The sequence below is a fragment of the Sutcliffiella sp. NC1 genome, assembly GCF_027594365.1.
Classification (GTDB): Bacteria; Bacillota; Bacilli; order Bacillales; family Bacillaceae_I; genus Sutcliffiella; species Sutcliffiella cohnii.
The window spans coordinates 2,509,636-2,624,978 of sequence record NZ_CP115153.1 but is presented as its reverse complement, the minus strand read 5'-3'; the positions used below and the strand labels follow the sequence as shown (position 1 = coordinate 2,624,978).

Annotated in this window: 121 protein-coding genes and 4 pseudogenes (2 of these 125 only partly in view); 26 read left to right on the top strand and 99 right to left on the bottom strand. The window is 33.9% G+C overall.

Going from position 1 to position 115,343, the window contains the following annotated elements:
- On the bottom strand, nt 1-60 hold the 5' end (the start) of the coding sequence (locus O1A01_RS13675) for a YodL domain-containing protein (RefSeq protein ID WP_066420723.1). It extends 255 nt beyond the left edge of the window; only the first 60 of its 315 coding nucleotides appear in the window; it begins with the start codon at nt 58-60; the stop codon falls past the left edge of the window.
- 156 nt (nt 61-216) lie between these two features.
- Here O1A01_RS13675 and O1A01_RS13670 point away from each other — a divergent pair, with 156 nt between their 5' ends.
- Nucleotides 217-1,323 carry a DUF2515 family protein gene (locus O1A01_RS13670; protein ID WP_066420722.1) on the top strand — a complete coding sequence of 369 codons (1,107 nt, stop codon included), beginning with the start codon at nt 217-219 and terminating at the stop codon, nt 1,321-1,323.
- Between the two features lie 85 nt (nt 1,324-1,408).
- Here O1A01_RS13670 and O1A01_RS13665 read toward each other — a convergent pair whose 3' ends face one another.
- Complete coding sequence (locus O1A01_RS13665; protein ID WP_084380706.1) at nt 1,409-1,579, bottom strand: YozD family protein; 171 nt, start codon at nt 1,577-1,579, stop codon at nt 1,409-1,411.
- Between the two features lie 217 nt (nt 1,580-1,796).
- On the opposite strand from O1A01_RS13665, the gene O1A01_RS13660 reads away from it, so the two are divergent.
- Nucleotides 1,797-1,946: a hypothetical protein gene (locus tag O1A01_RS13660; protein WP_157076711.1), complete on the top strand. Its 150-nt coding sequence runs from the start codon at nt 1,797-1,799 to the stop codon at nt 1,944-1,946.
- Here the strand turns inward: O1A01_RS13660 and O1A01_RS13655 are convergent.
- The 12 genes from O1A01_RS13655 to msrA all read right to left on the bottom strand — a co-directional run bounded on the left by O1A01_RS13655 (nt 1,931) and on the right by msrA (nt 13,284).
- Nucleotides 1,931-2,605: a hypothetical protein gene (locus tag O1A01_RS13655; protein WP_235858301.1), complete on the bottom strand. Its 675-nt coding sequence runs from the start codon at nt 2,603-2,605 to the stop codon at nt 1,931-1,933. The genes O1A01_RS13660 and O1A01_RS13655 overlap by 16 nt on opposite strands.
- A gap of 468 nt (nt 2,606-3,073) precedes the next feature.
- Complete coding sequence (locus O1A01_RS13650) at nt 3,074-3,295, bottom strand: YozE family protein (RefSeq protein WP_066422010.1); 222 nt, start codon at nt 3,293-3,295, stop codon at nt 3,074-3,076.
- Between the two features lie 61 nt (nt 3,296-3,356).
- Complete coding sequence (locus tag O1A01_RS13645) at nt 3,357-3,635, bottom strand: YokU family protein (RefSeq protein WP_270064343.1); 279 nt, start codon at nt 3,633-3,635, stop codon at nt 3,357-3,359.
- 36 nt (nt 3,636-3,671) lie between these two features.
- Complete coding sequence (gene ablA / locus O1A01_RS13640; protein WP_066422014.1) at nt 3,672-5,060, bottom strand: lysine 2,3-aminomutase; 1,389 nt, start codon at nt 5,058-5,060, stop codon at nt 3,672-3,674.
- 148 nt (nt 5,061-5,208) lie between these two features.
- On the bottom strand, nt 5,209-6,630 hold the full coding sequence (locus O1A01_RS13635; RefSeq protein WP_066419644.1) for a sigma-54 interaction domain-containing protein: 1,422 nt from the start codon (nt 6,628-6,630) through the stop codon (nt 5,209-5,211).
- Nucleotides 6,631-6,674: 44 nt separating this feature from the next.
- Entirely contained in the window at nt 6,675-7,520 is an 846-nt protein-coding gene (ablB, locus tag O1A01_RS13630) for a putative beta-lysine N-acetyltransferase (RefSeq protein ID WP_066419646.1), read from the bottom strand.
- Between the two features lie 176 nt (nt 7,521-7,696).
- Nucleotides 7,697-8,968, bottom strand: a complete 1,272-nt coding sequence (locus O1A01_RS13625; protein ID WP_066419648.1) for a peptidase — start codon at nt 8,966-8,968, stop codon at nt 7,697-7,699.
- Complete coding sequence (locus tag O1A01_RS13620) at nt 8,961-9,647, bottom strand: 3-oxoacid CoA-transferase subunit B (protein WP_066419655.1); 687 nt, start codon at nt 9,645-9,647, stop codon at nt 8,961-8,963. Before O1A01_RS13620 ends, O1A01_RS13625 begins: the two co-directional genes overlap by 8 nt.
- Nucleotides 9,590-10,333, bottom strand: a complete 744-nt coding sequence (locus O1A01_RS13615; RefSeq protein WP_066419657.1) for a CoA transferase subunit A — start codon at nt 10,331-10,333, stop codon at nt 9,590-9,592. Before O1A01_RS13615 ends, O1A01_RS13620 begins: the two co-directional genes overlap by 58 nt.
- A gap of 2 nt (nt 10,334-10,335) precedes the next feature.
- Nucleotides 10,336-11,679: an aspartate aminotransferase family protein gene (locus O1A01_RS13610; RefSeq protein ID WP_066419658.1), complete on the bottom strand. Its 1,344-nt coding sequence runs from the start codon at nt 11,677-11,679 to the stop codon at nt 10,336-10,338.
- Nucleotides 11,680-12,020: 341 nt separating this feature from the next.
- Nucleotides 12,021-12,170, bottom strand: a complete 150-nt coding sequence (locus O1A01_RS13605; RefSeq protein ID WP_084380625.1) for a YjcZ family sporulation protein — start codon at nt 12,168-12,170, stop codon at nt 12,021-12,023.
- Nucleotides 12,171-12,321: 151 nt separating this feature from the next.
- Nucleotides 12,322-13,284, bottom strand: a complete 963-nt coding sequence (gene msrA / locus O1A01_RS13600) for a peptide-methionine (S)-S-oxide reductase MsrA (RefSeq protein ID WP_066419660.1) — start codon at nt 13,282-13,284, stop codon at nt 12,322-12,324.
- Between the two features lie 171 nt (nt 13,285-13,455).
- Here msrA and O1A01_RS13595 point away from each other — a divergent pair, with 171 nt between their 5' ends.
- Nucleotides 13,456-14,376, top strand: a complete 921-nt coding sequence (locus O1A01_RS13595) for a CobW family GTP-binding protein (RefSeq protein ID WP_066419688.1) — start codon at nt 13,456-13,458, stop codon at nt 14,374-14,376.
- A gap of 13 nt (nt 14,377-14,389) precedes the next feature.
- Here the strand turns inward: O1A01_RS13595 and O1A01_RS13590 are convergent, their stop codons facing one another.
- Nucleotides 14,390-14,557, bottom strand: coding sequence for a hypothetical protein (locus O1A01_RS13590; RefSeq protein WP_157076693.1), 168 nt, complete (start codon nt 14,555-14,557; stop codon nt 14,390-14,392).
- A gap of 186 nt (nt 14,558-14,743) precedes the next feature.
- Between O1A01_RS13590 and O1A01_RS13585 the strand changes: the two genes are divergently transcribed.
- From O1A01_RS13585 to O1A01_RS13575, 3 genes are all read left to right on the top strand, one after another.
- A complete protein-coding gene (locus tag O1A01_RS13585; RefSeq protein ID WP_066419664.1) occupies nt 14,744-15,070 on the top strand; it encodes a MerR family transcriptional regulator in 327 nt (108 codons plus the stop codon).
- A 115-nt stretch (nt 15,071-15,185) separates the two neighbouring features.
- Entirely contained in the window at nt 15,186-15,425 is a 240-nt protein-coding gene (locus O1A01_RS13580) for a DNA alkylation repair protein (RefSeq protein WP_066419665.1), read from the top strand.
- 144 nt (nt 15,426-15,569) lie between these two features.
- A complete protein-coding gene (locus O1A01_RS13575) occupies nt 15,570-16,229 on the top strand; it encodes a DUF4397 domain-containing protein (protein WP_066419666.1) in 660 nt (219 codons plus the stop codon).
- Nucleotides 16,230-16,318: 89 nt separating this feature from the next.
- Here the strand turns inward: O1A01_RS13575 and O1A01_RS13570 are convergent, their stop codons facing one another.
- The 4 genes from O1A01_RS13570 to O1A01_RS13555 form a co-directional block, all read right to left on the bottom strand.
- Nucleotides 16,319-16,453 carry a YjcZ family sporulation protein gene (locus tag O1A01_RS13570; protein ID WP_084380629.1) on the bottom strand — a complete coding sequence of 45 codons (135 nt, stop codon included), beginning with the start codon at nt 16,451-16,453 and terminating at the stop codon, nt 16,319-16,321.
- A gap of 46 nt (nt 16,454-16,499) precedes the next feature.
- Nucleotides 16,500-16,595: a YjcZ family sporulation protein gene (locus tag O1A01_RS13565; protein ID WP_157076695.1), complete on the bottom strand. Its 96-nt coding sequence runs from the start codon at nt 16,593-16,595 to the stop codon at nt 16,500-16,502.
- A 353-nt stretch (nt 16,596-16,948) separates the two neighbouring features.
- Entirely contained in the window at nt 16,949-17,533 is a 585-nt protein-coding gene (locus tag O1A01_RS13560) for a YpmS family protein (protein WP_066419667.1), read from the bottom strand.
- Nucleotides 17,534-17,542: 9 nt separating this feature from the next.
- On the bottom strand, nt 17,543-18,460 hold the full coding sequence (locus O1A01_RS13555) for an SGNH/GDSL hydrolase family protein (RefSeq protein ID WP_066419668.1): 918 nt from the start codon (nt 18,458-18,460) through the stop codon (nt 17,543-17,545).
- A 148-nt stretch (nt 18,461-18,608) separates the two neighbouring features.
- Between O1A01_RS13555 and O1A01_RS13550 the strand changes: the two genes are divergently transcribed.
- Complete coding sequence (locus O1A01_RS13550) at nt 18,609-18,743, top strand: hypothetical protein (RefSeq protein WP_268874286.1); 135 nt, start codon at nt 18,609-18,611, stop codon at nt 18,741-18,743.
- Nucleotides 18,744-18,795: 52 nt separating this feature from the next.
- Here O1A01_RS13550 and O1A01_RS13545 read toward each other — a convergent pair whose 3' ends face one another.
- Together O1A01_RS13545 and O1A01_RS13540 are read right to left on the bottom strand one after the other, a co-directional pair.
- Nucleotides 18,796-19,383: an SCO family protein gene (locus tag O1A01_RS13545; protein ID WP_066419670.1), complete on the bottom strand. Its 588-nt coding sequence runs from the start codon at nt 19,381-19,383 to the stop codon at nt 18,796-18,798.
- 142 nt (nt 19,384-19,525) lie between these two features.
- The gene (locus O1A01_RS13540) at nt 19,526-20,512 is read right to left on the bottom strand and encodes a nucleoside hydrolase (RefSeq protein ID WP_066419672.1); all 987 of its coding nucleotides are present in this window, start codon (nt 20,510-20,512) and stop codon (nt 19,526-19,528) included.
- Nucleotides 20,513-20,662: 150 nt separating this feature from the next.
- Here O1A01_RS13540 and O1A01_RS13535 point away from each other — a divergent pair, with 150 nt between their 5' ends.
- Nucleotides 20,663-20,911: a hypothetical protein gene (locus O1A01_RS13535; RefSeq protein WP_066419674.1), complete on the top strand. Its 249-nt coding sequence runs from the start codon at nt 20,663-20,665 to the stop codon at nt 20,909-20,911.
- A 153-nt stretch (nt 20,912-21,064) separates the two neighbouring features.
- Here the strand turns inward: O1A01_RS13535 and O1A01_RS13530 are convergent, their stop codons facing one another.
- The 14 genes from O1A01_RS13530 to O1A01_RS13465 all read right to left on the bottom strand — a co-directional run bounded on the left by O1A01_RS13530 (nt 21,065) and on the right by O1A01_RS13465 (nt 33,267).
- Nucleotides 21,065-21,907 carry a DegV family protein gene (locus O1A01_RS13530; RefSeq protein ID WP_066419676.1) on the bottom strand — a complete coding sequence of 281 codons (843 nt, stop codon included), beginning with the start codon at nt 21,905-21,907 and terminating at the stop codon, nt 21,065-21,067.
- A 155-nt stretch (nt 21,908-22,062) separates the two neighbouring features.
- Entirely contained in the window at nt 22,063-22,314 is a 252-nt protein-coding gene (locus O1A01_RS13525; RefSeq protein ID WP_066419677.1) for a DUF2535 family protein, read from the bottom strand.
- A gap of 91 nt (nt 22,315-22,405) precedes the next feature.
- Nucleotides 22,406-23,575 carry a beta-aspartyl-peptidase gene (iadA, locus tag O1A01_RS13520; protein ID WP_270064342.1) on the bottom strand — a complete coding sequence of 390 codons (1,170 nt, stop codon included), beginning with the start codon at nt 23,573-23,575 and terminating at the stop codon, nt 22,406-22,408.
- A gap of 56 nt (nt 23,576-23,631) precedes the next feature.
- A complete protein-coding gene (locus O1A01_RS13515) occupies nt 23,632-24,345 on the bottom strand; it encodes a lysophospholipid acyltransferase family protein (RefSeq protein ID WP_066419681.1) in 714 nt (237 codons plus the stop codon).
- A gap of 12 nt (nt 24,346-24,357) precedes the next feature.
- Nucleotides 24,358-24,837, bottom strand: coding sequence for a dihydrofolate reductase (locus O1A01_RS13510; protein WP_066419683.1), 480 nt, complete (start codon nt 24,835-24,837; stop codon nt 24,358-24,360).
- Complete coding sequence (locus tag O1A01_RS13505) at nt 24,834-25,628, bottom strand: thymidylate synthase (RefSeq protein ID WP_066419684.1); 795 nt, start codon at nt 25,626-25,628, stop codon at nt 24,834-24,836. Before O1A01_RS13505 ends, O1A01_RS13510 begins: the two co-directional genes overlap by 4 nt.
- Nucleotides 25,629-25,709: 81 nt before the next feature.
- The gene (locus O1A01_RS13500; RefSeq protein ID WP_066419685.1) at nt 25,710-26,456 is read right to left on the bottom strand and encodes an anthrax toxin lethal factor-related metalloendopeptidase; all 747 of its coding nucleotides are present in this window, start codon (nt 26,454-26,456) and stop codon (nt 25,710-25,712) included.
- Nucleotides 26,457-26,644: 188 nt separating this feature from the next.
- Nucleotides 26,645-27,211: a YpjP family protein gene (locus tag O1A01_RS13495; protein ID WP_066419686.1), complete on the bottom strand. Its 567-nt coding sequence runs from the start codon at nt 27,209-27,211 to the stop codon at nt 26,645-26,647.
- Nucleotides 27,212-27,586: 375 nt separating this feature from the next.
- Entirely contained in the window at nt 27,587-27,718 is a 132-nt protein-coding gene (locus O1A01_RS13490) for a YuzL family protein (protein WP_084380633.1), read from the bottom strand.
- Nucleotides 27,719-27,754: 36 nt separating this feature from the next.
- Nucleotides 27,755-28,528, bottom strand: a complete 774-nt coding sequence (locus O1A01_RS13485; RefSeq protein WP_270064341.1) for a class I SAM-dependent methyltransferase — start codon at nt 28,526-28,528, stop codon at nt 27,755-27,757.
- A gap of 561 nt (nt 28,529-29,089) precedes the next feature.
- Nucleotides 29,090-29,524, bottom strand: a complete 435-nt coding sequence (locus O1A01_RS13480) for a BrxA/BrxB family bacilliredoxin (RefSeq protein ID WP_066417405.1) — start codon at nt 29,522-29,524, stop codon at nt 29,090-29,092.
- Nucleotides 29,525-29,538: 14 nt separating this feature from the next.
- Entirely contained in the window at nt 29,539-30,654 is a 1,116-nt protein-coding gene (locus O1A01_RS13475) for a conserved virulence factor C family protein (protein ID WP_270064340.1), read from the bottom strand.
- A gap of 67 nt (nt 30,655-30,721) precedes the next feature.
- On the bottom strand, nt 30,722-32,638 hold the full coding sequence (locus O1A01_RS13470) for an ABC-F family ATP-binding cassette domain-containing protein (protein ID WP_270064339.1): 1,917 nt from the start codon (nt 32,636-32,638) through the stop codon (nt 30,722-30,724).
- A complete protein-coding gene (locus O1A01_RS13465) occupies nt 32,635-33,267 on the bottom strand; it encodes an HD domain-containing protein (RefSeq protein ID WP_270064338.1) in 633 nt (210 codons plus the stop codon). Before O1A01_RS13465 ends, O1A01_RS13470 begins: the two co-directional genes overlap by 4 nt.
- Nucleotides 33,268-33,384: 117 nt before the next feature.
- Between O1A01_RS13465 and O1A01_RS13460 the strand changes: the two genes are divergently transcribed.
- Nucleotides 33,385-33,618 (top strand): hypothetical protein, encoded by a 234-nt coding sequence (locus O1A01_RS13460; protein ID WP_066417394.1) that lies wholly within the window; start codon nt 33,385-33,387, stop codon nt 33,616-33,618.
- Between the two features lie 96 nt (nt 33,619-33,714).
- Here the strand turns inward: O1A01_RS13460 and O1A01_RS13455 are convergent, their stop codons facing one another.
- The 5 genes from O1A01_RS13455 to O1A01_RS13435 form a co-directional block, all read right to left on the bottom strand.
- Complete coding sequence (locus O1A01_RS13455; protein ID WP_270064337.1) at nt 33,715-34,557, bottom strand: DegV family protein; 843 nt, start codon at nt 34,555-34,557, stop codon at nt 33,715-33,717.
- A 192-nt stretch (nt 34,558-34,749) separates the two neighbouring features.
- Nucleotides 34,750-35,244: a hypothetical protein gene (locus tag O1A01_RS13450; RefSeq protein ID WP_066417388.1), complete on the bottom strand. Its 495-nt coding sequence runs from the start codon at nt 35,242-35,244 to the stop codon at nt 34,750-34,752.
- A 10-nt stretch (nt 35,245-35,254) separates the two neighbouring features.
- Nucleotides 35,255-36,946, bottom strand: coding sequence for a formate--tetrahydrofolate ligase (locus tag O1A01_RS13445; protein WP_270064336.1), 1,692 nt, complete (start codon nt 36,944-36,946; stop codon nt 35,255-35,257).
- Between the two features lie 141 nt (nt 36,947-37,087).
- Nucleotides 37,088-37,783 carry an AIM24 family protein gene (locus tag O1A01_RS13440; protein WP_270064335.1) on the bottom strand — a complete coding sequence of 232 codons (696 nt, stop codon included), beginning with the start codon at nt 37,781-37,783 and terminating at the stop codon, nt 37,088-37,090.
- A 2-nt stretch (nt 37,784-37,785) separates the two neighbouring features.
- Nucleotides 37,786-38,469, bottom strand: a complete 684-nt coding sequence (locus O1A01_RS13435; protein ID WP_270064334.1) for a class I SAM-dependent methyltransferase — start codon at nt 38,467-38,469, stop codon at nt 37,786-37,788.
- A 157-nt stretch (nt 38,470-38,626) separates the two neighbouring features.
- On the opposite strand from O1A01_RS13435, the gene O1A01_RS13430 reads away from it, so the two are divergent.
- Nucleotides 38,627-38,851 (top strand): DUF3892 domain-containing protein, encoded by a 225-nt coding sequence (locus tag O1A01_RS13430; protein ID WP_270064333.1) that lies wholly within the window; start codon nt 38,627-38,629, stop codon nt 38,849-38,851.
- A gap of 15 nt (nt 38,852-38,866) precedes the next feature.
- Nucleotides 38,867-39,010, top strand: a complete 144-nt coding sequence (locus O1A01_RS13425; protein ID WP_270064332.1) for a hypothetical protein — start codon at nt 38,867-38,869, stop codon at nt 39,008-39,010.
- An 87-nt stretch (nt 39,011-39,097) separates the two neighbouring features.
- Here O1A01_RS13425 and O1A01_RS13420 read toward each other — a convergent pair whose 3' ends face one another.
- From O1A01_RS13420 to O1A01_RS13355, 14 genes and pseudogenes are all read right to left on the bottom strand, one after another.
- On the bottom strand, nt 39,098-39,643 hold the full coding sequence (locus tag O1A01_RS13420; protein ID WP_270064331.1) for a peroxiredoxin family protein: 546 nt from the start codon (nt 39,641-39,643) through the stop codon (nt 39,098-39,100).
- Nucleotides 39,640-40,287 (bottom strand): hypothetical protein, encoded by a 648-nt coding sequence (locus tag O1A01_RS13415; protein WP_270064330.1) that lies wholly within the window; start codon nt 40,285-40,287, stop codon nt 39,640-39,642. The genes O1A01_RS13420 and O1A01_RS13415 overlap by 4 nt, the downstream gene beginning before the upstream one ends.
- A gap of 102 nt (nt 40,288-40,389) precedes the next feature.
- Entirely contained in the window at nt 40,390-41,685 is a 1,296-nt protein-coding gene (locus O1A01_RS13410; protein ID WP_270064329.1) for an MFS transporter, read from the bottom strand.
- Between the two features lie 27 nt (nt 41,686-41,712).
- A complete protein-coding gene (locus O1A01_RS13405; protein ID WP_270064328.1) occupies nt 41,713-42,450 on the bottom strand; it encodes a glycerophosphodiester phosphodiesterase in 738 nt (245 codons plus the stop codon).
- Nucleotides 42,451-42,784: 334 nt separating this feature from the next.
- A pseudogene (locus O1A01_RS13400) lies at nt 42,785-43,987 on the bottom strand (DNA topoisomerase); the annotation flags it as partial.
- A gap of 814 nt (nt 43,988-44,801) precedes the next feature.
- On the bottom strand, nt 44,802-44,996 hold the full coding sequence (locus O1A01_RS13395) for a hypothetical protein (protein WP_066417362.1): 195 nt from the start codon (nt 44,994-44,996) through the stop codon (nt 44,802-44,804).
- Nucleotides 44,997-45,319: 323 nt separating this feature from the next.
- Complete coding sequence (locus O1A01_RS13390; protein ID WP_066417356.1) at nt 45,320-45,556, bottom strand: glutaredoxin family protein; 237 nt, start codon at nt 45,554-45,556, stop codon at nt 45,320-45,322.
- 151 nt (nt 45,557-45,707) lie between these two features.
- Complete coding sequence (locus tag O1A01_RS13385; protein ID WP_333482911.1) at nt 45,708-46,274, bottom strand: class I SAM-dependent methyltransferase; 567 nt, start codon at nt 46,272-46,274, stop codon at nt 45,708-45,710.
- A gap of 102 nt (nt 46,275-46,376) precedes the next feature.
- On the bottom strand, nt 46,377-47,864 hold the full coding sequence (locus tag O1A01_RS13380) for a multicopper oxidase family protein (RefSeq protein ID WP_066417352.1): 1,488 nt from the start codon (nt 47,862-47,864) through the stop codon (nt 46,377-46,379).
- Nucleotides 47,865-48,275: 411 nt separating this feature from the next.
- A complete protein-coding gene (locus O1A01_RS13375) occupies nt 48,276-48,659 on the bottom strand; it encodes a DUF302 domain-containing protein (protein WP_066417351.1) in 384 nt (127 codons plus the stop codon).
- 150 nt (nt 48,660-48,809) lie between these two features.
- Nucleotides 48,810-49,913, bottom strand: a complete 1,104-nt coding sequence (locus O1A01_RS13370) for a YncE family protein (RefSeq protein ID WP_066417348.1) — start codon at nt 49,911-49,913, stop codon at nt 48,810-48,812.
- A 45-nt stretch (nt 49,914-49,958) separates the two neighbouring features.
- Entirely contained in the window at nt 49,959-50,096 is a 138-nt protein-coding gene (locus O1A01_RS13365; protein ID WP_157076667.1) for a hypothetical protein, read from the bottom strand.
- A 20-nt stretch (nt 50,097-50,116) separates the two neighbouring features.
- A complete protein-coding gene (locus O1A01_RS13360; protein ID WP_066417346.1) occupies nt 50,117-50,347 on the bottom strand; it encodes a hypothetical protein in 231 nt (76 codons plus the stop codon).
- An 81-nt stretch (nt 50,348-50,428) separates the two neighbouring features.
- Nucleotides 50,429-51,004, bottom strand: coding sequence for a recombinase family protein (locus O1A01_RS13355; protein WP_066417344.1), 576 nt, complete (start codon nt 51,002-51,004; stop codon nt 50,429-50,431).
- A gap of 637 nt (nt 51,005-51,641) precedes the next feature.
- Between O1A01_RS13355 and O1A01_RS13350 the strand changes: the two genes are divergently transcribed.
- Nucleotides 51,642-52,595: a zinc-binding dehydrogenase gene (locus O1A01_RS13350; RefSeq protein WP_066417341.1), complete on the top strand. Its 954-nt coding sequence runs from the start codon at nt 51,642-51,644 to the stop codon at nt 52,593-52,595.
- A gap of 120 nt (nt 52,596-52,715) precedes the next feature.
- Here the strand turns inward: O1A01_RS13350 and O1A01_RS13345 are convergent, their stop codons facing one another.
- Nucleotides 52,716-53,027 carry a hypothetical protein gene (locus O1A01_RS13345; protein ID WP_084380491.1) on the bottom strand — a complete coding sequence of 104 codons (312 nt, stop codon included), beginning with the start codon at nt 53,025-53,027 and terminating at the stop codon, nt 52,716-52,718.
- 322 nt (nt 53,028-53,349) lie between these two features.
- Between O1A01_RS13345 and O1A01_RS13340 the strand changes: the two genes are divergently transcribed.
- The 3 genes from O1A01_RS13340 (at nt 53,350) to O1A01_RS13330 (ending at nt 55,264) form a co-directional block, all read left to right on the top strand.
- Entirely contained in the window at nt 53,350-53,928 is a 579-nt protein-coding gene (locus tag O1A01_RS13340; RefSeq protein WP_066417339.1) for a cupin domain-containing protein, read from the top strand.
- A gap of 309 nt (nt 53,929-54,237) precedes the next feature.
- Nucleotides 54,238-54,672, top strand: coding sequence for a CBS domain-containing protein (locus tag O1A01_RS13335; protein ID WP_066417336.1), 435 nt, complete (start codon nt 54,238-54,240; stop codon nt 54,670-54,672).
- A 406-nt stretch (nt 54,673-55,078) separates the two neighbouring features.
- Nucleotides 55,079-55,264: an SDR family NAD(P)-dependent oxidoreductase gene (locus O1A01_RS13330; protein WP_333482940.1), complete on the top strand. Its 186-nt coding sequence runs from the start codon at nt 55,079-55,081 to the stop codon at nt 55,262-55,264.
- Between the two features lie 313 nt (nt 55,265-55,577).
- Here O1A01_RS13330 and O1A01_RS13325 read toward each other — a convergent pair whose 3' ends face one another.
- The 5 genes from O1A01_RS13325 to O1A01_RS13305 all read right to left on the bottom strand — a co-directional run bounded on the left by O1A01_RS13325 (nt 55,578) and on the right by O1A01_RS13305 (nt 61,577).
- Nucleotides 55,578-56,648, bottom strand: a complete 1,071-nt coding sequence (locus O1A01_RS13325; RefSeq protein WP_121446060.1) for a GerAB/ArcD/ProY family transporter — start codon at nt 56,646-56,648, stop codon at nt 55,578-55,580.
- A 28-nt stretch (nt 56,649-56,676) separates the two neighbouring features.
- Complete coding sequence (locus O1A01_RS13320) at nt 56,677-57,855, bottom strand: Ger(x)C family spore germination protein (RefSeq protein WP_066418372.1); 1,179 nt, start codon at nt 57,853-57,855, stop codon at nt 56,677-56,679.
- Complete coding sequence (locus O1A01_RS13315) at nt 57,855-59,420, bottom strand: spore germination protein (protein WP_066418375.1); 1,566 nt, start codon at nt 59,418-59,420, stop codon at nt 57,855-57,857. Before O1A01_RS13315 ends, O1A01_RS13320 begins: the two co-directional genes overlap by 1 nt.
- Nucleotides 59,421-60,651: 1,231 nt before the next feature.
- Nucleotides 60,652-60,858 carry a DUF1657 domain-containing protein gene (locus O1A01_RS13310; RefSeq protein ID WP_066418448.1) on the bottom strand — a complete coding sequence of 69 codons (207 nt, stop codon included), beginning with the start codon at nt 60,856-60,858 and terminating at the stop codon, nt 60,652-60,654.
- A gap of 284 nt (nt 60,859-61,142) precedes the next feature.
- A complete protein-coding gene (locus tag O1A01_RS13305; RefSeq protein WP_066418380.1) occupies nt 61,143-61,577 on the bottom strand; it encodes a CBS domain-containing protein in 435 nt (144 codons plus the stop codon).
- 592 nt (nt 61,578-62,169) lie between these two features.
- Between O1A01_RS13305 and O1A01_RS25465 the strand changes: the two are divergent.
- A pseudogene (locus O1A01_RS25465) lies at nt 62,170-62,684 on the top strand (SDR family NAD(P)-dependent oxidoreductase).
- A 606-nt stretch (nt 62,685-63,290) separates the two neighbouring features.
- Nucleotides 63,291-64,736, top strand: a complete 1,446-nt coding sequence (locus O1A01_RS13295; protein WP_270064327.1) for a carbon starvation CstA family protein — start codon at nt 63,291-63,293, stop codon at nt 64,734-64,736.
- Nucleotides 64,737-65,124: 388 nt separating this feature from the next.
- On the opposite strand, the gene O1A01_RS13290 is transcribed toward O1A01_RS13295, so the two are convergent.
- From O1A01_RS13290 to O1A01_RS13195, 20 genes and pseudogenes are all read right to left on the bottom strand, one after another.
- Nucleotides 65,125-65,886: a polysaccharide deacetylase family protein gene (locus O1A01_RS13290; RefSeq protein ID WP_270064326.1), complete on the bottom strand. Its 762-nt coding sequence runs from the start codon at nt 65,884-65,886 to the stop codon at nt 65,125-65,127.
- Nucleotides 65,887-67,455: 1,569 nt separating this feature from the next.
- Nucleotides 67,456-67,998 carry a carbonic anhydrase gene (locus O1A01_RS13285; protein ID WP_270064325.1) on the bottom strand — a complete coding sequence of 181 codons (543 nt, stop codon included), beginning with the start codon at nt 67,996-67,998 and terminating at the stop codon, nt 67,456-67,458.
- A gap of 24 nt (nt 67,999-68,022) precedes the next feature.
- Nucleotides 68,023-69,669 carry a SulP family inorganic anion transporter gene (locus O1A01_RS13280; RefSeq protein ID WP_270064324.1) on the bottom strand — a complete coding sequence of 549 codons (1,647 nt, stop codon included), beginning with the start codon at nt 69,667-69,669 and terminating at the stop codon, nt 68,023-68,025.
- A 185-nt stretch (nt 69,670-69,854) separates the two neighbouring features.
- Entirely contained in the window at nt 69,855-70,046 is a 192-nt protein-coding gene (locus O1A01_RS13275) for a hypothetical protein (RefSeq protein ID WP_066418394.1), read from the bottom strand.
- A gap of 198 nt (nt 70,047-70,244) precedes the next feature.
- Nucleotides 70,245-70,472: a sulfurtransferase TusA family protein gene (locus tag O1A01_RS13270; RefSeq protein WP_066418396.1), complete on the bottom strand. Its 228-nt coding sequence runs from the start codon at nt 70,470-70,472 to the stop codon at nt 70,245-70,247.
- 121 nt (nt 70,473-70,593) lie between these two features.
- A complete protein-coding gene (locus O1A01_RS13265; protein WP_270064323.1) occupies nt 70,594-71,727 on the bottom strand; it encodes an MBL fold metallo-hydrolase in 1,134 nt (377 codons plus the stop codon).
- 52 nt (nt 71,728-71,779) lie between these two features.
- The gene (locus tag O1A01_RS13260) at nt 71,780-72,175 is read right to left on the bottom strand and encodes a DsrE/DsrF/DrsH-like family protein (RefSeq protein ID WP_066418406.1); all 396 of its coding nucleotides are present in this window, start codon (nt 72,173-72,175) and stop codon (nt 71,780-71,782) included.
- A complete protein-coding gene (locus tag O1A01_RS13255; protein ID WP_066418407.1) occupies nt 72,172-72,420 on the bottom strand; it encodes a glutaredoxin family protein in 249 nt (82 codons plus the stop codon). Before O1A01_RS13255 ends, O1A01_RS13260 begins: the two co-directional genes overlap by 4 nt.
- A gap of 11 nt (nt 72,421-72,431) precedes the next feature.
- Entirely contained in the window at nt 72,432-73,007 is a 576-nt protein-coding gene (locus O1A01_RS13250; protein ID WP_066418408.1) for a sulfurtransferase TusA family protein, read from the bottom strand.
- A 54-nt stretch (nt 73,008-73,061) separates the two neighbouring features.
- Nucleotides 73,062-73,358 (bottom strand): rhodanese-like domain-containing protein, encoded by a 297-nt coding sequence (locus O1A01_RS13245; RefSeq protein WP_066418413.1) that lies wholly within the window; start codon nt 73,356-73,358, stop codon nt 73,062-73,064.
- Nucleotides 73,359-73,372: 14 nt separating this feature from the next.
- A pseudogene (locus tag O1A01_RS13240) lies at nt 73,373-73,724 on the bottom strand (rhodanese-like domain-containing protein).
- A 43-nt stretch (nt 73,725-73,767) separates the two neighbouring features.
- Nucleotides 73,768-74,247, bottom strand: coding sequence for a DsrE/DsrF/DrsH-like family protein (locus tag O1A01_RS13235; RefSeq protein WP_066418416.1), 480 nt, complete (start codon nt 74,245-74,247; stop codon nt 73,768-73,770).
- An 87-nt stretch (nt 74,248-74,334) separates the two neighbouring features.
- Nucleotides 74,335-74,598 (bottom strand): metal-sensitive transcriptional regulator, encoded by a 264-nt coding sequence (locus O1A01_RS13230; protein WP_066418419.1) that lies wholly within the window; start codon nt 74,596-74,598, stop codon nt 74,335-74,337.
- Between the two features lie 438 nt (nt 74,599-75,036).
- Entirely contained in the window at nt 75,037-75,423 is a 387-nt protein-coding gene (locus O1A01_RS13225; protein ID WP_066418422.1) for a DUF302 domain-containing protein, read from the bottom strand.
- Between the two features lie 446 nt (nt 75,424-75,869).
- A complete protein-coding gene (locus O1A01_RS13220) occupies nt 75,870-76,184 on the bottom strand; it encodes a hypothetical protein (protein WP_066418426.1) in 315 nt (104 codons plus the stop codon).
- A gap of 13 nt (nt 76,185-76,197) precedes the next feature.
- Nucleotides 76,198-79,236 (bottom strand): Tn3 family transposase, encoded by a 3,039-nt coding sequence (locus O1A01_RS13215; protein WP_066418428.1) that lies wholly within the window; start codon nt 79,234-79,236, stop codon nt 76,198-76,200.
- A gap of 175 nt (nt 79,237-79,411) precedes the next feature.
- Nucleotides 79,412-80,347: a tyrosine-type recombinase/integrase gene (locus tag O1A01_RS13210; RefSeq protein WP_066418430.1), complete on the bottom strand. Its 936-nt coding sequence runs from the start codon at nt 80,345-80,347 to the stop codon at nt 79,412-79,414.
- A 133-nt stretch (nt 80,348-80,480) separates the two neighbouring features.
- Nucleotides 80,481-82,640, bottom strand: coding sequence for a type IA DNA topoisomerase (locus tag O1A01_RS13205; protein ID WP_066418433.1), 2,160 nt, complete (start codon nt 82,638-82,640; stop codon nt 80,481-80,483).
- Nucleotides 82,641-83,030: 390 nt separating this feature from the next.
- Nucleotides 83,031-84,065 (bottom strand): annotated as a pseudogene (locus O1A01_RS13200) (DNA topoisomerase); the annotation flags it as partial.
- 110 nt (nt 84,066-84,175) lie between these two features.
- Nucleotides 84,176-84,427: a hypothetical protein gene (locus O1A01_RS13195; protein WP_066418435.1), complete on the bottom strand. Its 252-nt coding sequence runs from the start codon at nt 84,425-84,427 to the stop codon at nt 84,176-84,178.
- Nucleotides 84,428-84,588: 161 nt separating this feature from the next.
- Here O1A01_RS13195 and cspD point away from each other — a divergent pair, with 161 nt between their 5' ends.
- A complete protein-coding gene (cspD, locus tag O1A01_RS13190) occupies nt 84,589-84,789 on the top strand; it encodes a cold-shock protein CspD (RefSeq protein ID WP_066418441.1) in 201 nt (66 codons plus the stop codon).
- 402 nt (nt 84,790-85,191) lie between these two features.
- Nucleotides 85,192-85,440, top strand: coding sequence for a DUF2564 family protein (locus O1A01_RS13185; protein WP_174522361.1), 249 nt, complete (start codon nt 85,192-85,194; stop codon nt 85,438-85,440).
- Between the two features lie 36 nt (nt 85,441-85,476).
- Here O1A01_RS13185 and O1A01_RS13180 read toward each other — a convergent pair whose 3' ends face one another.
- On the bottom strand, nt 85,477-85,656 hold the full coding sequence (locus O1A01_RS13180) for a zinc-finger domain-containing protein (RefSeq protein WP_066414158.1): 180 nt from the start codon (nt 85,654-85,656) through the stop codon (nt 85,477-85,479).
- Between the two features lie 19 nt (nt 85,657-85,675).
- Complete coding sequence (locus O1A01_RS13175; RefSeq protein WP_066414161.1) at nt 85,676-86,332, bottom strand: reverse transcriptase-like protein; 657 nt, start codon at nt 86,330-86,332, stop codon at nt 85,676-85,678.
- A gap of 190 nt (nt 86,333-86,522) precedes the next feature.
- On the opposite strand from O1A01_RS13175, the gene O1A01_RS13170 reads away from it, so the two are divergent.
- Together O1A01_RS13170 and O1A01_RS13165 are read left to right on the top strand one after the other, a co-directional pair.
- Nucleotides 86,523-86,918, top strand: a complete 396-nt coding sequence (locus O1A01_RS13170) for a reverse transcriptase-like protein (RefSeq protein ID WP_066414163.1) — start codon at nt 86,523-86,525, stop codon at nt 86,916-86,918.
- Nucleotides 86,919-86,924: 6 nt separating this feature from the next.
- On the top strand, nt 86,925-87,830 hold the full coding sequence (locus tag O1A01_RS13165) for a DMT family transporter (RefSeq protein WP_066414166.1): 906 nt from the start codon (nt 86,925-86,927) through the stop codon (nt 87,828-87,830).
- 56 nt (nt 87,831-87,886) lie between these two features.
- Here O1A01_RS13165 and O1A01_RS13160 read toward each other — a convergent pair whose 3' ends face one another.
- Together O1A01_RS13160 and O1A01_RS13155 are read right to left on the bottom strand one after the other, a co-directional pair.
- Nucleotides 87,887-88,156 (bottom strand): DUF6123 family protein, encoded by a 270-nt coding sequence (locus O1A01_RS13160; RefSeq protein ID WP_412766285.1) that lies wholly within the window; start codon nt 88,154-88,156, stop codon nt 87,887-87,889.
- Nucleotides 88,157-88,218: 62 nt separating this feature from the next.
- Nucleotides 88,219-88,680: a divergent PAP2 family protein gene (locus O1A01_RS13155; protein WP_066414310.1), complete on the bottom strand. Its 462-nt coding sequence runs from the start codon at nt 88,678-88,680 to the stop codon at nt 88,219-88,221.
- Nucleotides 88,681-88,795: 115 nt separating this feature from the next.
- Between O1A01_RS13155 and sspL the strand changes: the two genes are divergently transcribed.
- Complete coding sequence (gene sspL / locus O1A01_RS13150) at nt 88,796-88,933, top strand: small, acid-soluble spore protein L (protein ID WP_066414170.1); 138 nt, start codon at nt 88,796-88,798, stop codon at nt 88,931-88,933.
- An 83-nt stretch (nt 88,934-89,016) separates the two neighbouring features.
- On the opposite strand, the gene O1A01_RS13145 is transcribed toward sspL, so the two are convergent.
- From O1A01_RS13145 to O1A01_RS13100, 10 genes are all read right to left on the bottom strand, one after another.
- Nucleotides 89,017-89,769 carry a GTP pyrophosphokinase gene (locus tag O1A01_RS13145; RefSeq protein ID WP_066414172.1) on the bottom strand — a complete coding sequence of 251 codons (753 nt, stop codon included), beginning with the start codon at nt 89,767-89,769 and terminating at the stop codon, nt 89,017-89,019.
- Nucleotides 89,770-90,013: 244 nt separating this feature from the next.
- Complete coding sequence (locus tag O1A01_RS13140) at nt 90,014-91,021, bottom strand: DUF1646 family protein (RefSeq protein ID WP_066414175.1); 1,008 nt, start codon at nt 91,019-91,021, stop codon at nt 90,014-90,016.
- Between the two features lie 110 nt (nt 91,022-91,131).
- Nucleotides 91,132-92,001, bottom strand: a complete 870-nt coding sequence (locus O1A01_RS13135; RefSeq protein WP_066414177.1) for a 5'-3' exonuclease — start codon at nt 91,999-92,001, stop codon at nt 91,132-91,134.
- A 252-nt stretch (nt 92,002-92,253) separates the two neighbouring features.
- Nucleotides 92,254-93,231 carry a ring-cleaving dioxygenase gene (locus O1A01_RS13130; protein WP_270064322.1) on the bottom strand — a complete coding sequence of 326 codons (978 nt, stop codon included), beginning with the start codon at nt 93,229-93,231 and terminating at the stop codon, nt 92,254-92,256.
- Nucleotides 93,232-93,305: 74 nt separating this feature from the next.
- Nucleotides 93,306-93,590, bottom strand: a complete 285-nt coding sequence (locus O1A01_RS13125; protein ID WP_270066412.1) for a DUF3219 family protein — start codon at nt 93,588-93,590, stop codon at nt 93,306-93,308.
- 88 nt (nt 93,591-93,678) lie between these two features.
- Nucleotides 93,679-95,724 carry an RNA polymerase sigma factor gene (locus O1A01_RS13120; protein ID WP_270064321.1) on the bottom strand — a complete coding sequence of 682 codons (2,046 nt, stop codon included), beginning with the start codon at nt 95,722-95,724 and terminating at the stop codon, nt 93,679-93,681.
- A gap of 174 nt (nt 95,725-95,898) precedes the next feature.
- Entirely contained in the window at nt 95,899-97,929 is a 2,031-nt protein-coding gene (gene ptsG / locus O1A01_RS13115; RefSeq protein WP_066414195.1) for a glucose-specific PTS transporter subunit IIBC, read from the bottom strand.
- A gap of 190 nt (nt 97,930-98,119) precedes the next feature.
- On the bottom strand, nt 98,120-98,956 hold the full coding sequence (gene glcT, locus O1A01_RS13110; RefSeq protein WP_066414199.1) for a glucose PTS transporter transcription antiterminator GlcT: 837 nt from the start codon (nt 98,954-98,956) through the stop codon (nt 98,120-98,122).
- A 220-nt stretch (nt 98,957-99,176) separates the two neighbouring features.
- Entirely contained in the window at nt 99,177-100,016 is an 840-nt protein-coding gene (locus O1A01_RS13105) for an SDR family oxidoreductase (RefSeq protein WP_066414201.1), read from the bottom strand.
- A 302-nt stretch (nt 100,017-100,318) separates the two neighbouring features.
- Nucleotides 100,319-101,821: an amidase gene (locus O1A01_RS13100; RefSeq protein WP_066414208.1), complete on the bottom strand. Its 1,503-nt coding sequence runs from the start codon at nt 101,819-101,821 to the stop codon at nt 100,319-100,321.
- Between the two features lie 180 nt (nt 101,822-102,001).
- Here O1A01_RS13100 and O1A01_RS13095 point away from each other — a divergent pair, with 180 nt between their 5' ends.
- From O1A01_RS13095 to O1A01_RS13080, 4 genes are all read left to right on the top strand, one after another.
- A complete protein-coding gene (locus O1A01_RS13095) occupies nt 102,002-103,429 on the top strand; it encodes a hypothetical protein (RefSeq protein ID WP_066414210.1) in 1,428 nt (475 codons plus the stop codon).
- 122 nt (nt 103,430-103,551) lie between these two features.
- Nucleotides 103,552-104,640: a GerAB/ArcD/ProY family transporter gene (locus O1A01_RS13090; protein WP_270064320.1), complete on the top strand. Its 1,089-nt coding sequence runs from the start codon at nt 103,552-103,554 to the stop codon at nt 104,638-104,640.
- Nucleotides 104,630-106,075, top strand: a complete 1,446-nt coding sequence (locus O1A01_RS13085) for a spore germination protein (RefSeq protein WP_270064319.1) — start codon at nt 104,630-104,632, stop codon at nt 106,073-106,075. The genes O1A01_RS13090 and O1A01_RS13085 overlap by 11 nt, the downstream gene beginning before the upstream one ends.
- 12 nt (nt 106,076-106,087) lie before the next feature.
- On the top strand, nt 106,088-107,242 hold the full coding sequence (locus tag O1A01_RS13080) for a Ger(x)C family spore germination protein (RefSeq protein WP_270066411.1): 1,155 nt from the start codon (nt 106,088-106,090) through the stop codon (nt 107,240-107,242).
- 43 nt (nt 107,243-107,285) lie between these two features.
- Here the strand turns inward: O1A01_RS13080 and O1A01_RS13075 are convergent, their stop codons facing one another.
- The 5 genes from O1A01_RS13075 to argH form a co-directional block, all read right to left on the bottom strand.
- Complete coding sequence (locus O1A01_RS13075; protein ID WP_270064318.1) at nt 107,286-110,456, bottom strand: DEAD/DEAH box helicase; 3,171 nt, start codon at nt 110,454-110,456, stop codon at nt 107,286-107,288.
- Between the two features lie 437 nt (nt 110,457-110,893).
- Nucleotides 110,894-111,709, bottom strand: coding sequence for a carbohydrate ABC transporter permease (locus O1A01_RS13070; protein WP_270064317.1), 816 nt, complete (start codon nt 111,707-111,709; stop codon nt 110,894-110,896).
- A gap of 15 nt (nt 111,710-111,724) precedes the next feature.
- On the bottom strand, nt 111,725-112,669 hold the full coding sequence (locus tag O1A01_RS13065; RefSeq protein WP_270064316.1) for a carbohydrate ABC transporter permease: 945 nt from the start codon (nt 112,667-112,669) through the stop codon (nt 111,725-111,727).
- A gap of 144 nt (nt 112,670-112,813) precedes the next feature.
- The gene (locus O1A01_RS13060; protein WP_270064315.1) at nt 112,814-114,106 is read right to left on the bottom strand and encodes a sugar ABC transporter substrate-binding protein; all 1,293 of its coding nucleotides are present in this window, start codon (nt 114,104-114,106) and stop codon (nt 112,814-112,816) included.
- Between the two features lie 26 nt (nt 114,107-114,132).
- Nucleotides 114,133-115,343 carry the 3' portion of an argininosuccinate lyase gene (gene argH / locus O1A01_RS13055; RefSeq protein WP_270064314.1) on the bottom strand. The gene runs 262 nt beyond the window's last position, so only the last 1,211 of its 1,473 coding nucleotides appear in the window; its start codon lies off the right edge, out of view; its stop codon occupies nt 114,133-114,135.

The window sequence follows — 115,343 nt, the reverse complement described above, 5'->3', positions numbered from 1 at the left end:
CAATATCGTAACATCATACTTCCCTATATCTTTTTTGTACAAACTCCATTTTTTTAACATAACTTACCCTCCCCCTTTTCTTACTATACTTATTAGAAAAAGTATGTGTCGAATCCTTCATCAAAAAAAGATAACTATTGTCGAAAGAAGAATATGTTGCTTCTCCATCATGTTTGTTTAGTTCATTTCATACAATAACTAGGAGGTGGTATTTTTGTGAAACGTATTCTACCCAATATTTTTAAAAAAGACAAAAAGAAAAAAACTATTGATTTTAGCTTATCTAAAAATGAGAGAAAATGTATGTTGAATTCTCATCATAATAATCCTCTTTACAATCTAACTAAGAGAGATATAGAGTTAATTGATAAGATTAAAAAGGAAACAGATAAAAACAATTTAAATAATGTAACACGTACAAATGCTTATTTACACTTTTTTGATAATAATACAGAAGTACATTGGGCATTGTTAGCTCATATTGTATCGCGTAATGGTGGTTGGAATATGACCGACTTAAAAGGAGAAGCTATCTCAGGGCTGCTATCTTTTCGAGAAAAAGAACTGTTTTTTTCCTTTCTAGAAAAATCTAATTTTCTTATTTTTCATGATGCGTATCAACAACTACTTTTATATGAACATAGTAAAAAGATTGGTAAACCGCTATTTCATCTATTAAACGAGTTTGGCATTTCTTCATTTATGAGGGCTGTTTGGGAAGTTTTTTGGAAAGATAAAAATAGTAAAATGTTAACTCTATCATTAATCATTAATGAACAGCATTTTATTGAAAAAAGAATAATACAAAATCCTTTTTATGTAGAGCATGTTATAAAGTCGATGCCATTTCAATTGCAAGAGAAATTAGGTTTTACTAGCGTTTTAATACCTTACCAAACGGATGATTCGATACAACTAGCAGGAACTACTGTTTCTCAATTCGATAACATTACGAAAAGAATACATATAGGAAAGTATTTATATTCTTTACTTTTTTATGTGGAAGAAGTACAACGTGGCACTATGAAGTTTGTTAAAGAACAAAACCATACTGGATCAAGAGCTGATTTTTTTCCGTCTATTTTCACCCGAACAAACGATAACTCAAAAAAGATTTATAGTCCACCCCTCCATGAAGCTTGGAAAAACAGTACTCACAAACTTCCCGATAAGGATGATTGGTTTCAATCATTTGAAGAATTATTTCCCTATTATAGTCCAATTAGTATAGATTCCCCATATAACATAACAGAAAAATATTTACTAAGTTTGTTAAAATTGAAGAGTATCGATACTATAACAAAAGCTTTAGGACGGTCTTAAATAGATCGTCTTTTTGCGTGGATTATGTATGTTTTAAAAAAATAAAAAAGAGACAACTAAAATTGTCTCCATTTCATATTTATAGTTATTCTATATCCTCTTCATCAATTATGCATTTTTCCACTAAATAATCAAAGGTGATATCTGCTAACTCTCCAATCTCTTCTTCGCTTGGGACATACCCTCTCCTCATTAATTCATTGTAAAAGAATTCGGCTATTTCATCCGTATCTATCACTACCTCTATTTCTCTCACAATCTCACTCCCTTTTCATGTATCCCTTCTTTAAGAAGAAATAGCACCCTCGAGTTTTTATGTACACCTTAGTTTGAATATATGTATTAATTTAGACAATATCACAAAAAAATAAACGAGAAGATAAATAATTATGACATACTTTCCTTCTTCAAGCCATACAATCTATTAACAATAGGACAAGCCTATTTTTAATATAGATGAGGAGTGAAACGAAATGAAGCAATTATTAAACAGATTCGAAGATGAGCAGTTTTTAGTTTCCATATTAGATAAGGTAAGTGAAAAAGCCATTATGTTTCTTTTTATTTTTGGGATCCCATTTTTTTTTCTATTAATTTGGCAATTTCTTCACTTACCAAGATAGTTTTCATTTTTATTATTTGTTAGACGCTTTAAATTTTCCATTGCTAAGTCCATAACGTGTTTATACTCTTCATCGTAAAAAAGCTCATATAAAACTCGATAATCATTATAAACATCTAGTAACCCATCAATAATCTCTTTTTGTGTTTTTGTTTTCTTATCTTTTTTTATTCGACTCATATCGTTTTGCAACTCCTGTTTATCTTGATAAAGGAGATACCGAAGCTCTATTTTTTGTTTTAAATAATCTGCCTTCTCCTTTGAAATGACAGTCGTTATCTCCTCCTCTGCCGCTTCTAACCACTCACCATCAGAAACCCTCACTAGTTCATATATGCTTTCTTCCCATGCATCTTCTTTATAACGCCATATTTCTGTACGAAAACCTATAATTCTAAACCATTCATCTCCATAACCTTTCACCTTAACTAAATCACCAATAAAATAGTTATACTCTATTTCTATTTCATCCGATAATATAATTTGGCCATTAAATTCTGTTAAAAAGGCTAGTGAAGCTTCTTCGTATAAATCTTCACTTTTATTCACTTCATAATAATATTCATTTTCAATAAACTGGACATCCGTAATTTTTCCAACTGTACCATATACCGTTATTACTACAATGTCTCCAATAGTAAACTTTGCTTTCTTAGCCACAATCCTACCTCCAGTACTACGGTTTATTATGAAAATTGCTAGAGAGTAGGTTACTTGAAGTGTGAGTAATACATTATATGCAAAAGAAAGAAAAGCGCTAAAGGATGTACGAATTTTTTCACAATACTTGTTAGGAATATTATTCCTTTTGTTAAAAAGCAAAGGTGATAAACTTTAAACTAACTCTTACATTCAAATGAAGTGAGTAATGTAAACTGTCCAATCAATTTAGAATTCAAAGCAAGAACAAAAGCGCAGGCGGCTCGTCCTGGCCCGACAAGAAAGGTGCGGCGCTGCAGGTGGACGCTCTTTGTCCACCGGAAGTGACTGACTTATGTCACGAGGGCCTTTTCCAAAGGAGCTAGACGTAGCAACACAAAGTTAGTAGTTATCCACAACTTTCCACTTTTATAATTTCCTAAACAATAAAAAAAGTAGTTCCATTGGAAATGGAACTACTTCTCCTGTTTACTGCTCATCCCTAATATATAAATCCCATGCTTCATCAAAGATTGTCATACTAGGTAAATAGTGTACGTTTAGCTCTAAATAATTACTAATTTCATGATAGCTTTTTGATTGTTTAGGAAAACTATGATCTTCATAAGCTGCATTTGCAAAACGACTTATATCCGTTTTTATAATGGCATGGCGATAATTAACTAAATAATGATAAAAAGACTTTGACACGTTAAACCCATCCTATTTTTTTCTTTTATTCTACAATAAATTATTTTACAATGAAAATAGTTTAGGTTGAAAAATCAAAGTAATTTCTTTTTAAGATTTTTGGTTGAGCTAGTAATTGTTCATAATTCGTAATATCAGGAAGTAATTTCGTATCAATTAATAATAGATGATTTTCGATTATTTCCGTCGTTTCATCCGTTTGATATTGCATTCCACAATCCTCACAATGAATACATGGTGTCTCATTAATTGTGATTGCTCTAGAGCCGTCTGGTAACTCCCAGTATACAGTATTATTGGATTGATTCGCTTCTGTGGAACGGCACCATTTACATAACACCGTATTCGTCCTCCTTATTACTCAAATATATATAATTTAATTCATTTTCTTCATTTGAGCTTGATATTTTTTTTCCTTTAATTCATCCCTCTTATTTCGTTTATCTTTTAATGAACTATGGTTAGGGTCATGTTCATAACTTTTACGTCGATCCATTCTTGTTAAGCCTTCAGGAACGAGATTAAACTGGCTTTCATTCATTAATGCGGCAATGCCTGTATTAGATTTCTTTTCATCCATATTTGGATAAACTTTTTTGAAAAATTGCTCGGCAGTTCCTGATACATAATTTTCTGGTTCTGGATACGTTGTTATTACTCCTTCAAAGTTACGCAACACGACTTTATCTGCGCTTTGTGAAATAATATAATTCGGCTGGACAGCTATTTTTCCTCCACCGCCTGGTGCGTCAACTACAAATGTAGGAACTGCATACCCGGAAGTGTGACCGCGAAGTCCTTCTATTATTTCTAAGCCTTTTGAAATTGGTGCTCTAAAATGCCCAATTCCTTCTGATAAATCGCATTGATAAATGTAATAAGGTCTAACACGGATTTTTACGAGATCGTGCATTAATTTTTTCATGATTGCTACACTATCATTAATTCCTGCTAGTATTACTGCTTGATTACCAACTGGAACTCCTGCATTAACTAACATTTCACATGCCTTTTTAGATTCTTCGGTAATTTCAATGGAAGTATTGAAATGTGTATTAAGCCATACAGGATGGTATTTTTTTAAAATGTTACATAAGTTCTCGGTAATACGTTGTGGAAATACAACTGGTGCTCGTGTTCCAATTCGTATTATTTCTACATGTGGGATCGCTCTTAAATTTTTTAGAATGTACTCTAAAATTTGATCGTTAATTAAAAGTCCATCTCCACCTGATATAAGAACGTCTCGAACTTGTTCGTTATTCGCAATATAAGAAATCGCGCCATCTAATTGTTTTTTCGGTACCCCCATTCCAATCTGGCCAGAAAATCGTCTCCGAGTACAATATCTACAATACATCGAACATTGGTTTGTTACTAAAAATAAGACTCGGTCAGGATAACGATGCGTCAACCCTGCAACTGGGGAATCTTCATCTTCGTGTAACGGATCTTCTAAATCATATTTCGTTTTATATATTTCTTTTGAAATAGGTACAGATTGCATTCTGATCGGACATTTTGGATCAGTTTCATCCATTAAAGATGCGTAGTATGGTGTTATGTTAAGGGGAATTGTCTTCGTTGAAATTTTAACACCTTCCTCTTCCTCTGGTGTTAAATTAATAACCTTTTTTAAGTCGTCCAATGTTCTTATCGTATTTGTAAGCTGCCATAGCCAATCATTCCATTGCTCATCCGTAACATCTTTCCAAAGTTCAATATCTTTCCAATGTCTCTTTGGCTTAAACACATCATTTAACATAACTATCTCTCCTCCCTACCAACAACCATGCAAAAACCATGCCAACAAGAAAAGCGAAGGGCGCTCGCTCATCGGCGACAAGCGCAGCGTCACCACTTTGCACAGTTTTACCATATAGTATGTGTGGTAAGAAGAATTGGTCTCTTATCTATTTATCTATCGTAACATTAAGTGATTTTTCCATTTTTGATAGCTTGTACTGCAGTGTTTGTCGAGGGATTTTTAGTAGTTTAGCAGCCTGTACAATATTTCCTTTTGTTTCCTGTAAAGCGTCAGTAATTAACTCCTTTTCTTTATGGGCTAGAATTTCTCTTAAAGAAGGTTGTTCCTCCCTCCCTTTCCTCTGCTTAACTAACCGCACAGGTTGTAACTTTAAAGGAAGGTCTTCAACCGTTATAACGTTTGAATCATTAGTGATAGTGATATACTCTAGTGTGTTTTTTAATTCACGAACATTACCTGGCCAATCGTAACGGGTAAAAGAGGTAAGTACACTTTCGGCGACCTTGTATCGATTAATATTTTGTTGTTTACTTAATATTTCTATGAAATTATTTACTAATAAGGGGATATCACCAACTCTATCTCGTAGTGGCGGTAAGTAAAGGCTACAGCTACAAACTCGATAAAAAAAGTCAGTTCTTATAATCCCTTTTTGTAAACAACTATCGGGACTTTCGTTCATTGCTGCTACGATACGGACATCAACTGTGATCGTTTGAGTTCCGCCAATTCTTCTTATTTTTCCGTCCTCTAATACACGAAGTAATTTAGATTGCAAGGAAATTGGCATAGAATTTAACTCATCTAAAAATAGGGTGCCACCATTAGCTAATTCAAAAAGACCAGGCCGATCTTCTGCACCAGTATAACTCCCTTTTTCCGTACCAAACAACGCACTTTCTAATAATGTTTCGGGAATAGCTGCACAATTTTGGGCAATAAAGGGCATGTCTTTTCGATAGGATGCATTATGAATCCCTTGGGCTACGATTTCTTTACCAGTGCCTGTTTCGCCGTAAATAACGATTGGAATTGTTGAAGTCGCAACTTTTTTTGCTTCTTCAAGTGTACGTAAACAAATTGGGTCTGACGTTAGAAAATGTTGAAACGTATAAGACGAATCGAGAGAAGAAGTACTCGTTGTTTTCTTATACAATCTTGATTGTAAGTCGATAAGTTTATTAGACAACATCTTTATCTTTCCATAATTTTTAGCAATCTCTACAGCACCCTTAACTTCTTCTCCTATAAGAATAGGAATAGTGGTGTTAACTGTTTCAATTAATTCGCCATTTTTATTTTCATACTTTTGATCTTGATGAAAAATAGCTTTTTTCGTCTTTAGTACTTTTAATAACGTACTAGTTTCTTCCGTTAAGGAAGGAAATACTTTTAAAATATGTTTACCTATAACTTCCTCCGTTTTCAATCCATCATGCTTTGCTGCAACTTCGTTATAAAAAATCGTGATACCATTTTCATCAACTGCATGAATTGCCTCATCTATACAAGATAATAAATGTTTCATCATATCATTACTCAATGCCTCTATTCCAGACAACTTCATCACCTGCCTATTTTTTGTCGTTTAGATGCCGAAAATTAGTCACTTTAAATTTTAACCCACATATTCATGTCTTCTATTTTGTCAAAAATATAACAATTATTTTTCAGTCTCCCGGTATATGTGTAATCTAATTGATGCAATACAGCATTCATTCCAAAAGATTGCGCTCTAGCGATGGAATAAATACACGTAATATTTTGCTGCTTTAGCTCATTCTCCAATGAAGTTATAATATGCTTCATATAACCTCCTTTTCTGCTACTAGGTAACGTTGCACAGTCGGTTATTTCTGCACTTTTTCCGACTATATTTATCTCTGCAGAGGCAGCTGCAATTATCTTCTCTGTTTCATCTTTTACATAATAAAAAACAGTGTTATTTTTCATTTGTTTTTCTATGTATTTTGGGTCAAATATTGGGACTGGATAAACGGTGAACACCTGTTTATATAGGATTGCTAACGCTTCAACGTCATGAACGGTTGCTTTTTCCAATTTAAAACCTTTTAATTCACTAGTAACAGTCACCTTTTCTTTATTTTGTACGATGTTCACTATTTCATCTTCCTTTATGAAATTTGGAGAATGGTATCTATCCTGCGTTTTATAACGACAAATAAAAAATCGGTCTTCACCTCTATAAAATTTTGGTACATATGCCTCTAATATGTATCCTTTATTAAGAAGAGGAAATAAATAATCTTGACTTGCTTTTATAATTATTTTTTCAACATAATTTTCTTTTTCTAAAGCATTAATATAATCGAATAAACTAGATAATTCTCCATCCATATTTTCAATTATTAATCTTTTATTGTAGTAATCTTTTACGCCCTCTAAAAGAATACCTTCTTCTCTACTTTCAAAATAATCTTTGTTATAAACTGTCATTCTATCACACTCCCTTTTACATACACTTCTATATAAACCATATAATCCCTTGTGAAAATTTTAAAGGAAGATCCCCCAGGCTAAGGAAAACTCACACCATGGGGGATAGAATATAGTAACAAATAATATCTATAATGAAATGTTATTTTCCCTAAACACGCTTAGCTTTAGTCTGGTTATTCCACTTTACACCAATCAACTAACGTACTTGCTACAATTTTAGCAGCCTGTATCATCTTTTTAATTTCAATATATTCATTAGGATAATGTGCTACTTCTGTTACCCCTGGACCAAAAACTACAGTAGGAATGTTTGCTACGTTTGTAAATAGTCCCCCATCGGTTCCCCATGGTGACGCTTCTACTATTGGTTTCTCTTTCGTTACATCTAAATAATTATTGCTTAAAACTTGCAAAAAGGAATGATCTAACGGAATCGAACCCGGTAACCAACGAGCCCCAAACCATTCTAGTTCCACTGGATTTTCTATAAACCAACTATCTTCTTTTTGTAAAGAAACCAATTTATTAGCTAACTCGGCTTTTACTTCCTCTATCGTTTCGTCCGGACCTACCCCTATCCGTCCTTCCACAGTTACTAGATCAGGAACAGAAGAAGGCCAATTACCTCCTGCTATTTTTCCGATATTAATTGGTAACGGAATCGGAATATTACTATATAAAGGATCTTTTATTTTTGAATTTCTAAAAGTCTCTAAGTCTTTTACGTATTCCATAACAGTTACAGATTTCTCAATTGCACTTACCCCTTCATATCTCGTTCCTCCGTGGGCAGACCTTCCATGGACTTTTAATCTAAACCATAAGGAACCTTGTTGTTTTGGGAAAATTTTCATATTTGTAGGTTCAGGAATAAGTACCGCATCTGCATGATAATTTTTCAAGATGGTAGCTAATGAACCTGCGCCACCACTTTCTTCCTCGATTACACTTTGAAATATTACATCTCCCTTTAATTTTACTCCGCATTGTTGAATGGCTTCCATTGCTAGAAGTAAGGCAACATTTCCACCTTTCATATCTGTTGTTCCTCTTCCGTATATTTTTCCCTCTTTTACAACACCAGAGTATGGGGCTTCATTCCATTGATTTTCTTCACCCTCGGGAACGACATCTATATGCCCGTTTAAAATAATCGAATTTCCACCACTTCCGCTTCCTTTCATTACGGCAACAACATTAGGGGAATTCATAAAATCTTTTCTATTAGAAATGAAGTTTTCATTTTGTTCAAGTTCTTTAAAATTAGGTTCCCAAATGTCAATTTGAAAACCTAGTTCTCTACATACCTCTACAACGATAGCTTGTGCTGCGCTTTCAGATCCTTGTACACTTTTCTCTTGTACTAGTCTTTGAAGAAGTTTAACCGCTTTTTGTTCATTTTTATCTATCCATTCATAAATATTTTCCTTAAATTGTTTAGTCATAAACATCCTCCCTTTCACTCATCACAACTTTCAAATGAGGTGAGATTTTCAGATTTGCTTCCGTACATTCGATTATATGTTCGATAGAATAACTCGGCATCACTTCGGTTAACATAATACCATTATCGTTAATTTCCATTACTCCCATTTCTGTTATAATCATATTTACACATTGAGGTGTTGTTATTGGAAGACTACAGTTGCGAACTATTTTACTTTCTCCATTTCGATTTGTGTGGTTCATTACTACAATTACTTTTTTTGCCTTTTGTGATAGTTCCATCGCTCCCCCCATACCTGGTACACGTTTTCCAGGAACAATCCAATTAGCTAAATCTCCCTTTTCACTAACTTGTAAACTACCTAAAATAGTAATATCTAATTTCCCTTTTCTGATCATTCCGAATGCTAAACTACTATCAAAAAATGAAGATCCTTTAATAGTTGTAACTGGATACCCAGCTGCATTACATAAATTTTCATCCTCAGATCCTTTATAAGGTGTTGGACCCATTCCTAAAATTCCATTTTCCGCATGAAACATCACATTCATATCGCTACCTATAAAATTCGGTACTAACGATGGGATACCTATTCCTAAGTTTACAATCATCCCAGCTCTTATTTCTCTCGCAGCTCTTTTCGCAATGAGTTCTCGTACGTTTCTTCCCATACCCACTTCCAGTCCACCCCTTTTGACGGTATTATATAGTCAACGTATATACCTGGTGTAATAATCTCCTCCGGATTTAAATCTCCTAATGGTACTATTTCATCTACTTCCACAATCGTAATATTTCCTGCCATCGCAACTAAAGAATTTGTATTTCTAGCACTTTTGTCAAATATTAAATTTCCAAAAGGGTCCGCTTTCTTGGCGTAACATATGGAAACATCAGCGGTTAATGCTGTTTCCACTAAGTATTTTTGTTCATTCAATTCAATCGTTTGTTTTCCTTTTGTCACTACATCACTATGAATACCAGTATCTGTTAAAATACCTGCGAGTCCTACACCGCCTGCTCTAATTCGCTCAGCTAACGTACCTTGGGGACTAAATTCGACTTCCATTAGACCGTCATGCATTAACTGGCCAGCGACAGGGTTAGAACCTATATGAGAAGCGATAAGCTTATTTACCCGGCCAGTACATACGAGTTTTCCTATTCCTATTGTAGGAAATCCAGCATCATTACCAATCAATGTAAGATTTTTAACTTTTGAATCTACAATTGCATTGATAATGGTAGGCGGGTTCCCAATTCCACCAAAACCGCCAAACATGATAGAGGTTCCATCCTTAAAAATAGTAATAATATCATCAATTTCTATTATCTTTCCAAAAGAATTGGCTACTTGTTTCATTGTTATACCCCCGATAACATTTCGCTTTCTAATTGTTTTAAACTTTTATCTAACAATGTAACTAAGTCGTCCACTTGCTTTTCAGTTATCGTTAAAGGAGGCGCAATGATAAATGCATCACCTCCGTTATTATCAATACCTGCATTTGCTGGATATATTAATAAACCGTTCCACTGAGCTATTTCAACTAATCTTTTGGTTACAGCTTTTTCGAAACTGAAAGGGTATTTTTTTACTTTATCAGCAACTAACTCTATTCCAATAAATAGACCCTTTCCTCTTACATCGCCAATTATTTTGTATGCATTTTTTAATTTTTGTAGTTTTTCAAATAAATAGTCTCCTATAATTGCTGCGTGTTCTACTAAATTGTTTTGCTCGATATATTGTAAAACTGCTAGTGATACAGCAGTTGATTGAGGATTGGCACTGTAAGTATGGCCACTCATAATAATTTTTGAACCTCTTAAAATAGGATCTATCACTTTATTACTAACTAAAGTTGCAGCAATTGGAGTATAGCCAGCACTCATTCCTTTTCCGATACAAATAATGTCGGGAACAACCTTCCAATGGTTAATTGCAAACATTTCACCAGTTCTTCCTATACCAGACATAACTTCATCTGCTATAAATAAAATGTTATAGGTATTACATATTTCTCTAATTTTTTCGTAATAGCCATCAGGAGGAGTGATGGCTCCTGCAGCAGCCCCTACAATTGGTTCTGCTATAAAAGCCGCGATGGAGTCTGGACCAACATCTAAAATAGCTCTTTCTAAATCAGTGGCACATTTTAACTGACAGTTAGGATAAGTATCCTCAAAAGGGCAACGATAGCAGTATGGTGGTTCAACAATTGGAGACTTTTCTAGTAAGGATTCAAACCTCTCTCTACGAGTCGTAAAACCTGATAGTGACAAGGCACCTATTGTAATACCGTGGTAACTATTCCATCTTGAAATAACTTTTGTTTTTTGTGGTAAACCGATCTCTTGCCAATGTTGTATAGCTATTTTCATAGCGGTTTCTATTGCTTCGGTCCCGCTATTTACGAAAAAGGACCAGTTTACATCTCCTGGGGAAATTTCCATGAGCTTCGTTGCTAACTTTTCAGAAGGTTCACTTGTAAATTGTGACCGATATACGAATGACACTTTACTCGCTTGGTCCATCATTGCCTCTATTACTGATTGAATATTATGTCCAATACTGGCAGTTACAGCTCCAGAGCAACCATCTAAATATTTATTTCCGGCTATGTCATATAAATATATCCCTTCACCATGGCTTATAACTGGATAGTCTTTATCTAATAATGGTTTTATTAAATAAGATGGCTCCATTTTACTTCCCCCCTCCATCTATCTACATTTTTTTGTACCTATATTATATGTATGTGTAATAAAACGTTTTCTTTCATTAAAAAACAGCTATCCCAAGTTTAGGTCAGCTGCTTTTTTCTTTCTTTTTCTTTCTCTTTTTCGGTTTGCTACTATTTCGGGCTTTTTCCCACTGTTCTCGATAAATTTCGTGGAGCAACTTCATTTCATAATCATTTTGGTTCATCCATTTTCCTCCTTCTTAATTTGTATTAGTATATACGTTTTTCTGTTTATTCATCATTTTAGTCGAACAATACAAAAAAAATAACTCCTTAGCTTTTCACTAAGGAGTTAATTTGGCATTACTTACAATAGCAAGAACCAACAATTATTAGTAGGATGAATAATACTACGATTAAAACGAAAGTATTACCTCCATGATAAGCTGGTGCTACAGCTGTCGGATAACCTCCACCACATGATCCATATGTGTAGTAACAGTAGTCGTGCATATTTGATCACTCCTGTTTTAAGTTTACATTGTAGACTATGTGTTAGGTTGTTGTCCCGTATGTGCGAATGCCCATTTTGTAAATGTATATTTAATTATTATTAGTAATTGAGTCTAATCGTTATTTTAAAAAGGGTTTAAGTTAACTATTTTTAAGAAAAAAGATTCTTATATTCGCCGTAACCTTCATCATCTAATTTATCAAAAGGAACAAAACGTAATGCTGCAGAGTTAATACAGTAACGTAGTCCACCTAAATGAACCGGTCCATCTTCAAAAACGTGACCGAGGTGAGAGTCTGCATCTTTACTCCTAACTTCGGTTCTTACCATTCGATGACTTACGTCAACTTCCTCTTTTATTTGTTGTTTATTAATCGGTTTTGTAAAACTTGGCCAACCGCAGCCTGCATCATATTTATCTAATGAACTAAAAAGAGGCTCTCCAGAAACGATATCTACATAAATCCCGTTTTCTGTATGGTCCCAATATTCATTACGGAACGGTGGCTCTGTTCCATTATTTTGGGTAACTTCATATTGCATTGGTGATAGTATTTCTTTTAATTTGCTGTCCTTCTCCTCATCTTTCCAATGCTGTTTAATAAAAGCATCACGACCAGAGCCAACACGATACATTTTATAGCGAAACTCATTCTTTTTATAGTAATCTTGATGGTAATCCTCTGCTTCATAAAATACCGTTGCAGGTAATATTTTCGTTACTATCGGCTTATTAAATCTTCCGCTATGTTCTAAAGCTTGTTTTGATTGTTCGGCAACTGTTTTTTGTTCTTCGGTATGATAAAAAATCGCAGTTCGATAACTATCGCCTCTATCATGGAATTGCCCGCCTTCATCCGTTGGATCTATTTGTTGCCAAAATAATTCAAGCAATTTTTCATATGAAAATAATTGTTCATTATATGTAATTTGTACTGCTTCATAGTGACCTGTTGTTTCAGAGCAAACTTCTTTATAAGTAGGGTTTTCTTTATGGCCGCCTGTGTATCCAGATACAACTTTTTCAATTCCAGGTTGCTCATCAAATGGTTTTACCATACACCAAAAGCATCCACCGGCAAATGTCGCTAATTGTAAATTCTTTTCACTCATTTAAAATCCCACCTTTATCCTTCTAATGTTTCTTTGAATATTATAACAATCTTTTTCTATAATGCCTAAATGTTTGTTCTTATAAACCAATCTGTTATCTATAAAAAATAGACAGGGTATGTTAAAATGTTCCGTACAGCTCTTAACGTTAACGGGAGGTTTTTATTAGAAATGAAGAAAAAAGTAGAAGTTTATGTTCTTTCAGGCTTTCTCGGAAGTGGAAAAACGACATTATTGAAACAAATAATCGAAGCGGAAAAAGAAGCAGGAAGACAAATAGCGGTAATTATGAACGAGTTAGGCAAAGTATCAATTGACTCTGATCAAGTTCCAAATGATACGCCATTGTCTGAACTTTATGATGGTTGCATTTGCTGCACTATTCAAGATAAATTAGAATCAACTTTTCAAGAACTTTTATTAAAAGAGCTTGATGCTATTTACATAGAAACAACAGGTGCAGCCCATCCAATAGAAGTAATCGATACGATACATTCTCCAGTTTTTGCAAACAAAATTGAATTAGCTAGCTGTATAACTTTGTTAGATGTTTTTTCTTGGAAAAATAGAAATAATTTTTCTATTCAAATACAACAATTATTAAAAGAACAATTAAAACATGCTGACCTTATACTTATTAATAAAACAGATTTACTTTCCGAGTCAGAAGTATCATCTATTCTTTTTGAAATTCAACAGATTAATAATAATGCAAAATATATCCTAACAACATTCGCAAAAATCCCTTCAAATAGTTGGAAGGGTTTAGACAGTGTTGAGCGTAAAAGTCATCATTCACTCCACGTACAAGAAAAATTAAATTTAAGAACTTTTGTTTATCAATTCACCCATGAGATTGATCTCGATGAATTTGAAAATTGGGTTAGAAATTTACCGGACAATATTTATCGAATTAAAGGTTATCTTAAATTTGAACATACATCAAGCATTTATTTATTTCAGTACTCATATGGTACACCGTTATATATAAAAGAAATTGTTAAAGTTCCTTTAAATTTAGTGTTAATTGGAGAAAACCTTAATATTGAGAAATTAACGAAAGGGTTAAATAATCTAGAAAATAAAAAATAGCAGCCTATAACTGCTATTTTTTATTTTGTTCTTCTTCTTTCTTTAATTGGTCATAGATGTTCTTTAGCTCAGTAATCGTATATTGGTCAAATGGTTTTCTCAGTTTAATTCCAACTTTACTAATATAGGAGATATAGTAATTTCTCACATAGTTCAAGGCTTTTGAAAGCTCATTACTCATAGTTTCACCGCCATTTTTAAACAAATTGTAAAGCTTGCTGAGGACATAAACATTAATTTTGTAAGCTGTTTTTACACGAATCTGTGTTAGCAATACATTAATTGTTAGATTTTCTAACATCACTTCAGACTTTTCTGTTAATTTATTTTATAATAGAAATAAGTTATGAGATTGGAAGTGAATTTGATGAATTTCGATGATAAATCATATAAAGAAAAGAAAGTAATTTCCATAGGCACTGTTAGGGAATTAACTGGATTATCTGAGAGACAAATTCGGTATTATGAAGAAAGAAAGCTTATTTTCCCGGCAAGAACTGCATCTGGCATTCGTAAATATTCATTTTTAGATGTTGAACGATTAGTTGATATAGCAAATCAAATTGAAGATGGGGTACAAACGTACGAAATAAGACAACAATGGAAAAAGAAAGAAAAGCAAAAAGAAGATTGGAAAAAACAAATGCTAAAAGGTCAATTACAAGCGCATTTTAAAAATTATGATGGAAAATAACTTTACGCAACGCTTTCACCAAATAAATAACCCTCGTCAATAGGATATTTTTTTCTTATGGAATAATTACTTAATATTTAACCCATATTAATTAAAAAATGGTGGAGGGTTTGACATGGCTGGACCTTATTTATGTCCGAATTGCAAAACAAATAGATCACGATTTAATATAATTGAACAAAAGGCGACGAGTGTAAAAATGGATCCAAAAACTGGAGAAGTTCTTAACGAGTTCTCCTCAGAAAATTTAGACCCCTTTCATTTAGCGTATAAAGGACCACAATACAAAGTTCAATGTGGAGCATGTGGGTTAATTGAAGAAGAAATTACATTTATTAAACGTGCACAAATGTAATGAAAACATCAAAAACATTCATCCTATTTACCTATTAGGTAAGTGGGATTTTTTCAGTGTCTTTTACTTAATTTCCAATTTCAGCAAGTTATTTATTTTTTTGCATATCCTTTATCATATAGAAAAATGATAAGGGGTGCTAAGATGCTTAAACGATATCATTATAGTGCATACGAGCGATACCAGCCGCATTATGTACCATTGTATCGTACGAAAAACCATGCTAATAATCTAACTTCCTATGTACGGTTTTTAAATGCTACACCAACTAGTGGTAGTGTAGATGTATATATAAACGACCAACAAGTCCTTCTCGAAAAAATGTTTAAACATAGTAGTCATTACATACCTTTACAGGAAGGAGAACAAAAGATTGATGTATACATTTCGAATACTAACCAATTACTTGCAAGCAGGATGATAAATATTAGAAAGAGCAATTGTTATACTTTATCGTTGGTTGGTCTAGAAGAATTTGAATTACTAAAAAAAGTTGATAGTTTATACACACAACCTGGGGAGTCCCAGTTACGTTTTGTACATTATTCTCCATTATCCCCTAGTATTGATGTAAAAGTTGTTTACGGAGATATTATTTTCCCTAATTTAAGCTACCGAGAGACAACACAATATTTAGCACTAACACCGATGACAGTTGATTTAAAAATAATAAACACAAATACAAAAGAAGTTATAATGGAATTAAATAGGGTTAACCTTAGAGCGAATGCGAGCTATACGGCAATAGTAATACCGCCAATTGAAAACAGTAATAAAGTTGATATACACTTTTTAAGTCCTTAATTTTTATTACATTATTTTTTTATCAGTAAATAAAAATATCAAAAAGGCTTCTACAAAGTAGATGCCTTTTTGATATTTATCTTTCTTAATTAGCACCAAGCAGCACCAACAATAATTAAAAGAATGAATAGAACTACGATTAATACGAACGCGCTACCTGCACCATAACCAGCACCTGCAACAGCTGGTCCGTAACCGTATGTTGGACAGCAACCCCAACCCATAGCTTTCACCTCCTTTAAAGTGATTGTTTATATATAGGAATACTGGTTAGAATCTTAAAATACCAGCACCCACAATTACTAATAAGATAAATAGAACAACAATTAACGCGAATCCTGTACCATATCCTCCAGGAGCACCCATGCTGTACACCTCCCCCTCTTTCCTAGTACTTAATGTATTCATTTAACCTAGAATGGGAAAGGCGAATGCCTATATAGGTAAAAAAAAACTAATTAATTCGTTGTGCATTTCTCAAGAACAAAAGCGTAGGCGCTTCGAACAGGCCTGTAAAAAAAGATTGTTCTGGTAGGAGATAAAGGAAACGCTCTGGCAACTGCGTTGAGTCGATGTTGACTTATCGTACTTCGGATATGGGAAGTTTGATAGGGCTTAGGCACCGGAGCTAGACGTAACAATATACTTCAGGAGTTATCCATAAATTTTTCAGTGTTATAATTTCCTTAGCAAAAAAAATAGACTGCCACAAAGGCAGCCTATTCAACAGGCACAAATAATTGAAAAACAAAATTATCTTGTTCTAAGTTAATATCGACGAATTTAACTTTTGTATCACTCGTTAAATGGAGATCATTTAATGAAACATAAATAGTACTATCCGATGGGTTAATATAAACCCATTCAGGTAAAGGATAGTTATCTGCCACATATTTTAATACCATTGAAACAGGTACTTGTAATCGACCAATTGACATAGAATCTTGAACTAGTAAGACGTCGCCATTTTCTTGTACTTGAGGGTCAAATGTCATCGTGAGCGGTATTTCTCTTTCAAATACTTTCATTTCTCCTCTAAGCTCCACCATATTTGTTAAAACAACTTCGTAATTTAACGGACGTTTCGTTTCTTTTTGTAAATAGTAGCTAATTAATTGATTTAAGTCATCTTTATTAGATTTTATAGTGAAACCAACTCTTTTTCTACTGTCATCATTATAATTAGTCTTAAAACGATTTTCTTTCGGAAGAAATACTAAAAGTAATACAATGGAACTAATAATAATATTTAGTGTTAATAGTGCAATGAAGCCGAATTTCCAAGTTAATATTTTTTGTAACATTTGTTGCCACTACTCCCTCTCTAACTCTTCCTCTCTAATGACCGTATTCTCTAACATTTTAATCACACGTTCGCCTATTAATCTATACCCATTTTCATTAGGATGAAACTGATCATCATAGAGAAGGTCTTCTTCAGGTTGTAAAAAGATATCTTGTACTTGGATAAATTGGATATCATTAAATTGATTTAATACAGAAATGCTCGTATCATTCCAATCGGTAACAACTTGATTAAATTCATCTATCTCCTGAAAAAATTGATAGAACGGATTGAATAAGCCTATTAAATAAATCGTTGCATTTTCGTTTATACTTCTTGTTTTTTCAAGTACTTCCGTTAATCTTGCACCGTATAATTGTTGTTCTTTTTCAAATAAAGGGAAAGTAAGTGATAAGAAATTTTCCCGAATAACTTTCATTAAGTCATTTCCACCAATTGTTATAAATATAACATCTGCATTTTGTAGTGATGATTGTATTTCCTCATTTTCTAACCTTGCTAATAAATGAGTTGTTCGATTCCCCTTCACACCTAGGTTCGTCTCTTTTACATTGTCTATATATAGCTTATCTTCATAATACTCTTTTATATAACTTGTATAACCACCATTATTCGTTCGGTCCCCTATCCCTTCTGTTAATGAATCTCCAAAAAAGACAATGGAATAAGTTCTATCGAAAAATTGAATTGGTACATCTTCTTTTTCAATAATTGCTATTTCTTTTTGTTTATTTTCTTCTAAATTTTCTATTCTGTTTCTTTCGAAGAAACTATCTTTAAATAATTCTTTCTCGGGAATCGTATGTTTCCGTTCATGGGCATTATTATACACGATACTCGTATTTGTTGCGTTATTAAGCTGACAACTTGTAAAGAGGCTAAGGACAAATAAGGGTAACAACCATACGAGAATTCGTCGTAACATTTATATCACCCTTTATCATTAATTTTTTATATTATAGCATTTCCATCGTATGAATGACACTTTCACGATGGTAAAAAAACATAAAAATCGTTCTTTTAATAAACAATATATTATAAATAGAATAAATGTTTTTAAAGGAGACAACTAAATGAAGAAAAAAGATGATGAGATTTTAGCATGTAATCAAGAGGTTTCTAAGGAATTATTTCAGAAGGAATTAGAGGTTATAGTAACAGATGGGATAGAAGCAGCGATGGAACAAGAAGAATTAGAAAGAGAGTGACATAAAATGAATTTTATAGCAAGAATAAAGGATGCTCTATATAGAACATCCTTTATTCGTTAGTAAGTATTTGTATATGATCTAATATTTCTTCGTACGGAACATCGATACCATCATAGCTCTTAACGATGATACCGTTTTGATCAATCAAATAAAAACTAGTCCCATGTATAACTTCAGCGTGTGGATCGTTTTTAGGCTTAACAACCCACGTTTTAAAATTTTTCTGTCCAAACTCTTCAATATATTTTTGAGAGTAACCCGTAATGAAATTCCAATTGTTAAAGTCCGCATCAAATCTTTCTGCAAATTCCTTTAATGTATCCGGGTCATCACGTTCTGGATCTACTGAAAAAGATAAAAATTGAACAGGTAATTGTTGTTCAGCTGCCATTGCTTGTAATTTGGACATGTTTGCTGTCATCGGAGAGCAAACTGTTGTACAATTAGTAAAAATTAAAGTCGCTACTGTAATATTACCTTTCATATCTGACAGTCCGAAAGGCTCATTATCTTGGTTAATGTGCTCAAAATCGGCAAGTTCCCAATTTGTCGCGTTTGGAATTTTGTTAGTGCCACAAGCTGTTAACAATAATAGAAGAGCAACTATTAAAAATGCAATTATTTTATTTTTCTTCAACCTTTTCACCTACTAAATAGTTATGCTACAACAATAGTATCAGAATAGACAATAAAGGTATAGTAAAGAAGTTGTTTTTCAAAATTTCCTCGATTATTGTTAACAGTTTCTTCACATTAGAAAACTTTTTATCTTGTAAAATTTAAAAAGTTGTTTTTTCTTCTATGTTAACATCACTAGTAAGTACTCTTATCACATCGTTAATGAAAGCAGGATAATTATAATTTAACCCTATCCGGTGAACTGGGTAATCTGCTAGTTGTATCATTTGTCTAAAATCTCCAATTGTTTGACCGAAAGATTCACCGATATTAACGACAACTTTCACCGGTCTAGTTTCGTAGTACATTTTATCTTCATTAATAATTGCCCATAAGGTAATTAGGTCGTGCAACGGTGCTCCTTCAATAGTCGGGATATGAGCCTTATAAAATTGATAATAATAATTTAACATCGGCTTTATGATCTTTCCTATTTCGGTTTGTTTTAATTGGTTTTGTTTATCAATAAAATTTATCATCTCGGGTGTAATTATAGCACTTTGTGTAACATTTAAAGGAATTATTGTAATATTACGTCCATAAGTTAACACAATGTTAGCTGAGTATGGATCGCCAAATATGTTAGCTTCGGCAATTGGGGTAACGTTTCCAGGAAAATTAAAGGCACCTCCCATTATATATAACTCTTTTACTTTAGCAACTGTATCTGGATATAAAATATAGGAGGTAGCTAATGAAGTTAATCGACCTGTATTCACAATAATTAAATCTTCATTATATTGTTCTATTAAATCATAAATTACATGAAAATTTTCGAAATCGTTCTCGAAATGGTTGGTTAAATCTGGTGGGATAAAACCACCAAACCCCTCTTCCCCGTGTATTTCTGGATAAAAGACATCTGATGTGCCTAACGCAGACCTTTCCGCTCCAGCAATTATCGGTATTTCATAACTTTGTGAAACCTCTTGTAAATACCGTGCATTTCTAAGTGCTGTTGACTTAGTAACATTTCCATAATCAGCTACTATTCCAACTATATCTATTTCATCTTCAAAAAACGCGTAAATGAGTGCCACGATATCATCTATGCCAAAATCACCAAAAAACAATACTTTTCTTCCCAATTAACATCCCCCCCTTAAACAATATATTATTTTACCTCGTAATCATTCATTTATTAGATTGGTCTTAATAAAAATAGACAAACGTACAAGCAACGACACTTGTACTAGAATACGGTAATAGTGTATTTGAATGAAGGAAGGAGGAAGAGCATGTCACACTATTATGGTATTTGTCAACGTTATCACGGAAAAGTAGTATCCATTTCTTGTAGAGATGGACGTAAACATGTAGGGAGAATAGTAAGAGTATCACCAAGGATGGTTTATATTCAACCTACTGGTGGGGTTCGTGGAGGATATGGCTATGGCTTTTACGGAGGATGGGGTTGGGGTTATCCAATTGGGATACCTCTAGCATTTATAACTGGTGTTGTTTTAGGTGGTTTACTGTTCTGGTAATTTTGAATTGTTTCTATGCCTATTCATTTAAATATTAATAGATGGTCAATTATAGAAGCAGGATATCCAAATATAATAAGTACTACAATCAAGATAAATGAAAAAGAGTAGTCTAACTACTCTTTTTTCATTTATCGTATGTAATTAACATGTTTATTCTGTGTAATACATAAAGCCTATAGCTCCAGCTCCAGTATGTGTCGCGATAATAGGTGTAGTGTGAGCAATTTCTATTTGTGAAAAGCCTGTTGCTTTAATAATTGACTCTTTAATGGCTTCGGCTAATGGCAATGCACTTGCGTGTGCAATTCCTACTCCCTTTATGACCTTTCCGGTTGTATCTTCTACAAATCTTTTTGTTAAAAACTTTACAATTTGTGAATGACTTCTAACTTTTGTTACAGGAGTATATACACCGTCATCGAGAGAAGCAATTGGTTTAATGTTTAACAGTGAACCAATTAACGCTTTTCCGCGACCTATTCTGCCACCTTTTACTAAGTTATCGAGCGTATCAACCGTAATAAACAATTGGGTTTTATTCCGTATTTTTTCTATTTGATTAATTATCTCTTCCTTTGTTTTTCCATCAAGAGCCATTTGAGCAGCTTCTACTACTTGGAATGAAAGAGCAAAAGAAATAAATCTAGAGTCAATTACTGTTACATCAGCTTCGGAAATATTAGCAGCAGTTTCTGCTGACGCAACAGTTCCACTCATTCCGCCAGTCATATGTATAGAAATAATAGAGCTTCCATCTTCACCTAGTCGATTGTAAACATCAACGAATTTACCTACAGAAGGTTGAGAGCTCTTTGGGAGTTCTTCCGAAGTAGCCATTTTCTGCATAAACTCAGGAGGGCTAATATCAATTCGATCTTCATACGATTCTTTATCTATCGTTATCGTTAAAGGAACAACCTCTATTTGTAAGCGACTTAAAATTGATTGTTCAATATCTACTGTAGAATCGGTTACTATTTTCACTTTTGACAAATTCTTCACTTCCCTAAATCAAATTCCGCTAATATAAAATGAATAAATATTTAATATTATATTTTCCATTCAATCTTATATTATTTCTTACCCAAAATAACAAAAAAAGAAACAGGCTTTCTTACCTGTCCCAATAGTAACATATTCAAAGATAATTATACATTACTTTTCATCTCGTCTTTTTGTACAATTTGGCAATATACTGGCCATTTTAGTACAGATTTTAAATATTCACGAAAAGAATAGTAGGCCTTTGGCGTAGTTTCTCTCATTATTTTAGTAAGAAAAATTTGCAGTTTTCCGGCTACCATAAAATGATACGTGCTATCGTCCTCCAATACTGGAATTTCTGTGACTTTTACCTTCTGTCCAACTTCATTTGTGAACTCTAGGCTTTTCCATAGCAAAATATCAATCCTCATTTTTTACCCGTTTGATTCCATTATACGATAAAGAATAAAAAATATAAATCGTTTTCAATTGACATAATGAGTCAAATTATTCGAAAGTCCCCTTCTTAATAATGTGTTTGTCTTTTATCATGACATTCCCTTTTGCTATTACAGACATAATAGTTAAATTTTTGTCTAATAATAGTAAATCTGCATCTTTTCCTTTCTGTATTTCTCCCTTATTGTTCAGCTTTAAGATTTTTGCTGGATTTTTAGTAATGACTGCGAGCGCTTGTTCTAACGGGATATTATAGTCAACTACCGCTTTTTTTACAGCTTCAAAAAGGGAACTTAATTTACCAACTTGAAGCCCAATGAGATCTCCATTTTCGTTAAATTCTGGCAAACTTCCTTGTGCATCAGAAGTAAATGTAATTTGGTCAAGAGATACACCTGCTTTCAACATTTCACTTAATGCAGTAGCACAACTTACTTCTCCATTTGAAAGGAAACGTTGAACGGTACTAGTCGTAAAATCTACATAACCTCCCTTTAAAGCCCAACGTACTCCCTCTTCAAATACTTCTCGATTACGATTAATATGAGTAGGATAAAATTGTGTAATAGGTATATCCGTTTCATCAACAACTTTTTCTAACAAGCTTAGTTTAGATTTTCCTGCTCCGACATGAATATTAACAATACCGCTTTTTCCTGAGAGCATCCCACCGATTCGTGACGCAGATGCAATTTTCGCCATCTCTTCAAATGTAGGCTGTGAAGAACGATGGTCAGCTATTGCGATTTCTCCACTTCCGATAATTTTATCAATTAAAATTAAGTCGTTCTCAATGGTGTCTGTTAATGTTTTCACAGGAACTTGATAAGAACCTGTATAAATATAACTTGTGATACCTTCTTCTTCTAACGCTCGACATTTTGCTAGTAAAGAAGCCATTGTTCGAGTAGTGCCGTCTGTCCCGATTACTCCGACAACAGTTGTTATCCCACTAGTCGTTGCGTCAGTTAAGGTCATTTCTGGAGTTCTAGTGCGATAGCTTCCTTCTCCACCGCCTCCCATTATATGAACATGTGCGTCAATAAAACCAGGAACTAAATATTGGTCAAAACCATTAATAACTTCTATTTGAGCACAGTTCGATTCAACTATTATTTCTTCTTCAACAGCTTCAATTTTTCCTCCAACAATTAATACATCTTTTTTTCCTATGTATGAAGGCGTATATACGTCAGCACCTTTAATAATTTTAATCATAACTTTCCCTCTTTTCAAAAAATTGACTGTAAAAATAAACTCGCCTAGTGACGAGTTTATTTTAATTGTTCTATTACATTTTGTAATTGTACCGCTAATTCTTTTGAATCAATTTTCCCTTCAGGTAAAGTGATCGGTTCTCCAATTACTACTGATACGTTCCCTGGTTGAAAGCCCCATTTACTCTTTTCCATTATAACGTAGGAACCAGAAATTTTGATTGGGACAATTGGTACTTTACTATCAATTGCTAGACGTAAACCACCGGTTTTAAATTCATTCATCTTCGAACCTTTACTTCTTGTACCTTCAGGAAATAGAACAATTGAATTACCGGCTTTCATTTTCTCAACACCGTCTCTTATCGACATTATCGCCTTTCTTCTGTCAGTGCGGTCTAAAAATACACATTCCATCACTTCCATCCAACGGGAGATTAGCGGGATTTTTTTTACTTCAATTTTTGATATAAATCCAAATGGTTTATTTATATACCCTAATAAAATTGGTACATCAAAGTTCCCTTGATGGTTACTAACGAGTAACACTGGTCCAGGTGGAATATTATCTTCGCCAGAAACGGACACTTTTGTACGCGTTAGTTGAACTAAATTTTTAGCCCAATTTTTTGGTAAACGATGTGTAATTTCTCTTTTCTCTTCTTCTGTTAGAGTATGTGGTAATTTTTTTAATTTCTTTAAAGTAGGTAAACTGTAAAGTAAATACCCAAAAAAGAAAATAAACCACCAAACTGTTCTTAATAAGGACATAAATGTTACTCCTTAATGGCTGTTTCTTTTATAAACTTGAAAATAATAATCGTAAGGGTTTTTCTCATTTTTCGGCCCTTTTTCTTCTGATATTAAAGACCAGTTACTTATATCTATAGGAGGAAACAAAGTATCTCCTTCAAACTCTTCATCAATATAAGTAATAAATAAACGATCAGCTATTGGCATAGCTTGTTCAAAAATGGAAGCGCCCCCTATTACAAAACAGTCTTCATTCCACTTTTGTATTTCATCAATGGAATGAATCACTTCACATCCGTCAACGTTATAGTCTTTTTGTTTTGTTACGATAACGTTTCGTCTTCCCGGCAAAGGTTTACCAATTGATTCGAAAGTCTTTCTTCCCATAACGATAGTAGACCCCATCGTTATTCGTTTAAAATAAGCAAGATCTGCAGGTAAGCGCCAAGGTAAATCATTATCCTTACCGATAACTTTATTTCGGTCATACGCTACAATAAATTGAATCATACGCTTACTACCCCTTTAATATGTGGATGTGGATCGTAATCCTCTAGTGTAAAATCTTCAAACTTATAATCAAAAATCGATGTTACTTCTTTATTAATGTTCATTTTTGGAAGCGGTCTTGGTTCTCTTTCCAACTGTAATTTTACTTGGTCAATATGGTTCGTATATATATGAGCATCCCCTAATGTATGAACAAAATCTCCTGGTTCTAGATCGCAAACTTGCGCCACCATTAAAGTAAGTAAAGCATAAGAGGCAATATTGAAAGGAACACCTAAAAATACATCAGCTGAACGTTGATACAATTGACAAGATAACTTACCGTCTGCTACATAAAATTGGAACATTGTGTGACATGGAGGCAATGCCATGGAATCAACATGTTCAACATTCCATGCACTTACTATTAATCTTCTAGAATCTGGGTTTGTTTTAATTTGATGAATAAGATTTGTAATTTGATCGATTGATTCGCCAGTTGAAGTTGGCCAAGAACGCCATTGGTAACCATAAACTGGACCTAAATCACCATTTTCATCTGCCCATTCATTCCAAATTCTAACACCATTATCTTTTAAGTAAGCTATATTTGTATCCCCTTTTAAAAACCAAAGCAATTCATGAATAATAGATCGTAAATGAAGCTTTTTAGTAGTGACTAGAGGAAAACCTTCTTGTAAATTAAACCTCATTTGGTATCCAAATGTAGAAATTGTCCCCGTTCCTGTCCGGTCTTCTTTTTTTGTTCCATTTTGTAAAATATGTTCACATAAATCTAGATATTGTTTCATTTCATTCACCTTTCATCACATTACTTAATTCATTATTATATTCTATCAAAAAAAAGCATCTCGCAGTAGACGAAATGCTAATTAATAATAAATAGATAAATTCATAGAGTTTTTAATATTAGTAGAATCTTCGAAAAATTTATGTGTTAAAGGGGCTAAATTAAGTAAATGTTCGTTTGTTTGTTCATTTAAATAGTACATCGCAAATGTTTCTGCAAAATACTCCTCTATGAAATGTAAAAAATAAGTTTGATTAGGAAATAAGATGGGCGCCTCTTTTTTCCATATTTTAATAAAATCTTCGTTATATCTAACGTTACCATAAACGAAACGATCAATAGAATGAGCTAATTCGTGTAATTCCAAATTAATTGAACCGTGACCTTGACCTATATTACTATGGCCAATTTTTGCAAGTACTAATTTGGAACCGCCTATACCAGGTACATCATCCCACGTGGGTCCTTGTGAACTGTAGCCACGGGGCTTCGTTCCTTTTAAATGTTCGAACCCTTTCACCTCTGTTAAAGATCCTTCAAATAGGTAAAGCTGAACATGCTGTTGGACGAGAGAAAATAATATTGTTTCTGGAATAACAGAAATGGTAGTTATCATTTTAGCTGTTTCTTCATAGGAAAACTCTGATGGTGGAAGTAATATAATTTTATTTAATAACTCTCTATTTGGAACATCTTCTAAAAGGAGGTTTAATTGACTAGATGGATAATCTTTTAATGAAATAGCATCAACACTCGCGAATGCTTTCCAAAGAGCTGGTAGTAAAAGTATCGAAGTTAAAAATAAAATAGTACTAGTTCGTTTCCACATGATGATCAGCCCTATCTGTATAAATTAATGGGTTGTTGTTTTTTAAATTATCAGAATAATATACATTATATCACAAAACTATTAAATTGTACTCATTTTTGTAACATAATTTTAATATTTTAATATAGTTACTGATAAAAAACATAAAAAAAACAGTTTGCTTTTAATACAAACTGTTTCTCACATTATTAGCTCATCCATTTAGGAGGAGTGTTTTTTGACCAAAAGATACTACCTAAAGTATGGTGCATTTGGAAATCGTCGTGATGTGTATGATAATGAAAATTAAAATAATATCCATCTAAAGGAGGGTGATCCTTTCTTACATGGAAACGAATAATATCTTTCCCTGTTAGGCTATGATAAATATGAAAGATTTTTTCGCTATGGCCACCTGAAGGGCTTTCAGAAATTACTAGGTTTTGTAATTCTTCTTCGGGATACTGTTCAGTTAATTGAGATAATACGTATTCAATTTTAGGTAAAATAACATCATTAAATTCATCTTTAATAACTGGTCCAATTTTACTTCCGAACTTCTCGTATGATTGATTTAATGCTTGATTAGTAACTTGTTGTAAAAAAGCTTCTTTCGTATGTAACTCATGTTTTATTTCAATACGGTCATTAGTATAACTATTTAAAGATTGTTCATTATTATTATCATCAGCTAATAAATAAGCTGGTGGAGCCACCATTCCAAATGTTAAGGTCGTTATTAGGATGACTAGTGATTTTTTTAGCCATTTGGGCATAATAATCTTCCTCTCTATAAAACTATTAAATTTTTCTATCATGTATAAATGTTTTGTTTTGTTGTATAATATGATTATACCATAAATATTCAGACATTTTTACATATAAAAACAAGAAAAGGAACTTTCTTAAATTCTTCATATTTTATGTTCATCCTTTTCCTTTTTTTTGATAAAATGAAATGAATAATACATACTGGAGGTTCACACTATGTTTGAAACAGTTTTAGTTGTTGCATGTTTTATTACACTTGGATACTTTATCTTTTTAGGAGTAACAGACTAAAAAAAGCTCGCATGTATAATGCGAGCTTTTTTAATGCTTACTAGATATTTAAGTTTATAATTGATTCCTGCAATTGCATCCATTTCAAGTTAATGTTTCTTCGGTTTATTGCGACTTGATGATTTCTCAACTGATCCTGTTTCTTCCATTGTTGTTCCTTGTCCTTCGACTTGAGAGCTAGATAGACCTGTTTTAGCTGGATTTTTCTTTCGTTTAGCCACTGTAAATCACCTCCACCTTTTTAACATGTCCACTCTTTATTTTTCCAAAACACCGAAGTGAAATTTAGCTGTTTTTCTAACTTGCACTTGAAAATTAAACTTTTTAAAGTAATCACTTTTCCAATGATCTTTTAATACGACTCTTTTTTTTGCAACTCTACAGGCTTCCTTTATAGTAAGTTCGGTTAGACCTTCATAAATTGCGGCACTTTTTAGCGGAAGGATCCCTTGTGATTCTTCTATCGTTTCTGTAAACATTGGATCAAAATAGACAACATCGTAACTATTACTGTCCAAAGTTTGTAAATACTCTTTATGATCTGTTGTTACGACTTGAACTCTTTCCATCGCTTTTACTAAAGCTTCATTCTTACTTGGCCACGTTTTTAATCCTTCTTGAACAATAAATGCTACGGTTCGGTTTCCTTCTAACCCTGTTACTTTTCCATTTTTCCCAACGATATAACTGGCGATAATGCTATCAGAAGCGAGTCCGAGAGTGCAATCTAGGAAAGACATGCCATTTTGCAATTTTGTTACTTCTAAAAATGGCTCTGTCTCACCTTTTATTAGTCTTTTTAAACGAAATGCTGCTGAGTTTGGATGGAAGAAGATTGGTTCTTTTTTACCTAACTTAAATAGTTCAAGTCTTTCTTTCCCAACCACTATTATATCTTCGTTATATTTGTTATGAAGTGCTTCGATAGACAATTTATTTCGATTGATGTATTTAAAGTTGTGATGGAGAGCCAATTGTTTCGCTTTTTGAATATAAGTTTCATCTGTTCGTCCAGCTGTTGTTATGTACATATGAAAACTCCTTTTTAAAAGGACTAACTTGAAAATAGAGAGTGTTTTGAGTTAGTCCGTTGCACTTCGCTGCAGACACTTGCTTTCCGCGGGGAGATGTCTAGCTCCAGCGCATTGGCCCTATCAAACTTCCCAGTCCGTCCGTACGATAAGTCAACATCAACTCAACTAACGTTTCGTTGTGTTTCCTTTATCTCCTACCGGACTGCTCCAGTTTGTACGGGCCAGATCGATGCGCTTACGCTTTTCGTGGAGTAGAGCCTCCTCGGCTTCGCCTGTGGGGTCTCGACCTTCCCTCTACCTCCCGCTGGAGTCAAGTGTCTTCCGCTCCGTTCCACTCACGGTTCTATATCTAGGAAGGCAAAATATTATAGCAGTTTAACACCGAACCGCTTATTTCATTCTCCATGGTGCAAGATATACCTTGTATGGTGTCCACCTTTAAGGATTTTTTTATATTACAAACTTCAATATAACAAACTACCTTGTATCTTTATAATACAAGGTAGTTTGTGAATGCTTATTGAATTTTATATTTATTCTTTTAGTTTTGCAATTTTTCTAGCAATGTTTTTCAAATGCGTTTAATAAGTTATTCATAATATCTTCCATTGGGAATGATTCAATGTCGTGGCGGTGAATAAAATGTACCACTTCTTTTCCTTTTAAAATTGCCATGGAAGGAGAGGATGGTGGGATATCACCGAAATACTCTCTCATTTTTGCTGTTGCGTCTTTATCTTGTCCTGCAAAGACTGTAACTAAATTGTTCGGTGTTTTTTCAGCTTGAACTACTGCTTGAGTTGCTGCAGGGCGTGCTAATCCTGCTGCACAGCCACAAACTGAGTTTATAACAACTAATGAAGTGCCAGTTGTATTCTCCATGTAATTAACAACATCTTCTTCCGAAGTTAGTTCTTTAAAGCCAGCTGTTGTTAGCTCTGTTCTCATCGGTTTGACCATTTGCTTCATATATTCATCATATGCATTTGACATTAGTGTTTCCTCCTTTAGTTGTTTCTTTCCGTCATTTGTTTCCATACTGAACCTTTTGCTTCTTCTCCGCCTTCAATGCGTTCAATTGCCATTTTAACTTGCATACTTACTTCGAATTCAGGATCATCTTCTGCTTTTCTTAAAGCTTCTAGTGCAGAATCATCTCCAACTTCATATAGGAACATTGCTGCACGCCAGCGGACTAGTTTATTTTTATCCTGAAGGGCTTCTATCATTGCCGGAATTGCCTTTTCGCTACCTATATCAGACAAGCAATCTCCTGCCGTTCTACGTACTGTAACTGATTTATCTTTTAATGCTTTATATAATAATGGTAAAACTTCTTCTTTTTCTATCATTCCTAAGTACACTGTCGCTAATCTGCGAATGGACGCCTTTTCATCATCTAAAGCTTTCGCTAATACAGGAATATCCGATTCTCCAGGATCCATTTGATCTAATGCGCGGTATCGTTCTGACCAATCTGGATTATTTAACATATCCTCCGTTACTTTATAAGACTCTCGTTTCACTATTTTTTCTGTACTATGAGCTTGTTGTAACAGTCTTTGCAATCTTTCAGGTGGATACGCAGCTGAAAGCTCCTCCACTATCTCCGTCCCTACTGCTTCTAAGTCACCATATCTTATACCGTGTTCTTTCCACTCTCGTTCTAGGACGACATTTTCTTCCTTACTTTGTGCTTCTAAAATTGCTTTAGAAAAGATATCAGGAAGACCTACACGCTTTTCTTGTTCACCGTCTGTTAATTTAACTTGCATAGGAATTTCGTGAAACATTTGAACAAATACTTTTACTTCCCCAAATCCCTCAGATGGATTATAAGAAGCATTTTCTTTTTCGGAAACTTGTTCTTCACCGAATAATGCACGAACTTCCAAAAGGATATTTTTCCAATCGAAGCGTGCATTTCGCTCTACTGCCAAAAAGTCGGCGACATGGTAAACGCCTTTTACGCCTTCAATATTTAGTATATTTTGAATAATTTCAGGTGCTTCTGTACGGTTGTCTTTCGTATAATTATTTCTCGTACCGAACGGTAATTCTTTATCTAATAACACTTTCATCGTATTAGGACTTGGTGTCGGCTCTATTGCTTTTATATTCATATAGCTGATCTCCTTACTTTTTTTCTTTCATCGTATCATAGAGAGATATTTTTCACATTTATATTGCTTATTTTGACCCTGCTTTTTGTGCTTGAATCGCTTCTACTTTTTCTGAAAGCTCTTCCCAACGTTTCATAAGGGCTTCTAATTGTTCACTTTTCATATTTTGACTTTCCATTAACTCACTTATCTTTCCGTAATCACTACCTGCTTTTTCAATCTCCTTACTAATTCTTTCTAATTTTATTTCTAGATCTGCTATTCTTTCTTCTATAGTCTCCCAATCTTTTTGCTCTTGAAAAGAAAGTCTCAATTGCTTCTTTTCTAGTCTAATTGGTTGTTCAACCGACTTTACTGCCTCTTTTTTTTCTAACTGCTTTTTAGCCTGTTGTTCGAGTAGGTAATCACTATATTCGCCGAAGATTCTTCGAGCAGTACCACTTCCGTCTAGTATAAGGAGCTCTGTAACGACTTTATCTAAAAAGTATCGGTCATGTGAAACAGTTACTACGACTCCTGGGAATTCTTCTAAATATGCCTCTAATATCGTTAACGTTTCTGTGTCCAAATCGTTCGTAGGCTCGTCTAGTAATAATACATTTGGCTGGCTCATTAATATTTTTAATAAATATAATCTTTTCTTCTCTCCACCTGATAGTTTTCTAATTGGGGTTCCGTGAGAGTGTGGTGGAAATAAAAACCGTTCTAACAATTGTGAAGCACTAATCATTTGCCCGTCCTCTGTATGGACTACTTCTGCTTCCTCTTTAATGTACTCGATAATACGCTGTTCCCCATTCATATCTTCTTGTTCCTGGGTGTAATAACCAATCTTAACTGTCTGGCCTTTTTCCAACTCTCCAGCCGATGGTACAAGTTTACTTGCTAAGACATTAAGTAATGTCGATTTCCCTGCGCCATTTGGACCAACAATTCCAATTCGGTCTTTTTGTTTTAATAATAAATCTATGTTTTTTAATATTACTTTATTGTTAAATGTAACAGAAACATCTTTTAGTTCTAATACTTTTTTTCCTAAACGTTGTGTACCTGCAGTTACCATCTCTAGTTGAGTTTTTTCGTTATTCACTTTCACATTCTCTTCTAATTTTTCAAAGCGTTGGATACGAGCTTTTTGTTTTGTAGTTCTCGCTTTAGCACCTTTTCGCATCCATTCTAACTCTTGCCGATATAAACTTTTTTGTTTTGTTTCAGTTTTTTCGAGTTCTTCCATTCTTATGGCTTTAGCTTCTAAATAACTTGCGTAATTACCTAAATAAGTATAAAGATGGCCATTATGTAATTCAAATATTTTCGTTGTTACTTTATCTAAGAAATAACGATCATGCGTAACGAGAAGAAGAGCACCCGTAAATTTATTTAAGTAATCCTCTAACCACATGATGGTTTCAAAGTCTAAATGGTTTGTTGGCTCATCGAGAATGAGTAGATCTGGATTTTGTAGTAATGTTTGTGCTAATGCTACTCTTTTCTTTTGCCCTCCCGAAAGCTGACCTACTTTAACAGTAACGTCCTCTATACCTAGTTTATTTAAAACAGCTTTTGCGTTTGAACTATGGTCCCACGCATTTAAACTATCCATTTGTTGTTGATAATGCATTAAATCACTTTGAATCTTCTCGTTCATAGGATCTTCTTGAATTTTAGAAAGACATGATTCATAAGATTTTATTATGTTATTTATTGATGTGTTTTCATCAAGAACTTGTTCCATTATTGATAGATTTTCATCTAGATTAGGTTTTTGAGATAAGAAAGAAATTTTATAGTCTGATGAGGTTGTAATTGTCCCTTCATCCGCACTTTCTTTACTAGCAACAATTTTTAAAAATGTAGACTTTCCTGTTCCATTAACTCCTATTAATCCAACTCTTTCTTTTTCTTGTATGCTAAATGAAACATTATGTAATAATTGCTTCTCTACGTATATTTTTGATATGTTTTCTCCAATAATCATTTTCATAACTTTACTTCCCACTCCCTATGAAATTCCGATAAAAATAGCTTAAGAAAATCATGTCTTTCTTTTGCTATATTTCTTGCCGTATCAGTATGTAATGTATGTATTAGTTTAACTAGCTTTTCATAAAAGTGATTTATAGCAGTAGATTTTTCATTTCGATATTGTTCATATGACATTTCATCTCTTACTGGAATGTTTGGGTCATACATCGCCTGTCCTTTTGCACCTGAATACATAAACGTTCTAGCTATTCCTATTGCACCAATCGCATCTAAACGGTCTGCATCTTGAATGATTTTCCCTTCTACCAAATCCATTTGCATACCGTTTCCGCCTTTGAACCCTACATTTTCAATAATATATATAATTTGTTGTATGTATTTGTCTTGATATTGTAAAGATTCAAGCAGATCGATAATTTCTCGTTTTGCATTTTCTTTATTTTTCACTAATTTTTCATCTAAAATATCATGTAATAAAGCTGCAATTTCTACTATTTCAATGTTTACATTTTCATTTTTGGCAATATGAATGGACATCTTTCGCACACGATCAATATGATACCAATCATGTCCGGTAGTATCATGACTTAATTTTTGTTGAACAAAACTTTCTATATGTTGAATCACGTTTCTTTTCCTCCAATATTGATTTCTCAATTATTTTAACATGGAATAGATTGTATAGCACATTTTTGGCAATGTTTTAGGTAGAAGCATACTATATGAAAAAACGGAGGAGTTATCATGTTTTGTAGAAATGTTATCGGTACAGCTTGGTTAGGGACTCACGTAGTTGTCATTCGTTGTTCTTACCCACAGTTAGATTTTATTCATCTTTCAAGTAGTGACCATGCACCGTTAGAACCAGTATCAAAGTCATGCGCAGAAACATTATCGAGATTTTTAAGTATAGGTTACAAGCTTATCGGAGCGTATCCAATGAATGGCGAAGTAATATTTGTCTTAACATATGTATAAGTTCAGTAGAAACGTGCCTAATGACTGTGTTTTTTGCTACAATAACTCACTTATTTTAGATAAGAAAAAAAGAAAAGTAACGCAAGCGTACTTTTCTTATTCGTTAAACCAAGCTAATCCTACTGTGTCTAATCCAGCATGAACGGAGATTGTTGTAGAAATAGGATAAGCGCCTACTTTAAGGTTTGGATATGTCTCTTTTATTTTTTGTTTAATAGAGAATGTTTGTTCTTCTTCGCGGCCATATAATAAATAAAGTTCTTTTACCGTACCTCGGTTAAATGCATCATCAAATAACTCCAGCATACGTTGAAACACTTTCTTTTCTGTTCTAACTTTTTCTGCAACATCCAGCTTTCCGTCTTTAATTGCAATGATTGGTTTTATTTGAAGTAAGCTACCTAACACTTTTTGAACACTAGTCATTCTTCCGCTTCGGTGTAGTTGCTCTAAACTCCCTATTAGTACATAAAGTTCTGACTTATTTACCATATCGTCTAGTTTTCTTTCCACTTCTTCTATGCTATGACCTTCATTTACAAGCTTAATTGCTGTTTTTAGCATAGCGGTTAATGGATAGGACAATGTTTTAGTATCAATTGTTGTCACTGGTATATCCACTAATTTTGCTGCTTGTTGACTAGATGAAACCGTTCCACTTAAATGGCTTGAAAGATGAATGGAGACGATTTGATCGTAATTTTGAGCTAATTGATTATACAATTCGGCGAATGTTCCCACGGATGGCTGTGATGTTTTAGGTGGAATTTCACTTTCTACTAATAATTTTTGAAATTGTTCTTTCGTAATGTTAACGCCATCTAAATACTCGTCTTCTCCAAAATAAATGACCATTGGAACTGTATATACATCAGGATGATTAGCAAGCTCCTCATCGATAAAAGCTGTACTATCTGTTACCCAAGCGATTTTCCCCATAATCTTCACTCCTTTTATATAATCACACATTAATTAGTAGTAATTTATATTATGTATTATTAGTACCAGATACTATAGTCTTATAATACTATATAATGAGTAGTTTGAGGAGAAAATTCTAAAAATATTTAAAAATATATTACATTTGTTTATGATACAAAAAATACCCACGATTAAGTGGGCATAGGTAAATTAACTATTTTCTTTTAAAGTTTCATACAATAAAAGAAGTATTTGACGAACGTCATCAATTGTTTCTTCAAAAATTAAATGGTCTAAATGTATAGTCGTTTTTAGTACATTTTCTTCAGTACCATTTACATATTGTATTACTTGATGAGAAATTCTCCATTGCATTCCCCATTTTCTTCTTAAATTTGCTTCCCAATCATTTATCGCTATGCTACTGTTAAGCGCTTGTTGAAAAGTTAATTGCATATAACAACCAGGTTTATCACCTTTAAGATGGTTAATCTCGATTGCTAATTGCTTTATGTCAGTCTGTAATGAAATTATGGCTGTTAAGCTCTGATCTACAGTTACTTCCATTCTAAATGTTCTCGACATTGTGGCTAAATCTATTAAATCTTTTCTGTCAATAACTTGAAGGTGTCCGTCTAAATCTAAATCATATAAATCACCTTCAACTACAACTTTTATATTGTCAAAAACGGTAGGATCAAACATAAATGACTCCTTAGAAAAGACCAACTGCTTTGCCGTTTTCGTCAATGTCCATTTGTAAAGCAGCAGGTTTTTTTGGTAAGCCAGGCATTGTCATAACATCGCCGGTTAATGCAACGATAAATCCTGCACCAATTGACGGTTTCAATTCTCTAATCAAAATAATAAATCCTTCTGGTCTTCCTAGCTTTTGTGGGTCGTCAGATAAAGAATATTGAGTCTTTGCCATACATATAGGCAAATGCGCCCAGCCTTCCCCTTCAAATTGTTGAATTTGCTTTTTAGCAGTGGAAGAGAGTTCAATATCTTTTGCTCCATATACTTTTTGAGCAATGGTACGGATTTTTTCTTCGATTGAAAGCTCTAAAGGATATAGGTGATTAAAACTTGTTTGTTTTTTTTCCATCACCTCGAGTAGTTTCTCTGCTAATTGTATACCACCGTCTCCACCTTTTTCCCATACTTGTGTTAACGCTACAGGTATTTCGTGCTGGTCACACCAAGTTTGCAAAAAGTCTATCTCAGCTTTAGTATCAGAAGTAAATTCGTTTATCGCAACAACATAAGGTAAACCGAACAGCTCAATCGTTTCTATATGTTTCTTCAAGTTCGTTACGCCATGTTGTAACGCTTGAACATTTTCTTCTGTTAATTTTTCTTTTTCTACTCCCCCATGCATTTTAAGGGCACGAATGGTTGCAACTATTACTACTGCTTCTGGATCAATTCCTAACGACCTAGTTTTAATATTAAGAAATTTTTCTGCACCTAAGTCTGCTCCAAATCCAGCCTCGGTAACTACGAAATCTCCTAATTTTGCAGCCATTTTTGTTGCTAAAACTGAATTACATCCATGCGCAATATTAGCGAAAGGACCGCCATGTATAATGGCAGGAGTATGTTCAATCGTCTGGACTAGATTTGGCTTAAATGCATCTTTTAATAGCATTGTTAAGGCACCTTCTACTCCTAAATCTTTTACCGTTACTGGATTTTTATTGTAATCAAAAGCGACAACTATTTGTGATAAACGGTGTTTTAAATCATTTAAATCAGAAGCTAAGCAAAATATTGCCATTATTTCTGAAGCAACAGTTATATCAAAGCCGTCTTCTCTAGGTACTCCTTGGAAAGGTCCTCCTAACCCGATAACAACTTTACGTAAAGCACGGTCATTCATATCGAGTACTCGTTTCCAAATAATTCGTCTTGGGTCAATATTAAGGGTATTTCCTTGTTGAATGTGGTTATCAATTAACGCAGATAGCGCATTATTTGCTGTTGTGATAGCATGAATATCACCTGTAAAATGGAGATTAATATCTTCCATAGGTAGGACTTGTGAGTATCCACCTCCAGTTGCTCCACCTTTCACTCCCATAGTCGGACCTAAAGACGGCTCTCTCATTGCAATGACAGTTTTTTTGCCAAGCTTTGTCAACGCCTGTCCTAACCCTACCGTAACAGTCGACTTACCTTCTCCAGCAGGTGTAGGGTTAATTGCAGTGACAAGAATAACCTTTCCGTCCTTTTTATCCTTCAGTCTATTAAAAATATTTAAAGAGAGTTTTGCTTTATAATGACCATAAGGCTCTAATTCATCGTCGGTAATTTGTAACTCGTTTGCGATTTCTGTTATTTTCTTCATATCACTATTTTGTGCAATTTCAATATCAGATGGGACCTTGATTTTCGCTTTTTCCATATGTATTCTCCTCCGCAATTAACTTTAGACTAACACCGTTATTTTAACACGTTCACTTCGGATATATCAGCAAAATCTTTCCTATCCATAATACTTTATCAAAATAAAAGAACATGGTTAAAATCCATGCTCCTTGACGTATCAGCTATTTTTGTCCGAAAAGTATACTTCTTCGTAAGGTTGAACAACTACAAAGCCATTTCCGCTAAATTTCATTTGAAGTGATTCACCACTACCTCGTCCGACTAATGTTTTTAATTGGATGTCTGTTACAAACTCTGGTTGTAAATTACCGGACCATGCTACTGTAGCATTTGGATCTGTAAAAATTGGTTGACCAGGATAAACCATTAACGTTAATGGCTCGTAGTGAGAAGTAAAAGCTACTAGACCATTTCCTTCTAGATGAACATTAAATAATCCTCCTGAAAGTACTCCTGCAATTCTCCTCATCAGCTTAATATCCCAATGTAATCCATCTTCAAAAGCTAGTAAATCGTTTCCATTAATATAAATACTTTCTCCAGCTAAATCAACAATCGTTATTTTTTTCCCTTGATCAGCTAAATAGAGCTTCCCATTACCATTCGCTTTCATGAGTTGTGAACCCTCGCCAGTAAAGGTCTTTTTTAAGAGTCTCCCTAGTCCATGCTCTAATATACCTTCTCGCTCGAATTTGATATTACCGTCGTAAGATATCATAGACCCCATTTTTGCCCATACTAATCCATTTAAATTAACTTCTAATATTCTTTCCGTTTCTAATTCAAAGAAGCCTTGCCCTAAATCTTTTTGTTTAGTAGATTGAATAAATTGTGATATTGAATATTTGGACATAATCATATCTCCCTTTCAAAATGAAACACCCACATGAACGTTAAAGATTGCTTTAATATTTTTGGGAGCTTAGAAGTTTCTATCTTTTTAGCCTCCTCTTTATATACGGGTATATGATCTATTAAGTTCCAACCATTTTCTAAAGCAAGTCGTTCTAATTCCCACGGCATCATCGTATTACAAATTACATTCTCACCATATAGCCGATTAAAACTGTTTGCTCTTGGTCCAGCTGTAGGTCCGAGTAACCCAATAAATAAGGATCCTTTATTTTTCATAACACGATGAAACTCATTTAATACAGTTAAAGGGTTTTCTGTCCATTCGAGAGAGTTTATTGCCATAATGGCATCCACTGATTTGTTGTCTAGTGGAAGGTCTGATAGATCACCTTGTATAAACTCAATATCGGCATTTATATACGTCCCTTTCGCATACTTGATCATCTTTTCAGCTATATCTATACCGATGACCTTATAATCGTTTTGTGAAAGCAAGTAGGAACCGTACCCATCGCCACATCCCGCATCTAATACAGTAGAACCTTGTTTTAACTTACTTTGGATAAACGGAATTATTGTTTTACGACTTCCTGTTGTCCACATAGCTTCACTTCTCTCGTGCCATTCAAGAGCACGATCATTCCAGGCGTTAGCGCTAGATTGTTGCCAAGATTTGTTATTCATTTCAACACCTCTGTTTCATTGTTCTATATTTATACCTAGTTGTATTTGTACGTCATACTATACGGAAATACCTGCCTCTCCTTAGAATATTTTTTAATTTTAAGGCTAATCTATAAAACGTTGGCACCCTTTTTAATTGGAAAGGAGTTTATATACTTTGAAAGAAACTTTTATAGCTGTTCAAAAGAATGGTGATGGAGATATTGAAAAGTTTAAAACATCCAATGGTCGTATTCTGTCCTATGAACAGGCTTTACACGATGTAAATGAGGGAATTGTAGTTGGAGCAAACGTTTTTAAAGGAAAAGATGGCGAAATGTATATTAGAGGAAATGCTGATGGAGATCCAACAAATAATTTAGATCAATTACCTACATTTTAAGGAGTGGTTTTTAATATGACTAAGAAACATAATAAAGGTAGTTTTAATCAAAATAGTCCAACTGGAGAACATCAAGTACAAGGAAAACATGTTCCAGGTGACAATAGTAAAGGTAATAAAAGAAACAAAGATCAAAAAGATAAAACAGAATTAGATTAAATTAATACGTTTATCTTTTTAATAGTTAGATTAATAATCAACAGAGCTGCCTGAATTTTTGTAGGCAGCTCTATTAGTCCTTTTCACTTAATTTATTTTTTTCGTATAATTATCCATCATTTCATATGACATTGGACCAATAATTTTATTTTGAATTAATCCATTCGTATCAATAACATAACTTGTCGGGATGGTGAATGCATGATATTTATTTCCGATTTCACCGTCTACATCTAATGGAATTGGAAAAGTAATACCTAAATTATTAGCAAATGCTCTAATTGATTGTTCATTTCGTTCCATCTTCGTTAAGTTGACAGCAATTATTACAATATCTTCATTTTTTTTATCTTCATAAAAATCTTGCATATGTGGCATTTCAGCCTGGCATGGTGGACACCAAGATGCCCAAAAATTTAATATTATTTTTTTTCCACGAAAATCAGAAAGCTTAAAGGAAGAGCCATCAAGCGTATTTAATTCAAAATCTGGTGCTATATTTCCTTTTTCTAAGCCCTCTTTTAAATTTTCGGCATTTACAGTTACAATTTCATCCGTCGTATTGACAAAATCGTACACTCCCCAACTAATTAGTGCGATTAAAATGCTAATAATGAGTATGTTTTTTTTCATGATACCCTCCTTCCAATTGGTGAAAAGACACTCCATAAAATGATAGAAGCACAAATAAAGTGTACTACAGTGAAGCCTAACAAGAATGGTTGTAATGGACTGTAAAATTGTAAAAAGAATTGTCCAAAACTATAAACTATTAAGTATCGTTGGATTTCACCTACCCGTTCATCTTTATTTTTCCAAACTAACAGGAAAATTATGAATGCAAATGTTATTTGAATGAAAAAGTAAAGCGGATTGTTGAGGATATGAATAAAATGAAAAATGATAGATCCAACTAAAAATAATTGAAAGCTAATTTGAGTATAAAATGACAAAGGAATCAAGGTTTTTTTGGAACGATAAAATAAATACAAGTAGAATATGAAAAATGCTAGTAAAATTCCTTTTGACCCACCGTCAAAGTATAAAATACTAATAGGATAAGAAAACGCATAACGGAATTGAAATAATATATAACTAAACTTCCATCCAATAAAACCGATAATTAAAGAGTTACTTACATCATCTAAAACTACTTTTGAATGTTGTTGTTTTGATGTCATCGTTTTTATGATTAAAAAAGATATGATTACTGTGACCACAATAATTACCCATTTTGAAGGTAAATGAAAGCTACCAATTTCCAAATAATCAGGCATAATTTCCTCCTATGTTTTTCTTATCAAAAGCATAACACAATACCCCTATATGTATCAATCAACATGTAAAAAAAGAAGAAGTTAAATACCTCTTCTTCTACCTTATATATTCTTAACATCATTATGCGAGATTTCAATATGTTTATTGGAGGTAATGATTTTATGTCCTTTACGCAAGAAAAAATAAGCGACAATAAAACTAATAGATGCCCCATAAAATAGCGCTGGATGACTGAATAAATCCATTAGTAAGCCTAAAACTCCGGGTGCAACAATTGCCGATGCCATTGAAAATAAATAATATAAACCTGTAAAGAAGCCGATTCTATTTTTACCACCTAGGTCGGCTACTAGTGGATAGGCCTGTACGTTAACTAATGCCCAAGAAATTCCACCGATAAATAATACAATTTGTAGTAATAGTGTTTCACTGATCGGTAATACCCCGTTAAAATAAGATAACAAAGGTATAATGAAAAATATTATGGGAAGAAACAATAAACCATATAACATGACAGGAGCTTTCCCTAATTTACTACCTAGTAATCCAGCAGGAATAGCAAACAATACAAATGACAAGCTAAAAAAACCTAATGTTAAACCTGCAGTACTCTCTTCCATATTTAAGTATTCTACTGCATATACAGTAAATAACGCTTCGACTCCTGTATAACCGATAAAATATAGAAAAATAGCTATTAATATTAATAAATGTCCACGATATTTTTCTTGTTTTAATAACTTCAAACTAGTAAAAAACGATCTGTATGCTTGAGACTCCTCTAATTCCGTATCTATTTTTTCCGAATAAGCGGGTTTTCTATCTACTGTAAAATATAAAAGAAAGAATGCGAGGAGTAATAACAATCCTGCAACTAAAAATGGATAACTCCTATCAATTCCATAAAGTGTTGATAAACCAAATAGGGCAACAATGGCTCCTATTCCACCCATAAAATTAATAATACCATTTGCCATGGACCTTTTTTCTACCGGAGTATGGTCTGGCATTAAAGCAATAACTGGGGCGCGGTATATCGTCATCGCAAATAAAAAGACAATATCGACACCAAGTAAAATTAGTAGCGTAATATCAGCACTGAAAGGGATTAAAATAAAGAAAATCGCAGCAATCGGCATTCCAACAGCTAAAAAAGGTAAACGATTTCCTAACTTTGTATCAATTTTGTCTGACCACGCACCGATAATTGGTATTAAGAGAACAGCTAATAAATTATCAAGACCCATTATTGCCCCACGGATAGCTCTACTTTCAATATAGTCACCTAATATTAACGGCATGTACGCATTATAAAAGGTCCATATTAATGTTAAAGCAAAAAATCCGCTTCCAATTACAAATATTTTAGAATATTTAAATTGATCGGTTTTAACCAATGACACCAGCTCCATTTTACTAAGATATTATTTTAGATTATCCAGTATCTTTATTGCTTGTTTTGGCCAATCAGTAATAATGGCAGAACAGCCACCTCGTACAAGAGCAGCTATATGTTTTTCTTCATTAACAACGAACGGTCTCACTGGCATCCCTTCTATATTGGCGCCTTCTAGTAATTCTGGTACAGCAACTGGTAAGTAACAATGTAAACCTGTTGCTCCTATTGTTTTTGCGTATTCCCAAGGCTTATATAACCCTTCCATAAATAAGATAGCCGTTTCTATTTCTGGAGCGCATTTGTTTACTTCTACTAAACTATAATGATTAAAGGAAGAAATTATAACTCGATCTTTCAAATTATATTTATGTACTAAATCAATGACGATCTTTTCAATATTTTCGTAGCGAACAATTCCATTTTTAAGCTCGATATTTATTTGTAATGACGTTTTTGCAATCCATTGTAACACTTCTTCTAAACTAGGTATTGTGCAACCTGTAAACTCCTCATCAAACCAACTACCAGCGTCAAGTTTTCTTAAATCGTCATAGTAATATTCTTTGATCCATCCACTTCCATTTGTAGTTCTATTTACTGTTTCATCGTGAATGACGACTGGTACATTATCTTTTGTTAAGTGAACATCAAGTTCAACTCCGTCCGCACCTACTCGTAATGCTTCTTGGAATGCAATCATTGTATTTTCTGGATGTGTCCCAGCTGCACCACGATGAGCAAACACTTTTGTATTTTTCATCATTCTCCCTCCTAACTAATCTCTATTACGTTATATTCTATACTTTTTCTGTAAAACCTTTATGAATCTAATGTAAAAAAACAGGGATGTCCAAAAAGTCAGTAAATACTGACTTTTTGGACCTTACTCGTTAGTTATCTTAATAAGGATCATTAAAATTTCATGGCTTAATGCTGCAGGTATACCTTACGCGGGAGGATAAAGTTTATGTTTTTGTCTAGTTAGAAGATAGTTAACACATTAATACTAATTTGGGACGAAAGAAAGAAAAAAACAGTGGGAAAAACGATTCGTTTTTCCCGCTGTTTTTACACTTATTGGACAGTACCTTTTATTTTTATTTTGATGTTGATGTTGCTTCCTTCTTTGTTGGAAATTCCATTTTCCAACTATAATAGTCGTTTTCATTATTTTTTTCATAAAGTAAAATACAATCAAATTTATTTCCGTTTTTACTTGTTAATCCTTTTACAGTTGCTTTCCCAGAAGTTAATATAGATTTCACCATCGTTTTCGTTGGCTTTTTCTTCATCGTTGCTAAAAATTTATCGTTTTTCCAAATGACAAATTTACAACCAGTTTTCCAGTTCATACAGCCAAAGCCTTTGTACGATTCTTGTACATTCCCTCCGCAAGCGGGGCATTTTCCGAGTATTTCATTACTTTTCTTTTCCCTAGTTGCTTCTTGAATAATAATATCCTCGTCTAATTTTACTTTTTCAATGGCTTTTTTTGTAAATTGATAGATAAACTGTAGAAATTTCTCTTTTTGGAAATTCCCTTTTTCTATTTCAAACAGTGCTTTTTCAAGTCGACCAGTAAACTGGAGATCGAATAGTTCTTTGACTGGAAATGTTTCAACTAATTTCTTTCCAAGCTCCGTACATATTAGTGACTTATTTTGGGTTGTAATATAACCAGCGTCTTTTAGTTTCTTAATCGTTTCTGCTCTCGTTGCTGGTGTACCGATACTATAACCACTTAATATTGTTGACATCATTTCCTCACTATCATCTTCTTTTACCCGTTTCCCACAAGTCTCCATTATACGTAATAACGTTTTTTCCGTATGGTGATTTGGTGGTTTCGTAACATGGGAAGTCACATATTGGTCAACAACTTGTACAATTTCCTGTTCATTTACATTAGGTAAAAATGTATCTTTAGTGTCTTGTTTTTCTACTTTTTTCCAACCTTCCACTAGCTGAACTTTTCCTTTCGAAAGGAAGTGACCTTGCACATTTTCGTTTTCTACCATAGTAATTAATTTTGTCTCTTCATATTCTGCTACAGGCATAAATTGCATAAGGAGTCGATTTTTAATGGCTGTATAAACGATTTGCTCATCTTTTGATAATGATTTCGGAATCACATATGTAGGAACAATGGCACTATGACTCTCGACCCTACTATTATCAAAATTTCTTTTCGTCACTTTAAATTTAATTTCGTTTTCATAAGGAAGGCCTTTTTTTAATTTTTCCACTACGTTTGCCACTTTACCGACTAGCGATTGTTCTAAAACAACACTAGCTGTTCGGTATCTACAAAAAAGTGGACTTAATGGAAGTGGACATAACGCCGTTAGTTTTAAAGCTAATAACTAATAGGAATAAACTTATTATATTACATTTAGTAAATTAGCCTCTATAAATGTTTATTTCTTTATAAAGATTGTTTTAATAGGGGGGATTAATTTAGCAGTTAAGGGGACAGAAAAGAAGAATGTTTTTGTTGATGCAGTATGAAAATAAAATGGGTGAGAAGATGTTGTTTCATTGGAATAAATAAAGATGGTTGAATAATAACTGATACACCATAACTAAACTCCATAAAAAACCTAGACCTTGCTTATGAATTACTCATGAAGTGTTATTATAACTATTTTAATTTTAAGTGATCTTCTTACATGGGTTTAGACAAAAAGGAGAGTTTTACATAAACTCCGTACTGAAACAAAGCCAGATACGTAAAAACAAAAATTACAGAATCTTTACCCTTTTGGGTTTCTAATTGCCAAAAGAATTTTGAGTTAAAAAAATGAGAGAGAAGAAAAACGACTGTTCAAAAATGTGGCAGTCGTTAATTTGGTTGCTTTTCTTTAAATCCTAAAGCAATCTTTTGGAAAGAAGGCTAAAAATACAGCCTTCTTTTTGATTCTTGGTAGTTTTTCTAGTTGCATCATTGTATATTTTACCCATTATACCCGCATTTTAACATTTGTATTTTTTAATTGAATTGGGGCATAATAATCCGTTTTTATTCTTTTGGGTTGGATACATTATTAACCGAACCACAAAAAAGACAAATACAAGCGTTATAGTTGACGAATAAAAGGAACTAATAAGCAAAAATTATTTCTTATCATTATTTGAATTTACCTTTTTAGAAATTACTTTATATTGGAAGTCAGGTGGTAAGCATTCTCTAATTGCATTTATAAAATGGTCAAATGCTTGTTTAGATTCAAACACGAGTTCACCAATGATTTTATTTTCAATTTCAAGTTCTTTTCCTTTAACATCAAAAAGTTTTACTTTAAACATCATCTCAGTAACTCCCTATTCGTACCATTACCTTTATTTTATCATATCTATCCTAATTTCTTTGAAATTATCAGTATAAAAATACTCAAGTCGTTTGACAGACATAAACAGTCCATTTAGGGCATAATTTAGATTAAAATAAGGCTTTGTTCACATGAGAAAATAAGGTCAAAATCTATGTATTGTCAAATTGATATCACTTGCTTAATTATCCATTTCGGATATATGCAATCCTAGTTGAGACTTGTACATCCGTTTCAAAATAAAAATTAAAAAACAGTAAAAACCGTTTGGGTTCTTACTGTTTTTTGGGTGATTACACCAAATCAATTATTTAATATCGTTAACAGTCTCTCAGGATCAAATCCACTAACCCAATTTCCATTTATATTAGTTTGTGGAACTGTTAGTCTTTTCGACTTTTGTACCAATTTTATCCTTGCTATAGGATTCAGATCTACAATCACTTCTTCATAAGTAATATCAAAAGAGTTTAGAAAGTTTTTTAGCATTCCACATACAGGGCATAGGCTTGACGTGTATACTGTCACGGATTGTTTCATTTGTACATAACCTCTTTTACTAATTGAAGGATAAGGTTAAAAAGATTCCTTTCAATTTCACCTATTTACTTGCTTTGATCAATACATACAATTAATCGTTCTTCAATATCTGTTTCAATTTTTTTCAATTCCTCATCTTCTATCATTTCAATCAAAGCGCTCGGCTTTGGAAAACCTTATTTGGCTTAACAGACAGTCTTTTTAAAATTGACCCCATCAAACGTGAATCGGATTCAATTTTCAAATCTGCATATTCTATATTTTTTATTGTATCCCTATTAATATTTGCTCCCCAGATGTTGACTGTTATTGGATTCATTATATCCATCGCCCACCCAATTAATCTATGTTCGCTTCTCATATGTTCTAGCATCAATATCGTTCCATCCGGTTTACAAACCCTTCCTAACTCCTTTAATCCAATAATAGGATCTGGGACAGAACAGAAAACACAGGTTGAAATAATAGTATCAAAGCTGTTATTTTCAAACGGCAAATCTTGTATATCCGCCTCCATCAATTCAATTGGAAACTTTTTATTTAGCTGTGTAACCTTTTTCCTAGCATGGTTCAACATGCCTTTACTGAAGTCAACTCCTGTCAGTGATTCAATATGTTCGGGATAAAACGTCAAATTACCCCCTGTGCCAATCCCTACTTCCAAAACTCTACCAGTAGCATTTGAAAGTAATTCTGCCCGCCAATCCCTCTTTATCATTCGGTCCATTCCTTCATATATTCTAGAGATTCGGTTATATCGTTTTTTAATTTTATCATTTATGTCCAATTTTAAAATCATCTCACCTTCGGGATTAAATTCCTATTCTACCTGAAATTGACCCATCATTCCTGCATCTTCATGCTCAAGGATATGACAGTGATACATAAACACACCGGAATGATTAAACGTTGCAATTGCTCGAACTTTTTCCCCCGGAGACACAAGAAAAGTATCTTTCCAGCCAGTCTCATTTAATGGGGGTGGATTTCCGTCACGGTCAATAATCTGAAATTGCACACCATGTGCATGGAATGGATGTACAGTACCTCCCATCATCCCCATTCCGCTTTCATTGGAAACTTCCCATATTTCTGTTGTATTCAGGTTCACCTGTTCATCTATTCGATTTATATCCATTTGTTTACCATTGATATTTACCCTTGGCCCCATACCCTGAAATACAAATTTTCTTGTTCTTACAGCATCTTCGGGATTAATCTTTTCAATTGGATTCAATTTTTCTGGTATTGTAAATTGTTTTACACTTGCACCATTAACACTAACACTGAACTTCAGAAACTTTACCCCTTGATTTGACATCTGGATAACATCGCCATTATTATATTCTGAAAAGTCAACTAGGATTTCTGCTCTTTCTGAGGGTCCTAGTTTAAGTTCATTCATTTTTATTGGTTTTTCAAAAAAACCTCCATCACTAGCAATTTGATAAAATGTTTGATTATTATCAAAACCTAATTCATAAACACTAGCATTAGAGCCATTCAATATACGGAGTCTCATCATACCTTTAGGTACTTCCAAATATGGAGCAATCGCCCCGTTTACAAGTAATGTATTCCCCTGCAGACCGTTCATTATATCATGCATACCCAAATCATATTCAAAGCTTCCATCCTTGTTAAAGCGCTTATCTTGAATGATAAGTGGAACATCATTCACTCCATAGTCTCTTGGAATTTCCAATTGATCAGATACCTCATCCTCAATAAAAAGTAGCCCAGCTAATCCTTTATATACTTGTTTACCCGTTTTTCGTTCAGGATGGGGATGATACCATAGCGTAGCTGCGGGCTGCTCTATCGTAAACTCAGGTGTCCATGACTCACCCGGTTGTATTCCTGAGTGTGGACCGCCATCAGCGTCTCCATCAACCTCTAGTCCATGCCAATGGATTGTCGTCATTTCATCTTTGAGTTTATTTTCCACCTGTACGGACACTTCCTCACCTCTGCGAACCCGTATAACCGGACCTAAGTAATCTCCGTTATACCCCATTGTTTCAGTTTTTGTTCCTGATATAAATTCCTTTGTTGCATTTTGGGCTGTTATATGAAATTCAGCCTTATTTGGATTTGGATTTGTATCTTTTAACATTGGTGGAATTGGTAAAGCTGACTCATTAACAGTATTAGATTGATTATAAGAGGGATTGTCTGTACCCATCATGGGATTCATAGGCAAATTAGGGAACATTTTGGATGTGCCTAGCCCCTGAACAAAAAAAAGAAAATAACCTGTTAGAACAACCACCAACCCCGCCACAATAATACCAACATTTCTTTTCATCTATTTTTCCTCCTGTATATTTCATTTTACGATAAGTAGTTTATATATGATGGGATTCGAGGATTTGTATTTATGTAGAAGATTAATCGTCTATCTATATGTTAGTTGTTTGGTATTTTTATTTTACTCCCTTAAATAACCTCAATGCCTCGCTATTTGTTTTTATATAAAAAACCTGATATGTGTACTTCTTTATAAGTCAATAAAAGGGTACAACGGGTTTCATACTGGTATGATGGGAAGTGATTCCATATCAACATATACAAAGTAATAAACCGAACTTTCCGGTTGGTCATCATCAATATTACAGTCTAACTATAAAGGCTGTCCAAAGATACTAAGCATTGGACAGCGCTTTAGAAAAAACATATTGGGGACTAATAAATTGCATTCAAAGCCAGTTAAATTAAATTATTTACTTTTATCAATACAACTAATTAACCGATCCTCGATATCCTTTGCAAATAACTTCATATTATCGTCATTAAGCAAACTAATTAGAGCAGTAGGCTTTGGCATACCAATCTTTGTTTGTCCATTATCTTCATAAACAACAATTTTACAAGGTAAAAAATATCCAGCCATTTGGTTTTCGTTTAACACCCTTTGTGCTTCTTGCGGATTACATACTTCCAAAACCCGTAGCTCTTTTTGAAATTCCAATTCCTTTTCTTGAAGTTTTTCTTTCATATCGAACATCCATAAAATACCGAATCCTTCATCTTCTAAGCTTTCCTTTATACTTTCGATAGCATCGTTCATACTTTTGTCTGTTGCAACCGTATAATCAAACATATTAAATTACCTTCCTTCTCATATTTCTACTTTAAAATGAAACAACAATAGACTGTCGACAAGAATGCCATGGTAGGCCACAAAACCAATGTTACCATGGCATTTAAAGGTACTTCTCACTTTTATCTTTTATGATATCAACCAAGCATTTTATTCCATAACACTAATGCCATTTGGAGTTTCACCAACTTCAATGGTTTCAATCACTTTATTTTGTTCCGTATCAACCACACTGACGGTATGATCAAACATATTTGTCACATAAACACGCTTATTGTCCGGGCTTGTAACTACTCCGTGCGAACCTTTTCCTGTTTCGATTGTTGCTGTTTCCTTTTTGGCAATAATGTCAACAACTGTAATAGAATTAGAAGGGTTCTTTTCCGTCCCCTGATTTGCTACATAGGCAAATTCATTATTGCTATCCAAATAGACCTGCGCAGGCCCATTTCCAACTGGAATCTTATCAACCTGTTCATTTTCTAGATTAACAATGGCTAATGCATTTTCGGCATTTAATGTAGCAATTAGCGTCTTGCCATCAGATGTGATACCCGTTGTAACTGGTGCTGAACCAACCTTTATTTTCTTATCCTCTTTCATTGTTTTAAGATTAATGACACTTACAGTATCTTCACCCATGTTCGCAATGTAAGCAGTAGAACTGTCCGCGGTAATTCTAAAACCATGTGGTCTATTTCCAGTAGATATTGTATTTACCACTTTGAAGGTTGAAGTATCAATAACAGATACAGTGTCATCCTCGTTATTTGTTACAAGAACATATTTCCCGTTTTCAGTAAAAACGATATGCGCGGGATGATTTCCCACTTCAACTGTATTTACTACTTCATTTGTTGCTGTATTCAAGAATAATGCTGTCCCCGGCATATCCATGTTCATGGAGTCATCATCCCCATGATCCATGTTAGGAACAACTGTGGCTGCTAGCATTTCCCCGTCTGATGACACTTGTACATTATGGGCCATCCCATCGACCTCAATAGTCGAATCCACTTGGTTTGTATTTGCATTTATTTTTGTAATACTTCCGCCTTCATCGGCAGTAAAATAATATTTAATTACATTCTGATCCGTTATCCCTTCTTTTTCGGAAGTTGAATCGGATGTTTGGTTTTGTGTTTTGGTTTGTTCATCTGTAGCACCGTCTTGATTATTATTATTGCTACATCCTGCCAAAACCAATCCTATGATAAGCAGAAATATAAATAAACTTGCTTTCACCTTATTCATATCTGAGTAATCTCCCATCAATTGACTTTTGGAAAGTTCCCGAAGTTATTTTCGTTCCTTATCGTAATTTCTTAAAGCTAACTTTGTGGCATAATAAACGACAATGCCTATAACTAGAAGATTGAGAATCCACCCCAAAATCCCATAGCCCATCATGCCAAATCCATAGCCACCCATCATCATTTGAAATCACCATCCTCTGACTAGAAATTATTCATCATATTACGGGAATTTGTGCCGTTTTGCATAAAGCCATTTTCACCATGGCAAGCATTAAACATTTGTTCCTGCTGTTCCAATGAAAGGTTTGGGTGCATCTGTTCAATGAACGGTTTCATATCCTTAAAATTAAAGACATTTGAATCAGCTGCAGCAAAAGTTGCGCCTCCTAATACAACAGCTCCAGTTAATATCCCAACAACTAGTTTTTTCATATTTAATCTCTCCTTTCTTAACTAGGGGTACGGAAACGATTCGAGGATTGAGGGGCCACACAGGGAATAATTTACATTCTATTATTCACCCTCTTTTTCCTCCATTTCCTTTAGCTTGCGATAAAACGCTGCCTGACTAACCTTTGTAATGGCACATATCTCCTTTACCGTTTTATCTGTTGTCTCTCGTAATTCAATGGCATGGTTCATTCCTGGATGTTTATCCGTATATTTTTTTACTCTTCCTCGATATTTGCCCTTTTGCTTGGCCAATTTAATCCCAGAACGTTGCTTCTCTTTAATCATTTCTCGATCTAGCTCACTAAATGCTGCCATTACAGTTAAAAAGAATTTACCAGTAGGTGTCCTTGTATCAATTCCTAAATTAAGGATAACAAAGTGGATGTTCCTTTCACGAAGCTGTTCAACCAGTTGCAGCAACTGAACAGTGTTTCGACCAAGACGATCCATTCGAGTCACAACTAAAGTATCACCAGTAGCAATTTTGGAAAGAAGTTCGTCCAATTGTTGCTTCTGTTTAGAAACACCACTAATTTTTTCCTTTACAATTTCATCTACTCCAAATTTTGTGAGTTTTTCAACTTGGGTATCAAGGTTTTGGTCTTGTGCACTTACCCGTGCGTATCCATAGATCATATTTCGTCCTCTTTTAATATGTATTTTTGATAGGTGTTATTGAGAGTCTATCAAGCTAATGATATCAAGGAACCAAAATTATATCAATAGGGTGTACCTTATTGATAAGAAATGGATGATTGGTTTTTACCGTTCAGTCCATAAATTATTACTTTACTCCAGAAAAAACACCCTATGCATAAAGAAAGAGTGGAATTCTTATTGAGATGTGCCCGATCATGAAAGAAATTAATTTTAAAAGGTTTTCCTTTACAAATTAAGAAAGGATATGTATGACAATTTTATAACCGTAATCGGGTCTTCATAATTATCAAAACCATACAATAATCAACAAGAAATTGATAACCTGTTGAATAGCTGTTGATTGACAATAAAGTTATTTAAAACTGCAAATCCTGTTATTCCATTAATTACGGATTGTGGAGGAGATCCACTGAAGATAATTGGGAATTTATGACAAAATATAAAGAGGGTTATGAAATAATCTAATTAAAAGAGGTTAATGGAACAAGAATGTTCCAAAATATATAGGGGGCCAAGTTCTGTTAAAGAATACTCAACTTTTGGCAGAACCTCCTTATGCATCTTATGCGTTAATATACGGTATTATATAAGTAAAACAATTGGAGGCGATTGTATGAAAGGCTGGCTATTTTCAGGTACAAATAAACCACTAGAATTAATTGAAAAAGAAGATCCACAAGCGATTCCAGGTCACGTTGTGATAGATGTGAAAGCTGCTGGTTTATGCCATTCGGACGTTGCAGCATTACAAGATCCGGGTTGGATGCCACTTTTCCCAAATGGTCCTGTTATTATGGGGCATGAGTTTGCCGGGGTAGTTATTGAAGTGGGTGAAGGTGTAGAAGATATTAAAGTTGGAGACCGCGTCGGGGCTAACCCAATGAATAGAGAAACAAAAGTAACTGCTGGGTATACCTATGACGGCGGGTATGCAGAAAAAGTACGTGTACCTGCAGCTCAATGCGTAATCATTCCTGAAGGCGTTTCCTTTGTAGAAGGAGCTGCTTCAACAGATGCAGGTATCACAGCTTATCGAGCTCTCTTCAGTATTGGACAAGCAAAAGAAGGTACAAAATTAGGAATTATCGGTATCGGTGGACTTGGTCAGTTTGCATTGCAAATGGCGTTGATTAAAGGTTGCGAAGTGTACGCTACTGATGTTTCTCCAGAAGCTCGAAAACTTGCTGAAGAACTAGGGGCTAATAAAGTTTTCGATACTATTCTAGATATGAAAGAAGCGGAATGTGACGTTATTGTTGACTTTGCTGGTTTTGGACAAACAACTGCAGATGCACTGGAAGCTGTAAGAGCACAAGGAACTGTTGTAATTGTTGGTATGGGTAAATTAGAATCCAATATCAATACTTATTTAATGATTACAAAAGAAATTAAGCTTCTAGGAAGTAATGGTGGGTCAGTAGAAGACTTAAAGGGTGTATATGATTGCTTCTCTACTGGAAAAATGAGTCCAACTCTTATCACAATCCCATTTGAAGAGATCGACAAAGGCTTAGAAAAACTCAAAAATCATGAAGTAAAAGGCCGTTTAGTAGCCGTATTTGAATAAATATAAGTTTTCTTTGTAACAAAGGTTGGGACAAAACTCTCCTCTGAAATGAAATAGCCTGTGAAATTTTACAACAAGGAAAATTTCACAGGCTTTCATATTTTTAAAATAAAATTATCCTTACTTAGGTTTCTGATTACCCAAATTTGCACCATTATCATGCTTAAATGTTTGGCCTTTAGAAGGGGCAAATTCTTTCGCAATCTCTTGTTGGCTTTTCGGTTGTGATTTCAATGAAGCAAACGCATTAGACATTCTACTTGCTTGACTGTTTGTAGGAAGGAACTCTTTGGAAATCTCTTCTTGGCCCTTCGGTTGTGATTTCAATGAAGCAAAGGCATTTGACATTCTACTTGCTCCTAGTTTCGATTGACCTTTATTTGTCTGACCACTCTTTTTATTTTTCTCATCATCAAATATTTTCAATGTCATCATCTCCTTCGTATTTAATATGAGAGAAGACGAATATAATTATGTCAAGAAAGGTTTGTCAAAACATCTAGTCGCTGAAAATCTTTTATTGTGCATTATTCAATTCGATATTTTTTGCATTTTTTCATAAATTCGTCTTTATCGATACAACATAAACCCATAACGTTAGTTTCGTGTTTTTCAATATTCCACAATCGGGCGCATATCTATTGTGCTTTTTTCAGTAATAGGCCAGATATCGGAATAAGAATTATCAATAACCTCCTAAGTACGCGGGACATATGATGAATTTATAATCAAAGGTCTTTGGAGGAATGTTTCAATGAATAACACTTTTTATATATCCCCTTATTATTCGAACGCTTATTATGGTCATGGGCCAATATGTAATCATGGTAATATGTTTGATCCTGGCTATGGAAATATGTCGTATGGAATGCGCTATGCAAACCAATATTGGCCATATCCAAACACTCAAGGATATACTGGTACCATATTAAATGACTATGGAAAAGAACCTTTTGTAGTGAATATTAATCAGGCTGCTAGGCAAAACAACACATTCCGAACTACTATATGGACTGGAGATAATCTGCAAGTGACCTTAATGAGTATCAATGTCGGGGAAGATATTGGTCTAGAGGTTCATCCTGACGTAGATCAATTTTTACGTATTGAGGAAGGTCAAGGATTTGTACAAATGGGCGAGAGTAGAGATCAGTTAAACTTTGTAAGGCATGTATATGATGACTCTGCTATTATGGTCCCTGCTGGCATGTGGCATAATTTAACAAATACGGGAAATATCCCGTTAAAACTTTACACAATCTATGCACCACCCGAGCATCCATTTGGCACTGTGCATAGAACAAAGTCAGATGCCGAAGCTATCGAAGGTTAGAGACCTATGGTCTTCTGGAATCGGGCGCGATTGTGGCATAAGGATTTGATTTTTAAACGACTTTATTGTTACTTCCATAATCAGTAACTTCACAAGAAATTAAGCAACTTTATTTTTACACCGTCCACATTTGCGAACGGTGTAATGCGTTTTTTCAGCTTCAAAATTAAACAATTTTATTATCATTACACAATAGCTAGGTTTAATTCATAAAAGACGGTGCAGCTTATATTTAGCATAAAGTTACCATTAATAATATCGCCAATGTTCCTCATCCTATAAAGGAAAAATATATTTGGAGGTAATTTCATGGCACAATTAAGAGATATCATGACACCAAATGTTCTTACAGTTAACGAAACACAGACCGTACAGGAAGCTGCAGCGTTAATGAGCAAATATAATATCGGAGCTATCCCAGTAATAAATAACAGCAGGCAAATTGTTGGAATTGTAACGGATCGTGATATTACCCTTCGTACGATAGCACAAGGAGAAAATGCACAAACTCCAGTATCTCAAGTTATGACTGCACAGCAAATCGTACAAGGTACACCTGATATGGATGTTCATCAAGCAGCAAATTTGATGGCACAGCAGCAAATTCGCCGGTTGCCGGTAACTGAGAATGGACAAATTGTTGGAATAGTTGCGTTGGGTGATCTAGCCGTACAAAATCAATATGCAAACGAGGCAGAACAGGCACTACAAAGCATTTCAACTCCTTCCGCACCTCAACAATAATAAGGGGTTACTTTTATTGCATAAATAATTATTAGTAGAGGCCTCGATCTGTAACACTTTTTATAATAGAAGGGAATCTCAGGTCTTTAGTTAATCCAGAAAAGTTCTGTCATGGTTGGTCATCTCACTTTTTTAAGTTTTGGGAAATTTCGTTTTATAGCTGGATATATTATTTTAAAGAAGACGGAATTGTATGAGATTTCAAGACAAAGTAGTTAATGTTACAGTTGCAGTAAGCGGTATCGGGAAAGAAGTCGTACGAAAATTAGCTAACGCACAAGTTGAAAGTTGTATTAGTTGAAAGGAAGACACAATCAAAGCCGTTCAAGCTTAGCTTGGTTTAACAGAAGAAAATAGCTTAGCAGTAAAAGCAGATGTTTCTAATGAAGAAAGTGTTAAAAATTAAATAGACCAAACAATCTCTAAATTTGGTCGCATTGATTGCTTTGTAAATAACGCAGGCGTTGAGGGTCCAGTTAAACCACTTGAAGAAATTACAGAAAAAGAATTTGATTTCGTTTACGGAAATAACGTAAAAGGCATACTTTTCGGTCTTAAATACGTATTACCGATAATGAAAGCACAAAAATAGGGTGCAATCGTCAATACTTCATCAGTAGCAGCTAATAACGATTCAGTACCAATGAAACGCTATGGGAGCCTGAAGAAGTAGCTAAGTAATTGCGTTTTTACTTTCTGACGAAGCTTCTTATGTAAGCTCATCTTCATTCACTATCGATGGTGCTCTATATAACGTGTAATTAAACGAATAACGATCGCTTGGGCTTTCCTATAAGGATCCTTCAAGGTAAAAATCCTCCAAAATGAAAACGCACGAATGTTGATAACTGCATTCGTGCGTTTTGTTTTTCTTAGTAATTCAGATGAAATACCCCTTTTGGAAATTAACTCTGCTTTGTTTTTCCTTTTAAATAAGAGACACCTAATAACAAAAATGGAATAGGAAGCAGGACAATCATATATGCGTATATATCTAACGTTTTATCTAGCCGATAATGTTCTTTTGACAAATAGTAAGTACCTAGAAATACGAGTAAAACAAGCCCCAAAAACCAACCTCGCTTTATCCACTTTGAAGAAACCTTTGATTCAACTATGTCGTAAGCGATTCGAAGGTATAGGCTGCAACGTATATATGTTCCTACTGCCATTAATAGTAAACCATAAATATCAAAACGATCAATAAATCCCAAACTAATAATTCGTACCGGCTCTAATGCCGGATATACGAAATTGTCAGCCTGCCCTAATCCGAAAATTGTTATACTGCCGGTAGTTGTTGAAAACATCATTAGTGCATTCAACAAGATTCCAATACTCCATAGTAAAAACATTCGTTTTTCACGAATGTTTTGAATGGGCACACATAAAAGTAGCAACAATTCAATCCATATACTAGTGAGAAGCAAAGATCCCCATAATATGGGACTCCAACCAAACTCAAACATGGGTTGAAGCTCACTCCAATCTTTCATCCTCGTGTCCAATAGAGTGACTGTATGCCCTGACACCATAGCAATTATGGATAATACACCAGCCGTTAAGGCGATTCTTTTCATACCTTTTATAGCTACATAGACAAAAAAGATCAAAAACCAAACGAGTATAGCCAACAGAGGGGTCTCAGGCAAAAAAGCAATATAGACGAAATCAACTAACAGAGCAAAAGAGAAAATGGTTAAAAATAAAAAGTAGATAATGAAAACCACCGTAAGCATTGTTCCAAAAAATTTCCCCAATAAATTGTGAAGCATATCAGAGATATTTTCTTTTGGGTATTTAAGCCTCAAGCGATAAATGGAGATTGCAAATATAAATGCTACCGGGAGTGATAGAAATATGGAAATCCAAGCATCTCTTCCGGCAACATCGAGCATTAACGGGAGAATCACGACATGTCCCATGATTGGAAGTGTCATTACTAATAAAAAAAGTGTCTCCCATTTTGTTAACATGACTGTAATCTCCTTCTTCTTTGATCATTTAATTCCTTAGTTTATAAGGGTTGTTATAAGGCTTTTTGTGATGTCTATTTATACTCTTATTTATAAGGCCTTGATGAGTAATGTTCGTATGAACATCAATTATTATATCTGCGTTAGAAAAAATCTCATTCCATTCAGATTGGATATTTTGCCATTGTTTTGGATATTTCCGATAGGTTTCTAGCCCAATTCCTGAAATATCTGTCTTTAATTCCTTTTGAAGTTTATCCAAAGTTAAACGTACGTATTTTTCAGCTAGGTTTGATACTTCCTTTTCAACCTTACTTATCCATTGTTCATTTATATTGCTTTTCGTCGTATTATCAGCTAACGTTCCCTCTATCTCGATATTAAGATGTGCTTTAAGCTGATTTCCAACTAGTGTCGGCTTTATTTTTGTCTCTGATTTCTTTATCTCTACAGAGACCTTCTCCTTCTCATTCAGAGATACAGTTTCACCTCCACTTTTAGCCTTGTTCAAAAGGACATTTAGCCCAACCGTTTCATGTGTATTTAGTTTACCGACCATTTTATCATTTCTAATGACGGCCGTACCGTCTAATGAAGTAATAGTTTTATCCTTTTCTTTTTTTGTTTGAATGATCGGCAGATAGGCATTAGGAATAGGTCCCTCAATTAACTTATAAAATTCATATAATTTTACGGATGTATATTCTGCAATATATTGTGTTTGTTCTAAAGCAGAGACGATTTCAGCTGACGAAAGATCTTCATAAAGTGTAGAAGTACTCAAAATATCTATTGGATTACCTTCTGTAATGAAAAGATAACTATTTAAACGAAACATTTGATCTCGCCGGCTTTCATCAAGGTAGCCAATAAAATCTTCTTTTGCTAATTCCTCACCAATCACCCATAAACGAGCATGATCAAAATAAAGCCGGCGCTTCGCATCTTTTATGAGTCCACGTGCACCGTGTATTATTGAGTCCGCGTCTCTATCTAATAGAATATGTTGGCCATTTCCTCCACCCCCTTCGCCACCACCTTGTTCACTTGATCCAGTTGGTTTTATGATTTCGACGCTGATTCGTAATTTACCGTCAGATTTGTCCAACCCTATTCCATGTACAAGTGCGGAATTATCAAGTTCTTGGCTACTCCAACAGCCCATTAATAAAAATAAAAAAGGGATGATAAATAGAATCCTTCCCATCATTTATCACCTGTCTTAGGTAATGATTTAATTCTAGTCGCACGCTGATTCGGTATGCTTTTTGGTCGATGTTTTTTCCACCTTAACGGCAAACGAATTAGTGAATCTTTCCAATCCTGAAAATAAAAAGGCGCAAATGGCGCCATATAAGGAACCCCAAGTGATGTTAAAGAGATCATATGTGTTAATAAACCAAGCACGGCGACAATTAGTCCATATCCCCCAAATAAGCTGCTAGCAATAAATAACCCTATCCTGAGTAACGCAGTAACATCTGCGATTGGAGTAATGACGAAGGCGGCAATGTACGATATAGATACAACAACAATGGTCGGTGCACCAACCAGTCCGGCTGAGACAGAGACTTGTCCAAGAATTAAAGCACCCACAATACTTAAAGCAATGCCAATTTGTTGAGGAAGTCTAACACCAGCCTCACGGACAACTTCAAACATTAAAATCATCATGAAAACTTCCATTGTAAGAGGAAATGGAACTGTCTCTCTTGCTTGGATGATCGGAACAATCATTTCAGATGGAATCATTACCTTGTGAAAATTAATGGCTGCAATATAAAGGGCTGGTAAAGAAATACTGATTATAAATGAAAAAAAGCGCATCAGGCGAATGAAGGAACTATAATAAGGACGAGAACTGTAATCTTCTATGCTTTTCATATTTTCAAGAAATAGAGATGGAATATACAAACTTACCGGATCTCCGTTAACTATGATCATAATTCTTCCTTCCATTAATAAGGCTGAGGCTACATCAGGACGCTCTGTATTTCCAATAGTAGGAAAGATTGAAAAGGGATGGTCTTCAATGAATTGTTCAATTTCCCCTGAATTATTGATTTCATCCACTTTAATTTGATCTAATCTTTGTTTGAGCCGTTCGATCAATTTAGGATCCACAATGCCCTTTATATATCCCAGCGTTATATCTGTTTGACTAAATTCACCAATTTTTATGGTTTCAAACTGTAAAGAAGGATGTGGAATTCTTCGCCGTAATAATGCAATATTTGTAGGTGATAATTCAATAAATCCCTCATGTGCCCCTCTCACAGCCCGATCTGATTGGGGTTCGGCGATTGCACGAACCTCGTACCCTGGTGCGTTTAGCACCAATCCTTCACTATATCCATCCAGCAATAGTAACGTATTGCCCTTCAGTAGTTGGAATACAGCTTTTTCTAGATTATCTTCATTTTTTATATTAAAAATAGCAATCCTCTCTTTTACTTTTTTTAATTCTTCTCCCTGAGGACTTTCGAGTGATTCCTCGGTCAGTTGCTCTAATACATTATTGCGAATGGCATCTTCATTAATTAACCCATCAACTAAAACTAACAGTGCTTTCAATGAGTGGCCGTCATGTAACGGAATGATGAAATCATGAAAAATGATATCCTCACTTGAGTTTAACTGTTGCTTTAGTCTTTCCTCATTTTTATGAATATCCGATGAGAACGGATGTGAATGATTTGATCGATTTTTTTGTATTCCTTTTGTGTTTTGCTTTATTTTTTGCCGAATGGATTCGATTTTTAAAAAGCGCATAATTTCAATTCATCCCTATTCATTCTCTTAAAATTTGGTATTTTATACCGATATTATGAGTCTTATTTCAAATAATATGTACAGTTTTTTAAGTGTTACCAATACATTTTTATTTTTATGGATTTTTCTTCATAAAGATAGCTGAGAAACTGGGTTAAAAATTATAAATTTGTAAACTTATCAGGTTTTGTTAACTTAACATAAAACATAAAAAACAGACAGAGAACCTTTTCTGTCCGGAGGGTTGTGCTTTTGGCATTTAAATGACGTTGGTTTTGTTAGTATGTTTATAAATTATTTTGAATCATTATATATTTCCATTTTTGATTAATTGCCAAATACAAATAATGAGTAGCTGTTTTATCAGACTAGCTTTTTAAGCAGGGAATAATCTCCTTTTATCCAATTATAAATGGTAAAAAGGAGATGAAGCTATGAATCGCATGGAAGAATCTATCGAGAATCAGCCGTTGAAATGTTCTAAATGCGATAAAGAAATAATGGATGGATGCGAATACCATAATAATAATGGAGTTTAAGATGATTGTTACAGTATTCCTTTGAAAAAAAGCAGAGGTTTAATTATTAATTGATTATAGTATTGGAAATATCTTATATATGGGGTCCCGGCAGAAAAACGAGTGGTTATCTGTACAAAAAAGTAAAATCCTTGATTTAATAATGGTTTTATATTGAAGTTATATACACAACTTAATCGTCTTGATAATGAGCAAGCTAATTGGCCATTTTCGGTTGCTGGCAATCGGCGAAAATCTATTCAGCAAGTAACACTCGTGGTACAGCTCTATAGGTACATATGCAAGAATATAGACCGAAAAAACAAATTGGTCGCAGCATTGATTCTACAATAAACATTAAAACAAAGCTATTTCGAGTAAAACATATAATAAAAAATTGGATGAAGTAAGGATCTGGAATTTGTGATTTAGTGTAACTCCATCAACATTTATAGCCTAATTAAGAGTAGTTGAAAAAAGAAGTGATTATTACAAAGTTACATCTACATCGGGAAGGAAAGCATCCTTCCCTTTGTTTGTAAGTCTTGGTGTATTTTTATTATTACCTTATTTTTAAAATTAAAACAATGCTTAATAATCTTAGTTTCGAGTCAAACAAGGATTATTAATCCTTATTCATGGTACGTGATAGTTCGCGCTGTGCTATAAACAATAAAAGACTTTAAAAAGATTGCCTCTCAACCAATCTTTCCTTATTGTTGTTCGTATTGAGGTTCTTCTTGTTCGATTTGTTGAACACGTGGTTGAATACTATCAATAACGGATTGAGTTTGTTTAGCAGCATCTTGGTAAAGCTGCTTCGCTTGTTGATTATCGGTACCAAGAGCAAATGTTTCAAAACTTGCTTGTGCACTTTTCAATCCTGCTAATGTCTGTTTAACTTTAGTAATAATTGTTATAAAGAAAGCCTCCCCAAAATTTTTTACCTTTCTATATTGCTGAAAAAGAAAGTTGTTTCCCATGCGGTGAGATTTTTGGGAATATATGATTATTTTTGGCGAATTGCACCATTTTTTCGGTAGTAATTCCGTTTCCAAATCCCCATTAACTCTTCTATTTCACGTAAACTAATAAGATAGCGTTTTATAACTTTTTTATCTCAAATTTCCCCCACCATTCCCATTACAGACCAAGATTGGATCTTTGCTAATAATTATTTTTATGACAATAAATGAACCTCTTACTATTGTTGAGGTGAGGAAGGAGTGGAAATACTTTGTAATGCCAGTTCTGCCTCGTTTGCATATTGATTTTGTACGGCTAGATCACCTAAAGCAACAATTCCTACTAATTGGCCATTTTCGGTTACTGGCAATCGGCGAATTTGCTGTTGTGCCATTAAGTTTGCTGCTTGATGAACATCCATATCAGGTGTACCTTGTACGATTTGCTGTCCAGTCATGACTTGAGACACTGGCGTTTGTGCATTTTCTCCTTGTGCTGTCGTACGAAGGGTAATATCACGGTCCGTTACAATTCCAACAATTTGTCCGCTGTTATTTATTACTGGAATAGCCCCGATATTATATTTGCTCATTAATGCTGCAGCTTCCTGTACGGTCTGTGTTTCGTTAACTGTAAGAACATTTGATGTCATGATATCTCTTAATTGTGCCATAAAATTACCTCCAGATATGTTTTTCTTTTATAGAATGGAGAACATTGGCGATATTATTAATGGTAACTTTACCCAATTATAAGCTCTATTTAATTATAATCCCAACTATTCAACAGGTTCTCAACTTTTTTAAGATTGTATGATTTCATAATTATAAAGACAGAATATGGTTATCAAATGGTCATACATTTCTTTTTTAAAATTTCCCTAAAAACCATTCTTAGGTGCTTGACTATATTAAGTAGAGGAAAGTATAGAGAAAGCATTTTCTTTAATAAATTTTTAATAGGATTTAGGTTATCTTCAAAAAGATAATTAAAATAAAAATTATTATTGGAGGTTGTAACATCAAGGAAAGACTATCTGGAAAAGTTGCAGTAATTACAGGGGGAGCAGGTGGCATTGGTAAAGTAACAGCAGAAAGATTTCTAAAAGAAGGAGCTAAAAAGTTATTTTAGTAGATTTATTTGAAAATTCACTTATTAAAGTTAAAGAAGAACTAGACTCATTTGGTGAGGTACTTACAGTTCCAAGCTGACGTTTCAAAAGAATCCGATGTAGAAAGTTATGTTAAAAAAGCAGTTGAACATTTGTGAAAATCGATGTGTTCTTTAACAATGCAGGAATCGAAGGAAAAGTTGCTCCTCTTGTGAATCAAAAAATGGAGGATTTTGATAAAGTAATTAGTGTCAATGTACGTGGAGTATTTTTAGATTTGAAATATGTTTTACCAGTCATGACTAAACAAGGTTATGGTAGTGTGATCAACACTTCGTCAGTAGCAGGATTAAACGTAGTTCTGGTGTATCACCTTATATTGCTTCGAAACATGCAGTAGTTGGATTAACAAAAGCAGCAACGATTGAAGTAGCAAGTGCTAATGTACGTGTGAATTCAATCCATCCCTCACCTGTTAATACAAGAATGATGCGTTCTTTAGAAGAAGGATTGAACGTAGAACAAGAAACATTAGCGCAAAGTATTCCATTAGGCCGTTATGGTGAATCCAGTGATATTGCTAATTTAGTTTTATTTCTTGCTTCAGATGAAAGTGCATTTATTACGGGCGTTCAGTATAGAGTAGACGGTGGTATGGGAACGTTATAAGTTTACATCTAACATAAAATATCAATATAACAAATGATGATCTTTTATAAACGAGAGAGTGTGTATGGACAAGAGTAAATTACAAAATAAAGTAGCAGTCATTATAGGGGGTACGGAATCGATTCAAGGAATGAGGGGACATTATGGGAGTAAGTTTCATTTAATAAGTGTATTTGAGAAGATTTAAATCCTTGAGATTCACTTAATTGATATCTAGTTTTTGGGAGGGTTGTCTGATAAGTCCATCTAAATAAAGCAAGTGTAGAAAAACGACCTGTTTTTCTACACTTGCCTTTATATTTTTTCGGTTATTATCTGAAAGTAGCTTGAGATTTCCGGCTACTTTCTAGATGTTGTGGGCTAATGCCACAATTCCAAACTCGATATTTACCTTGTCGAATCCTCGTAATAAAAATTTTCTGAACGACCGACCGATTGCACTTGATATGACCGAACTCGCTTTCTACTTCCATTTATGACGAGTGCATTGGTGAAGTGTGTCTTATAACGGTTTTAGAAAAATACAATAATGTAATTGTTTTTTCGCAGATAATGGTAAAACTAATTACAAATTACAAATTAAAATGGAGGAAAGGTGATTTCAGAATGGTTACATTTTTAATGGCACTTGTTGCATTGGTAATTTCTTATTTCACATATGGAAAATTTGTTGAAAAAATATTTGAACCTGATGAAGAAAGGCCAACACCAGCCTATGTGAATCAAGATGGTGTTGACTATTTGCCAATGAGCAAACAAAGAAATGCATTAATTCAATTATTGAATATTGCCGGAACAGGGCCCATCTTTGGTCCGATCATGGGGGCTTTATATGGTCCTGTCGCCTTTTTATGGATTGTGTTGGGTTCTATTTTTGCAGGGGCTGTACATGATTACCTAACTGGAATGATTTCCATTCGGAATCGGGGTGCTCACATTCCAGAACTTGCCGGGAAGTTTTTAGGGAATGCTTCAAAGCATTTAGTAAATGTTTTCGCTATGCTTTTATTATTGCTGGTTGGTACTGTATTTGTTAGTACGCCGGCAGCATTGTTGTATAACTTAATCGATGGCAGGGTCGCTTTAATCATAATTATTTTACTTATATTTGTGTATTATTTCTTATCTACGATTCTTCCCATTGATAAGATCATTGGAAGGGTATATCCGATCTTTGGGGCAGTTTTATTACTTGGTACAATGGGGGTTGGTGTGGGATTATTATTTGCAGGATATAAAATTCCTGAATTATCTTTAACCAATATACATCCAGCTGACCTGCCGATTTTTCCAATCTTATTCTTAACGATTACTTGTGGTGCCTTATCTGGTTTTCATGCCACGCAATCACCACTTATCTCTAGAACCACTCAAAATGAGAAACAAGGGCGTTATATTTTCTACGGTATGATGGTTACAGAAGGTGTGATTGCCATGATTTGGGCAGCTGCTGCCATGAGTATGTTTGATGGCCAAACTCTTCAGGGTTTAATTAATGAAGGTACGGCTTCCCTTGTGGTTGGTGAAGTTACTACGACCTTACTTGGTGCAGTTGGTGGTACGATTGCTGTACTTGGTGTAGTTGTGTTACCTATTACATCAGGCGATACTGCATTCCGTGCAGCACGAAATATCCTTGCCGATTATCTTAAAATGGACCAAGGCAAGGCTATCAAACGTTTATCTATTGCAATTCCAATGTTTGTGATTTCCTATTGGTTAACAACCATTGATTTCAATCTTTTATGGCGTTACTTCTCATTTGCTAACCAAGGTACTGCAGCACTTGCTCTTTGGATTGGTACCATGTATTTATTTGTGAAGAGGAAGAATTATGTTGTCTCTCTTGTACCAGCACTATTCATAACGGATATGGTCTTAACCTATATTTTATATGATAGCAATCTTGGTTTTGGCTTATCTTATCAAGTTTCACATCTCGGTGGAATTGTCATGACCATTCTGTTTGCTGCTATATTCTTCTGGAAAGGGAACAAAAACCGGGGAGAAAACTTATCTGCAGATATAGAATTACCTAATAAAGCAACATAAGATGTGCAAGGCCGAATCAAAAAGGTTTCAGTTTTGGAAATTATAGCATGATCCTTTAATGGAGAATAGTTTTAAAATTTTTTAAAAAAACGGGGTTATTCCTGTTTGTTTTACATAATTACGATTACTAAACAATGAATAGTCGCTATTTTTGACTAAACTTATTAGAATAGTTCTATAAATGATTGGATGTAAATAAATAAAAAACCCAGCTCAATTTTTCATGTGAAAGGTGGCTGGGTTTTTTAAGTGGGATGTTCAAAGTAATACTTAAAAAGTAGCTCAAATTATTAGTTGAAAGAATCCTTCCGAAACAAAAATCCTATTTTAAATGACCGAATATACCTTCATTTTCCAGCATTAAGCTTCTATGTGTTTTACTTTACAATTATTTAGGGAATTCCTTTTCATTAGTGTTTTCTAATAACCAAAGTTCTGGAATGGTAACAAAAATATATCCTTCCTTCTTCAAATATGGAATAAGTTCATCTAAGGCTTTTACTGTTCCTGTTAAGTCTTGTGTCCAATGTCCGGCATTATGCATTAGGACAATAGCTCCAGGGTGAATAGAATCCAACACTTTTTGTTTTACTACGTTTGCCGGTAGGCTTTTCCAATCTTGCGAATCTACAGACCATCCTATACCACGATACCCCATTTTCTCCAATTGTCTGACCTGGTCTTCATTTATAGCCCCATATGGAGCACGAAACAATTCAGGTTTAATACAAATAACCGAATAAATTTCTTGTTCATTCTTTTCAATTTCCCATATCATACTTTTTACATCTGTGTCCGTTAGTTTGGGATGCCAATAAGTATGATTACCAATTGCGTGCCCTTTACTATATATTTGTTTTACGATATCAGGATAGGTATGCACTCGTGTCCCTAATAAGAAAAAGGTAGCTTTTACATCATATTTATTCAAAACATCTAAAATCAAGGGAGTAAATCGAGTGTCTGGACCATCGTCGAAAGTTAGTGCAATCACTTTTTGATTAGTATGTGCTTTATAAAGCATTGTATTTGAATATTTTGCTTGTAATGGGTATGCTACTGAAGCCTGAGCTGAATTAGTGGAATAAGCTAGCCCCACAAATAAGATAAAAAAACCTTGTATAATAAGAAAACAACGTTTATAAAACATGTCATTCCCTTCTTTTTAATACTTACCTTAGTATTGAGTTAAACGCAGTCATTATATCCATCCACTTGTCAATTTTTTAATCTGGCACTGTTTAACTTGATTGTTGATTTTTCGAATAACCGATAACGAGTAAATCAAAGTTGCCAATTTTAAATCAAAAATAAAGCTACGTTGAGGCAATAGGAATGTCGGTGTTTAAATTGAAGCGAATATGTATTCAATTAATTTTACTCTTGTTCCTAATACATGCTCGATCGGGTTCTTATTCATACATATCCCTCACTTTTAATTATTTACCAGTTACTTTATAAGTAAAAGTGTCTATTTAGGGAAACCTCTTATTAATGTTTTTAACTTTATAAAGGAGTTTAAAATGAGAAAGAAACAAAAAGTTAGAAATAGGCATATCGTTTTGATACTAAGCGTTATATTAGTATCCATTTTCAGTAATTCTTGGCGTGAGGTTCCTAAGTATTATAAAAATATGGTTTATGTTAGTTCATTTAATGCAATATATTATTTACTATGTAGAAGACATCTCGTTTGGGAGTTTATTCCTTATAGAGTAAATTGGTTTTTTCTTAGAACAGTCCATACACTAATAATAACTCCACTATTAGTGCTCGTATTCTTAAGCAAAATGCCAAATACCCTGTTTAAACAATTTATTCATTTCATACGGTGGACTATAATAAGTACCGTTGTTGAATATTTGATTCACAAAAAGCACTTAATTCTATATGCTCACGGTTGGAATGTTTTATGGTCAGGATTACTATACGTTAAGATGTTTGTATACAGTCATTTATTTACTAAACGTCCTCTACCTACGTTGTTCTTATCTCTTTGTTCAACTGTTTTTTTTATTTTTAAATTCAATGTCCCTTTGAAAATCAAGCACTCTTCAAGGTACTTTGAACCATTAGTTGATTTATATTACCATACATCTTTGAAGGATTTATTTACGGGAAAATTATAATTGAGATTATTCTCTATACAAAACGTAAAGAAACAAGTCATGAGATTATCTCTAGAAATAAGAGATTAAGAAAAGTTTACGACAAAAAACGAGAAAAAGGAAAGCCTTTTGGATTAGCCATATATGGCGGACTCCATCGTCAAGACACTTTTTTCAATAAATAAGGTGGGGTCGGTCTTATAGTCTTTATAAGAGCTAAAATGGAAATAAGAGTAAGAGGTACTCTCATTGCCATAAGGGAAGGTTGACCCTCAACATTTTTTGAGGAAATCCATCCTAATTGAAACTTCCTTTTCAGAGGTGGTTCTGTCAAAGGCGAGCTTGCGAGTGCATGCCTTTACCCTTGACAGGTTCTCCTGTGAAAAGGATACTCTTTAGTTGGATGGATTGAATTTCCTTTCTTGGTGTCTAGTTTTATGGGTCCATTATAATAATCGCTTGTGCGAATAAGCTCTTACATTGGATTTATGCATTATTGAGAAGTAAAACGACTTTTCGAAATATAGTTTAGAAAACACATCTAGGGAAGCAAAACAAAACCTTCCAATTGGAAAATGGAAGGTTTTTTGGCATACTCATTTTTTGCTGGATCAATTAATTCTTTCTAATTTTCCTGTCTCAACATGGAACAGACAGCCAATAACCTCAATGCCTTCCCCATATTTTTTGTAAACTGGATGACTTTTTAAATTTTCTATTTGTTGTAATATATTCTGTCTGGAATGCTCTTGTTCAGACAGATTACATGTTTCTGGTAATCCTTTTTTTATTTTTGAAATCCAACTCTTTAACTCTTTTTCGTTATTACCGCTACAAGCAGCTGTTATCCCCCCGCAGCTAGTATGCCCTTTAATAACTATTTTTTTTACTTTTAAATGCTTTAGTGCATAATACAAGCTTGCATTCAAGCTTGCATCATCATCAGTAACTTGATTTGCAATGTTTCGGTGAACAAACATACTCCCCAGTGGCATGTTAGCAACAATAGAAGGACTGACCCTGGAATCAGAACAAGCTATTACAAAGTACTCTGGTGATTGCCCTTCTTTTAATCTTTCAAAATAATGAGGATCCTCTTTTAATATACTATTAACAAACCCTTGATTGTTATCAGCCATTATTTGCTTACTCATGAGATCACCCCACAGTTTTACATTTCAAAGAGCCTGATCTACAGACAGAAAATCAATTTTGCCCTCGTACTTTTTATCTAATCCAGCTTTTCTAAAAAGTTCATAGACTGGTTGTTTGATTCCAGCAATATAAAACTCTATTTTAGATTTTTTGTAGCCTTCTATGATTTTTGTTAATTCGTCAAGCGCAATAGCATCCATTGAATTAACCCCCGAAAAGTCTAGAATGACTTTATTAATGTTTGCCTTTTCAAGGATAGCTTGTTGAAGTTTTTCTTCAACAAATGCCATGTTCGCAAAATATAACGATGCATCTATTCGGTATATTAACAAGTTCTCATATGTTTTGGCATTTGGATAATACTTCACATTCTTAAAAACATTCTGATCACTAAGATATCCTAATTCAGCTATATGAGGATATGCACTTCTCCAAATAAACAGCAGTAAGGATACACCGATTCCAACTAGTATTCCTTGTTCAATCCCCAATGTAAGAGTTGCTATAAAAGTAATTAGTAATGTCCATCCATCTGCTTTTTTTACCTTGAATAAATGAACTGCTTCCTTTGCATCAATTAATCCATACACAGCAACCATTATAATTGCTGCTAATACAGCTTGAGGAAGAAAGTAAAACAACCCTGTAAAGAATTGAAGCGTAATAAAAATTAATACTGCTGTAATAATAGAAGCAAGACCTGTTCTAGCTCCTGCTTGATAGTTTACTGCTGTCCTTGAAAATCCTCCTGTAACTGGAAAAGCAGAGAAAAATGACCCAAAGATATTTGCCAGGCCTAAACCATTTAACTCTTGATTTGCATTAATTTTATATTTTTCTTTATTGGCAATTGACTTTGCAACTGCGACAGATTCCATAAAACTGACAAATGAAATCGTCAATGCAATCGGTAGTAAAGCCGTAATTGCCTCTATATTAAACATTGGAATTGAAAATGCTGGTATTCCATTCGGAATATCACCAACAATCTTAACACCAACTTGGTCTAATTGAAGAAAACGAACTACTAAAATACCCAAAACTACAACAACTAATGGTGCTGGAAATTTAGGTGCCATTTTTTTAAGTAATATAAGAATGATAATACTCCCTAGGCCAATTAAAAATGTTACCATATTTATTTCATTGACTTTCATAATTGCATTACTTATGATAACAAAAATCGAACCTTTCGGAATATCGATTCCTAATAGATTTTTTAACTGACTAAGACCAATGATGATTGCAGCTGCAGATGTAAACCCACTTATAACAGAATGTGATAAAAAGTTAACAAGAAAGCCTAGGCGGGAAAGTCCTAATACTAATTGGATCACACCTACCATCAAAGCGAGTAGCAGTGCATATGCAATATATTCATCTGTCCCTGGTTTTGCAAGTTGAGACACACCTGTAAATACTAAAAGTGAAACCATCGCAACTGGTCCAACTGCTAATTGTCTAGAAGATCCAAATAGTGCATAAATAATCAAAGGGATCGTTGAAGCATACAATCCTATAACAGGAGGTAAGCCAGCCAACATCGCATAAGCCATTCCTTGAGGAATTAACATAATAGCTACAATTAGACCAGCTGATAAATCTCCTCTTAAATCATTTTTGTTATAATGACCTAGCCAATCAATAGACGGGATCAGTTTTTTTAACATGATCTCTTCCCCCCTTTAAATACGAATTCTACAATTAGATTTCAGGCTGTTGACAAACGCTTGCTTTCTTCGTTGTCTGCCTTCAACTGTGTTCATGATCATTTCGAGAACCTCTGCCCACGGCAAGGCTTCGCCTTAAGTAAGAAAACGCTTTCAATTAGACTGAAATTTATATAAAGTGAACTTTATCTATGCCCTAGACTATTTTTCTTATATTCAATAGTAGTTTGCAAATGTGGATAAACCTCTTTTTTTATATGACCTTCAGGACATGACTTGACATACATACTTTTCATCCATTTTTCATCCGAAATTACCAACTTTTTTCCACAAACTGGACAACGATCTTCCGTAAGCCTTTTGATAAGATTTCCCACAATATTCACCTCTTCCTTGTTTACATGAAACGATTTTTCCGGAAATGAATAGGGTACCAATTACTTATTATGGAAAAACTAAATCCTACAAACTAGTAAAAATATAATTTTCCCTAGTTAAATTTGAAAACTTTGGCTAATCCTATAATTGAATTAATATAGTTTTCTTTTTAAGAAAAGGGTATCTTGATGATACCCTCAGCCTTTTTTTATCCAAAACTTAAATATACCGTTATCCTCTTGAACTTTTAGAAATTCATGACCACCTGATTTTGCCCAGGCTGTCAGGTCGTTTTTAGCCCCTTTATCAGTTGCATGGATCTCTAAAACTTCTCCAGACGCTAATTCATTCATTGCTTTTTTCGTTTTTACAATAGGCATCGGACAAGCTAAACCTTTTGCGTCTAAAGTTTTATTGACATTCATTTGTTGTACCCTCCCTATTTTTGAATTCTGTTAAACTTGACTGTAAAATTGCCTCTAACTGTACCCAAACTCTGTCCTTCAGTACAGGAGTCTTCTTAAGCGCATGACATGCTTATGAGGGTCAGTCCGTATGATGGACTGCACAACGGTTTGGACCAATTTCTAATTCTTGCTTTCTTTCAACATCGGCTTCTTGAACACCACGGTTAATCATAATAATTTCTTCAAAGTTAGGTGGTTTTACAGAACTTGCTGATTTTTCAACATCGTTTAAGAAATCTTCTCTTGTTGCATTGAACATTTTCTCATTACGTGTACGGATATTTCCTAACGTATCCCCAATGTAACCTTCTGCATTCAGCTCTTCGTCAAAGTCAGCATAATGTGCTGGCAATACGATCACATCATCTGCAATTTCAGATACTTTATTAAACACAGTGTTATATAAGTCGTTTGCCCATTCTCTTACTTTATTTCCTAAGTCAGGACGGCCTAGCCCGCTTACGAAAATAGTATCACCAGAGAATAATAATTTTTTATTCACAAAAAATGATACACTTCCTGGTGTATGTCCAGGTGTTTTCACTGCAAGCACTTCTAATTCAATATTTTTAAATTCAATTTTCTCATGTTCTTCAAACGGTTTGAAATCAAAGATTGCCCCTTCACTTTTCATAAGGTAGTACGAAGCACCTGTTTTATCTGCTAATTCTTTCCCTCCGGAAATGTGATCTGCATGTAGATGTGAATCAACAATATGGGTTATTTTTGCGCCATCTTCTTTTGCAGCTTCAATATACTCATCCACAAAACGTGCTGGATCTACGATTAATGCTTCATCATCTGAAACAACCATATAAGATAAACAACCTTTTCCTACTCGTACAAATTGATAAACTTTAATATCTTCATCTTCATAAACTTTCGCTTTATATAAATGCTCACTCCAGGACTTCATTCCACCGCTTAAGTAAGCTGTATCAATCCCTTCATCAGAAAGCATTTCCGCTACCATCATAGATGAACCTTCTTTTGCACATACGACTAAAATTTCTTTATCTGATGGAAGTTTTGACAAAATCCCTTCAACTCCATCAAGTAATTCAAAATATGGAACATTTAAATACTCGAAGTTTTCACCTTCAATTTTCCAATCGTTAAAATCACTCACATTACGAACATCTAAAATAAATAAGTTTTCTTTATTTAACACCTTATCCGTTACTTCTTTTGCTAACATTTTACGTACTGCCATTATCAATTACCCCCTTAGGTATTATTATAGTTAAAAAATTTTTGTAAGTTGATTAGAATGTTAATGTTACATCCGCGTCTTTTGCAAACTCTAAAAATGTTACTGCTCCACCGACTTCGATGCCATCTACAAAAGCTTCTTTTTCTAATCCCATAACATCCATTGTCATTTGGCAACCAATAAATTTAACTCCTAAATCTTGTGCCATTTCCACTAACTCAGGGATTGCTGGAACGTTAGCTTTTGCAAAGCCTTCTGCAAAGTGTTCTTTACCCTCTGGCATAGGAAGCTGCTTGTATGCATCTTTATGAATTAAGTTTAACCCTTCAAATGTAAAGAAAATAGCTACTTCTTGATCTGTCGCTGCAGCTGCTGTTGCAATATTAAACACTTTATATGCATCAAATAATCCACCATTACTTGCGATGATTGCTACTTTTTTACTCATTCCTCATTCCTCCCAGTTTTTAATGCCAACATAATATTATTTGGATCAAAGCCAACAACCCACTTACCATTAACTTCTGTTTGAGGCACTCCCATTTGCCCTGTTTCGTTTACAAGTTGGTTCATTATCTCTGGTTTGGTTTCAACATTTATCTCTTTGAAAGGAATATTTTGATCTACTAAAAAGTTCTTTAGCATAACACAATATGGGCAACGTGTAGTAGTATAGACTGTCACTGTGTTCATATTAATACCTCCTATTTGCTTAAAGTTTCCTTCTTTCCTGTCCAAGCACTCATGCCTGGAACTATATTAACCACATTAGCAAAACCCTTTTCAGCTAATTTTTGAGAAGCAAGATCACTGCGGTTTCCTGTTCGGCATACCACATAAATTTCATCATCTGTGTTTAATTCGCTTAGACGCTCTTCCAGTTCTCCTAAAGGAATAGAAATAGCATTAGGAATATGGTTAAATGCATATTCAGCTGATTCTCTTACATCAAGAACCACGATGTTTTCATTAGCATCTAGCTTCTTTTCAAGTTCTTCATTGCTAGTTACATTAGGATGTTTTCTTTCAATTAAACCATCATTAGATGATTTTCTTAGATAATGTTTTAGTACTTCTCCTTCTTCGATTGTCCCAAGATACTGATGACCAGCACTGTTCGCCCAAGCTTGAATATCAGCTTTTGACCCTTTATCTGTGGCTTGAACTTCCAAGACCTGACCAGCTTGTAAATCATTCATTGCCTTTTTTGTTTTCACGATTGGCATTGGGCAAGCAAACCCTTTTGCATCTAATAAAAAGTCTGTTTTTAATGATTCCATAATATAAAAGCCTCCTATTTTTACCTTGATGGGTATTTTATTAATTAAAAAAATTTACTTAGTTTCGCCTTCCCATGCAAGCATCCCGCCTGACATATTAATCACATTAAATCCATGACTTTCAAGAAATTGAGATGCCCGAGCACTTCGTGCACCAGACCGACAAACCATGATATATTCTTTAGCCTTACTTAATTCATGCATTCGGAATTCTAATAATCCTAGTGGAATATGAATGGCTCCTGGAATTTTTCCAGTCTCAACTTCATCTACTTCACGAACATCAATTAAGTTTAATGGTTTACCTTCTAACAGTAAAATTTCTACTTCTTTTGCAGTTAATTGCTTCATTCTTTTTCCTCCCTTTATCTCCAGGCGCTCATACCCCCCTTTACATTCGTCACTTTTGTAAATCCTAATTTTTTAAGCATTTTACTAGCCTTTTGACTTCTCATTCCACTTTGACAAATGACAATTACTTCTTTGTCTTTTGTCAGCTCCTTCTCTGCTTTTTGTGCAAGCTGATGAATTGGGAGATTTTTAAATCCTCTAATACTATTCCCCTGGAGTTCGGACATCGACAAATTGTTTATTCTTATCTTTTAATTCATTTTTTAGATCTGATGTTGAAATCTGTCTAACACCTTTGTCCGGGATTATTCGATTTATGATAAAAAATAGAAAAAGTGCAATCACTAAATAATTTAGATATTCCAAACCTAGTCCCTCCTTCATGAACGGGAAATTTCCCCTAACTGATTTAGATAAATAAGTTCACGTTACCATCTTCTGCATCAGCTAAATACGCAGCAACCCCTGCATATTCGATATTATCCAAAAGCTCTTCTTTTTGTAGCCCTAATAAATCCATTGTCATCGTACACGCAACAAGCTTTATATCTTGCTCTTTTGCCATTTCGATCAAATTTGGTAGTGGCATTGCATTATGTTTTTTCATCACATCTTTAATCATTTTAGGACCGAAACCTGCAAAGTGCATTTTGGATAGCCCCATCTTATCTGCGCCTCTTGGCATCATTTTTCCAAACATTTTTTCCATGAAACCTTTTTTTACTTCAATATTCTCATCTTTTCGTAAAGCATTTAATCCCCAGAATGTATGGAAAATGGTTACTTCGTGATCATAGGCAGCTGCACCGTTTGCAATAATATACGCTGCCATTGCTTTATCATAATCTCCACTAAATAATACAATTGTTGTTTTTTTGTTTTCTGTCATTATTTTATCACTCCTCAGTTAATATTTTACTAATACCCCTATGGGTATGATAATAACTAAAATAAAAGAGGGTGTCAACCCTTTTTTTTATCTATTTTTCACAAGCAGATTTACGGCTTCTCTTACTAGTTCTTCAGTATTCTTTTCACCACTTTGCTCTGCATAACGTACACAATCCACTAAATTAGAACTAACCACAACCCCAATTGTACGATCAATGGCTGTTCTTGCTGCAGATAACTGGGTGATGACTTCTTTGCAGTCCTTATTTTCTTCCATCATTCTTAAAATTCCTCTTAACTGTCCTTCAACCCGTTTTACTCTATTTTTAATTTGATCATTATAATCCATGTCCTTACCTCCCTTTAACCATTCGTTTCTATTTTTAAAAAGTTTTCCTTAAAGGGTAATTTGTTATGATCAGCTATTCTATATCCGACGACCCGAAAACCCCTTTGTCTTAAAAAGTGAATTCCAATAATTTTTTCGAGTATGCCTGATACAACTACATGTTTGGAATTTCATTAAAGTTTCTCTTAAGATAGGCAGTTGGAATATTGATTGTTCCTTTGTCGATAAAAGGAACAACATTAACAAGTACTATATTATACCCATATGGGTATAATGTCAACTAGATTAAATAATAGAGTGGGTAGATCAATACATATTGAAAGTGGTTGATAAATGCCGTCTACTGAGGAATAGGTGTTTCCTTTTCAAAGAAAATAAAATAGCATCGATATTCGAGGCTTATTTTATTATTTTTTATATAGAACTATTGTTACTAATTTAAATACTACTATTTATACAACTAATTAGCCGATCTTCAATATCCTGAGCAAATTGTTTCATCTTTTCATCATTCAGAAGACTAATGAGTGCTGTTGGTTTGGGCATCCCAATTTTCGTTTTTCCATGGTTGTCATCATAAACAACTATTTTACAAGGCAAGAAGTATCCAGCCATTTCGTTTTCATTTAACACTCTCTGTGCTTCATGTGGGTTGCATACTTCGAGCACTTTAAACTCTTTATGGAATTCTAGACCCTTTTCCTGGAACTTTTTCTTAAGATCAAAACTCCATAAAACACCAAATTTTTCTTCTTTTAAGCTTTCCTCCAGACTTTTAATTGCTTTTTCCATATTTTTATCTGTAACAGCCGTATAATCAAACATAATTATCTTCCTCCCTGAGTCTATTTCATATCAATTGAAATAACTTAATCGCTCGTTTCAAAGAAATAACATTTAGAATTGCTAAAATTAATTTGCTTTTAGAATTCTCTTACATTCACCAAATGCTTTTTTTCATATCAGGTATTTTATTTATAACAAATGTCATGATTACTTTGTTTGCACTATGGTCTTTTAGCTGTATGTTTTCCAAATCACTTTAGATATATTAAATAATTTGGCGTTTTTCCTGATCTGATCTTTCCTTTAATAACTCCAACATCTTAGGTTCAATATCAACAGCATAAACAGTTGGTAGGCTATTGACAGTTTCGTGCAATCAAGTGAAAATAATATTTATAATTTACTTTACCATAAATACCTTATAGCCTTTAAAGCGTTCCTCATTAATTTGGGCCGATTGCGGAACAAACTAACATTCAATTCTGCTAATCAACAGCTTCTTCTTTTTTATTAACTTTGAACTCTCTAACAGATTCTAGCAAGCTATCAGATTTCCTTTCTCCGAGGTTTTCAAGAAAGTCAATAAATTCTCCTTCGCCATTTTCATCGCCAAAATCGTCCATTAAGTCATTAAGTTCCCATTCAATAGTCTGTAACTCTAGGGTTGAACAGGTGTTTAGGAAGTCCATCGTATCATACATATCATTACGAAGTTTCGTATAAATCTCCCACGAGTCTTCTTCCCACCATCTTGAATCTCTTCGGTTCATCATCCAGCGAATTTTATCAATAACTAGCATTAAGGTCACTCCTTCACCTTGTTAAATGCATACTTTTTTCCCTTGCTACAGGCACCTCAAACGGAAGATTAGGAGGTTTACGGTTTAGATCAATGCGGTATTTGCCGAATCGATTGACGTGAGCTGTAACATAGGGGCTTAAATAGGAAATCAGCTCTTCATCATAATCATTTCCGTCTTGCATGTAGTCATGGAGAATACGAGATAAAGAGAACACATTATAAAAGATAAGACAATTGGCCACTAGGTGGTTATATTTAATGACCTTACGCTGTTTTTCCCTGTCATTCTCAGCGATAATCCCTTCGCCACCAAAGAATAGCCACTTGGTAAACCCATTAAAAGCTTCACTTTTATTGGTAGCTGCTTGAATCGTTCCTCTCAGTTCCTCGTCAGCCATATATTTTAATAAAAACATCGTTCGTATCACTCTTCCAAGCTCGCGAAACGCCTGATACAGCTTATTCTTTTTGCTGTATGTACCTAGTTTATTAAGAATGGTAGATGGGGTAATTTTACCTGACTGGATCGACATAGCAACTCTAATCATATCCGGATAATGAGTCTCAATGAGCTCCCAATCGATTTCTCCTGAAAAAAGATCATCAATATGCTCATATACCTCTTCTTTACAAGGACGAAATAATTTTAAATCTTTCCAATTACGAATTCTGGGCATTAACTGAATACCTAGTAAAGAAGAAAGCCCAAAGACCGTTGTACTCTGTCCTTGAGTATCTGAATGGAGAATTTCAGGTCGAATTTCGGCTTTATCATTCATCAAAATATCTAAAATATGAATCCCTTCCCATACTCCGCAAGGAATAAAATTGCTGAATAAAGCAATATAGGTATCCGAAACATGATAATAGCCAATTCCGCCATATCCTCCATAGCGAATATGGTTTTCGGATAAAAGATTTTGCTCATATAAATCCCATTTGGTTCCATCGGCTGAAGCTCTCTTTCCATCACCCCAATATTTTGGAAGATCGAATTGGTTATAGGCATTAATAATATATTGAATCGCTTTGTCTAGGTTTTCTATAGTTACATGACGTTGATTAATCCAAGCTATTTGTTTTCTGTCTAGACTTCCTATTGATCGAGCTGCTTGAGTCGGTCCTAAATTACAACCATAGCAAAAGGCATTTGTAATATACCGTTCAACGGCATTGTCTAATTTCGCTTCATGTCCTGAAATGGGACCAAAAAAACGGGTCCAATTTAACCAGTATTCAGTATCGGCCAACATATCCAGTACATTGATTGGTTCTAAGTTTTCGGCTATATATCCTTCAAACTTCTTTAATTCAGTGGGGATTTTTTTCTTCTTTAACTTTCCAATCACAACTTCGCCATTTTCAATTCGTACCTGTTCATTGTGAGGAAAGGATTGATCTGTTTGGCTTGTAACTTGTTTAAAATCTTGCTGTGTCTTTCTAACGAAATCAGTTCCAGAAACAGGCAAATTTACATGCTTGCAAAAATCGGCTAAATTCTCCTCATAGTCTTTCCATGTAATAAGCTGCTTTCGGTAATCTGCATATTTTTCACTTCCTTCTATATATAAGTCTCCTGCTTTTAGCTCTAGCATAATTTGCGACAAGACGCATACTTCAAAGTGACGGCGATTGATTTCATCAGGCATTTTTTCCTTCTTCTTTTTAGGACTAAGCCATCGCCACCAGGAATCAGGAATCCAAGACAAGTCTAATAAAGATGTTATATCCCAGTCCTTTCGCAACTTTCCATTCTTTTCAATATGAACAATTGATATGTATTCCTTTTTCGTATATTGATGAGAGAGGAGAAAAGAAATCGCCTCTTCCAATGCTTTATCTTGTGTTGTTGAACGAAGTGGAATGGATTTAAGAATTTTAAATAATGTAGCTCGGTGGCTTTTATAGAATTGCCATAGGAATAGATAATAGTTGTCTCCACTAAGGGCTAAATGGTTTTCGCAATCTTGTAACACTTGCGCTTCTTGCTCTTGGAGTACCTTTTGCATCTCCTGAATTTTTTCTTCAGGGCTGCCTTCCGTTTGATAAGCAAGTAGTAATTCCTGGAGGGTTGATATTAACGAATCCGTACGTTTTTGTGTTTTTTCTTTATGATCCTTTAAACGTTGACGGCCTTTTTTATGAATGCTCATCATCCTTTTAATGAGCATTTCTCCAATATCATCTAATATTTTTGACAATTGCATTGATACAAAGGAAAGCGCAAGCGCATATCTTTTTTTAGACTCCATTTCCATCATACGAGAGGCACCTAACGTTTTGGCTTCAGCTGCCATTTGTTTTACTTTGATATAAGGAATATCTTCAAGGAAATCGGTCGGAATGTGCTGGTTTATTAACCAATTCCGACGTACAATTAAATTGTTGAGGTGTAATAAAGTAGCTCTTTTCGCGTCCTCCTTCAGTTCATTCCAAGGACTGTAAGCAGTGCCCTCGGGTACCTGAAAAAGGTGATCTATATTCTTTTTTTGTTCATCATTTAGTGCATGATCAATCTGATGATAGATGGCACGATATGATTTAGTTCGAACATCATTGGCTGCATCTTTTAAGGTATTATAGACAGGTAATTCGTATCGTTGACGGATTAATTCTTCAATGGCAGCATTAACTAGATCGGCCGGGTCATCCTTGTTAAATGCTAGTTTGCTCATTGTATCAATCAAAATTTGATGGGCCTCATGATCAAATGGCCGAAGCTGAAGGTAATCCCGAACAAAGCGAAAATGCCGTTTGGCAGTTCTTGTTTCACTATACGTTTTCCACTCTTCTTTCGCAGGCAAAGGCAAGTATGCTTTTTTCGCAATATGTCTGATAATGGCTTCTGGAACATCGACAATACGGATAAAAAATCCAAGCTTCTGTACGGTTTTGATTAAAACAAGTAAGGCTAATTCCTGCAAAGTGCCTTTAGACTTAACCTCTGCCCATTCTATTTCATTCATCACTGGGGTGTACACTTCTTCCAAATCTTTCTCGGTCAGATTACTCTTAAATCTGGGGTATATGGTATCCTGAATACTTGGCAAATCATATCCCACCTTTATCTGAATTTTTAGATTCCCTATTTTATAATAAATAAAAACCTATCGTTTTGATAGGTTCGGTTAAATTATCCATTATTTTCCATAGTGGCCCCTCAATGTGCGAATCGTTTCCGTACCCCTTATTGCACGTACAACAAATTTCACATTAGGTTTTATACTAACAACCTTTCTTTGGTTTCTCTCCATCGTTCTCCCACCCTAAATTAATATATCTGGTTTCAAAGGATTGAAGTTCAAAGTTCCCTTTTAAATTAGACCATAAAGACTCGTAAAGTTTTTCTGTATATGATTCAGTTGTATATCTAGTAATTTTTGATATATAAGATAATTCAAATGGTTCATTTTGTGCTAATACAAACAAATTAAAAATACCCATACGTCTTATCATTTGAGGTGAAACCGTATAATTAATATTAGCTATCGAACTGTATTTCCGAAACATTTTGTTAATTGCATCCCTTGTCATTGGACCCTTTTGTCCAATTAATAGTTTGTTACTTTGATAAATGGGTCTGACTTCTAAATAGTCTTTTATCATTTTAATAAGAGGCTCAGTTATGCTAATTTTTCTTATAGTAGACTGGGATTTTGCACCTTTTGAAATTTTAAATCGTATATAACCTTGTGACGGATTAGTAATTTCTATATCATCCAGTTCAATATTAATAAGTTCAGAAATCCTGCAACAAGTTCCGTATAATAAGTGAAATATAAGAATATCTCTCTTATTTCGCACTTCTAATAATGTTTGCCGCAGTCTATCTAAATCATTAAAACTCATCATTCTCATATTCCCGTTGTTTGTTTTAATCTTAATTATTTCATTTGGTTCAATCTTTAATGTGGATTCTCCAATATGATACAAAAATTTGTTATACCGAGTGACACTCTTAATTTTTCGCAAAACAGTATTTTCGCTATATTCGGAGTATAGAAATATTGTATATTCATTTAATACTTCTTCTGTTATTTTGGGGTCTAGTTTTTTACTCTTTAACCAGTCGTAAAACTGAGCAATGTCAAATACATAGCTCTTAATCGTATTTTTAGACAAGCCTTGTCTTTCTAATTCATTGATAAATTTTTCGATCATGCGTACGCCCACTCCATTTCTTTTATTTACCTTAATTTTACAAAATTCTACATAACTTGTATACATAATTTTTATTGAGTTTAATAAAAAAGATGGGTATCCTTGCTAACCCATCTGTCTATCTATACTAATACTATTTATTGAACTCCATCTTCCAACTAAAATATTCGTTATCAGGATTTTTCTCATAACGTAAATTAGCATCAAACTTATTGCCTTTTTTACTCGTTAGTCCTTTAACCAAAACGACTCCATTTTTTAAAAGGCTTTTTACCATTGTTTTTGTTGGTTTCTTTTTCATTGAAGCTAAATATTTATCATTCTTCCAAATGACAAATTTACAGCCATTTTTCCAGTTGCTACATCCAAAGCCTTTCTGACCTTCAATAATTCCATGCCCGCAAAGAGGACATTTTCCAAGAACCTCAATGGTTTTCTTTTCGTTTGATACTTCATTAATAATGATGTCTTTTTCATTTTTAATTGTTTTAACAGCATTTGTTGTAAAATCAAAAATTAAATTCAAGAAACTTTCCTTAGTAAACTTTTGCTTTTCAATATCAGACAATGTTTTTTCCAATCTACCAGTGAATTGTAAATCAAACAAATCCTTTACTGGAAATGTTTCAACTAACTTTCTTCCTAGTTCCGTACAAATCAAGTTTTTATTTTGAGTAGCAATATAACCGACATCTTTTAGTTTTTTTATTGTTTCAGCTCTTGTAGCTGGTGTACCAATGCTATAACCACTTAAAATAGCAGCCATCATTTCTTCACTGTCTTCATCCTCTTTGTCTTTACCCTTGCCGCATGTTTCCATTACTCTTAATAATGTTTTTTCTGTATGGTATTTTGGTGGTTTCGTTACATGAGAAGTCAATTTGTGGTCTTCAATACTTACGACCTCATTTATATTAACTAAAGGTAGAATAGTATCCTTCGATTCGATTTTCTCAACCTTTTTCCATCCTTCAACTAATTGAACCTTCCCTTTAGATAAAAATTCTCCCTCTACATTATTTACAGTTGTTTTTAGAGTAGTCTCTTCATATTCCGCTATAGGCATAAATTGCATTAAGAACCTATTTTTCACAGCACTATATACAATCATTTCATCATTAGTCAATGCTTTAGGGATTAAATACGTTGGAATAATGGCACTGTGACTTTCAACCTTCTTATTATTAAACACCCTTTTTGTTCTTGTAAATCTCAGTTCACTTTCATAAGGCAGTCCTTTTTTTAGAGCATTTAAAACATTTTCTGCCCGTTCAACAAGACTCTCATCCAAAAAATTGCTAGAAGTCCGGGGATAGGTGATTAGTTTTTTCTCATACAATGATTGTGAAATCCGCAAAACTTTGTCCGAAGTCCAGCCCTGATATTTGTTCGTAATAAACCCTTGAAGATTGGATAAATTAAATAAATAAGGGGGATATTCATTTTTTTTCTCAACATTTTTTTCGGATACGGCGCCCTCTTTTCCAGACAAAAGGGAATCAATATCCATTAGAACTTGTTTATCTTTAAATTTATCCTCATTGTTAAGATAATAAATCCCTTCATATTCACTACCTGATCGGGTTGCAAATAATGCTTTTAGTTTAAAATAATCTTCTGGAACGAAATTTTCTATTTCTTTATCTCTGTCATAAATAATTTTTAAAGTTGGTAGCAAAACCCTTCCAATATTAAGCGCTTGTCCTTTACCCTTTTGATATTTTAATGTTGCCATAGAAGTAAGATTAATTCCTATTGTCCAGTCCGCCCATTGTCTACCTATACCTGCATCTCTTAAAGGCATCATCTCATCGTTGGGTATTATATTTTTTAGACCCTTTAGTATTTCATTCGGTGTCCACTCATTTAATAGTAATCGATAAACCTTTTTACCATGTTTTATCATATATAAGATCGTATCTCCAATAATTTGTCCCTCTCTATCATAGTCACACGCAGATATAAGATTAGTAACATCATTTCTTTTAATTAGACTATAAATGATTTTCAATTGTTTTTTTGCGCCTAAATCTTCTTTATCTCGATTTTTTTGATTTGATTTCACCTTATATCTAAATTTATCTGGAATGAAAGGAAAGTTTTCTGTTCTCCATTTTGCCATTTTCTCATCATAATCTTTTGCATCAAATAACTGTAAAAGGTGACCAAAAGCCCATGTGATAATATAATCGCTGCCCTCAAAATAACCATCCTGTCTACTTTTTATTTTAAGTGCATCTGCTATATTCTTAGCTACAGAAGGCTTCTCTGTTAGTATTAGTGTTTTGCCCATCTTGATGGTATTCTCCCTTCTTAACTTCGTTTAAAACATAATAACTACTAATCTTTAATTTTTGAACTCATAATTAATATTTTATATTTATAAAGTTTTTTCGGCTTGTCAATCTGAAGATTTATTTAGGGAATTTAGTGAAAGAACCAATAAAAAAGGATATATTAAAAATTAGAAGTTTTGATATAGAGGTTTTGAAAAAGTTGATGTGATTTTCTTCTTACTACAAGTTTAATCCTTATTATGAATAAATAGCTATTGCATAAAATTTAAATTGTCCCAAATAATCTAAATACCTGTAATTTCTTCTCCTTTTAAATACTAATTACTCCATTATGTCCACTTTCATTATGTCCACAACATATGGACATGCTACAAACGGCTATAATTCAGCTTTTCTCCTATTCTATCAATTATGTCCATATCCTTTTTTGTATATAATGCTCTCGGATACGTAATATACTTTTTTTCGTATAGTGATTGGGCTACTTTTAATACTTTTTCTGAAGTCCAGCCTTTATATTTTGAAGTAATGTAACCTTGTAAGTTGGATAAATTGAATAAGTATGGTGGGAATTCACGCTTTCTCTCCACCTTTTTTTCCATAATTGTAGCTTGTTTTTCATTAATAAACGATACAATTTGTTGCAACTCTTCCATTTTTGGAAATTTATCTTTGTTATCAATGGTATATATGCCTTCGTATTTCTGTCCACTTTCCGTTTCAAAAGTTGCCACTAATTTAAAATAATCTTCAGGCGTAAACTGCTCAATCTCTTTGTCACGATCATAAATTATTTTTAATGTTGGTAGTAATACACGGCCTATATTTAAAACCTTTCCAGACCCTTTTTGATATTTTAACGTTGCAACTGAAGTTAAGTTGATCCCTATAACCCAATCAGCCCATTGTCTTCCAATGCCAGCATCTCGTAATGAAGCCATTTCACTGTTTGGTCGTATTGATTGTAGACCTTTTAATACTTCTTCTTTTGTCCACTCATTAAGTAATAGACGATATACTGTTTTATTTATTTTTGTATTATAAATAATCGTGTCTCCAATAATTTGTCCTTCACGGTCATAGTCACATGCAGAAATAATGCCATTTACATCTGGTCGTTTCATTAGTCCATAAATAATCTTTAACTGTTTTTTAGCACCTAAATCTTCTTTACCTTTTTGTCTTGGGTTACTTTTAACTTTATATTGAAATTGCGAAGGTATAAACGGAAAATAATTCATGTTCCATTTCCCCATTTTAGCGTCATAATCTTTCGCATCATATAGCTGAAGGAGATGACCAAAAGCCCAAGTTATAATATAGTTTGAACCTTCGTAATACCCATCTTTTTTTCCTTTAATATTTAAGGCATCCGCTATATTTTTAGCTACAGACGGCTTTTCAGCTATTATTACTTTCATTGCTTTATTCCCCTTACATTTATATTTCTCTTTTATAACTTAGCGGTATGAAACATAATATAGTTTCTTGTCGGTTTCCTCTTTATTATAAAATAGAAACAAATGTTTGTCTAAAGGTAATGGATGTTGCTTTCTGGAATAATGGTTGTAACCGTAATAGTAGGTATATAATGGTTTTCTATTATTCCTACTATTATGTGGCCTTTAAAAAATATTGCAAACGAATGCTCTCTATCACTAAGTAAATTCACCACTTCTTGTTCAATTACTTGTAAGATTTGCTGTTTTGAAAAAGAATACAACGATAAGTTCGGTTTTAATCTTATAATAATTTCCTCGTTATTAACTGGAATTCTTAACATAATAATCCCCCCTAATCATTTATATGAACCGTTACCAAAAAGTATTAACGAGGACAATTTGACCTTAGGGGGACATTTATTGTATATTAAAATCGTCATCAAGTCTTCGATGGACAAGATGGCGAAATAAATATTTGCTCAACGTATTAGGAGGAAAAAACATGCAAAACGGTAAAGTAAAATGGTTTAACAACGAAAAAGGTTTCGGCTTCATCGAAGTTGAAGGTGGCGAAGATGTATTCGTACATTTCTCTGCTATTTCAGGAGATGGTTTTAAATCTCTAGAAGAAGGTCAAGAAGTTTCTTTTGAAATTGTAGAAGGAAATCGTGGACCTCAAGCTGCTAACGTAGTGAAATTGTAATTTCATGATTTAAATATAGCGGTTATATAGAAAAAAATGAAAGCCCTTCAAATTTAGTTTTGAAGGGCTTTTTCATCGATTAGGAAATTATAAAAATGGAAAGTTGTGGATAACTACTAACTTTGTGTTGCTACGTCTAGCTCCTTTGGAAAAGGCCCTCGAGACATAAGTCAGTCACTTCCGGTGGACAAAGAGCGTCCACCTGCAGCGCCGCACCTTTCTTGTCGGGCCAGAACGAGCCGCCTGCGCTTTTGTTCTCTTTATATTATAATGCTTTCCTTATGTCGCAAAAAAGATTTTTTAGATCTTTCCTTAGCGATTAAACGGATGTATAGAACTTATGCTCTTAACTAAACATAATTGTTAGGAGGAGGTTTTAACATGGCAAATGAAAATCATCAAATGCATACTGGTTATAACGATTTAATGCAAGTACAAGTGTCTATTGAAACAGCTGAAAAAATGGTAGGTTCTGCTACAATGAGTATGGATCCTGAAAGTCTAGATCATGCTGAACGTGCAATTGGAAACGCTCGTACCCTATTATCGGAAGCAAATCAAAATAGTACTGGGTTAGACACGAACTTCCTACAAAATGCAGAGCAATCGCTTTTAAGATGTGAACACCAATTGGAGGAAGCACGAAAATAAACAAACCGCCTTTTTAGGCGGTTTTTTGCATTCCTATTATTTAGATAACTGTTCGCCCAGTCTCTTTATTTCACTCCCAACTGTACATTCATTTATACAGAAAGATTGTGCGAACGTTTTACCACCTTCTTTTCGCAGCGTTTGTTTTACGAGACATTCGTGACAATACGTATCAAGTATTTCACCAACCTCCATTAAGATCTTTTTTCTGTTCATCTTCCGTTGTTCACCCCTACTAATTAATTTCCATATGGCTTTCAATAGGCGTACCTTGAAGAGCTTGTTCTGCCAGCCTATCTGCCTCAGTATTCTCTTTCCTACCTACAGCTTCGTAAAATGGTTTTATTCGTAAAGCTTTTAAACGCTCCTCTATTTTATCTAGCCATTTATTAAAAGATTCATCATAGCATGGCCATTCTCCTGAAAGTTGATTAATTACCACTTGTGAATCACCTTTAAACGTTACTTCACAGTTGGTAATTTCCAAAAGTTCCAGTTGTTGAACCAAAAAGTAAAAAGCTGCATATTCCGCTTCGTTGTTAGAATCTAGCTCTTCTAGCCTTGCGTTATATCTATTTCTAAATTGCTTTTTGTTCTGTTGATAGTATATAACAGCACCAACTCCTGATAAATGAGTTTCCAAATCAAACCCACCATCAAAATAAGCAACCACATCCGATATTTCAGTATCACTTTGTTTTAACCATTTGCTTAACTCTTTTTTAGTCCATGTTGAACCATTTTCGTCGTATAGTTCTATCTGTTTTACTCGTCCTGTTTTTTCTATATCTTCTAATAATAAAAGTGCGTGTTGTACAGTTAACTCTTCACTCTTAAATAAAGATTTTAGCTTTTTAGGGGTAGCATATGTCCATTCAATTGTTATTTTCATTGTAAACCCTCTCTAAATTTTTTCAATATATCTTTTTAAAAATGGAAAACCAATTTATAATTAAAACTTAATATGTATTCTTATCTTATCACAGCAAGTATGTAAATATGTTACAACAAGCTATACAATGTGAAAGTATCTTTGCTTTTTTTAAGCTAGATTCAATACTGTGAATCAGGAGTGAGGAAATATGATTGAAGTTTATATCGACGGTGCAAGTGCCGGTGACCCAGGACCATCTGGCGCTGGAATATTTATTAAAGGCCATGGAAAAGCAGAACAATACTCAATTCCACTAGGTATGATGTCAAACCATGAAGCAGAATATCATGCTTTAATTAAAGCGTTACAGCTTTGTGTTGAATATAACTATAAGGTTGTGTCGTTTCGAACGGACTCGCAAGCAGTTGATCGATCAATGGAAAAACAATTTGCTAAAGATGATCGTTACAGTTCTTTAGTAGAGGAAGCGTTAAGATTGGCAGACAAGTTAGATTTATTTTTTATTAAATGGATTCCTAGCAAACAAAATAAAGTTGCTGATCGATTAGCAAGAGCAGCAATCAAGTTAAACGAGGGAGTATAGGGAATAATGGGGAAAAAAATGACAGCAGATTTATCATTACTTTTTGTAGCATTTATATGGGGGGCAACTTTTGTATTAGTGCAAAATGCAATAGCATTTTTACCTCCTTTAGCTTTTAATGCAATCCGATTTTTTATGGCAGCAGTTGTACTATTAATACTATTAATTTTTTTACATAAACGAAATCGCATTGTTATACATAAGAAATTACTACTTTCTGGATTTCTTTTAGGTATTTGGCTATTTTTAGGATATGGTTTCCAAACTGTCGGGTTACTGTTTACGACGTCCTCTAAAGCAGGATTTATTACCGGTTTAAGTGTCGTATTAGTACCGATTATTTGCTTCATTTGGTTAAGACAAAAAATAAGACCGCAAGCTAGTTTAGGTGTTATTATCGCAACGGTTGGCTTATATTTTTTAACGTTATTAGACTATTCAACGCTTAATGTTGGAGATTTCTTTGTTTTACTTTGTGCGTTTTCATTTGCAGGGCATATCGTACTAACTTCTAAATATGCAAAAGACCATTCACCACTAATTTTAACTACTATACAGATTTTGACTGTATCTATACTTAGTTTGATTGCGTCACTTATTTTTGAGAAGCCTTGGACTATTAACTATTCGGTTGTACTAAAAGTAGAAGTAGTATTAGCTCTTTTAATTTGTGCGTTATTAGCAACAGCTTTAGCATTTTTTATACAAACGCATTTTCAACAACATACATCCCCAACGAGAGTTGCTCTTATTTTCGCAATGGAACCTGTATTCGCAGCTACTACAGCATACTTTTGGGCAGATGAAAGGTTATCGTTAATGGCAATAACTGGTTGTGTTTTTATCTTTTTAGGTATGATATTAGCAGAACTTCCTATCAGGAAGCGGATTGAGAAGATTGAAACATTTTAAATAAGTTACCTTTAATAACAAAAGAAGTAGCAGAACCATTTGCTCTGCTACTTTTACTAAATTATCGCTCTTATTTTTGCTAATTCATACGCTTCTTTTTTTGTTTGTATTTGTTCTGTTTTTATTTCTTCTAATAATGACACGAAAAAACTACCATCGAATTGTCTTTGTGCTTTTAACGTGAGTTCAATCGCTAAGTTAACTTGTACATCGTTACACCCTGTGTAATGTTTACCAAACTGAATAAATCCTAATGCATCTTCTTTAAATACAAAGCCTTTTGCGGTAAGGTTTTCAATATAATGTTCCGTGCTTATATTTCTCAAAATAACCATCCCTATCCCTTTTTGTTCCCTATATTAATTTTACCGCAAAATCCGACATTTGCCTATTTCTTTTTTGATAAAGCGTAACCTGCTGCCCCAATTAACATTCCTAATAAAGCTCCACCTACTACTTCTTCGGGTTGATGTCCGAGACGTTCTTTAATTCTTCTTTCATTTTGATCATATTCATGTCTATCAGGCTTATCTTGTAAACGTTCGACTTCTTCGTGAATATCATTGACAGCTAGAGAAAGTTCACCAGTTTGTCTCCTAACACCTTGTGCGTCATACATTACAATTAACCCAAATATACAAGAAAGCGCAAAGTCAATAGTAGATACTCCCCTTTTCATTGCAATAAAAGTAGCTAATGATGAAACGCCAGCAGAGTGTGAACTTGGCATACCACCCGTTTCAAAAAACATTTTTACATCCCATTCCCCTGTTTGTATAAACTTTATCGGAATTTTTAATGCTTGTGTCAACATCATAGCACTTATTGCAATTTTAATTGCTAAATTCACCATCATCACCTCTACCTTAGTTTTGTTTATCTCTCAAGATGTATTCATTTTTACAAACTGTAAATAAGCATATTTTTTAAATGGTGAGGTAATATAACATTGGAGGTGGTTAATAATGAGTAAAAACAAACAAAGTAATCGTGGTAAAGCCGCTCCAGGTGTGAATCCACAAGGTTACGGACAAGATTCTGGTTCTGTATCTCCTAAATCAAAATTAGAAGATCGAGCAAAAAGAAGTAACACTAAAATTTAAGCAGCTAATAAAAGAACAAATGCCCATATAGTCAATTAACAATAAAAGAACCCTACGTTTAAAAACGAAGGGTTCTTATTTATTCATTCTTTTGTTATCCCATTTAGCCTTATACTTAAATTTTTAAGTAAATCTGAAGGAATTATATTATTTTCGTCTATTTTTAATTGATCTTCATTCGAATTGGTTTCTTTTATAAGAGCCATTTCTTTATGAATTGCTTCCATTTTTCTGTCTAATGAATTCGCAGTATATGCGGCTGTTTTTAATTCGTTTACTAATGTTTCTGGAACTTTACCATTGTATTTATAGTATATTTTATGCTCTAAACTAGCCCAAAAGTCCATTGCAATTGTTCTAATTTGTACTTCCACACCAACATCCTCTACCCTATCCGACATAAATACAGGAATTTGCAATATTAAATGCAGACTTTTATAGCCATTTTCTTTAGGGTTTTTAATATAATCTTTAACGCTAACCACTTTAATATCTTGTTGTTTTTGTAGCATCTCCGCAATTTCATAAATGTCAGATAGGAATGAACATGTAATTCGAATTCCTGCAATATCTTTAATATTCTCTTTTATAGAAGAAAAGCTTATCTCTAGTCCTTTTTTGTTCAACTTTTTTAAAATGCTCTCAGGTGATTTTAATCTTGATTTTACATGTTCAATTGGGTTGTATTCATGCATATATTGAAATTCTTGTTTTAATATATCAATTTTTGTGTTCAATTCGTCCAAAGCAAATTTATAAGACATCATAAACCGAGTAAATTCGTCTTTCCAATATTTTAAATCGTTTTTTAAGTTTATAGCTTGTATAGCGTTCATTACAAAGTCTCCTTTAAGTAGCTTACAAGTGTATTTACATTTTTGTTTATCTGGAAATACAAGATGAACGTGTGGTCAATTGTGACTGACTAGTCATTCTGTATCCTTATTTTAATATGTTTATATTAATTTTTCAAGTTTTAACCGTTCTGAACTAAAGAAAAAGAAATATAAAACGACGGATCTTGACACAACAACAGAAAGGAATGAAAAAAACTACTTCTTCATTCATGGAGAAGTAGCTTTAGAACATGAAGATATAGTATACGATCATTAAAAGTAGACCAAGTGGTAACCCAATTGTTGCCCACTCTTTACTAGTAATTTGTAGCTTACCAGCTGCTATTATATTTGGAATATTACCTGGTATTAACATACCGCCACTAATAATTAAACCTAATAAAATAGACCGCACTGTTTCTTGCTCCATTACAGGGCTAATTTCTGCAGCGGTTAAGGTTGCATTATCTAAAATTGCGGAGGCCATATTAATCCAATAAAGTGCAGATGGAGTAAGGCCTAAAAAATATTTTTGAATAAGTGGTTCAAAGCCTTCCCCAAGGAAAGTGAGACCCATTACAAAAAAATAGATTTTTAAAGACCTGACTAAAATGTCTTCATATGTTTCATTATCTTTTACTTCATGATATAACCCTCTTTGGACGTAAGGTTGTACGACAACTGCTCCTACTAATCCTAAACTTAAAACACCTAATATTACTTCTTTTCCTAATAGTCTTATTAAATAGAAGAAGTCTCCATCCAATTTATTTATAGCAATTGTTGCTAGCGGTTCACCTGTAGGGGTTAATGCCGCTCCAAGTCCAATGGAAAAGCACGCAATTACAACAAATCGAATAGTGGATGCTCTTTTCAATTGAAGGGAGCTTACTATTAATACTAAAAGTAATGCAGCAATTATTGCTGTAATAATACTAGATACTAGCCCTAAAAATACGATAACGAGAAAAACAAATAAGCGAAACGGTATAATATTACTTATTTTATTAATGGCTAATTGTAAAGGTTTACGAAACCATTTAAATAAAAAACCAGCACCTAATACTGCTAGAGTTATATAAATTGGGGCAAATGCAGCATTTAAGAAAAGAACACTATTCATTACTCCACCAACAATAGCCGCCAACACTCCTATAAAAAATAAAAACAATTCTAAATTTCGTTCTACCACTCTACTAGTTAACGGGATAAATAAAACTAATAAAAATATAAAAATCAAGCCTAATATCAATAGTTGTCAACTCCATAATATTTTTCAACACAATCTATGTATATGCAGAAGTCGGACAAATTAGAAGGAATTCTATAGGACAAAAAAGATGAAACCAATCGGCTTCATCTTTAACATACTTTATTAACGATGGAGTGCAAGTTTTTAAATTCAAGTTCATCAAATTTAGAAAACACTTTTTCACGGTTAATCGTAATCGACGCTTCTTCTAAACTACACTCTACAGGAACTTCACAATGAATTTCTGCTAACTTCCTTGAGAGATGTAATAAATCCATTCCCTCTTCAAACTTCTTTTGTTGAGCTTTTGTTAAGGAAGAAATATTGTTTAATATACCTTCGATCGACTTGTATTCCAGTAATAATTTAGTAGCAGTTTTTTCTCCAATCCCTTTAACTCCTGGATAATTATCACTAGGGTCACCCATAATAGCTTTTAAGTCAATTAGCTGTTCTGGTGTGAGGCCTTTCTTTTCAACAAAACCATCGTGATCAAACACTTCATAATTTCCGTATCCATTACGTATTAATGCCACTTTTACATTATTCTTTAATAATTGTAAAATATCTTGATCACCAGTTAAAATAATTACTTCTGCTTCATTTCTATATTTATTAGTTAACGTTCCGATACAATCATCTGCTTCATACCCTTTTAATCCTATGTTAGGTATATCAAAAGCTTCTACCACTTCTTTTACTAAATCAAATTGTGGGACTAACTGTTCTGGTGGAGCAGGTCGATTTCCTTTATACTCATCAAACATCTCTGTCCTAAACGTTTTACTACCCATATCCCAACAACAAACTATATGAGTCGGATTAAAGGACTCAACAGCAGTTACCATATGTTTAACAAAACCTTGAACTCCGTTAGTCGGTATACCATTCGATGTATACATAAATCGATTGTAAACACTAGTTGCATAGAATGATCTAAAAAGTAACGCCATTCCGTCTATTAATAATACTTTTTTCATTTTAACACGCTCCTCTACATACAGTTAAAATTATAACATATTGTTCTGTGTTCTAGAGGACAAACTATATATTTGGTGGAAGTTTACAAGATTTTTATCGTATTACTTAAAGCTAGAGGTAGAGACATAACTATTTTTTTAAAACAAAAAACGAACAAAAAATTAGGAGGTTGGAAATAACCCGCTCCGGAAATTCTGCAATTGTTCGTTTTTTAATCATGACTATTTTAGTTTTGTCTCAGCCACATTTCCTTACTCATATTCTTTTTCAATATTTTTTGTACTTCTTATTGTATTTATTGGTCTAACAAGACTCTCGATTTGTTCGCGTTTTCCTTCTAAAAATGGTGGTAGCGATAGCTTCTCGCCTAAAGTTTCATACGGTTCATCTCCCATGAAACCTGGTCCATCTGTAGCGAATTCGAATAAAATTTGTGGAGCAAGTCTTGCGTAAAGTGACTCGAAGAAGAAACGGTCGACATGACCAGACGTTTGGAAACCGAAGCTACGTAAACGTTGATCCCATTCAAGTATCTCTTTTCTATCCGCTACACGAAATGCAGCGTGATGAACTGTACCAAATCCTTGACGTGCCTGAGGTAAAACGGTATTGTGCTCTGCGATAACAGAGGCTCCGTTACCACCTTCTCCTACTTCAAATAAATAATAATCTCCTTCTTTAGAGCTCTCTTTAAACATGAGAACCTTTTCCATCATTTCTTTAAAATATTTAATATCTGCCACTCGAATAAATAAAGGTCCTAACCCAGTAATTGCGTATTCTAAAGGAATAGGACCATTTTGCCAAGCAGTTCCAGAAGCAACACCTTCGTTTTTTTCATCAGAAATTAGTTGATAATGTTGATCATCAAAATCAACAAAGGATAAAACTTTTTTACCGAATTGTTCTTTTACGCCGCTATGACTAACATTTAAACGATTAAATCGTTTTTCCCAGTATTCAATGGCTGCATCTGATGGCACTCGGAATGAAGTTTTGAAAATTTCATTTGTTCCGTGTACCCCTTTTGGTATACCTGGAAAATCAAAAAATGTCATATCCGTTCCAGGACTTCCTGTATCGTCTGCGAAAAATAAGTGATATGTTTGAATGTCATCTTGATTCACTGTCTTTTTCACTAATCTCATTCCTAATGTATATGTGAAGAATTCGTAGTTTTTTTCAGCACTACTAGTAATAGCAGTTACGTGATGTATACCTTTTAGCATTTTATATCCTCCTAATTAAGCTAGTTTCTATTATCTTGAATTCGAGATAAATATATCATTAGATTATGTTTGTGTCAACTGTTAACTTGCTTTAAGGATAATTTATACTCTCCAATGTTACCTTTTTCATACAAGTTAGTAATAGAAGTTGAGTAATTAGAAATCATTCCACGAAATGATAAGTTGCGTTCTGGGACTACAACATCAAATGTTCCACTATATAATAGTGTTGTAATGTCATGATAATGTTCACTATTTACGTAAAAAACAATTGAAATTGTTAATAGGTCATCTTCTATTTCCTCGTAATATTTCTCTATATTTATTGAATAACCATTTAAAGTAATTTTATTTACCATCATTTCACACTCCTAAGCTAAATAAAGCAACGGTATTATTATAGCTAAAAAATAAGCACCGTTACAAATAACGGTACTTGTTCAAACATTATTTATTTAACGGGATTTTAAATTTATCATTAAAGTAATAGTAATTTTTTGAATGGTCACTTTTTAATATAATCGTTTCTGGTAATGTTTGATTTATAGGAATGTCCACTTGAAATATAATATTAGAATTAGTAGTTCTTCGACTCATAGAGTTAGCATCAACATCTTCCCAATAGAAATCTAAATAAGTATTTTCGTTTTCTCCCCATTCATAGTCTACATACCACATATAATCAAAAATATACGTTTCTGCTATGTGTTCTTTCATTTTTTGTTGTCCAATTATCGATACTTGTAAACGCTCGGGTCTTTCGTCATTCGCTTCTAATTTTTCGACTTTTACGTAGTCAAAATCAATATACTCATCTTTAATAGATAAAGGAATTTGAATACCATCCTTTAACGGAACTTCCATTTCGATATTTGCAACATCATAAAATTCAATTGATTCCAATAAGAAAAATAAATCCTCATCCTTTTTGCCTTTCGTTGTTGGCATATACGCATCCTCATTATAATAATAATGGTGATACATATGGGTTTGCTGTCCATAATACTGCCATGGCTCATAATAACTAGATAGCGACATGCGATTATACATATAACTGAAAGGATATAAGGATTCTCCCTGATCATTAACTATACGATATTGATAATGAAAACCTTGATCATCTGCATAGTTTAATTCTTCTCGTTTAGCCATCCTCCTCTCTTCCTCAGCCTCTGTATAATCCACTGTAAATGTTAATTCACTACCAACTTCACTATATCTAAATTCATTAATAATAATTTGATACTTATCTAATATCGTCTTTGTTTCATAGGAAGTAAATACTTCTGCTTCCTTTAAACCTTTACTATATTGGATAGGAAGATCAATTTCCCAACTTCCGAATATTCCACCTATCCTATAGGGCAGAAGTTTTATTGTAAATTCTTCAGGTAAGGTTTCACTTACATCACTCAAATAAAAATATATAGACCCTTCCTTTAAATCGTCACTTGTTGAAATAATGGAAGTTTGTTCTATTGGTACAAATTCATTGTCTAATTGTATTTGTAATAATCCAAGCTGATACACATTGAGCATATGTGTGTCATTATTTAAGTATGTTGCATCTAATTCTCTCTCTGTTTCTATTTTAAAGTCTATTTTCGATAATGTTGAGGTTATGTCAATGCCCGTTATTTCCATAGTTATTTCTTTATCGCTTGCCGTATAGGTACCCTCTTTCCATACGTTGTAAAATTCGCCGTGTTTCATATAGTTACTTGCAAGAGTGGTCCATTTTTCCAACGTTGGTTGAAAAATAATAAACATTGTAAAAATACCGATAATACTTCCAGCTGCTATTGATTGATAAATTGCCTTTTTTCTTTTACTTTTTTTATTCATACTATACGGTTTTAATTGTTGTAATACTTTATTTTTTATCATTTCTGGACATGCAGCTTGATTAAAATAATTATGTATTATCTTTAGTCTTTTCTTTATTTCTTCTCTTGTTTCTCGACAGAAAGGACAAAACTCTAAATGATCGTCTATTGTTACCCTTTCATAACTACTTATGTTTCCTAATACATATAGAAAAAGGAGGTTAGGTCTCATACACTCCTCTTTAGATGACAAGTTCTCATTAATTAACTGCCAAAGTGCTTTCTCCACTTCTAAAGGTACTTCTTTTTTTTCTTCTTGAAATATATAGTGCAAAATTGTTTTTTTATATGGCGTGGTGAGTTGTTGAAAGGTCGTAACGAATGATAAGTGTTTTTGGTCATGAAGTACTGATGTTGAGGTTCTTGGTCGTTTTTTTTCAAATAAGTAGGTAACAATTCTTTCGGAAATCCAGCATGAAAAAGGCTCGGATTGATTATAGTTTTTTAAACTTTCGTATATATAAATAAATGTATTAGCAACCACATTTTCACTTTCTTCTTTATCATACCCTAATAGAAGAGCAGATTGATAAAGTCTAGATCCATAGTCTTCTAAAATCTCTTCAAAGGAATCTTTATTCCCTTCTAAAATAGACTGTATGTTCATACATTACATCCTTTAACAACAATATGTTTAATAATGCCTATCAAATTATCTATTATATAACACCATTTTAATACGAAACTGATAGTATTTTCAATATATTTAAAATATATAAGTCTATTTCGAAGGTAGAAAACATAATAAAAAGGCTACCCGAATAATGGTAGCCATTTACTTTTAGTTATTCTTAATTTCCACACAATTTATTTCGCCAAACTTTACAGCACCCTCATTTATATGAACCACTTCATTCGCTGCTAAATTAGTGAAAATAACAGGAGTTATAGTAGACGCTGCTTCGTTTTCAATAATCTCTAAATCTACTTGTAATAATGGTTGACCTTGACTAACTTTATCACCCTGCTCAACAAGGTTTTCAAAGCCTTTACCTTTCAAGTTTACAGTATCAATACCAACATGAACGAGAACTTCTCGGCCGTCTTCCGTTACAATACCTACTGCGTGCTTCGTTGGGAAAAGATTAACAATAGTCCCTTCAACAGGTGAAACGACTGTCCCCTCTGACGGTTTGATCGCAAAACCATCTCCCATCATTTTTTGCGAAAAAACTTGATCAGGTACTTCGGATAAAGGTAAAAGCTGTCCTGTCATCGGTATTGCTATTGTTGACGTTTTATTTACATTACTCTGTACTTTTTCTGAAGTAGCTGCTACTTCCTCCATAACTGGAGTTTTACCATTGATTATATCTTGGATTTGTCCTTTAATAATTTCTGAACGCGGACCAAATATCGCCTGAATATTTTTATCTATCTGCATTACGCCAGAAGCACCAAGTTTTTTCAATTGATTTTTATCTACTTGATTTACGTCTTTAACGCTAACGCGAAGACGTGTAATACATGCATCTAAACTAGTTAAGTTACTTTCTCCGCCTAGAGCTTTAAGAACACCTAATGGTAACTCATTCTTACCAGCATTTCCATTGTCAGACTTTTCTTCTACATTTACTTCTCGTCCAGGAGTCATTAAATTAAACTTCTGAATTGCGAATCGGAATCCGAAATAATAGATAACTGCAAATAGTAATCCGACTGGAATTACAAGCCACCAATCTGTTTGGTTTGGTAGGATACCGAATAGGATAAAGTCGATAACCCCTCCTGAGAAAGTCATACCTATTTTTATATCTAACATATGCATAACCATGAACGATAAACCAGCAAATACTGTGTGTATCGCAAATAATAATGGCGCAACAAACAAGAAACTAAATTCAAGTGGTTCCGTTATTCCTGTTAAGAATGACGTTAATGCTGCAGAACCCATAATACCTGCAACCATTTTCTTTTGTTCTGGACGTGCACAATGATAGATTGCAAGTGCTGCTGCTGGTAATCCGAACATCATAAATGGAAATTTACCTGTCATAAATGTACCAGCGGTTAATTCAGCACCATCTCGAATTTGCGCAAAGAATATTCTTTGATCTCCACGAACAATTTCACCGGCAGCACTCGTATAACTTCCAAATTCAAACCAAAACGGTGAATAGAAAATATGATGAAGTCCAAATGGTATTAATGCTCGTTCAATTACCCCGAACACAAATGCTGCAATTGTCCGGTTAGATTCTGTCATTATATAAGAAAACGTATTTAACCCTTCTTGCGCATACGGCCAAATAAAGTTCATAATAACACCTAAAACCAATGCAGCGGCAGCCGTCACGATTGGAACGAAACGTTTACCAGCAAAGAAACCTAAATACGTAGGTAACTCGATATTATAATACTTATTATACATATAGGCCCCGAGTAACCCGGCTATTACCCCACCGAAAACACCCGTTTGTAACGTTGGAATTCCTAAAACGTTTGCATAAGCTGGGTTTAAATCTACATCTGCAGCAGTTATGCCTCCAATAACACTCATCGTTACATTCATAATTAAGTAGCCAATCATTGCGGCAAGGCCAGCTACACCATCTCCACCTGCTAATCCAATTGCGACACCAATAGCAAACAATAGTGGTAAATTAGCAAAAACTATATCTCCCGCTTGTTCCATGATAGACGCAAGTAAAACAACCCATTCAGCTTCTAGCGCTGGTATTCGATTTGTTAAGCTAGGGTTTTGAAGCGCATTACCAAATGCTAATAAAATCCCCGCTGCAGGTAATAATGCAACCGGTAGCATTAATGCCCTACCAACACGTTGCAAAGTACCAAAAGTATTCTTTAACATCTTTCTTTCCTCCTATTTACAACTAGAAATAATGAAGCATTTATGTAAAATGTTTCAGATAACAACAAAAAAACATGAGAAAAAGAATCGGTTAAAAAATGAAGATAGAAAAATTCTGCCTTTATTTTTTAGCCTTTTCTCCCTCTCATGCCTGCACTACCAGTAACACGTGAAAAAAAGCGTGTTTATTTTATTGTTGTTTAGAAAGCCTTTGCAAATGAAGCGTTATGTAAACGGCTTCTTCATCTGGTACAGGCTTTTGTAATTTCTGTTGCATTATCTTAATCAATTTCCAAGCAAGATTGTAACATACAGGATATTCATTTTGCAATACTTTTGCTAATGTTTCTTGTTTTTCAGAGGGAATGTTCCCTTCTGATATGCGCTCAATGGAACAGTGAAAGTGATGAACTAATCGAAGGTAATTAACATCTTTTCTATCAATTTTTATATTTAAAGATATTTCTATTATTTGTACAAGTTCATTAATAAGCTGTGTATGACGATTAATTTCAGAAAGATTTTTATTTGTTAAAGCACTATGAATATGAAGGGCAATAAAACCAACTTCTCCTTCAGGTATATCGATATTTAATTTTTTATTTAACCAGTTAACAACTTCCATCGCTACTGAATATTCTTTCGGATATGCTGATTCTGTTTCGTTTAAGAAAGGATTTTTAATATCTATCCCTTGTTGTATTCTCTTAACAGCAAAATATAGATGATCTGTTAACCCAACATGAATATGTTCATTTAATTGAATTTGTAATCGTGTCTCTATCTTTTCCATACATTCATTCATTAACCCGATGAAGGATTCGTCAACATAATCAAGTAACTGCTTGTACTGTTGTTGTTCTTTTTCATTTTTTAAAACAAAAAACTTTTCAGCTTTCTCACTAGAAATATTTTCTCCAGGCTTTTTTCCGAAACCAATACCTTTACCTGTCAATATTACTTCATTATAGCTCGGATGAATTGCGATAAGAACATTATTATTTAAAACTTTCTTTACTTGCAACATAATACTGAAACCCTCCAGTAACCTCATTCGACAAAATTAGACACTATTCTATCACTCTATTATAAATTAAGCTACAATAAAATGATAGTCAAGAAGTTGGCGATACAAATGGTATAGTAAATTGTAGTAAGTATAAAAGAATCGTTAATGTTATTAGATATACTTAGCCAAAACACACCTATAGAGGGGAATCAACACTTAAATGGCGTTGTAATATTTTTCATTTTAATATTTTTTTACTTACTTGTTTTTCTAACCATTTCCAAGGGATAATATTTTTCCATTTAATTTGTGTTTTAATTGCCCTACCAACAGGATATCGTAAAGGTGGATTTGGATTCTTAACTGCCTGTACTATTGTTTCCGCTACTTCAAGTGGATTTTGAGCGTTTTCTTCAATGTGCTCAACAACTTGGAACATTTTGCTTTTATATGCTGCATATGGAGATGTTTCGTTTACCTTTATTCCTGAAAATCCTTTTGTCCAAATATCTGTTCGGTAAGAACCAGGCTCTATTAATACGACTTTTATTCCAAATGGTAATAGTTCAAACCGTAAAGATTCACTAAATCCTTCTACGGCAAATTTGGAAGAAGCATATGCACCTAAGGCTGGAAAACCAAAATGTCCACTTATACTGCTCATGTTAACTATTGTCCCATTCCTACTTTGCCTCATATGAGGGATAACTTCTTTCGTAAGTGCAACTAAACCGAAAAAATTTGTTTCAAACTGTTCTCTCAACTCTTCCATTTTCATTTCTTCAATGAAACTTCCAAATGCATAGCCAGCATTATTAATTAAGACGTCAATCCGATCATATTTTTCGATAGTAGTTTGTATTACTTCTTTTATACTATTATGATTAGTAACATCTAATTGGATAATATGGATAAATTCAGACAAACCAGCTCTTTCTATTTCTTCTACTAACAATGTCTTTTTTTGTAGATTACGCATTGTAGCGATAACTGTATATCCTTCTTTAGCCATCTCAATTGTTGTTAAAAGTCCAAAACCACTAGATGTTCCTGTAATAAAGCAAATAGGTCTGTCCATTTCCGTTTCTCCTTCTACTTTTAGTGTACGTCTTAAAAAGTGTTATCTTTGTATATATTCGACTCCATCTAGATAATAATAATAGCATAGTACTTATTGCTAAATAATGGTTTACTAAAATATAGTTGAAATTATAATAGAATCGTGTTATATTAATTAAGCGATGAGCTGAATTGTGTAAGTCGAGCAACGAGCCATTTTGGCAGGCACTATGTGGAGTGCTGTTTACTCGCCTCAATTTTCGAAAAAAAAGAAACCTGCATTTATGTAGGTTTCTTTTTTATGTTCAAATAAACATTATTTCAATCTATTTTAAAATACGGGTTTTCATTTAATGGAGTCCAAAGGCTTGTTTGCTCTAGCATCGCCGCCATTTTTAATAATAAATCTTCCTTTCCTCTTGCTGCCATAAATTGAACTCCTACAGGTAAACCTTCGTTTGTTACATGGAGAGGTACAGACATTGCTGGTTGACCTGTTAAATTGGCTAGTTGAGTAAATGGTACTCTTTTCAAGCTATCTTCCACTAACTTATCTACGATTCCAAGTTTCTTCAACAGTTTAGCAGACCCGATTTTCCCTGTTACTTCTAATGCAAGCTTTTCCAATGATTTTAGGTCATGGTCTCCAATTTTAGCAGGTGGAAATGCTGTTGTTGGAGTTATATAAAGATCATACGTTTCGTGAAAAACTTCCATTTCATATGCAGCTCTATCCCATTCCTGTAAACTAAGAACAAATTCTTGTGCAGTTGTAGCCTTCCCGAGCAAGCTTAAAAGCCAAGTAGTCGGTTCTACATCTTCATATTTCACTCTTTTTCCAATTACTTCTTCTAATCGTGATATAGAGGCACTCACTTCTCCAAAATATAGTGTAATATAACTCGCTGCCAACTTCTTACCATCGACCGGTGCATTCTTTTCTATTACATGATGTCCTAAAGATTCTAAATGCTTTACGGTTTTTATTACAGCAGCCTGGCACTCTTTGTTTACTTCAGTTAGAATAGGAGATTCGATAGAAAAGGCTATTTTTAAAGGAGTCTCTATCCCTTTTTCTATTTCCTTTAAGTACCTTCCATTAAACGGAGGTGCCGTATAAGCCCCTGCTTTTTCTACACCGTTTAATATATCCAGTAATGCAGCACTATCTCTTACCGTTTTTGTTATTGCATGTTCCACTGTTGCACCTTGCCAATACCGTCCGTTTTTTGGTCCAACAGGTGTTCTCCCTCTAGTAGGTTTTAAACCAAATAATCCACAATATGCTGCTGGTATTCTAATGGAACCTCCGCCATCGTTTGCTCCAGCAAATGGTACCATGCCTGATGCAACAGCTGCAGCTGAGCCACCGCTAGAGCCACCAGGTGTATAATCTAAATTCCAAGGATTTCTAGTTGGGCCATAGTGTTTCGGTTCTGTAACTGCCATTAAACCAAATTCTGGAACGTTTGTGTAACCTAGAAAAAGCAACCCTTGTTTTCTTAATCGTTTTACATATTCCGAATCTTCGTTTGAAACATAGTCTTTATGCACTTTGGAGCCTAGCGTAAGTGGCTCCCCTTTCATTTCTTGTGAGATATCTTTTAACGCAAATGGTACTCCAGCAAAGATACCTTCATTTTCATCTACTATTTCTTTTTGTACCTTCTCTTTTCGAGTATAAATAAAGGCATTTACATCTTTATTAACTGATTCCATTTTATTTAAAGCTGCTTCCAAAACTTCGGGTTTACTAACTTCCTTCTGCTTAATCAACTCGGCTATTCCTAAACCATCATAATTTTCATATCCAAAATGATTCAACTAAATCCCCCCTTTTATGCTACATACCGTATTCTCTATTTTTCATCTAGAAACCTTCTAAAACAAAAACAATTATTTTTAACTCCCTCCTCACCTTAACACGAAATATATTTCGTTCGCATAGGCTACTATACGAAACATCTTTGCTTCGTATTCTCTGCGGAAGGGAGATTTTTATCGATGGAACTTACTTTTGCACATTGGATGTATTTAATAGGGACATTAGTAATAATCGGAACCATGTTATTTAGACAGAACGTAGTAGTTCCGTCCATATTAGTTACATTTTTAGTAGGTTGGATTTTCAGTGGCTCTTTTACGTTTGGTTTACAAACAATCTTTAACGCAAGCTTAGTTGCCGCTGGTGAGCTTTTCAATATATTCCTCATAATAGCAATTATGACAGCATTGTTACATTCACTAAAATCGTTAGGAACAGACGAACAAATGATTACCCCATTTCAACGAATAATGAAAAATGGTCATATTTCATTTTGGGTAATCGTTTTTGTAACGTATGCAATCTCACTATTCTTCTGGCCAACACCTGCAGTCCCGCTAGTCGGAGCACTATTAATTCCTGTAGCAGTCCGTGCTGGACTACCGCCAATCGGTGCAGCGATAGCCATTTCTCTTGCAGGTCAAGGGATGGCATTGTCTTCAGACTATATAATACAAATTGCACCAACTTTAACGGCAACAGCAGCAGCTGTTGAAATTCATACCGTTGCAGATCGTGGTTTTGTGCTATCCATTATTACTGGAACAGTTGCCATTGTTCTAGCTTATATTTTAATAAGAAAGCATATTCAAAAGCCTTCCATTGACCATTTACACATATGGGAGAAAACAGAACAAACAAATGAAGATTTAAAAGAAGAATTAAATAACCAGCAACAAAAAAGTAAATATAGTCTACTTTTTGCAATCCTTGTTCCAGCTACGTTTTTAAGTGTTATTGCCTACATGGTATTAGCGAAATTTGTTACATCTATTCCTTCTATAGAAGGCGGTACAGGTGCTGCGCTTATCGGTGGTGCATCTGTTTTATTATTAATTGCTGCTTCTACATTTCGTAATGTTCGAACATCGCTTTCAAATGTAAGTGATAATTTAGTTAAAGGTTTCTTGTTTGCGTTTAAAGCAATGGGACCTGTTATACCGATAGCTGGTTTTTTCTTTGTCGGTAGTGGCGAACTCTCAGCTAAAATTTTTGGCACAGGTAGTGAGGAAACCCCTTCGTTTCTTTTCGATTTAATTCTAGCTGGACAAAATTTCATTCCTGAAAGTGCGTTTATTGCCGGTTTCGGAATATTATTAATAGGTATGATTACTGGATTAGATGGATCTGGTTTTTCCGGTTTACCTCTAGTTGGCGCTCTTTCTGGTGCTTTAAGTGACAGTGTAGGTGTAGATGCTGCAACATTAGCTGCAATAGGTCAAATGGGTTCTATTTGGGTTGGTGGTGGAACGTTAATAGCTTGGTCGTCTCTTGTAGCAGTTGCCGGCTTTGCAAAAGTACCAGTAATGGAACTTGTAAGAAAAAGCTTCATACCTGTTGTGTTAGGTTTGATTATCTCAACTTTTATAGGCTTGTGGATATTTTAATAGTAATAAAGGTTGATGTTCAAACTAGAATATCAACCTTTATTTACTAACATTAGCTTAATGATACATATTTATCGTGAGAATATGGAAAATAAGATTATATCAATACTTAAGGAGTTAACATGACCTTTTCACGTTTACAAATATTTTTTGTAGTTATCCTATTTGTCGGTATTTCAAATCATGTTTTAATTCTTCCTCACTTATTAGGAGTCGCAAAAAGAGATGCGTGGATAAGTGCAATTTTTGCTTATGTAATTATTCTCGTTTTAGGTTTTTTTATCTTTTGTATTATGAAATCTAATAAAGAAAAACTCATTTTATCTTTTTGGATTGAAAGAAGAGTTGGTAAATTTGTTTCTCTAGTTATTACTTTATTATTTGCATTTTTTATCCTATTAACAACTGTAATTTCATTCTACGATCTTATGCAATCTGTTAATATATATTTCCTTCCATTAACTAGCCCATGGATGATTATTGTTCCATTTTTACTTATAAGTGTTTGGGCGTCCTACAACAATCTACGGTCAATAGTTTATATATCCACTATTCTTTTACCGATAGTTGTTTTGCTCGGTTATTTTGTAGCCTTTGCAACGATGGGAGAAAAAGATTATTCGTTTATATTTCCTGTTCTTGTAGATGGTTATGGACAAGCGTTAAAAGGCACAATCCTTATTTTAGGGGGCGGTGTCGAAATTCTTGTTTTATTATTTTTACAACCATATTTAAAACAAAACTTTACTTACCTTCAAATTATAATTCTTATCACATTCCTTACAGGATTAATTTTCGGACCAACGCTAGGCTCCCTTTCAGCTTTTGGGCCAAATGTTGCTAGTGCGATGAGATTTCCAGCTTTTGAACAGTGGCGTTTAATAACTTTAGGAGAGCATATTTCACATGTTGATTTTTTAGCAGTTTTTCAATTTTTAGCTGGATGTATCATACGGATTTCATTAGGACTGTTTATTGTTACCGATATCGTGAGTAGTGCTACTAAGTTCAAGAAAAAGACTGTACTATTTATTTGTTCTTTCATCCTACTTCTATTCACGTTACTACCGATAAGTGATATTTTATTTCTTAAAATTGTTGGACAATTTTTTTACCCTATTACCGTTGTATTCGGCATATCTGTTACTCTTATTTTATGGATTTTTAGCTTTATAACACCTAAGAAAGGACCTTACAGTCATGAGCAGTAATGTAGCAGAATTAATTAATATGGATAGTTTACTCCATAAGTCTCTCTTACAAACGAATCAGCTAGAAACTCTTGTATCCCGATATGCGGATATTAAAGTTTTACATAATTCTAACATAAAATCGGTCATTGCTTTTTACTGTGAAGGCATGATTGACACACAACAACTTAATCATTATTACCAAGCTGTTTTGGATTATCTTGAAAATGAAAGTAAAGAAGATTCGTTAGAAGAATTACCGCCTATTCAAAAGCTTTTTACTAAGAAAGAAATGGTTGATCGAATGTTTAGCGGAGAGCTCCTCTTTTATAAAGAAGGAACAAACTATTTCTTGTCTGTTAATATTGCAAACATTCCCCAAAGGACACCAGAAGAGTCAAAAACAGAAGTTTCTATAAAAGGTCCACGGGATGGGTTTACTGAATCAATTTTCACGAATATTTCCTTAATACGAAAACGATTTAAAACAGACCAGTTATATAATGAGCAATTTGAATTAGGAAGTTTATCTAAAACAAAAGTCTCTCTTCTATATTTACATGATAAAGCGGATAAAAAAGTAATCAATGAAGTAAGAGAAAGATTAACCTCGTTCGAATCAGAAAGTGTTATTAGTGGCGCTCAATTAGAACAATGGTTATCGAACAAAACATTTTCTCTTTTTCCGTTATTCGACTACATAACTCGACCAGACTTTGCCGTTGAAAGTATGTTGCGTGGGCGCTTTATCATCGTAATAGATGGGTCTCCAATGGTTTTAGTCGGTCCAAGTAATATATTTTTACTCATTAAATCTCCTGAGGATGTTCATTTTCCATATTATTTTATAATATTTCAAAGACTGTTAAGAATAGTAGGTTTAGTTATTGCTATTTGCCTACCTGGATTTTGGTTGTCTATTTCAAGTGTTAATATCGATCAACTACCTTTTCCGTTACTTGCAACGGTAGTGTTATCTAGAGAGGGCTTACCTATCCCATTAGCTTTAGAAGCATTATTAATATTAATGCTTTTTGAGCTTTTGCGAGAAGCTGGTGTCCGAATGCCGACAGCTATCGGACAAACCATTTCAATTGTTGGGGGATTAATTATTGGAGATGCTGCAATTCGTGCAGGACTAACTTCCCCTACTATGATTGTCGTTATTGCCCTAACTGCCGTTTCCACTTATACATTAATTAATCAGTCTTTAACAGGGACGGTTACCATTTTAAGAGTTTACGTATTAATTTTTTCAGCTGTTTTAGGGATGTATGGTTTTTTTGTAAGTATTATTAGTATTTTAATTTACTTGTCACGACTAAGTTCTTTCAACATTGCATATTTAGAACCTTTATCTTCGTTGCAGTATAGAGAAATGTTATCTGCGTTTTTATTTAATCCATTTAGAAGAAAGAGGTTTTCAACATCGATGATACAGAAATGGAGGCGATAATGCTTGAAAAAAATGGTGCGTTTCAGCTTTTCGTTATTGATGATTCTCCTCCTAACTAGCTGTAATACTGACATTAAAGAAATACAAAACTTAAATTTTGCTACTGCGATTGGTGTTGATTTCCGAGACGACCAATACCATATTTATGTTCAAATGGAAAATTTCAATAATGTCGCAAAAACAGAAGGTGGTGATAGTTCTGAACCTCAAGTTTGGGTATCGGAAACAATTGGCGAAACTTTCATTGCTGGATTTTTTAAGGCATATGAAGCAGGACAAGAAAGAATTCTATGGGCACATGTTAACGCCATTGTTTTAAGTGAGAGCGCAATCGAAAAAGGATTTAATAATATTTTTGATGGTATAACAAGATATCACGAATTTCGATTAACACCATGGGTGTACGGCACTCAACTGCCGATTGAAGAAGTATTATCAACTGTTGGTTTTTATAATCAAACATCACTAGATACAGTTCTGCATAATCCATTAAGAATACATGAACAAAATTCTACAATTAGACCAATGCAGCTGCATAAATTAGTTCGGGAAATATTTGAACCTAGTTTCACTACGTACATCCCTTCTATTAGTATTGATACAGAACAATGGAAAAAAAGCTTAACACCTGAACCTAAGTTAAAAATAGACGGTGCTTACTTTATTCAAAATTCAAATTTCAAAGGATATTTTCCATATGAACAAATTAAAGGTATCCGCTGGCTAACTGAAGATACCGAACGAAGTTTTCTCCTCATTCCAAAAGATAATGATCCTCAGTTTTTAGTAGCCGTTTCAAGACCAAAACCAAGAATTGAAGTCGTATCCGCGAAAGAACTGTTTCAGTTTAACGTTTCAGTGAGGGCTGAAGGGGTTGTGAGTAACAGAATAACTAATGAAACACTACCTATTACAAAAATGGAAGAAGCAACAAATAAGATGATTGAAAAAGAGATTGAACAACTATATAAGTTAGGTGTAGAGAATAACATTGATTTTTTAAACTTGGAACATAACATTTATCGAAATTATACTAGAGACTGGAAACGGTTAGACAAGAGCTTGACTTTACAAGAGGATAATTTAACAGGAGTAACCGCTAATGTGAAACTAAGACATTCGGGAGCATTTAAAAATAAAATAATAAAAATGGAGCATATAGAATAAAGAACTCCGATAGGTTGCTAAGCCTTAGGAGTTCTTCTTATTATTAGATATGAATCGGTACACCTAACATTTCAGCAATATCTTCTTCTGTTAGGTGGATAGAATCATTTTCTTCTATCATTTGTTCTACTAAATTTTGTTTTTTCTGTTGTAATTCATTCATTTTTTCTTCAATGGTTCCTGCTGTTAATAGTTTTATTACTTGTACATCTTTTGTTTGACCGATCCGATAAGCACGATCTGCCGCTTGTGTCTCGACTGCAGGGTTCCACCATAGGTCATATAACACTACAGTATCAGCACCTGTTAAATTCAATCCTGTTCCACCTGCTTTTAACGATATTAAAAAGAAGTCTCGTTCGCCTTTATTGAAACGATTACATCGCTCTAATCTTTCTTCTGAAGGTGTTTGTCCATCTAAATAAAAAAATGACGTACCGTTCATTGCTAATTCTTTTCCTATAAGCTGTAACATTTTCGTGAATTGTGAAAATATCAGTACTCTTCTTCCTGTACGTTTGGCATCATTCACGATTTGTTTTAATTGTTCAAATTTAGAAGAAGTACCTTTATATCCGTCTACAAAAAGTGCAGGATGACAACATATTTGTCGCAGTCGTGTAAGACCAGCTAATATTTTTATTCTATTTTTTCTAATTGTATCTTTATCTAACTGCTTCAATGTGTCGTGCCTTAATTTCGCTAAATAAGCTGCATATAGTTTTTTCTGTTCTGGTAATAACTCCACTCGTTCAACTTGCTCTATCTTTTGAGGTAATTCTTGAAGCACATCTTTCTTTGTCCTTCTTAATAAAAATGGACGTATTCTTTTACTTATCGTCTTTTTCGTTAAATTATTATATTCTTTAAAGCTTTGAAACAGTTCAGGTAATATTACATGAAAAATAGACCATAATTCCACTAATGAATTTTCAATCGGTGTGCCAGAAAGTGCAAAGCGGTGATTTGCCTTCACTTTCTTTACAGCCTTTGCAGTTTGCGTATTTGGATTTTTAAACGCTTGAGCCTCATCGAAAAATACAGTATGGAATACTTGTTTGTCTAACCATTGTATTTCTTGTCTTAACAAAGGATAAGAAATGATTACTACATCTACCCCACTATTATTTTGTAACAAAGGTTGCCTTTCTTTTTTAGATCCATCAATAACGATTGCCTTTATTTGTGGTGCGAATTTTTGAATTTCGCTTAACCAATTAAAGGTCAGCGAAGAAGGACAAACAATTAATACTGGACTTTTACCTTCTCTAATAAGCTCAAGCTCTGAGGAAATAAACGTAATACTTTGTAACGTTTTTCCAAGCCCCATATCATCAGCTAAAATGCCACCAAAATGATGTTTTGCTAGAAGTTTCATCCATTTATAACCAGTAATTTGATAGTCTCTTAAAATCGAACGTAAATCTTCAGGTACCTCGAAACTTTCATTTTGTGGATGCACTAGTTTCCCAATAAATTGTTGAAACGATTTGTCTATAGAGATTGCCTCATCCGTAAGATTATCTACATATTTTAACCCACCTACAACAGGTAAGCCCCACTCATCGTCTGACTGTTTATACTCTTGGGGTATTGTATTTAAAAATGTTTGAATTTCATTAAATTCTTTTGTTTCTAATGAAAGTAACGAACCGTTTTGAAGACGATAATATTTTCGCTTTTCTTCAAGTGCTACAAGAAGTTCTTTAATCTCCCTATCAGCTATACCATCCATTTCAAATTTAAACTGTAACCAATTTATTCGGTCTTTTTTCATTTTTACATTGATTTTAGGTCGTTTATTTTCTCTGAAAATACGATTCCTAACAGCTGTTGTCGCATATATTTGTACGAGCTTTTTTAATGAAGGGAGAACGTGATATAAAAATTGATATTCTAACTCTTCGTTTTGTAGATAATAGCCTCCATCTGTTTTGGCAAATTCACTTTCTTCCATAATTCTTAAAATTTCTTCTTCCTTACCAACATCTCTTATAAACAAAGGTCCAAGTACTCTGTCGTTTTTATCTAGTGGATTTATAATTACATTTTCATAATGAAATTCTAAACCAACAAGTAATCGGTTTTTTAAGCGATCTAAAAAGAGTTTTGCCTTTAACGGAGTTTTCACTAACTTATCTGTTATGGATTCCGAAAATTGAATTGTTCCGAGCCTTCTTAAACCAGGTACTACTTTATCGATAAACATTGGTAGCTGTTCTTCTGATAAAGGAATGATATTTTTCCCCGTTCTATCAATCATTTTCACTAACTCTGATAATCGTACACAATCATCATTTTGTAAACGAATAAATTCCCCATTTACAAAAACGAATTGATACGACGAGAAAACATACAGATTTTGTATCCCGTCTATTATTAAAGAGTAATTTCCATTTTGCTGTCTTTCTAATGAAAATTTTAGATTGAGTGTCGCTTGTCCGATTCGAACCGGTACTGTTGTGACACTATTCACGATAAAAAGTGACGAGTGTATGTTAGAAAGAAGCATTAAAAGTTTTTCACCTAACGTAGGTGGAATAACTAATGTGTTTAACATCCCATCATTAACTTCATCGATATATATTTGTTTAACTTGTACTATTTCAAAAAGAAGCTGAAGTACTTTATCTACTTCTTTCGAAAAGCAATGTAGCGCTGGGTTATACGTAAAAGTGGAAGACAAGTTTGTCGGTACTCCATCTAAAGCATTTTTTATAAATTTATAAAGATTTTTAACGGTTTGCGAGCCAACCTTCATTTCTATACCGATCATATATTGCCCATCTTGAATTTTTATGGCTTTACAAGTAAAAGTAGCATTTTGTATTTCCCTATTTTCAAAATGTCGTTGGGAAATAGAATGTCTTTTTTCACTATTAAAAATATCGAATAAACTGTCCACATCATCATTATTGTCTCTTTTTGCATGAATGTACTGCTTATTTAGCATAAGAAGTACTGCTGCAACATGCTGGCACTCTTTTTTATAGGAAGCAAGTTTAGGACAGGTACAAGCAATCTTCAAGATTCTTTCATTTTTAACAGTAATCTCAACCTCAAAGTTTTCGTTTCCTGATATGGTTGCTCTTATTACGTTGTTCTCATTTTGTACAATAGTAACTTTTCCATCGCGGCAAAACGCCTCCCCACGTTTAAAGGAAGCATTACCGCACATATCTAAAATTTTTCTTTCATTTATCATTATCGACATGCGAAGAACTCCTTCATTTAGGGTAAAGGTAAAAAATCAATAGGTTGATTTTATCATACATCATCCTATCCGTGTATATAACAAGCATTGACTTTAGTCGATAAAAATATATTAGAAACGAAACATGACAAAAACACGTGTGGGTGTGGAAATATTTCTCAATAAATTGTAAAATAAATTCATACTATTCTAATTTTACACTATACATAGGGTGTATTTAAGAAAGTGGGTATTGTATGCATCGTAAAATATATTGGTCCCTCCTACTCCCATTTCTTGTTGGTAGTGCTATATTGCTTTTTATATTACCGGCAGGGAGGAAACATTACGTCTTCTTTTTAGCCATTATCTTTTGGTTAACATATTACTTTATAGGAAATGTAGGCAAAAATAAAAGCTAGCATTCTCTTAATGTTGAGAACACCAGCTTTTTTGCTTTATTTCATCCCAGTCAATGTAATCCCTTTTATTATATGTTTTTGTAAAAGGAAGAACACTAATATTAATGGTAATGCCGTTATTGTTGCACCAGCCATAATTAACTCCCATCTAGATTCAAATTCACCTGATGCAAAGAAAGATAATCCGACTGGTAACGTGTAAAGTGATGAAGAATCCGTCACAATAAGCGGCCATAAAAATGCGTTCCAGTTACTCAAAAATGAAAAAATAAACAATGCGGAAATTGCTGGCCATACTTGTGGGATCGCAACCTTTATAAATATTTTAAATTCACCGAGCCCATCAATTCTTGCCGCATCTAAAAGGTCATCTGGTATCGACTCCATAAATTGTTTCATTAAAAACACACCAAAACCAGTCATTAAACCAGGGAATAATAATCCCCAATAGCTATCTGTCCAACCAAATTCAGAACTCATTAAATACCAAGGAATTATTAACATTTCTGTCGGTACCATTAAAGTACTTAATATAGCTATAAAAATGATTCCTTTTCCTATAAATTTAAATTTAGCAATAATATAGCCTACTAACGAATCAAAGAATACGACACTAATCGTCGTAACAGTTGCGACTATAATACTATTTAGAAACCACTTCCCAAATAAGGAATCCAAAAAAATTCTTCGGTAGTTTTCTAAAGTAGGATTTTCAGGAATAATGCTAAGTGTGTATACGTCTAAAGCAGATTTTAAGGAGGTTGATACCATCCAAACGAATGGGAAAATCATGATTATAGACCCAAGAATTAATAGCGTATATACAACGAACGATTTTGTTTTTTTATCCATTTGATTTTCCCTCCTTTAATAATCAAATTTCTTCGATAGTACTTTCATTTGGAAAATGGTTAAGGCTAAAATGAAAAGGAATAATATAACAGTTGCTGCTGATGCTAATCCCATACTGTATTGTCTAAATGCTAATTGATAAATATAAACAACAATAGAAATCGTGGAATGTAAAGGTCCCCCTGCACTATCTACACTCATATTTACTACTTGTGTAAATGAAACCTGAATAAAGTTAATACTACCAATTACAACAGAGAAAACAATGGTTGGATTTAATAATGGCAATGTTATGCTTTTAAATTTATTCCAGCTATTTGCCCCGTCCACTTCTGCAGCTTCATAAAACATTTTAGGAATATTTTCTAAACCAGCTAAAAAAATTACCATTTGAAATCCTAACCCTTGCCAAATCATCGTTCCAATAATGATATATATCGCCTGATCTGGGGAATTTAAAAATAGTTGTGGCGGTATCCCTAAATTAACTAAAAATTCATTAATAATACCATTATTCATAAAAAGCCAACGGAAAACCCAACTAACAGCCACAATACTCGTTACATAAGGGATAAAATATATAACTCTAAATACACCGACAAACTTATTAATACGTTGTAACAATAGAGCAATAAGTAAACCGATTAATACTTGACCAGAAACACCAAATACAATAAAAATTACTGTGTTCCACAAAGATTTTTTGAAAATAGGATCATTCGCTAGTGTTACATAATTATCGAATCCTACAAAAGGCTTTTCTGGAGATAATATATTCCATTCTCTAAATCCTATATTAAACGTGTATAATGTCGGAGCTATTCTTATACAAATATAGAAAATTAGTGGAAGCAATAAGCAAAGGTAAACAAATAAATATTTACTTTGCTTTAGCGTTAAGCTAGGTCCTTTCCTTTTAATTTTGGGTGATTTGTGTGTATCCAATGATGGTTCTGCCATTACTTTACCTCCTCTAGAAAAGGGATACTCAATCTGTTTTTTTGTAAAAGTTATGTACTCTTTTTTTCTACCATCTTAAAAGAAGGACGATATTAACCGTCCTTCTTTATTTTGTACATGTGCTAGTTGCTTCCGCTTTTCTATTTACCGTTTAGACCAGTATTCATCAAATAGTGCTTGTGTTGACTCTACTAATTCTTTATATGCATCTTCTGGAGATACACTTTGAAGTAGAACTCTGTCGACTGCTTGAATAACAAGGTCTCTTTCTCGACTTTCATCTACAAAGAAATGGGCATTAGCATATGGAAGTTGCTCAATAAAAGCACCATATAATTCATGATTTAAATATTTATCTTGTAGCGCTACACTCTGTTTTGCTGGTAATTCTCCAATTTCATCTAACCATCTTTCCATTACATCTTCACTAGTTAAAAACTGCAAAAACTTAACAGATGCATCAAGTTTTGCCCCTTCTACCTTGGAAGTGATTCCATTACTCCAAAACGATGCTTGGGTTGCTTTATTACCATCCTTTGAAGGTAGTGGTGCAATCGCGTAGTTTAAGTCAGGTGTATCATTTTGTAATGTTCCAATACGGAAAGAACCATCAATATTCATCGCAGCGTTCCCAGTTTTAAATGCTGTTACATCATCTGTGTAAAAATTTCGTTCCCCTACTTCATGTTCTGTTACGAAATTTAACCAATATTTAAATGCCTCTAAACCAGCATTTGTTTGATCCCATTGGATAGTTTTTCGATCTTCACTTAGTCCTTGCCCGCCAGCTTGGTAAAGAAGAGCATCTCTAAACCAATGGTGCCCTTGTTGACTTGGTTCCCAAGCCATACCTGCTTGCGCTAAACGACCGTTATTATCTCTTTTTGTAAGTTTAATAGAATAATCTACTAACTCATCCCACGTTGCAGGTGGACTATTTGGATCTAATCCGGCTTCTTCGAACAGATCTTTGTTATAAAATAACGCGATTGTTCTCACAGCAGTAGGTATTGTCCAGTATTCTCCATCTAATTTCACAGACTCAACCATAGGGAAGAATTCAGATTCAATCGTTTCATGTGGAAATGCTTCCTTAGGTAATGGTTGTAAGTAACCTGAGTCAACATATCTTGGTACCCATCCGTAAAATAAATTAATAACATCTGGACCACGGCCAGCAGGTACTTGTGCTGCTACGCGCTCATTAAATTGGTCATATGGAAATGTTGTGTGCTTTACTTTAATACCTGGGTTTGCTTCTTCAAATTCTTTTATTAATTCATCAACTAATTTTACTTTAGAATCAAAATGATATTGCCAATACTCAATTTCTACAATGTCACCATCTTTTTCGCCAGCAGTCTCTTTGTCACCACTACAGGCAACGATAAACATACTTAAAGCAAAAAATAATACGAATAGAAATGCTTTTTTCATTTGCCATCCCCCTCATAACCTATTATTTATTTTTTAATACATGAAACAACATCTTCAGTTAATCTCTGTTTATAGTCAAAAAATTGTTTTTGTTTTTCATTTAACCAATAGTTGTCGTTCTTTAATGACTTAACAGCTTCTTCATATTGAAACTCTATTGCTTTTAACGACGGACCACCAAGTATATTTCGCACATTCACGAAATTTCGTACGCAAATGGCTGATTGGTATTCTTCTTCTGTTAAATCTAGTAATATTTGAAAGCTGTTTTTCGCTATATTATTAATTTTAGAAGCGCTTCCATTTGTTAAATCTAAACCTTCTTTTACTAAATCTTTTACAAATGTACTTACAATTCCATGTGCCGTACGGAATGGGATACTATAGTTTCGTACTAATACATCGGAAATTTCTGTTACCGTAGCAAAGCCTCTTTGTGCATTTTCTAATAAAAGTTCTTTATTAAAAGTACAATGATGTAAAATTTCTGTAAGAATTTCCACTACTTCTAAGGAGGTTTTATAACCTGTATATAATGGTGGTTGAATATCATCACCTATGTCGACAATGTCACCCAATGGAACGTTATGGGCTAGAAATATTGTATTTTCAAGGATACCAATTGCTTTACTAATGGAAGCCCTTGTATGTTCTAACGCAGATGGGTTTCTTTTTTGAGGCATAATACTTGATGTTTGAACATGCATATCGTGTAATCTCAAAGTATTCACTTCATTCGTTGTCATGAAAATTAGGTCATTTACAAAGCGTGATAGAGTAGATAACGAAATTGAAAGTACACTTTTTAGTTCTATCATAAAATCCGAAGCTGAAATTGCATCATAGGAGTTAGACAGTGGTGAATCAAAGCCTAATCTTTTACTAATATTTTCGCGGTCAATGTTATAGCCTGTTGTAGAAAGTGCTGCTGCTCCCATAGGGGAACGATTCACTCTATTGTAAAGTTCTTGCCCTCTTTGTACGTCTCGTTGTAAGTTATGTACGACTGCCATTAAATAGTGTGATAAAGTAGTAGGTTGTGCTTGTTGATTATGTGTATGTGCTGTCATTATTGTTGTTTTATGTTCGTCTACTAAACGTAATAGCTCGTTCCTTAATATGTTAATTGTATTCATCCATTCAACGATTCTTTCTCGCCAGAACATTCGAAACATCGTTGTGTCCATATCATTTCGACTAAATGCAATATGCATATTTCCGACAAGTTCAGGACCAA

What these genes read in the sequence shown, in the direction of transcription:
- O1A01_RS13660 (WP_157076711.1), top strand. Translation starts at nt 1,797, where the DNA reads ATGAAGCAATTATTAAACAGATTCGAAGATGAGCAGTTTTTAGTTTCC.
- ablA (WP_066422014.1), bottom strand. Translation starts at nt 5,060, where the DNA reads ATGTTAAATGATGTGTTTAAGCCAAAGAGACATTGGAAAGATATTGAA.
- O1A01_RS13635 (WP_066419644.1), bottom strand. Translation starts at nt 6,630, where the DNA reads ATGAAGTTGTCTGGAATAGAGGCATTGAGTAATGATATGATGAAACAT.
- ablB (WP_066419646.1), bottom strand. Translation starts at nt 7,520, where the DNA reads ATGACAGTTTATAACAAAGATTATTTTGAAAGTAGAGAAGAAGGTATT.
- O1A01_RS13625 (WP_066419648.1), bottom strand. Translation starts at nt 8,968, where the DNA reads ATGACTAAACAATTTAAGGAAAATATTTATGAATGGATAGATAAAAAT.
- O1A01_RS13615 (WP_066419657.1), bottom strand. Translation starts at nt 10,333, where the DNA reads ATGAAACAAGTAGCCAATTCTTTTGGAAAGATAATAGAAATTGATGAT.
- O1A01_RS13610 (WP_066419658.1), bottom strand. Translation starts at nt 11,679, where the DNA reads ATGGAGCCATCTTATTTAATAAAACCATTATTAGATAAAGACTATCCA.
- O1A01_RS13605 (WP_084380625.1), bottom strand. Translation starts at nt 12,170, where the DNA reads ATGCACGACTACTGTTACTACACATATGGATCATGTGGTGGAGGTTAT.
- msrA (WP_066419660.1), bottom strand. Translation starts at nt 13,284, where the DNA reads ATGAGTGAAAAGAATTTACAATTAGCGACATTTGCCGGTGGATGCTTT.
- O1A01_RS13595 (WP_066419688.1), top strand. Translation starts at nt 13,456, where the DNA reads ATGAAGAAAAAAGTAGAAGTTTATGTTCTTTCAGGCTTTCTCGGAAGT.
- O1A01_RS13590 (WP_157076693.1), bottom strand. Translation starts at nt 14,557, where the DNA reads ATGAGTAATGAGCTTTCAAAAGCCTTGAACTATGTGAGAAATTACTAT.
- O1A01_RS13585 (WP_066419664.1), top strand. Translation starts at nt 14,744, where the DNA reads ATGAATTTCGATGATAAATCATATAAAGAAAAGAAAGTAATTTCCATA.
- O1A01_RS13580 (WP_066419665.1), top strand. Translation starts at nt 15,186, where the DNA reads ATGGCTGGACCTTATTTATGTCCGAATTGCAAAACAAATAGATCACGA.
- O1A01_RS13575 (WP_066419666.1), top strand. Translation starts at nt 15,570, where the DNA reads ATGCTTAAACGATATCATTATAGTGCATACGAGCGATACCAGCCGCAT.
- O1A01_RS13570 (WP_084380629.1), bottom strand. Translation starts at nt 16,453, where the DNA reads ATGGGTTGGGGTTGCTGTCCAACATACGGTTACGGACCAGCTGTTGCA.
- O1A01_RS13565 (WP_157076695.1), bottom strand. Translation starts at nt 16,595, where the DNA reads ATGGGTGCTCCTGGAGGATATGGTACAGGATTCGCGTTAATTGTTGTT.
- O1A01_RS13560 (WP_066419667.1), bottom strand. Translation starts at nt 17,533, where the DNA reads ATGTTACAAAAAATATTAACTTGGAAATTCGGCTTCATTGCACTATTA.
- O1A01_RS13555 (WP_066419668.1), bottom strand. Translation starts at nt 18,460, where the DNA reads ATGTTACGACGAATTCTCGTATGGTTGTTACCCTTATTTGTCCTTAGC.
- O1A01_RS13550 (WP_268874286.1), top strand. Translation starts at nt 18,609, where the DNA reads ATGAAGAAAAAAGATGATGAGATTTTAGCATGTAATCAAGAGGTTTCT.
- O1A01_RS13535 (WP_066419674.1), top strand. Translation starts at nt 20,663, where the DNA reads ATGTCACACTATTATGGTATTTGTCAACGTTATCACGGAAAAGTAGTA.
- iadA (WP_270064342.1), bottom strand. Translation starts at nt 23,575, where the DNA reads ATGATTAAAATTATTAAAGGTGCTGACGTATATACGCCTTCATACATA.
- O1A01_RS13515 (WP_066419681.1), bottom strand. Translation starts at nt 24,345, where the DNA reads ATGTCCTTATTAAGAACAGTTTGGTGGTTTATTTTCTTTTTTGGGTAT.
- O1A01_RS13510 (WP_066419683.1), bottom strand. Translation starts at nt 24,837, where the DNA reads ATGATTCAATTTATTGTAGCGTATGACCGAAATAAAGTTATCGGTAAG.
- O1A01_RS13505 (WP_066419684.1), bottom strand. Translation starts at nt 25,628, where the DNA reads ATGAAACAATATCTAGATTTATGTGAACATATTTTACAAAATGGAACA.
- O1A01_RS13500 (WP_066419685.1), bottom strand. Translation starts at nt 26,456, where the DNA reads ATGTGGAAACGAACTAGTACTATTTTATTTTTAACTTCGATACTTTTA.
- O1A01_RS13495 (WP_066419686.1), bottom strand. Translation starts at nt 27,211, where the DNA reads ATGCCCAAATGGCTAAAAAAATCACTAGTCATCCTAATAACGACCTTA.
- O1A01_RS13485 (WP_270064341.1), bottom strand. Translation starts at nt 28,528, where the DNA reads ATGTACATAACAACAGCTGGACGAACAGATGAAACTTATATTCAAAAA.
- O1A01_RS13480 (WP_066417405.1), bottom strand. Translation starts at nt 29,524, where the DNA reads ATGTCAAATGCATATGATGAATATATGAAGCAAATGGTCAAACCGATG.
- O1A01_RS13475 (WP_270064340.1), bottom strand. Translation starts at nt 30,654, where the DNA reads ATGAATATAAAAGCAATAGAGCCGACACCAAGTCCTAATACGATGAAA.
- O1A01_RS13470 (WP_270064339.1), bottom strand. Translation starts at nt 32,638, where the DNA reads ATGAAAATGATTATTGGAGAAAACATATCAAAAATATACGTAGAGAAG.
- O1A01_RS13460 (WP_066417394.1), top strand. Translation starts at nt 33,385, where the DNA reads ATGTTTTGTAGAAATGTTATCGGTACAGCTTGGTTAGGGACTCACGTA.
- O1A01_RS13455 (WP_270064337.1), bottom strand. Translation starts at nt 34,557, where the DNA reads ATGGGGAAAATCGCTTGGGTAACAGATAGTACAGCTTTTATCGATGAG.
- O1A01_RS13450 (WP_066417388.1), bottom strand. Translation starts at nt 35,244, where the DNA reads ATGTTTGATCCTACCGTTTTTGACAATATAAAAGTTGTAGTTGAAGGT.
- O1A01_RS13445 (WP_270064336.1), bottom strand. Translation starts at nt 36,946, where the DNA reads ATGGAAAAAGCGAAAATCAAGGTCCCATCTGATATTGAAATTGCACAA.
- O1A01_RS13440 (WP_270064335.1), bottom strand. Translation starts at nt 37,783, where the DNA reads ATGTCCAAATATTCAATATCACAATTTATTCAATCTACTAAACAAAAA.
- O1A01_RS13435 (WP_270064334.1), bottom strand. Translation starts at nt 38,469, where the DNA reads ATGAATAACAAATCTTGGCAACAATCTAGCGCTAACGCCTGGAATGAT.
- O1A01_RS13425 (WP_270064332.1), top strand. Translation starts at nt 38,867, where the DNA reads ATGACTAAGAAACATAATAAAGGTAGTTTTAATCAAAATAGTCCAACT.
- O1A01_RS13420 (WP_270064331.1), bottom strand. Translation starts at nt 39,643, where the DNA reads ATGAAAAAAAACATACTCATTATTAGCATTTTAATCGCACTAATTAGT.
- O1A01_RS13415 (WP_270064330.1), bottom strand. Translation starts at nt 40,287, where the DNA reads ATGCCTGATTATTTGGAAATTGGTAGCTTTCATTTACCTTCAAAATGG.
- O1A01_RS13405 (WP_270064328.1), bottom strand. Translation starts at nt 42,450, where the DNA reads ATGATGAAAAATACAAAAGTGTTTGCTCATCGTGGTGCAGCTGGGACA.
- O1A01_RS13395 (WP_066417362.1), bottom strand. Translation starts at nt 44,996, where the DNA reads ATGATGTTTAAAGTAAAACTTTTTGATGTTAAAGGAAAAGAACTTGAA.
- O1A01_RS13390 (WP_066417356.1), bottom strand. Translation starts at nt 45,556, where the DNA reads ATGAAACAATCCGTGACAGTATACACGTCAAGCCTATGCCCTGTATGT.
- O1A01_RS13385 (WP_333482911.1), bottom strand. Translation starts at nt 46,274, where the DNA reads ATGATAAAGAGGGATTGGCGGGCAGAATTACTTTCAAATGCTACTGGT.
- O1A01_RS13380 (WP_066417352.1), bottom strand. Translation starts at nt 47,864, where the DNA reads ATGAAAAGAAATGTTGGTATTATTGTGGCGGGGTTGGTGGTTGTTCTA.
- O1A01_RS13375 (WP_066417351.1), bottom strand. Translation starts at nt 48,659, where the DNA reads ATGTTTGATTATACGGTTGCAACAGACAAAAGTATGAACGATGCTATC.
- O1A01_RS13370 (WP_066417348.1), bottom strand. Translation starts at nt 49,913, where the DNA reads ATGAATAAGGTGAAAGCAAGTTTATTTATATTTCTGCTTATCATAGGA.
- O1A01_RS13365 (WP_157076667.1), bottom strand. Translation starts at nt 50,096, where the DNA reads ATGATGATGGGTGGCTATGGATTTGGCATGATGGGCTATGGGATTTTG.
- O1A01_RS13360 (WP_066417346.1), bottom strand. Translation starts at nt 50,347, where the DNA reads ATGAAAAAACTAGTTGTTGGGATATTAACTGGAGCTGTTGTATTAGGA.
- O1A01_RS13355 (WP_066417344.1), bottom strand. Translation starts at nt 51,004, where the DNA reads ATGATCTATGGATACGCACGGGTAAGTGCACAAGACCAAAACCTTGAT.
- O1A01_RS13350 (WP_066417341.1), top strand. Translation starts at nt 51,642, where the DNA reads ATGAAAGGCTGGCTATTTTCAGGTACAAATAAACCACTAGAATTAATT.
- O1A01_RS13345 (WP_084380491.1), bottom strand. Translation starts at nt 53,027, where the DNA reads ATGACATTGAAAATATTTGATGATGAGAAAAATAAAAAGAGTGGTCAG.
- O1A01_RS13340 (WP_066417339.1), top strand. Translation starts at nt 53,350, where the DNA reads ATGAATAACACTTTTTATATATCCCCTTATTATTCGAACGCTTATTAT.
- O1A01_RS13335 (WP_066417336.1), top strand. Translation starts at nt 54,238, where the DNA reads ATGGCACAATTAAGAGATATCATGACACCAAATGTTCTTACAGTTAAC.
- O1A01_RS13325 (WP_121446060.1), bottom strand. Translation starts at nt 56,648, where the DNA reads ATGTTAACAAAATGGGAGACACTTTTTTTATTAGTAATGACACTTCCA.
- O1A01_RS13320 (WP_066418372.1), bottom strand. Translation starts at nt 57,855, where the DNA reads ATGGGAAGGATTCTATTTATCATCCCTTTTTTATTTTTATTAATGGGC.
- O1A01_RS13315 (WP_066418375.1), bottom strand. Translation starts at nt 59,420, where the DNA reads ATGCGCTTTTTAAAAATCGAATCCATTCGGCAAAAAATAAAGCAAAAC.
- O1A01_RS13305 (WP_066418380.1), bottom strand. Translation starts at nt 61,577, where the DNA reads ATGGCACAATTAAGAGATATCATGACATCAAATGTTCTTACAGTTAAC.
- O1A01_RS13295 (WP_270064327.1), top strand. Translation starts at nt 63,291, where the DNA reads ATGGTTACATTTTTAATGGCACTTGTTGCATTGGTAATTTCTTATTTC.
- O1A01_RS13290 (WP_270064326.1), bottom strand. Translation starts at nt 65,886, where the DNA reads ATGTTTTATAAACGTTGTTTTCTTATTATACAAGGTTTTTTTATCTTA.
- O1A01_RS13285 (WP_270064325.1), bottom strand. Translation starts at nt 67,998, where the DNA reads ATGAGTAAGCAAATAATGGCTGATAACAATCAAGGGTTTGTTAATAGT.
- O1A01_RS13280 (WP_270064324.1), bottom strand. Translation starts at nt 69,669, where the DNA reads ATGTTAAAAAAACTGATCCCGTCTATTGATTGGCTAGGTCATTATAAC.
- O1A01_RS13270 (WP_066418396.1), bottom strand. Translation starts at nt 70,472, where the DNA reads ATGAATGTCAATAAAACTTTAGACGCAAAAGGTTTAGCTTGTCCGATG.
- O1A01_RS13265 (WP_270064323.1), bottom strand. Translation starts at nt 71,727, where the DNA reads ATGGCAGTACGTAAAATGTTAGCAAAAGAAGTAACGGATAAGGTGTTA.
- O1A01_RS13260 (WP_066418406.1), bottom strand. Translation starts at nt 72,175, where the DNA reads ATGAGTAAAAAAGTAGCAATCATCGCAAGTAATGGTGGATTATTTGAT.
- O1A01_RS13255 (WP_066418407.1), bottom strand. Translation starts at nt 72,420, where the DNA reads ATGAACACAGTGACAGTCTATACTACTACACGTTGCCCATATTGTGTT.
- O1A01_RS13250 (WP_066418408.1), bottom strand. Translation starts at nt 73,007, where the DNA reads ATGGAATCATTAAAAACAGACTTTTTATTAGATGCAAAAGGGTTTGCT.
- O1A01_RS13245 (WP_066418413.1), bottom strand. Translation starts at nt 73,358, where the DNA reads ATGAAGCAATTAACTGCAAAAGAAGTAGAAATTTTACTGTTAGAAGGT.
- O1A01_RS13235 (WP_066418416.1), bottom strand. Translation starts at nt 74,247, where the DNA reads ATGACAGAAAACAAAAAAACAACAATTGTATTATTTAGTGGAGATTAT.
- O1A01_RS13230 (WP_066418419.1), bottom strand. Translation starts at nt 74,598, where the DNA reads ATGGATTATAATGATCAAATTAAAAATAGAGTAAAACGGGTTGAAGGA.
- O1A01_RS13225 (WP_066418422.1), bottom strand. Translation starts at nt 75,423, where the DNA reads ATGTTTGATTATACGGCTGTTACAGATAAAAATATGGAAAAAGCAATT.
- O1A01_RS13220 (WP_066418426.1), bottom strand. Translation starts at nt 76,184, where the DNA reads ATGCTAGTTATTGATAAAATTCGCTGGATGATGAACCGAAGAGATTCA.
- O1A01_RS13210 (WP_066418430.1), bottom strand. Translation starts at nt 80,347, where the DNA reads ATGATCGAAAAATTTATCAATGAATTAGAAAGACAAGGCTTGTCTAAA.
- O1A01_RS13205 (WP_066418433.1), bottom strand. Translation starts at nt 82,640, where the DNA reads ATGGGCAAAACACTAATACTAACAGAGAAGCCTTCTGTAGCTAAGAAT.
- O1A01_RS13195 (WP_066418435.1), bottom strand. Translation starts at nt 84,427, where the DNA reads ATGTTAAGAATTCCAGTTAATAACGAGGAAATTATTATAAGATTAAAA.
- cspD (WP_066418441.1), top strand. Translation starts at nt 84,589, where the DNA reads ATGCAAAACGGTAAAGTAAAATGGTTTAACAACGAAAAAGGTTTCGGC.
- O1A01_RS13185 (WP_174522361.1), top strand. Translation starts at nt 85,192, where the DNA reads ATGCATACTGGTTATAACGATTTAATGCAAGTACAAGTGTCTATTGAA.
- O1A01_RS13180 (WP_066414158.1), bottom strand. Translation starts at nt 85,656, where the DNA reads ATGAACAGAAAAAAGATCTTAATGGAGGTTGGTGAAATACTTGATACG.
- O1A01_RS13175 (WP_066414161.1), bottom strand. Translation starts at nt 86,332, where the DNA reads ATGAAAATAACAATTGAATGGACATATGCTACCCCTAAAAAGCTAAAA.
- O1A01_RS13170 (WP_066414163.1), top strand. Translation starts at nt 86,523, where the DNA reads ATGATTGAAGTTTATATCGACGGTGCAAGTGCCGGTGACCCAGGACCA.
- O1A01_RS13165 (WP_066414166.1), top strand. Translation starts at nt 86,925, where the DNA reads ATGGGGAAAAAAATGACAGCAGATTTATCATTACTTTTTGTAGCATTT.
- sspL (WP_066414170.1), top strand. Translation starts at nt 88,796, where the DNA reads ATGAGTAAAAACAAACAAAGTAATCGTGGTAAAGCCGCTCCAGGTGTG.
- O1A01_RS13145 (WP_066414172.1), bottom strand. Translation starts at nt 89,769, where the DNA reads ATGAACGCTATACAAGCTATAAACTTAAAAAACGATTTAAAATATTGG.
- O1A01_RS13135 (WP_066414177.1), bottom strand. Translation starts at nt 92,001, where the DNA reads ATGAAAAAAGTATTATTAATAGACGGAATGGCGTTACTTTTTAGATCA.
- O1A01_RS13130 (WP_270064322.1), bottom strand. Translation starts at nt 93,231, where the DNA reads ATGCTAAAAGGTATACATCACGTAACTGCTATTACTAGTAGTGCTGAA.
- O1A01_RS13125 (WP_270066412.1), bottom strand. Translation starts at nt 93,590, where the DNA reads ATGGTAAATAAAATTACTTTAAATGGTTATTCAATAAATATAGAGAAA.
- O1A01_RS13120 (WP_270064321.1), bottom strand. Translation starts at nt 95,724, where the DNA reads ATGAACATACAGTCTATTTTAGAAGGGAATAAAGATTCCTTTGAAGAG.
- ptsG (WP_066414195.1), bottom strand. Translation starts at nt 97,929, where the DNA reads ATGTTAAAGAATACTTTTGGTACTTTGCAACGTGTTGGTAGGGCATTA.
- glcT (WP_066414199.1), bottom strand. Translation starts at nt 98,956, where the DNA reads ATGTTGCAAGTAAAGAAAGTTTTAAATAATAATGTTCTTATCGCAATT.
- O1A01_RS13105 (WP_066414201.1), bottom strand. Translation starts at nt 100,016, where the DNA reads ATGGACAGACCTATTTGCTTTATTACAGGAACATCTAGTGGTTTTGGA.
- O1A01_RS13095 (WP_066414210.1), top strand. Translation starts at nt 102,002, where the DNA reads ATGGAACTTACTTTTGCACATTGGATGTATTTAATAGGGACATTAGTA.
- O1A01_RS13090 (WP_270064320.1), top strand. Translation starts at nt 103,552, where the DNA reads ATGACCTTTTCACGTTTACAAATATTTTTTGTAGTTATCCTATTTGTC.
- O1A01_RS13085 (WP_270064319.1), top strand. Translation starts at nt 104,630, where the DNA reads ATGAGCAGTAATGTAGCAGAATTAATTAATATGGATAGTTTACTCCAT.
- O1A01_RS13080 (WP_270066411.1), top strand. Translation starts at nt 106,088, where the DNA reads ATGGTGCGTTTCAGCTTTTCGTTATTGATGATTCTCCTCCTAACTAGC.
- O1A01_RS13075 (WP_270064318.1), bottom strand. Translation starts at nt 110,456, where the DNA reads ATGTCGATAATGATAAATGAAAGAAAAATTTTAGATATGTGCGGTAAT.
- O1A01_RS13070 (WP_270064317.1), bottom strand. Translation starts at nt 111,709, where the DNA reads ATGGATAAAAAAACAAAATCGTTCGTTGTATATACGCTATTAATTCTT.
- O1A01_RS13065 (WP_270064316.1), bottom strand. Translation starts at nt 112,669, where the DNA reads ATGGCAGAACCATCATTGGATACACACAAATCACCCAAAATTAAAAGG.
- O1A01_RS13060 (WP_270064315.1), bottom strand. Translation starts at nt 114,106, where the DNA reads ATGAAAAAAGCATTTCTATTCGTATTATTTTTTGCTTTAAGTATGTTT.